Annotated in this window: 112 protein-coding genes, 1 other RNA gene, 3 pseudogenes and 3 other annotated features (2 of these 119 running past the window's edge); of the genes and pseudogenes, 103 read left to right on the plus strand and 13 right to left on the minus strand. The window is 37.1% G+C overall.

Annotation, left to right across the window (positions count from 1 at the left end):
• The 4 genes from hemL to ysxE form a co-directional block, all read left to right on the plus strand.
• A protein-coding gene (gene hemL / locus WAK64_RS01080) for a glutamate-1-semialdehyde 2,1-aminomutase (protein WP_336585073.1) crosses the window boundary here: on the plus strand, positions 1-1,100 show its 3' portion. It extends 190 nt beyond the left edge of the window; 1,100 of the gene's 1,290 nt are visible here — the last part of the coding sequence; the start codon falls outside the window, past its left edge; its stop codon occupies positions 1,098-1,100.
• Between the two features lie 164 nt (positions 1,101-1,264).
• Positions 1,265-2,002 (plus strand): hypothetical protein, encoded by a 738-nt coding sequence (locus WAK64_RS01085; RefSeq protein WP_336585074.1) that lies wholly within the window; start codon positions 1,265-1,267, stop codon positions 2,000-2,002.
• Between the two features lie 27 nt (positions 2,003-2,029).
• On the plus strand, positions 2,030-2,428 hold the full coding sequence (locus tag WAK64_RS01090) for a LysM peptidoglycan-binding domain-containing protein (protein WP_336585075.1): 399 nt from the start codon (positions 2,030-2,032) through the stop codon (positions 2,426-2,428).
• Between the two features lie 90 nt (positions 2,429-2,518).
• A complete protein-coding gene (gene ysxE / locus WAK64_RS01095; protein WP_336585076.1) occupies positions 2,519-3,559 on the plus strand; it encodes a spore coat protein YsxE in 1,041 nt (346 codons plus the stop codon).
• Between the two features lie 1,364 nt (positions 3,560-4,923).
• Here ysxE and WAK64_RS01100 read toward each other — a convergent pair.
• On the minus strand, positions 4,924-5,115 hold the full coding sequence (locus tag WAK64_RS01100; RefSeq protein ID WP_336585077.1) for a hypothetical protein: 192 nt from the start codon (positions 5,113-5,115) through the stop codon (positions 4,924-4,926).
• A 137-nt stretch (positions 5,116-5,252) separates the two neighbouring features.
• Positions 5,253-5,488, plus strand: a binding site (T-box leader).
• A gap of 50 nt (positions 5,489-5,538) precedes the next feature.
• Between WAK64_RS01100 and WAK64_RS01105 the strand changes: the two genes are divergently transcribed.
• The 5 genes from WAK64_RS01105 (at position 5,539) to WAK64_RS01125 (ending at position 13,991) form a co-directional block, all read left to right on the plus strand.
• Positions 5,539-8,184, plus strand: a complete 2,646-nt coding sequence (locus tag WAK64_RS01105; RefSeq protein ID WP_336585078.1) for a valine--tRNA ligase — start codon at positions 5,539-5,541, stop codon at positions 8,182-8,184.
• Between the two features lie 151 nt (positions 8,185-8,335).
• Positions 8,336-9,649: a bifunctional folylpolyglutamate synthase/dihydrofolate synthase gene (locus tag WAK64_RS01110; protein WP_336585079.1), complete on the plus strand. Its 1,314-nt coding sequence runs from the start codon at positions 8,336-8,338 to the stop codon at positions 9,647-9,649.
• A gap of 41 nt (positions 9,650-9,690) precedes the next feature.
• Positions 9,691-11,424, plus strand: coding sequence for a sensor domain-containing diguanylate cyclase (locus WAK64_RS01115; RefSeq protein WP_336585080.1), 1,734 nt, complete (start codon positions 9,691-9,693; stop codon positions 11,422-11,424).
• Positions 11,425-12,352: 928 nt separating this feature from the next.
• Complete coding sequence (locus WAK64_RS01120) at positions 12,353-13,213, plus strand: ABC transporter ATP-binding protein (protein WP_336585081.1); 861 nt, start codon at positions 12,353-12,355, stop codon at positions 13,211-13,213.
• A 70-nt stretch (positions 13,214-13,283) separates the two neighbouring features.
• Positions 13,284-13,991: a hypothetical protein gene (locus WAK64_RS01125; RefSeq protein WP_336585082.1), complete on the plus strand. Its 708-nt coding sequence runs from the start codon at positions 13,284-13,286 to the stop codon at positions 13,989-13,991.
• 134 nt (positions 13,992-14,125) lie between these two features.
• Here the strand turns inward: WAK64_RS01125 and WAK64_RS01130 are convergent, their stop codons facing one another.
• On the minus strand, positions 14,126-14,980 hold the full coding sequence (locus tag WAK64_RS01130) for an SDR family oxidoreductase (RefSeq protein ID WP_336585083.1): 855 nt from the start codon (positions 14,978-14,980) through the stop codon (positions 14,126-14,128).
• A 1,183-nt stretch (positions 14,981-16,163) separates the two neighbouring features.
• Here WAK64_RS01130 and WAK64_RS01135 point away from each other — a divergent pair.
• From WAK64_RS01135 to pheA, 23 genes and pseudogenes are all read left to right on the plus strand, one after another.
• Positions 16,164-16,907: a prepilin peptidase gene (locus WAK64_RS01135; protein ID WP_336585084.1), complete on the plus strand. Its 744-nt coding sequence runs from the start codon at positions 16,164-16,166 to the stop codon at positions 16,905-16,907.
• 539 nt (positions 16,908-17,446) lie between these two features.
• A complete protein-coding gene (locus WAK64_RS01140) occupies positions 17,447-18,403 on the plus strand; it encodes a hypothetical protein (protein WP_336585085.1) in 957 nt (318 codons plus the stop codon).
• 145 nt (positions 18,404-18,548) lie between these two features.
• Positions 18,549-19,118, plus strand: a complete 570-nt coding sequence (locus WAK64_RS01145; protein WP_336585086.1) for a Maf family protein — start codon at positions 18,549-18,551, stop codon at positions 19,116-19,118.
• A 28-nt stretch (positions 19,119-19,146) separates the two neighbouring features.
• Positions 19,147-19,692 (plus strand): annotated as a pseudogene (gene radC, locus WAK64_RS01150) (RadC family protein); the annotation flags it as partial.
• A gap of 549 nt (positions 19,693-20,241) precedes the next feature.
• Complete coding sequence (locus WAK64_RS01155) at positions 20,242-21,588, plus strand: reverse transcriptase/maturase family protein (protein WP_336585087.1); 1,347 nt, start codon at positions 20,242-20,244, stop codon at positions 21,586-21,588.
• 265 nt (positions 21,589-21,853) lie between these two features.
• Positions 21,854-21,994 (plus strand): annotated as a pseudogene (locus WAK64_RS01160) (JAB domain-containing protein); the annotation flags it as partial.
• A 130-nt stretch (positions 21,995-22,124) separates the two neighbouring features.
• Complete coding sequence (locus WAK64_RS01165) at positions 22,125-23,153, plus strand: rod shape-determining protein (protein ID WP_336585088.1); 1,029 nt, start codon at positions 22,125-22,127, stop codon at positions 23,151-23,153.
• A gap of 18 nt (positions 23,154-23,171) precedes the next feature.
• Positions 23,172-24,182: a rod shape-determining protein MreC gene (gene mreC, locus WAK64_RS01170; RefSeq protein ID WP_336585089.1), complete on the plus strand. Its 1,011-nt coding sequence runs from the start codon at positions 23,172-23,174 to the stop codon at positions 24,180-24,182.
• A complete protein-coding gene (mreD, locus tag WAK64_RS01175; protein WP_336585090.1) occupies positions 24,179-24,697 on the plus strand; it encodes a rod shape-determining protein MreD in 519 nt (172 codons plus the stop codon). Before mreC ends, mreD begins: the two co-directional genes overlap by 4 nt.
• Before the next feature lie 78 nt (positions 24,698-24,775).
• Entirely contained in the window at positions 24,776-25,453 is a 678-nt protein-coding gene (minC, locus tag WAK64_RS01180; RefSeq protein ID WP_336585091.1) for a septum site-determining protein MinC, read from the plus strand.
• Between the two features lies 1 nt (position 25,454).
• Positions 25,455-26,258, plus strand: a complete 804-nt coding sequence (minD, locus tag WAK64_RS01185) for a septum site-determining protein MinD (protein ID WP_336585092.1) — start codon at positions 25,455-25,457, stop codon at positions 26,256-26,258.
• Positions 26,259-26,489: 231 nt separating this feature from the next.
• Positions 26,490-26,918, plus strand: a complete 429-nt coding sequence (locus tag WAK64_RS01190; protein ID WP_336585093.1) for an RrF2 family transcriptional regulator — start codon at positions 26,490-26,492, stop codon at positions 26,916-26,918.
• Positions 26,919-27,426: 508 nt separating this feature from the next.
• On the plus strand, positions 27,427-28,134 hold the full coding sequence (locus WAK64_RS01195; protein ID WP_336585094.1) for a nitroreductase family protein: 708 nt from the start codon (positions 27,427-27,429) through the stop codon (positions 28,132-28,134).
• 790 nt (positions 28,135-28,924) lie between these two features.
• Positions 28,925-29,683: a M23 family metallopeptidase gene (locus WAK64_RS01200; protein WP_336585095.1), complete on the plus strand. Its 759-nt coding sequence runs from the start codon at positions 28,925-28,927 to the stop codon at positions 29,681-29,683.
• 1 nt (position 29,684) lies between these two features.
• Entirely contained in the window at positions 29,685-30,542 is an 858-nt protein-coding gene (locus tag WAK64_RS01205; protein WP_336585282.1) for a M50 family metallopeptidase, read from the plus strand.
• Between the two features lie 95 nt (positions 30,543-30,637).
• A complete protein-coding gene (locus WAK64_RS01210; RefSeq protein ID WP_336585096.1) occupies positions 30,638-32,122 on the plus strand; it encodes an Rne/Rng family ribonuclease in 1,485 nt (494 codons plus the stop codon).
• A gap of 86 nt (positions 32,123-32,208) precedes the next feature.
• Positions 32,209-32,288 (plus strand) — a sequence feature (ribosomal protein L21 leader region).
• 13 nt (positions 32,289-32,301) lie between these two features.
• Complete coding sequence (rplU, locus tag WAK64_RS01215; protein ID WP_336585097.1) at positions 32,302-32,610, plus strand: 50S ribosomal protein L21; 309 nt, start codon at positions 32,302-32,304, stop codon at positions 32,608-32,610.
• Between the two features lie 11 nt (positions 32,611-32,621).
• Entirely contained in the window at positions 32,622-32,963 is a 342-nt protein-coding gene (locus tag WAK64_RS01220; RefSeq protein ID WP_336585098.1) for a ribosomal-processing cysteine protease Prp, read from the plus strand.
• 12 nt (positions 32,964-32,975) lie between these two features.
• Complete coding sequence (rpmA, locus tag WAK64_RS01225) at positions 32,976-33,266, plus strand: 50S ribosomal protein L27 (protein ID WP_336585099.1); 291 nt, start codon at positions 32,976-32,978, stop codon at positions 33,264-33,266.
• 244 nt (positions 33,267-33,510) lie between these two features.
• A complete protein-coding gene (locus tag WAK64_RS01230; RefSeq protein ID WP_336585100.1) occupies positions 33,511-34,050 on the plus strand; it encodes a Spo0B C-terminal domain-containing protein in 540 nt (179 codons plus the stop codon).
• A 41-nt stretch (positions 34,051-34,091) separates the two neighbouring features.
• Positions 34,092-35,378, plus strand: coding sequence for a GTPase ObgE (obgE, locus tag WAK64_RS01235; RefSeq protein WP_336585101.1), 1,287 nt, complete (start codon positions 34,092-34,094; stop codon positions 35,376-35,378).
• 21 nt (positions 35,379-35,399) lie between these two features.
• The gene (locus WAK64_RS01240) at positions 35,400-35,855 is read left to right on the plus strand and encodes an ACT domain-containing protein (RefSeq protein ID WP_336585102.1); all 456 of its coding nucleotides are present in this window, start codon (positions 35,400-35,402) and stop codon (positions 35,853-35,855) included.
• Between the two features lie 3 nt (positions 35,856-35,858).
• On the plus strand, positions 35,859-36,710 hold the full coding sequence (gene pheA / locus WAK64_RS01245; RefSeq protein WP_336585103.1) for a prephenate dehydratase: 852 nt from the start codon (positions 35,859-35,861) through the stop codon (positions 36,708-36,710).
• A 216-nt stretch (positions 36,711-36,926) separates the two neighbouring features.
• Here the strand turns inward: pheA and WAK64_RS01250 are convergent, their stop codons facing one another.
• Both WAK64_RS01250 and WAK64_RS01255 read right to left on the minus strand, forming a co-directional pair.
• Positions 36,927-37,466, minus strand: a complete 540-nt coding sequence (locus WAK64_RS01250; RefSeq protein WP_336585104.1) for a transcription repressor NadR — start codon at positions 37,464-37,466, stop codon at positions 36,927-36,929.
• A gap of 32 nt (positions 37,467-37,498) precedes the next feature.
• Positions 37,499-38,647 (minus strand): IscS subfamily cysteine desulfurase, encoded by a 1,149-nt coding sequence (locus tag WAK64_RS01255; RefSeq protein ID WP_336585105.1) that lies wholly within the window; start codon positions 38,645-38,647, stop codon positions 37,499-37,501.
• A 122-nt stretch (positions 38,648-38,769) separates the two neighbouring features.
• On the opposite strand from WAK64_RS01255, the gene nadB reads away from it, so the two are divergent.
• The 12 genes and pseudogenes from nadB to yajC all read left to right on the plus strand — a co-directional run bounded on the left by nadB (position 38,770) and on the right by yajC (position 50,948).
• Entirely contained in the window at positions 38,770-40,356 is a 1,587-nt protein-coding gene (gene nadB / locus WAK64_RS01260; protein WP_336585106.1) for an L-aspartate oxidase, read from the plus strand.
• On the plus strand, positions 40,325-41,164 hold the full coding sequence (gene nadC / locus WAK64_RS01265) for a carboxylating nicotinate-nucleotide diphosphorylase (RefSeq protein ID WP_336585107.1): 840 nt from the start codon (positions 40,325-40,327) through the stop codon (positions 41,162-41,164). Before nadB ends, nadC begins: the two co-directional genes overlap by 32 nt.
• A 167-nt stretch (positions 41,165-41,331) precedes the next feature.
• Positions 41,332-42,441 (plus strand): quinolinate synthase NadA, encoded by a 1,110-nt coding sequence (gene nadA, locus WAK64_RS01270; RefSeq protein WP_336585108.1) that lies wholly within the window; start codon positions 41,332-41,334, stop codon positions 42,439-42,441.
• Positions 42,442-42,575: 134 nt separating this feature from the next.
• Positions 42,576-42,723 (plus strand): annotated as a pseudogene (gene safA, locus WAK64_RS22550) (SafA/ExsA family spore coat assembly protein); the annotation flags it as partial.
• 1,353 nt (positions 42,724-44,076) lie between these two features.
• Complete coding sequence (locus WAK64_RS01280; RefSeq protein WP_336585110.1) at positions 44,077-45,072, plus strand: phosphotransferase; 996 nt, start codon at positions 44,077-44,079, stop codon at positions 45,070-45,072.
• Between the two features lie 90 nt (positions 45,073-45,162).
• Positions 45,163-45,789 carry a YhcN/YlaJ family sporulation lipoprotein gene (locus tag WAK64_RS01285; protein ID WP_336585111.1) on the plus strand — a complete coding sequence of 209 codons (627 nt, stop codon included), beginning with the start codon at positions 45,163-45,165 and terminating at the stop codon, positions 45,787-45,789.
• A 157-nt stretch (positions 45,790-45,946) separates the two neighbouring features.
• Positions 45,947-46,489 carry an intercompartmental signaling factor BofC gene (locus WAK64_RS01290; RefSeq protein WP_336585112.1) on the plus strand — a complete coding sequence of 181 codons (543 nt, stop codon included), beginning with the start codon at positions 45,947-45,949 and terminating at the stop codon, positions 46,487-46,489.
• Positions 46,490-46,683: 194 nt separating this feature from the next.
• Complete coding sequence (gene ruvA, locus WAK64_RS01295) at positions 46,684-47,289, plus strand: Holliday junction branch migration protein RuvA (protein WP_336585113.1); 606 nt, start codon at positions 46,684-46,686, stop codon at positions 47,287-47,289.
• Positions 47,290-47,308: 19 nt separating this feature from the next.
• Positions 47,309-48,313: a Holliday junction branch migration DNA helicase RuvB gene (ruvB, locus tag WAK64_RS01300; RefSeq protein ID WP_336585114.1), complete on the plus strand. Its 1,005-nt coding sequence runs from the start codon at positions 47,309-47,311 to the stop codon at positions 48,311-48,313.
• 139 nt (positions 48,314-48,452) lie between these two features.
• Complete coding sequence (gene queA / locus WAK64_RS01305; protein WP_336585115.1) at positions 48,453-49,481, plus strand: tRNA preQ1(34) S-adenosylmethionine ribosyltransferase-isomerase QueA; 1,029 nt, start codon at positions 48,453-48,455, stop codon at positions 49,479-49,481.
• 4 nt (positions 49,482-49,485) lie between these two features.
• On the plus strand, positions 49,486-50,649 hold the full coding sequence (gene tgt / locus WAK64_RS01310; RefSeq protein WP_336585116.1) for a tRNA guanosine(34) transglycosylase Tgt: 1,164 nt from the start codon (positions 49,486-49,488) through the stop codon (positions 50,647-50,649).
• A gap of 23 nt (positions 50,650-50,672) precedes the next feature.
• The gene (gene yajC / locus WAK64_RS01315; protein WP_336585283.1) at positions 50,673-50,948 is read left to right on the plus strand and encodes a preprotein translocase subunit YajC; all 276 of its coding nucleotides are present in this window, start codon (positions 50,673-50,675) and stop codon (positions 50,946-50,948) included.
• A gap of 148 nt (positions 50,949-51,096) precedes the next feature.
• On the opposite strand, the gene WAK64_RS01320 is transcribed toward yajC, so the two are convergent.
• Entirely contained in the window at positions 51,097-51,483 is a 387-nt protein-coding gene (locus tag WAK64_RS01320; protein WP_336585117.1) for a TIGR04086 family membrane protein, read from the minus strand.
• A gap of 150 nt (positions 51,484-51,633) precedes the next feature.
• Here WAK64_RS01320 and WAK64_RS01325 point away from each other — a divergent pair, with 150 nt between their 5' ends.
• Together WAK64_RS01325 and WAK64_RS01330 are read left to right on the plus strand one after the other, a co-directional pair.
• Positions 51,634-52,923 carry an ArsB/NhaD family transporter gene (locus tag WAK64_RS01325; RefSeq protein WP_336585118.1) on the plus strand — a complete coding sequence of 430 codons (1,290 nt, stop codon included), beginning with the start codon at positions 51,634-51,636 and terminating at the stop codon, positions 52,921-52,923.
• A gap of 522 nt (positions 52,924-53,445) precedes the next feature.
• The gene (locus tag WAK64_RS01330) at positions 53,446-54,102 is read left to right on the plus strand and encodes a DUF421 domain-containing protein (RefSeq protein WP_336585119.1); all 657 of its coding nucleotides are present in this window, start codon (positions 53,446-53,448) and stop codon (positions 54,100-54,102) included.
• Between the two features lie 4 nt (positions 54,103-54,106).
• Here WAK64_RS01330 and spoVB read toward each other — a convergent pair whose 3' ends face one another.
• On the minus strand, positions 54,107-55,654 hold the full coding sequence (spoVB, locus tag WAK64_RS01335; RefSeq protein WP_336585120.1) for a stage V sporulation protein B: 1,548 nt from the start codon (positions 55,652-55,654) through the stop codon (positions 54,107-54,109).
• Positions 55,655-55,772: 118 nt separating this feature from the next.
• Between spoVB and WAK64_RS01340 the strand changes: the two genes are divergently transcribed.
• The 8 genes from WAK64_RS01340 (at position 55,773) to dtd (ending at position 65,995) form a co-directional block, all read left to right on the plus strand.
• Positions 55,773-56,084: a post-transcriptional regulator gene (locus tag WAK64_RS01340; protein ID WP_336585121.1), complete on the plus strand. Its 312-nt coding sequence runs from the start codon at positions 55,773-55,775 to the stop codon at positions 56,082-56,084.
• Positions 56,085-56,214: 130 nt separating this feature from the next.
• Positions 56,215-58,473, plus strand: a complete 2,259-nt coding sequence (gene secDF / locus WAK64_RS01345) for a protein translocase subunit SecDF (protein WP_336585122.1) — start codon at positions 56,215-56,217, stop codon at positions 58,471-58,473.
• Between the two features lie 361 nt (positions 58,474-58,834).
• Entirely contained in the window at positions 58,835-59,731 is an 897-nt protein-coding gene (locus WAK64_RS01350) for a cation diffusion facilitator family transporter (protein WP_336585123.1), read from the plus strand.
• Positions 59,732-59,758: 27 nt separating this feature from the next.
• Positions 59,759-60,067: a LapA family protein gene (locus tag WAK64_RS01355; protein ID WP_336585124.1), complete on the plus strand. Its 309-nt coding sequence runs from the start codon at positions 59,759-59,761 to the stop codon at positions 60,065-60,067.
• A 153-nt stretch (positions 60,068-60,220) separates the two neighbouring features.
• Positions 60,221-62,587 (plus strand): single-stranded-DNA-specific exonuclease RecJ, encoded by a 2,367-nt coding sequence (gene recJ / locus WAK64_RS01360; protein ID WP_336585125.1) that lies wholly within the window; start codon positions 60,221-60,223, stop codon positions 62,585-62,587.
• On the plus strand, positions 62,578-63,090 hold the full coding sequence (locus tag WAK64_RS01365; protein ID WP_336585126.1) for an adenine phosphoribosyltransferase: 513 nt from the start codon (positions 62,578-62,580) through the stop codon (positions 63,088-63,090). The genes recJ and WAK64_RS01365 overlap by 10 nt, the downstream gene beginning before the upstream one ends.
• 263 nt (positions 63,091-63,353) lie before the next feature.
• Positions 63,354-65,540 carry a RelA/SpoT family protein gene (locus tag WAK64_RS01370; RefSeq protein WP_336585127.1) on the plus strand — a complete coding sequence of 729 codons (2,187 nt, stop codon included), beginning with the start codon at positions 63,354-63,356 and terminating at the stop codon, positions 65,538-65,540.
• A gap of 11 nt (positions 65,541-65,551) precedes the next feature.
• On the plus strand, positions 65,552-65,995 hold the full coding sequence (gene dtd / locus WAK64_RS01375) for a D-aminoacyl-tRNA deacylase (protein ID WP_336585128.1): 444 nt from the start codon (positions 65,552-65,554) through the stop codon (positions 65,993-65,995).
• A gap of 30 nt (positions 65,996-66,025) precedes the next feature.
• Here dtd and WAK64_RS01380 read toward each other — a convergent pair whose 3' ends face one another.
• A complete protein-coding gene (locus WAK64_RS01380) occupies positions 66,026-67,681 on the minus strand; it encodes an N-acetylmuramoyl-L-alanine amidase family protein (protein ID WP_336585129.1) in 1,656 nt (551 codons plus the stop codon).
• Between the two features lie 155 nt (positions 67,682-67,836).
• Here WAK64_RS01380 and WAK64_RS01385 point away from each other — a divergent pair, with 155 nt between their 5' ends.
• The 9 genes from WAK64_RS01385 to WAK64_RS01425 all read left to right on the plus strand — a co-directional run bounded on the left by WAK64_RS01385 (position 67,837) and on the right by WAK64_RS01425 (position 77,404).
• Positions 67,837-68,013 carry an RNA polymerase subunit sigma-70 gene (locus WAK64_RS01385; RefSeq protein WP_336585130.1) on the plus strand — a complete coding sequence of 59 codons (177 nt, stop codon included), beginning with the start codon at positions 67,837-67,839 and terminating at the stop codon, positions 68,011-68,013.
• 78 nt (positions 68,014-68,091) lie between these two features.
• Positions 68,092-68,318, plus strand: a binding site (T-box leader).
• Positions 68,319-68,379: 61 nt separating this feature from the next.
• Positions 68,380-69,648, plus strand: coding sequence for a histidine--tRNA ligase (gene hisS / locus WAK64_RS01390; protein ID WP_336585131.1), 1,269 nt, complete (start codon positions 68,380-68,382; stop codon positions 69,646-69,648).
• Between the two features lie 14 nt (positions 69,649-69,662).
• A complete protein-coding gene (aspS, locus tag WAK64_RS01395; RefSeq protein ID WP_336585132.1) occupies positions 69,663-71,432 on the plus strand; it encodes an aspartate--tRNA ligase in 1,770 nt (589 codons plus the stop codon).
• Between the two features lie 62 nt (positions 71,433-71,494).
• Positions 71,495-71,682, plus strand: a non-coding RNA gene (ssrS, locus tag WAK64_RS01400) — 6S RNA.
• Between the two features lie 247 nt (positions 71,683-71,929).
• A complete protein-coding gene (locus WAK64_RS01405; RefSeq protein ID WP_336585133.1) occupies positions 71,930-72,691 on the plus strand; it encodes a tRNA threonylcarbamoyladenosine dehydratase in 762 nt (253 codons plus the stop codon).
• A 337-nt stretch (positions 72,692-73,028) separates the two neighbouring features.
• The gene (locus tag WAK64_RS01410) at positions 73,029-73,955 is read left to right on the plus strand and encodes an ABC transporter ATP-binding protein (RefSeq protein WP_336585134.1); all 927 of its coding nucleotides are present in this window, start codon (positions 73,029-73,031) and stop codon (positions 73,953-73,955) included.
• A complete protein-coding gene (locus tag WAK64_RS01415) occupies positions 73,948-74,895 on the plus strand; it encodes an ABC transporter permease (RefSeq protein ID WP_336585135.1) in 948 nt (315 codons plus the stop codon). The genes WAK64_RS01410 and WAK64_RS01415 overlap by 8 nt, the downstream gene beginning before the upstream one ends.
• Positions 74,896-75,486: 591 nt before the next feature.
• On the plus strand, positions 75,487-76,413 hold the full coding sequence (locus tag WAK64_RS01420) for an ABC transporter ATP-binding protein (protein ID WP_336585284.1): 927 nt from the start codon (positions 75,487-75,489) through the stop codon (positions 76,411-76,413).
• Positions 76,406-77,404, plus strand: coding sequence for an ABC transporter permease (locus WAK64_RS01425; protein WP_336585136.1), 999 nt, complete (start codon positions 76,406-76,408; stop codon positions 77,402-77,404). Before WAK64_RS01420 ends, WAK64_RS01425 begins: the two co-directional genes overlap by 8 nt.
• A gap of 760 nt (positions 77,405-78,164) precedes the next feature.
• Here the strand turns inward: WAK64_RS01425 and WAK64_RS01430 are convergent.
• Complete coding sequence (locus WAK64_RS01430) at positions 78,165-79,430, minus strand: replication-associated recombination protein A (RefSeq protein WP_336585137.1); 1,266 nt, start codon at positions 79,428-79,430, stop codon at positions 78,165-78,167.
• Between the two features lie 213 nt (positions 79,431-79,643).
• On the opposite strand from WAK64_RS01430, the gene cymR reads away from it, so the two are divergent.
• From cymR to WAK64_RS01535, 21 genes are all read left to right on the plus strand, one after another.
• On the plus strand, positions 79,644-80,063 hold the full coding sequence (cymR, locus tag WAK64_RS01435) for a cysteine metabolism transcriptional regulator CymR (protein ID WP_336585138.1): 420 nt from the start codon (positions 79,644-79,646) through the stop codon (positions 80,061-80,063).
• 17 nt (positions 80,064-80,080) lie between these two features.
• A complete protein-coding gene (locus WAK64_RS01440) occupies positions 80,081-81,226 on the plus strand; it encodes a cysteine desulfurase family protein (protein WP_336585139.1) in 1,146 nt (381 codons plus the stop codon).
• A gap of 17 nt (positions 81,227-81,243) precedes the next feature.
• Entirely contained in the window at positions 81,244-82,359 is a 1,116-nt protein-coding gene (gene mnmA / locus WAK64_RS01445) for a tRNA 2-thiouridine(34) synthase MnmA (RefSeq protein WP_336585285.1), read from the plus strand.
• Positions 82,360-82,495: 136 nt separating this feature from the next.
• Entirely contained in the window at positions 82,496-83,161 is a 666-nt protein-coding gene (locus WAK64_RS01450) for a tetratricopeptide repeat protein (RefSeq protein WP_336585140.1), read from the plus strand.
• A 25-nt stretch (positions 83,162-83,186) separates the two neighbouring features.
• Positions 83,187-85,571 (plus strand): SF1B family DNA helicase RecD2, encoded by a 2,385-nt coding sequence (gene recD2 / locus WAK64_RS01455; protein WP_336585141.1) that lies wholly within the window; start codon positions 83,187-83,189, stop codon positions 85,569-85,571.
• 171 nt (positions 85,572-85,742) lie between these two features.
• Positions 85,743-85,928, plus strand: coding sequence for a hypothetical protein (locus WAK64_RS01460; RefSeq protein WP_336585286.1), 186 nt, complete (start codon positions 85,743-85,745; stop codon positions 85,926-85,928).
• Positions 85,929-85,945: 17 nt separating this feature from the next.
• Positions 85,946-86,065 carry a DUF3918 domain-containing protein gene (locus tag WAK64_RS01465; protein ID WP_336585142.1) on the plus strand — a complete coding sequence of 40 codons (120 nt, stop codon included), beginning with the start codon at positions 85,946-85,948 and terminating at the stop codon, positions 86,063-86,065.
• Positions 86,066-86,197: 132 nt separating this feature from the next.
• Positions 86,198-87,259, plus strand: a complete 1,062-nt coding sequence (locus WAK64_RS01470; protein ID WP_336585143.1) for an AI-2E family transporter — start codon at positions 86,198-86,200, stop codon at positions 87,257-87,259.
• A gap of 354 nt (positions 87,260-87,613) precedes the next feature.
• On the plus strand, positions 87,614-90,247 hold the full coding sequence (alaS, locus tag WAK64_RS01475) for an alanine--tRNA ligase (RefSeq protein WP_336585144.1): 2,634 nt from the start codon (positions 87,614-87,616) through the stop codon (positions 90,245-90,247).
• A gap of 75 nt (positions 90,248-90,322) precedes the next feature.
• Entirely contained in the window at positions 90,323-90,580 is a 258-nt protein-coding gene (locus WAK64_RS01480; RefSeq protein ID WP_336585145.1) for an IreB family regulatory phosphoprotein, read from the plus strand.
• A gap of 12 nt (positions 90,581-90,592) precedes the next feature.
• On the plus strand, positions 90,593-91,009 hold the full coding sequence (ruvX, locus tag WAK64_RS01485) for a Holliday junction resolvase RuvX (protein ID WP_336585146.1): 417 nt from the start codon (positions 90,593-90,595) through the stop codon (positions 91,007-91,009).
• Between the two features lie 13 nt (positions 91,010-91,022).
• Positions 91,023-91,313 (plus strand): DUF1292 domain-containing protein, encoded by a 291-nt coding sequence (locus WAK64_RS01490; protein ID WP_336585147.1) that lies wholly within the window; start codon positions 91,023-91,025, stop codon positions 91,311-91,313.
• A gap of 117 nt (positions 91,314-91,430) precedes the next feature.
• Positions 91,431-91,958: a P-loop nucleotide/nucleoside kinase family protein gene (locus WAK64_RS01495; protein WP_336585148.1), complete on the plus strand. Its 528-nt coding sequence runs from the start codon at positions 91,431-91,433 to the stop codon at positions 91,956-91,958.
• A 315-nt stretch (positions 91,959-92,273) separates the two neighbouring features.
• Positions 92,274-93,419, plus strand: coding sequence for an endolytic transglycosylase MltG (gene mltG / locus WAK64_RS01500; protein ID WP_336585149.1), 1,146 nt, complete (start codon positions 92,274-92,276; stop codon positions 93,417-93,419).
• A 208-nt stretch (positions 93,420-93,627) separates the two neighbouring features.
• Positions 93,628-94,287: an O-methyltransferase gene (locus tag WAK64_RS01505; protein WP_336585150.1), complete on the plus strand. Its 660-nt coding sequence runs from the start codon at positions 93,628-93,630 to the stop codon at positions 94,285-94,287.
• A complete protein-coding gene (locus WAK64_RS01510; RefSeq protein WP_336585151.1) occupies positions 94,274-95,203 on the plus strand; it encodes a peptidase U32 family protein in 930 nt (309 codons plus the stop codon). Before WAK64_RS01505 ends, WAK64_RS01510 begins: the two co-directional genes overlap by 14 nt.
• 48 nt (positions 95,204-95,251) lie before the next feature.
• Positions 95,252-96,523: a peptidase U32 family protein gene (locus WAK64_RS01515; protein ID WP_336585152.1), complete on the plus strand. Its 1,272-nt coding sequence runs from the start codon at positions 95,252-95,254 to the stop codon at positions 96,521-96,523.
• A gap of 8 nt (positions 96,524-96,531) precedes the next feature.
• Complete coding sequence (gene udk / locus WAK64_RS01520) at positions 96,532-97,167, plus strand: uridine kinase (protein ID WP_336585153.1); 636 nt, start codon at positions 96,532-96,534, stop codon at positions 97,165-97,167.
• Positions 97,168-97,332: 165 nt separating this feature from the next.
• Entirely contained in the window at positions 97,333-97,809 is a 477-nt protein-coding gene (gene greA / locus WAK64_RS01525; protein WP_336585154.1) for a transcription elongation factor GreA, read from the plus strand.
• Positions 97,810-98,093: 284 nt separating this feature from the next.
• The gene (locus WAK64_RS01530; RefSeq protein ID WP_336585155.1) at positions 98,094-99,848 is read left to right on the plus strand and encodes a peptidoglycan D,D-transpeptidase FtsI family protein; all 1,755 of its coding nucleotides are present in this window, start codon (positions 98,094-98,096) and stop codon (positions 99,846-99,848) included.
• An 81-nt stretch (positions 99,849-99,929) separates the two neighbouring features.
• A complete protein-coding gene (locus WAK64_RS01535) occupies positions 99,930-100,628 on the plus strand; it encodes a YrrS family protein (RefSeq protein WP_336585156.1) in 699 nt (232 codons plus the stop codon).
• A gap of 76 nt (positions 100,629-100,704) precedes the next feature.
• On the opposite strand, the gene WAK64_RS01540 is transcribed toward WAK64_RS01535, so the two are convergent.
• On the minus strand, positions 100,705-100,908 hold the full coding sequence (locus tag WAK64_RS01540) for a DUF2536 family protein (protein ID WP_336585157.1): 204 nt from the start codon (positions 100,906-100,908) through the stop codon (positions 100,705-100,707).
• Positions 100,909-101,080: 172 nt separating this feature from the next.
• Between WAK64_RS01540 and WAK64_RS01545 the strand changes: the two genes are divergently transcribed.
• From WAK64_RS01545 to WAK64_RS01585, 9 genes are all read left to right on the plus strand, one after another.
• A complete protein-coding gene (locus WAK64_RS01545) occupies positions 101,081-101,719 on the plus strand; it encodes a class I SAM-dependent methyltransferase (RefSeq protein ID WP_336585158.1) in 639 nt (212 codons plus the stop codon).
• A 14-nt stretch (positions 101,720-101,733) separates the two neighbouring features.
• Positions 101,734-102,426: a 5'-methylthioadenosine/S-adenosylhomocysteine nucleosidase gene (gene mtnN, locus WAK64_RS01550; RefSeq protein ID WP_336585159.1), complete on the plus strand. Its 693-nt coding sequence runs from the start codon at positions 101,734-101,736 to the stop codon at positions 102,424-102,426.
• 72 nt (positions 102,427-102,498) lie between these two features.
• Positions 102,499-103,422, plus strand: a complete 924-nt coding sequence (locus WAK64_RS01555; RefSeq protein ID WP_336585287.1) for a PLP-dependent cysteine synthase family protein — start codon at positions 102,499-102,501, stop codon at positions 103,420-103,422.
• 1 nt (position 103,423) lies between these two features.
• On the plus strand, positions 103,424-104,560 hold the full coding sequence (locus WAK64_RS01560; RefSeq protein WP_336585160.1) for a bifunctional cystathionine gamma-lyase/homocysteine desulfhydrase: 1,137 nt from the start codon (positions 103,424-103,426) through the stop codon (positions 104,558-104,560).
• Between the two features lie 148 nt (positions 104,561-104,708).
• On the plus strand, positions 104,709-104,948 hold the full coding sequence (locus tag WAK64_RS01565) for a YrhC family protein (RefSeq protein ID WP_336585161.1): 240 nt from the start codon (positions 104,709-104,711) through the stop codon (positions 104,946-104,948).
• Between the two features lie 342 nt (positions 104,949-105,290).
• Positions 105,291-105,434, plus strand: a complete 144-nt coding sequence (locus WAK64_RS01570; RefSeq protein WP_336585162.1) for a YrzI family small protein — start codon at positions 105,291-105,293, stop codon at positions 105,432-105,434.
• 23 nt (positions 105,435-105,457) lie between these two features.
• Complete coding sequence (locus WAK64_RS01575) at positions 105,458-105,601, plus strand: YrzI family small protein (protein WP_336585163.1); 144 nt, start codon at positions 105,458-105,460, stop codon at positions 105,599-105,601.
• Positions 105,602-105,623: 22 nt separating this feature from the next.
• Positions 105,624-105,767 (plus strand): YrzI family small protein, encoded by a 144-nt coding sequence (locus tag WAK64_RS01580; RefSeq protein WP_336585164.1) that lies wholly within the window; start codon positions 105,624-105,626, stop codon positions 105,765-105,767.
• Between the two features lie 25 nt (positions 105,768-105,792).
• Positions 105,793-105,930 carry a YrzI family small protein gene (locus WAK64_RS01585; RefSeq protein WP_336585165.1) on the plus strand — a complete coding sequence of 46 codons (138 nt, stop codon included), beginning with the start codon at positions 105,793-105,795 and terminating at the stop codon, positions 105,928-105,930.
• Positions 105,931-106,492: 562 nt separating this feature from the next.
• On the opposite strand, the gene sigK is transcribed toward WAK64_RS01585, so the two are convergent.
• Positions 106,493-107,212 (minus strand): RNA polymerase sporulation sigma factor SigK, encoded by a 720-nt coding sequence (sigK, locus tag WAK64_RS01590; protein WP_336585166.1) that lies wholly within the window; start codon positions 107,210-107,212, stop codon positions 106,493-106,495.
• 152 nt (positions 107,213-107,364) lie between these two features.
• Here sigK and WAK64_RS01595 point away from each other — a divergent pair, with 152 nt between their 5' ends.
• Positions 107,365-107,811, plus strand: a complete 447-nt coding sequence (locus WAK64_RS01595) for a Dps family protein (protein ID WP_336585288.1) — start codon at positions 107,365-107,367, stop codon at positions 107,809-107,811.
• A 272-nt stretch (positions 107,812-108,083) separates the two neighbouring features.
• On the opposite strand, the gene pssA is transcribed toward WAK64_RS01595, so the two are convergent.
• Positions 108,084-108,623 carry a CDP-diacylglycerol--serine O-phosphatidyltransferase gene (gene pssA, locus WAK64_RS01600; protein WP_336585167.1) on the minus strand — a complete coding sequence of 180 codons (540 nt, stop codon included), beginning with the start codon at positions 108,621-108,623 and terminating at the stop codon, positions 108,084-108,086.
• A gap of 115 nt (positions 108,624-108,738) precedes the next feature.
• On the opposite strand from pssA, the gene WAK64_RS01605 reads away from it, so the two are divergent.
• The gene (locus WAK64_RS01605; protein ID WP_336585168.1) at positions 108,739-109,518 is read left to right on the plus strand and encodes a phosphatidylserine decarboxylase; all 780 of its coding nucleotides are present in this window, start codon (positions 108,739-108,741) and stop codon (positions 109,516-109,518) included.
• Positions 109,519-109,556: 38 nt separating this feature from the next.
• Here WAK64_RS01605 and sda read toward each other — a convergent pair whose 3' ends face one another.
• Entirely contained in the window at positions 109,557-109,697 is a 141-nt protein-coding gene (gene sda, locus WAK64_RS01610; RefSeq protein ID WP_336585169.1) for a sporulation histidine kinase inhibitor Sda, read from the minus strand.
• 428 nt (positions 109,698-110,125) lie between these two features.
• Here sda and WAK64_RS01615 point away from each other — a divergent pair, with 428 nt between their 5' ends.
• From WAK64_RS01615 to WAK64_RS01650, 8 genes are read left to right on the plus strand one after another with little or no spacing between them, the layout of a single operon-like run.
• Positions 110,126-110,647, plus strand: a complete 522-nt coding sequence (locus tag WAK64_RS01615; RefSeq protein ID WP_336585170.1) for a YqeG family HAD IIIA-type phosphatase — start codon at positions 110,126-110,128, stop codon at positions 110,645-110,647.
• Positions 110,644-111,750 (plus strand): ribosome biogenesis GTPase YqeH, encoded by a 1,107-nt coding sequence (gene yqeH / locus WAK64_RS01620; protein ID WP_336585171.1) that lies wholly within the window; start codon positions 110,644-110,646, stop codon positions 111,748-111,750. The genes WAK64_RS01615 and yqeH overlap by 4 nt, the downstream gene beginning before the upstream one ends.
• A 13-nt stretch (positions 111,751-111,763) precedes the next feature.
• Positions 111,764-112,606: a shikimate dehydrogenase gene (gene aroE / locus WAK64_RS01625; protein ID WP_336585172.1), complete on the plus strand. Its 843-nt coding sequence runs from the start codon at positions 111,764-111,766 to the stop codon at positions 112,604-112,606.
• The gene (yhbY, locus tag WAK64_RS01630) at positions 112,593-112,886 is read left to right on the plus strand and encodes a ribosome assembly RNA-binding protein YhbY (protein ID WP_336585173.1); all 294 of its coding nucleotides are present in this window, start codon (positions 112,593-112,595) and stop codon (positions 112,884-112,886) included. The genes aroE and yhbY overlap by 14 nt, the downstream gene beginning before the upstream one ends.
• Positions 112,887-112,895: 9 nt before the next feature.
• Complete coding sequence (locus WAK64_RS01635) at positions 112,896-113,471, plus strand: nicotinate-nucleotide adenylyltransferase (RefSeq protein ID WP_336585174.1); 576 nt, start codon at positions 112,896-112,898, stop codon at positions 113,469-113,471.
• Positions 113,458-114,027 carry a bis(5'-nucleosyl)-tetraphosphatase (symmetrical) YqeK gene (gene yqeK / locus WAK64_RS01640; RefSeq protein ID WP_336585175.1) on the plus strand — a complete coding sequence of 190 codons (570 nt, stop codon included), beginning with the start codon at positions 113,458-113,460 and terminating at the stop codon, positions 114,025-114,027. The genes WAK64_RS01635 and yqeK overlap by 14 nt, the downstream gene beginning before the upstream one ends.
• The gene (gene rsfS / locus WAK64_RS01645; protein WP_336585176.1) at positions 114,027-114,383 is read left to right on the plus strand and encodes a ribosome silencing factor; all 357 of its coding nucleotides are present in this window, start codon (positions 114,027-114,029) and stop codon (positions 114,381-114,383) included. Before yqeK ends, rsfS begins: the two co-directional genes overlap by 1 nt.
• Positions 114,380-115,129 (plus strand): class I SAM-dependent DNA methyltransferase, encoded by a 750-nt coding sequence (locus WAK64_RS01650; RefSeq protein ID WP_336585177.1) that lies wholly within the window; start codon positions 114,380-114,382, stop codon positions 115,127-115,129. The genes rsfS and WAK64_RS01650 overlap by 4 nt, the downstream gene beginning before the upstream one ends.
• A 59-nt stretch (positions 115,130-115,188) precedes the next feature.
• Here WAK64_RS01650 and comER read toward each other — a convergent pair whose 3' ends face one another.
• Positions 115,189-115,343: the final stretch of a late competence protein ComER gene (comER, locus tag WAK64_RS01655; RefSeq protein WP_336585178.1), read on the minus strand. Its footprint extends 667 nt past the window's final position; the window shows 155 of its 822 coding nt (coding positions 668-822); the start codon falls outside the window, past its right edge; it ends in the stop codon at positions 115,189-115,191.

Consider the following 115,343-nt stretch of genomic DNA (forward strand, 5'->3'; position numbering starts at 1 on the left):
CACTCATTTTAGGTCACACGAATGAGAGAGTTGTCAATGGACTGAAAAAAGTTGCTGAGAGCGGGACGAGTTTTGGTGCTCCTACAGTAGTTGAAAATAAATTAGCCCAACTTGTGATTGAAAGAGTGCCCTCAATTGAGGTTGTACGAATGGTATCCTCTGGAACAGAGGCAACGATGAGTGCTTTGCGTCTAGCAAGAGGTTACACTGGAAGAAATAAAATTATTAAATTTGAAGGGTGCTATCATGGTCATGGTGATTCCCTATTAATTAAAGCAGGATCAGGGGTGGCGACCTTAGGGTTACCAGATAGTCCAGGGGTACCTGAAGGAGTGGCTTCAAATACTATTACCGTACCTTATAATGATTTAGAAAGCATAAAGTATGCCTTTGAACAGTTTGGTGAGGATATTGCAGGAGTAATCGTCGAACCAGTAGCTGGAAATATGGGGGTTGTACCTCCAAAGCCTGGTTTTTTACAAGGGTTAAGGGAGCTTACAACGAAGAATGGTGCTTTATTAATCTTTGATGAAGTGATGACAGGTTTTCGTGTAGACTATGGCTGTGCTCAAGGTTTCTATGGTGTCACTCCAGACATTACCTGCCTAGGAAAAGTAATTGGTGGAGGTTTACCAGTTGGTGCGTATGGCGGAAAAGCTGAAATTATGGAGCAGATAGCTCCAAGCGGACCAATATACCAAGCGGGTACTTTATCTGGGAATCCGTTAGCGATGACAGCAGGATATGAAACCTTAATTCAATTAACACCGGATTCCTATAAGGAATTTACTCGAAAAGCAGACTTGCTTGAGAAAGGATTGCATGATGCAGCAGATAAATATGAAATTCCTCACACGATAAATCGTGCAGGATCAATGATTGGTATTTTCTTTACTAACAATGAAGTGGACAATTATGAAAAAGCAAAAACGTCTGATTTAGAGCTGTTTGCCAAGTATTATCGTGAAATGGCATTAAACGGTGTCTTTCTACCACCATCTCAATTTGAAGGCTTGTTTTTATCAACTGCTCATACTGATGATGATATTGCTCAAACCATTAATGCTGCAGAACAAGCATTTAAAACGATTCGTGGATAAGTTTTCTCCCCATCGTTGATAAACAATGTATTAAAAAATCCCTATTCATTACGAATGAATAGGGATTTTCTTTCCTTTCAGCATAAACAGTATCATATTCGTAGTTTTTCTTTCATAAAGTGATAGTGATATACCAGGGGTGTGATTTGAAAGGAGGATTATTGGTGATACAAGGACAGCCATCTTGCTTAAGGTTCTCATTAGAGGAATCCGTTTGGTTTAAAAGAGGACAGGAAGTGGAAGAACTACGATCTATTTCTTTAGACCCTCATATTACGCTTCAAGAGCAAGAACAATACGTTTTAATTCGTGGACATCTAGAGTTAACAGGAGAATATATTGGTGGAGATTTTAATGGTGATGCTACGGATGAAGATTGGTCAGAAGAAAAAAAATATGGAAAGCTCGTTTCAATCGTGGAGAGAAATAGTCAAGGTGAGTGTGAATTTTCTCATCGTTTTCCAGTTGATATAACCATTCCTAAAAACCGAATTACAAACCTAGATTCTATCGACGTATTTGTAGATTCTTTTGATTACGTTGTGCCAGAAAACGCGTGTTTAAAAATAACAGCAGATTTAACGATTTCTGGAATTGATAGCGAATTACCTGAGGAAGCCATGGACATTACAGAAGAAAAAGTATTCGAACCTCTTACTCGAGGGGTTGCGGTTGAAGACGAAGTCCAAATTGAAATGGAAGACCTAGAGGAAGAAGTAGAAATAAAACTAGAGAATTCACCGGATAATACCGTAGCACAAGAAGGTGATTATCAACCATTTTATTTAGAGGCTAGGCAGGAAAAACAACAAGAACAAGATGAAGAGGTCCCTGTAAGTGTTCAATTTGAACAGAAAGATTCACCACCAGTTTTTCATTATGAGGAGCAAAGAGAGGAATAAAGAGAGGAACAGTCACCGTTTACGAATGTGTTTGGCATTCAAGATAAGGAGGAATCCTCAAGTTCAAGTAGTTCTCATGCTGATCCAATATATATTGAAGATGAAGAGTCTTCTCCTTCATCGGCCTTAATGGAATTTGAAGAGAGTGAGGAAGAAAGCAGTGTAGTTGAGCAGGTAGAAAAAAAGAAGAAAAAGAAAGATGGATATGAATCAATATCGTTAACAGATTTCTTTGCACGTAAAGATGAAGGGCCTTCCGCTAAACTAAAGGTGTGTATTGTTCAAGAAGGAGATACATTGGATTGTTTGGCTGAGAAATATGAAATAAGTGTACAGCAATTATTGAGGGTAAATAGTCTAGAAATTACACAAGATGTATATGAAGGGCAAGTGTTATATATCCCTCATGAGCCTGCATATAAATAAACAGCTTACTATTGGGAGCAGGGGGAAACCTTGCTCTTCCTTTATTTCAATCACTCTAATAATATTGGATACTATAAAGAGGGTGGTGTCATGGAGAATAATCACTTCAAAAAACTTTCAACAGTATTAGCAAATTATGGTGTAGAGCCACATTTTGTGGAATCCTTTGGAAAAGTTTTTAAAGTATATAGTAGTAAAGGAACCTTTGCTGTAAAAAAACTATCAGCAGAAAAGGGTGTTGACTTTGTAAGAGCCATTCAATATATATATCAGCGAGGCTATAATCGAATTGTACCCGTATATCCAACGATGGATGGACGATATGCGGTATGGGACGAAAATGAGCTATTTTATTTGATGCCATGGCTTATCAATGAAGAAAAAGAAAACCGATATGAAAAGCACCAAAAGCTTTTTCGAGAACTAGCTCGCTTTCATCACCTTACATCGAATGAGCAGCCGATTAATGTGGAAGAGCGTACTGAGCATTATGAAATGATGACAGAGAAATGGGATAAGCAGAGAGAATTTTTAACAGAATTTTTAGATCGGTGTGAAAAAAAGGTATATATGTCACCATTCGAACTGCAATTTTGTACGTACTATAATGAGATTTCACAATCTATTCATTTTGCACGAAGAAAATTAGATTCCTGGTACGAGCAAACTAAGGAAAATGACAAGGTCCGTACCGTAATCATTCACGGAAAATTGTCAACGGAACATTTTTTATATGATGAGCGAGGAATGGGCTACTTTAGTAATTTGGAAGAAATTCGCACAGCTTCGCCATTCCATGACTTGATTCCATTTTTGTCCAGAACATTACACACCTACCCGAAAATGAATGATGAGTGCGTGGATTGGTTAGTAACGTATTTTCAACATTTTCCTTATAGAGAAGAAGAAACCTTACTGTTTTTAGGGTACCTCGCCTACCCTTCTCTTACCATGAGGGTATTGGAGCAGTACTATCATCGTGAAAAAAAGAATGAGGCAAAATACGTTAAGAAGCTTCAGCATCAATATTGGGGGTTAAAAAATACGGAGTATATTGTCATGAAGATGGAAGAATGGGAACAACAGAAAAAAGCAACTGCTGTGGAGCAAGAAGAGACCACTTCTGACTAACTAAATTAGCTATCTACTATGAACTTGTTGATTTTAGCCATAGAACAAGGGAGCCATCTTTTTATGAATCTCCCTTGTTCTATGGTTAATTAAGTTTTATAGGAGGCCTACAGGAAGTAGGTCATGAAGGCGTTGCGACAGGACGTCGCGAACTTAGCCTTCGTTCCTTAATGTTGTCTAGCTCCACCGCCTAACGTCTAGTAAACTTGGCCACTCCTCCTTACGATAAGTCAACATCGAATCGCTTTGCTCTTCGTGTTTCCTTTATCTCATACGGAGCGGTTCAAGTTTATACGACGTTGATCAGGCGCCTCCGCTTAGGCCTACAGGAAGTAGGTCATGAAGGCGTTACGACAGGACGTCGTGAATTTAGCCTTCGTTCCTTAATGTTGTCTAGCTCCAGCGCCTAACGTCTAGTAAACTTGCCCTCTCCTCCTTACGATAAGTCAACATCGCCTCGCTTTGCTCTTCGTGTTTCCTTTATCTCATGCGGAGCGACTCAAGTTTATACGTCGCTGAACGCCCTCCTCCGCTTTTCTTGTTGTCTAGCTGCGCCGGGTAGCAGCTCGGGGTCATTTGTCAAACCCCTCCGGAAATCAGGATTTCCTGCGTGCTTCGCCAAATGCCTGTCGCTGCTGAGCGACCCGTCTCCGCTTAGGCCTACAGGAAGTAGGTCATGAAGGCGTTACGACAGGACGTCGTGAATTTAGCCTTCGTTCCTTAATGTTGTCTAGCTCCGTCGGCCAGCGCCTAGCAAACTTGTGCACTCCTCCTTACGATAAGTCAACATCGAATCGCTTTGCTCTTCGTGTTTCCTTTATCTCGTGCGGAGCGACTCAAGTTTATACGTCGCTGAACGGCCTCCTCCGCTTTTCTTGTTGTCCAGCTCCGTCGGCCAGCGCCTAGCAAACTTGTGCACTCCTCCTTACGATAAGTCAACATCGAATTTCTTCGAAATTCGTGTTTCCTTTATCTCGTGCGGAGCGACTCAAGTTTATACGTCGCTGAACGGCCTCCTCCGCATTTCTTGTTGTCTAGCTGCGCCGGGTAGCAGCTCGGGGTCATTTGTCAAACCCCTCCGGAAATCAGGATTTCCTGCGTGCTTCGCCAAATGCCTGTCGCTGCTGAGCGACCCGTCTCCGCTTAGGCCTACAGGAAGTAGGTCATGAAGGCGTTACGACAGGACGTCGTGAATTTAGCCTTCGTTCATTAATGTTGTCTAGCTCCGTCGGCCAGCGCCTAGTAAACTTGTGCACTCCTCCTTACGATAAGTCAACATCGAATCGCTTTGCTCTTCGTGTTTCCTTTATCTCGTGCGGAGCGACTCAAGTTTATACGTCGCTGAACGGCCTCCTCCGCTTTTCTTATATCCATTCAAATTTAATGGCTATTGCTATGAAAGCAAAGATTAAGAGTAGTAATACGTCAAATGTGGTAGGCAATAGAAATGTTCTAATTAATTGGAAAACGGTAAATGGAATGATGAGTTGTGCACAAATACTTCGAAATGTTTTAAGCCATGGGTGTAAAAGATAAGGGTTGTATTTTTTTCTCATCTTTTCCTCCTCCTTTTTTTTAGTGTATGAGCGGAGAAAAAATACGTGAAGTGGAGAAAAAATGTATAAAATCAATTTTTTTTAGGGATAATGATTGACGTTATGAAAGTTTTTTATATACTATAAATATACATATCACAAATGCTCTGAACGGGAAGAGTATATTGGTACTTGCTTTTAGAGAGAGGAATGAATTGCTGAAACATTCCTTAAGTCAAGCCAATAGAAGGTCGCCCGGAAGCAGCTTCTATGAAACGGTGGAATTAGTAGAAGCCGGTCTAAATGACCGTTATGCCAATGAAGATCTAAATAGCATGTTTATTTGTTATTTAGAAAAAAGGTGGTACCGCGAACACACTCCCTCGTCCTTTTATTGACGATGGGAGTTTTTGTTTTTTGTGGAAAAAGAAGGAGGAAATATAAATGGAAAATCAAGAATTGACGATGCCAACAAAGTACGATCCCAATTTGGTTGAAAAAGGACGCTATCAATGGTGGCTAAAAGGGAAATATTTCGAAGCAAAGGGCGAAGAAAGTAAAACACCATATACAATCGTTATTCCCCCACCAAACGTAACTGGAAAACTACATCTTGGTCATGCTTGGGATACGACACTCCAAGATATTTTGACTAGAATGAAACGAATGCAAGGGTATGATGCTTTATGGCTGCCAGGAATGGACCATGCAGGGATTGCCACTCAAGCAAAAGTAGAAGAAAAGCTACGCGAAGAGGGGAAGTCACGTTATGATTTAGGCCGTGATAAGTTTGTTGCAGAAACGTGGAAGTGGAAGGATGAATACGCAGGCTTTATTCGTAATCAATGGGAAAAGCTGGGGTTAGGTCTAGATTATAGTCGAGAGCGTTTTACGCTAGATGAAGGACTTTCCAATGCTGTTCAGGAAGTATTTGTTACGCTATATAACAAAGAGTTAATCTATCGTGGAGAATACATTATTAACTGGGATCCAAAAACGAAAACAGCATTATCGGACATTGAGGTTATTTACAAAGATGTTCAAGGTGCATTTTACCATATGAAATACCCGCTTGCTGATGGATCTGGTTTTATTGAAATTGCAACAACGAGACCTGAGACAATGTTGGGCGATACAGCCGTTGCCGTTCATCCGAAAGATGAGCGCTACAAAGACTTAATTGGCAAAACGGTGATATTACCGATTACAGGAAGAGAAATTCCAATTGTAGGCGACGATTATGTAGATATGGAATTTGGTTCAGGAGCAGTAAAAATTACACCTGCACATGATCCAAATGACTTTGAAATTGGAAATCGCCATGATTTAGAACGCATTCTAGTAATGAATGAAGATGGCACGATGAATGAAAAAGCAGGAAAGTATGCAAACATGGATCGTTTTGACTGTCGTAAGCAAATCGTAAAGGACTTGCAAGAAGAGGGTGTTTTATTCAAAATCGAAGAACATCTTCATTCGGTTGGACACTCTGAGCGAAGTGGTGCTGTTGTAGAACCGTATTTATCAACACAATGGTTTGTTAAAATGCAACCACTTGCAGAACAAGCGATTTCATTGCAGAAATCAGAAGAGAAAGTACAATTTGTTCCAGATCGTTTTGAAAAGACCTACATGCATTGGATTGAAAATATCCGCGACTGGTGTATTTCTCGCCAGCTTTGGTGGGGGCATCGTATTCCTGCTTGGTACCATAAGGAAACGGGGGAAGTTCATGTTGATCATAACCCGCCAGCGGATATTGAAAATTGGGAACAAGATACAGACGTGTTAGATACTTGGTTCTCTTCAGCATTATGGCCATTTTCAACAATGGGTTGGCCTGACGTAAGTCAAGAAGACTTCAAACGTTATTATCCAACAGATGTACTGGTAACGGGCTATGATATTATTCCTTTCTGGGTTTCACGAATGATTTTCCAAGGCTTAGAGTTCACTGGTAAACGTCCATTCGATGATGTTCTAATACACGGATTAGTTCGGGCTGCAGATGGGCAAAAAATGAGTAAATCCCTAGGAAATGGAATTGATCCAATGGAAATCATTGATCAATACGGGGCAGATGCGCTTCGATATTTCCTTGCAACAGGTTCTTCACCAGGGCAAGATTTACGTTTTAGTATAGAAAAGGTTGAATCAATTTGGAATTTTGCTAATAAAATTTGGAATGCTTCACGATTTGCCTTAATGAACATGAATGGCATGAAGTACGAAGATATTGACTTGTCCGGAGAGAAATCTGTAGCGGATAAATGGATCTTAACTCGCTTAAATGAAACGATTGACAATGTGACGAAGCTTGCCGATAAGTATGAATTTGGAGAAGTTGGTCGAGTTCTGTATAACTTCATTTGGGATGATTTCTGTGATTGGTACATTGAAATGGCCAAGCTTCCACTTTACGGTGAAGATGAAGTAGCTAAGAAAACGACTCGAAGTATTTTGGCCTATGTTTTGGATAATACAATGCGTTTGCTACATCCATTTATGCCGTTTATTACCGAGGAAATTTGGCAAAATCTACCTCATGAAGGTGAGTCGATTACGGTTGCTTCTTGGCCAACTGTGAAGGCTGATTTATCTGACGAGCAAGCAGCAAGTGAAATGAAGTTATTGGTAGAAATCATTCGTTCTGTACGTAACATACGCGCAGAAGTAAATACACCTTTAAGTAAAAAAATTAACATATTGATTAAGCCAAAAGATGAAAACGTATTGGCTGTATTAGAAAAAAATGCGGGGTATATTGAGCGCTTCTGTAACCCGGAGGTTCTGGAAATATCCTCTTCAATTACGGCTCCGGAGAAAGCCATGTCAGCAGTAGTGACAGGTGCTGAATTGTTCTTACCGCTCGCCGGCTTAATCAATATTGAAGAGGAAATTGCCCGTTTAGAGAAAGAGTTGGAAAAGTGGAATAAAGAGGTAGCTCGTGTACAAGGGAAACTGAACAACGAACGCTTTGTTAGTAAGGCACCAAAAAATGTTGTAGATGAAGAACGTGAAAAAGAAAAAATATATATCGAAAAGCGTACAACCGTTCAAGCTCGAATCGAAGAACTAAAAAGCGAATAATATTAAATAGAAGTCTTGTCTAAAGAGGCTTCATGACTTACATTTTGTAGTGTTTTTCTATCAGAAAAATTCTTCTCTTTTTAGAAAATGGGGACGAACCTTTATGTTAGGTTCGTCCTTTCCTATATTATGGTAAAGGAAGCTGATTTTCTTGAAAACATATAATGATGCTCTTGATTGGATTCATTCTCGTTTGAGATTTGGCATAAAAACTGGCTTTGAAAGGATGAATGCTTTATTAAAGAAACTTAACTACCCAGAACGTGAGATTAAAGCGATTCATATCGGTGGGACAAATGGAAAAGGGTCCACTCTAACTTATATGAGGTCGATTCTTCAAGAAGCAGGCTATACAGTCGGTTCCTTTACATCACCTTATATTGAAACCTTTAATGAGCGAATCAGTGTAAATGGAAAGCCAATCAATAATGATGAAATTCTCCAGCTTGTGAATGTAATAAAACCACTAGTGGACCAGCTCGAAAAAGAGGAGGACATTATACCGACAGAATTTGAAATCATTACAGCAATGTGTTTTTATTATTTTGCTTTTGTAAAGCAGGTAGATATTGTATTGGTTGAGGTAGGCCTAGGTGGCCGATTAGATTCTACTAACGTGGTAATGCCTGAATTATCTATCATTACATCCATTGGTCTTGATCATACCCATATACTTGGAAATACATTATCGGAAATAGCAAAAGAAAAAGCAGGGATAATTAAACAGCGTCGCCCTGTTGTATCCGCTGTAAAGCAAATCGAAGCAGTAAGAGTGATTCAAGAAACTAGTGAAAAACAAGCTTCCCCTCTTTTTATGTTACAAAAAGATTTTTTTGCAAAACATGTAAACTCGTTAGAGAATGGAGAGGCATTCTCCTATCGTTCAGAAACTCTTGATTTAAAAAATTTAATTATTTCAATGCATGGGAGACACCAAGTTGAAAATGCCTCATTGGCTATTAAAGGAATAGAATTATTAAATGAGAAAAACGATTGGAATATAAGCAGCGAACACATTAGAGAAGGCCTTAAATCTGCTTTTTGGCCTGTTCGGATGGAAGTCGTAATAAAAAAACCGATGGTCATTTTAGATGGTGCTCATAACAGAGAAGGTGTCGAGGTTTTGTGCAATACAATTGAGGAAAAGTTTTCAGATAAAGAAGTGACAATTCTTTTTACAGCGTTATTAGATAAAGACATTACGTCAATGATTGATCAATTAAAGGGGATATCGGATCAACTCTTACTTACAACGTTTGATTTTCCTAGAGCACCATCCAGTCAGCAGCTATCGGATTTTGCAAACGAATACAATGTTAAGTACACGGAAAATTGGAAAGATTTTATAGTCAAACAACAAAGTATAATGACATCAAGTGATTTGTTAGTCATTACAGGATCTTTATACTTTTTGTCAGAGGTAAGAGAATATATCGTTAAACTGTTAGAAAATAAAAATAATTAATGTGACAATTAATTTCTAATTTGATAAAATATTGGTAAAATATGAAGAATTATTGTAAGGAGGCGGTAAAGCTGTCAGTATCAAGAAAGGCAACAACCATCATATGGTTAATATGGTTAGCCCTTGTACCAACCGGCATTTGGTTAACCTATCTTTACTTTCCTCCTTCAACATTAAATATCTTGGATATTTTATTATTTATTGTACTTGCAACGGTGGTTGCACTACTTCCAATCGTTATTAGTGGTACACCGGTTTATATGATTCAAACCATATCTTTTGCAGCCTTTTTAAAATACGGATTGTTTTTTGAAGTTATTTTGATACAATTTTCCATTATTCCATTAATGTTGCGATTGCAGTTGAAAAAAGAAGATTTATATCGCTATCCGTTGAACTCAACAATGTTCTTCTTTATTTCTATCATTAGTGGACTTACCTATTACGGCCTTGGGGGAGTAACAGGCTCTGTACAATTTTCTCAATTGATTTTGCCATCTTGTGTGTATATAGTAATGGGGGTCATCGTAAATCAGTTTTTACTGTATTACTTTCATCATTTAATTGGGAGAAAGAGAAAGTTCTTTAGCGAAGACATGGTATGGGATAGCATTACAACGATAACGATGTTTCCTGTTGGACTAAATTTATATTTTCTAAATCAAGAAATTGGTTTAATTTCCTTTTTCCTTATTGGCTTTCCAGTTGCAAGTGTAAGCTTTTTACTGAGTATGTATAGATCATCAGAGGATGTGAATGAAAGTTTACAAAAAGCAGTAGAAATTGGTCATGATTTAACGGAAAGATTAAAGAGAAATGAAGTATTAGATGTTTTTCTTCAGCGGATTACTCAAATTGTCCCAGTGGATTATAGTTATATCTTAAATGTAAAAGAAAATCGCTTAGAATTAATGAAGAGAATGGAAAAAGGAGCCTTTATGCCAAATACTCTTCCTCCTCATCACCGTAATGAAGGAATTAGTGGTCGAGTTTGGGCAACTGGAAGGTCTGTTATTTACAGTAAGCAAAAAGAATGGGCCGTCATCGCAGAAGGGTATATGCCTGAAAATGTGGAAAGTGTGATGTGTGTTCCAATTGTTCGGAATCAAAAAGTAGAAGGGGTATTGTTACTTGCAAGTGAAAAGCAGAAAGCATACGAGAAATACCACTTAATGATTGTCGATATATTATGTTCCTACTTTGGAGTTGCCATTCAAAATGCTGGTTATTACGAAGAAACAAAACGAGAAAATGAACGCTGTGCTTTAACGAAGCTTTATAATTATCGCTACTTTGATGGATTGTTAAATAGAGAATTTAAAGCATTACTAGCAGGTAAACATAAAACGCTTTCGTTAATTATTTTAGATTTGGATCATTTTAAGCAAATTAATGATTCGTTTGGCCATGAAAGCGGAAATGAAATATTGCGTGAGCTCGCGCTTCGATTGACGATGATTGTTGGGAGCAAAGGAACGGTAGCGCGATATGGTGGAGAAGAGTTTGTTGTGCTATTGCCAGATGTTAATAAGTCGGACGCGCTTATTAAAGCCGAAGAAATTCGTAATGGAATTGCTAATCGTCCATTTACTATACATAACAGTCTAAGTTTAAATAGAAATCGTGAAAAAGTAAAAGTAACGGCGAGTATAGGGATTGCATCTGCTCCAAATGATGGAGATGATGGGCTATCCTTGATTAGGCACGCTGATCGGGCCCTTTATATTGGGGCGAAGCGTGCTGGAAGAAATCGTGTTGCGGAATATGTTAAATGAGAAGGTTCTATCATCGTAGATAGAACTTTTTTCTATTGTTCTAGTTTTCTGTGAGACCTTATTAGAAAGGAATCATATATCAGAATAGGATAAAGAGGGTCTATTCATACAATCTATGCCATTATTCACCCCATAATTAAATAGTACTCAATTTAAGGAGATATAAGCACTCAGTGAAAAAGTACTAATTATTATAAAAATAAATGGAGATTAACTTAGGATAACATTATATTATATTAATCTATCTTTACATGGGAGGCTAGCAGTGAAGCATAAGAAAGACCCTAAAAGAATTAAAATTCTAAAGGGTCCAAAGCAAAGAAACTGAATGCCAAGATGTAAGTTATTTCACTATTTAATGAATAATAAAAATATGTACGATTCCAGTTCATTGTCTTTCAAAAACAACAATCATAAAAAATGACTCAAATTAGCTTACTGCTTGTAATAGCGTGATAACTAGAGGGATAAGTCCACCAATGAAACTTAATACAGCAATTGCAATCTCCATACCATCTAACCTCCCTTTGAATAGTTTGAATCTTTTGATTCATATGAATATTATAAAATGTTATTGCAGATTTGTAAAGAAGTAAGTCGAACGGTTATTCTAAGTTTGTCAGATACAAGTGAAAGAATTGTCAGTTTTTATATAATGAAAAAGAGTATGCTAAAAAATAACATAAAATACTATATATGTTATAATTTTTATAATTTCATTAATGACTATTGAAACATTTTTTTGAAATTAAAGTTTCCAAAAGGTTGGTACTATTGAATGAAGAGTGAAAAGTTGAATGATTAATTTTCTTATTATATTGGATACATCTCGTCGTAACCAAGTAAGTAACTCATGAGGCGCACGTACATGCTAAATGCTTAAGGACCAGTAAAATAATCGTATTGATATACCAAGAAAGGGGATTTCATGGGTAAACTAGTGGAACTTAAGGGTATTAGTAAAATATATTCGAAAAACCATGTTCTTCGAGATATTACTTTTACCATAGAGGAGAGTCAAATTATAGCAATATTAGGAGGGAATGGTACTGGGAAAAGTACCATATTACGAATAATAGCAGGATTAGAACGACCTAGTTCAGGACATGTGATGTATACAAAACAACATATAAGAATCGGATATGTATCTGACAGGTTTCCAAAACATCTTCGTTTTACACCAAGTGAATATTTATTTTATATGGGGAAAATTAGTGGAGAATCAGCAGAATACTTGAAAAAAAAAATTCCATATTTATTACATCGCTTTCAGCTTGATGAAGTGAATAATCATAGAATAGCAGAGCTTTCGAAAGGAAACATCCAAAAGGTAAGCATTATTCAAGCTATGATACAAAAAAACGATCTTCTAATAATGGATGAACCTATTTCCGGATTAGATTTGCAGGCCCAAGAAGAATTATTGAAAGTTTTAAAGGAAATGAAAGAGCAAGGAACTACTGTATTGCTCACTTATCATGAAACGACTATATTTGAGGATATTGTAGAAAAGTCGTACTGTTTAGAAGGTGGCATTCTTTCTCTAATAAGTTCTATGAAAAGAGAACCCATTAAGCTATTAGAAGTCACACAACTAGATTATTCCTATGTTAAACAATGGGAAGAGGTACTGCACATGACACAAATAGATAATAAGATGTTACTTTACGTCCATGTTAAGCACAGCGATACGATACTAACAAGAGTTCTTACATTTCAAGGAAGTATAGAAACGGTATCAACGATAGATTTGGGAGAGTTCGAATTAGAAAAAATAAAGGAAGCCTAATTCAATTCAATAATGTCTAGTATTTACATACTTTTATGTACTTTTTTATGTTATATAAGGAGTGTTTACCTTGAAAGATCTTATTAAATATAGTTTACAGGATTATTTACGTTCTCATAAATATTTTCCACCCATATCTACTTTTCTAATCTTAATTTCTATTTTTTATACATATACGCCGAACCCGATTATTGATAGTTATGCTGTTACATCCATATTTTTGTATATTATCTCCTCTTGGCTATGCGTCAGTATTTTATCTCTTGATTCCATTGTGCAAAAACAATTATTGGTCCTACACATTAAAAGCAGCAATCGCTATTATATATCTAAACTTATAACAGTATGGCTTATTTCTCTTGTTCTTTCTGTTTATGCATTTCTATATCCTATTGTTTTTGATATGTTTAATGAAGTGATATCCTTTCCCGAAGGAATTGTACTGTTCGTTCATCACATTCTATTGGCAACATTAGGGATTAGTGTTGCTAGCTTTTTCAGTAAAAGAATAATGAATAGTCCTATAAATTATTATGGCGGATTGGCAATTACTATTATCGTTTCAATAGCTGCTCTGAGAATCTACGAGGATTTACCCATAATTTTTAAAAACATCGTTTGGGTCATTCCACCTGCAGTCTACACGCAAACACCCTTAATAAATTGGACTGGTGAAAGCATCTTAGATCTCCCTTTATTTCCTTTTATCTGGATCCTAATATACTCCTTTTTACTATTATTTTTATTTTTGAAGCTTTCCAAACGAATTGTAACTTAATCGCTTTTCATTTCCACAAATGCATATATGTAATGGAAGAAAGTTATACACTAGAATGAGCCCTACTAGTGTAACGCCCTTACATCATGAGTGAGAGAAAGCTACCAGTTACGGAAGCTTTCCCTAATAATTTGTTATTTCCCCAACATTTCTCTGACAACAGCTTTTGTTTGAAGCAAACCAGTTGGGTCTTTTTTGGTTTTATATTGACAAAATCGTTCTGACCACTCAGAAGTCCTAGTCCGAAGAGGGAGGGGATTTGTATTGAGTTGAGTGAAGACGACTTCTGCCACTTCGGAAGGGGTTTGATATATATTTTCTGGTCTATCTGTTCTTGAACCCATATAATCATTAACAATCTGTTCGAAATCATCCTTTTCAAAGCCACCGTTACTAGCTATACCTGCAAGAACGCTATTTGCGAATTCGGAGGAGATTCCACCTGGCTCAACCATCATAAACTCTACGCCAAAGTATGGAGTAATATAAGTAGCAAGGCTCTCATAGTAACCTTCCAAAGCAAATTTCGTCGCACAATAGATTTCATTTAATGGTTGTCCTACTAAACCGCCTACTGAAGAAATCGCTACAACTCTTCCTTGTTTTCTCTCACGCATGTAGGGGAGTACAGCTTTTGTACAGCGAATGGCGCCAAAAGTATTAATATCAAATACATTAATGTACTCTTCTTCAGTAGATTGTTCTGTTGTTTTAATATAACCAATTCCAGCATTATTCACGAATAAGTCAATTTGTCCTTCTTGTTTGATGATTGTTTGAATGGCATGATCAACTGAGTCTTGTGACTGTACATCTAATGGCAATAATTCAATATTCAATCCTGATTGCTGCAAAGCGCGAATAGATTGTCCTTTTTCTAAATTTCTCATAGTCGCATAGACCTTCCAGCCGTTGCTGGCTAATTTCTCTGTAAGTGCAAGGCCAAGGCCTGTCGACGTTCCTGTAATGACTGCAATTTGTTTTTCCATTGTTCATCCTTCTTTCTTATAATAAAGTGTAATAGGTACTCCAATTCCTACGTTTGCATTTGGTGAATGATAGATCAATCCTATTGAATGTAGCTACCTATCCTCTTGAATCAAATGCTTTTTCCAAAAACCTACTTGTATTTAACTTTTTTAATAAAGATGATTTTCGCTTATTTATTCTTACCTTCATTGTGGAAATTAATCAGCGACGTTAACAACTCATCCTTTACCGGTTTGTTATTGCTATACCACACGCCTTTCGATTTTTATTTTCTTTCAATTTGATTATAAATATTAGAGTTAACTCTAAGTCAAACGGATATAGAGAATTATTTTTAATAAAAGAGTAAATCTACCTTCAATTGTTGGTGAATTAAATATTTTTATGTAATGCGATTATCTTTCTCTAAAAAGCTACTAGTATCTTTAGGGTATTACAAAAGGTTAAGCCTCTATGTTTAAATCTAAATTGTAATCGTTTTATACTACAAGGTTACATGTTACAATTAATTTTGAAAAAAGTTCAGCTACAAATTTGACAAGTAAACCGGCTAATCTGCATCATAGAATATCTCCTCTTTTTGTATACTTTTTTTATAGTCATTCATATGAAAGAATAGTAACTTTCATCATGTGGAAAAGACCGCCTCCAAAATCACTAAACAACCCACAAGAAAAGAGACCAATCAAGTCATCTATAGTCCTCGTCTAAATGAATGTTTCTTAAGAAAGTGGACAAGTCTTGATAAGAAAAATAATGGAAGGTGAGGAAAGTGAGTATTATTTATTACCATCTCACGAAAGTGTCGACTTGTATAAGAAAAGCTAGGCAACATGGAATTTTGAGTGTTTTACCAAGTTTTTTAAATCATTGCAATGATAGCGTCACAAGTTGAATGATCCTTATCGCCAAGCTTCTATTCTAATGTAGGAGCAATATTTATTATTAGATGAAACTTGTATCTATTGGAGAATAATTCAGTTAAAGTAGGCTTGACCATTATTATATTGAAATAAGGGAGGGGTTTAATGCTAAACAAACTAGGAAGAGATGCTGGTTATTTAAGGTTGATAAATATATTCTCTTGGGGAAATGAGAATGGATGTATGAGTTGGAACAATTCTTGTATGGGGAAAATGATACAATGTTGAATTTATATAGAAATTTAAGGTACAAAACAATATGATGCTTCAAGTAATGATTTTTCTGTACGGTGTCCTTCTTGGCTCTTTCTATAACGTCGTAGGTTGGCGTGTTCCGATGAAAAAATCTATAGCCAAGCCACGATCTTCCTGCGAGAACTGCGGTCATAAGTTAGTGATATGGGAATTAATTCCAATCATTTCTTATATCCTTCTTAGAGGAAAGTGTCGACAATGTAAATCAAACATCTCCTCTCTTTACATGATTACGGAACTCTTGACAGGCATTTTATTTACGCTCGTTCTTATACACAAGGGATTTAGTTTAGAAGCCATTATTGGTTTAACACTTGTATCTTTATTAGTGATCATTACAGTTTCTGATATTTTGTATATGCTTATTCCCAATAAGGTTCTGTTATTTTTTTTCGCCCTATTTCTTGTTGAAAGACTATTCATTCCTTTAATACCGTGGTATGACTCGATCATTGGGGGAACGGTTGCTTTCGCGTTACTCCTTACTATAGGCGTCGTTAGTAAGGGAGGAATGGGCGGCGGGGATATTAAGCTTTTTGCGCTGTTAGGATTTGCTCTTGGAATGAAAATCGTCCTGCTTTCATTTATCCTTGCTACACTTCTTGGAGCGGTGGGTGGAATGATTGGGTTAAGGGCCGGTGTGTTTCAGAAAGGAAAACCAATCCCATTTGGCCCATTTATAGCTGTCGGTACGCTCCTTTCATACTTTTACCACGAAATAATCATATCATGGGTGTTTCCTTACTAGAATTACAGCCTATATGTTAAATGTATGACTAAGGTGTCTATTACTTTCATTTGTTATTATTTAGTAATATAGAAAAGGGTGTTAATTTGAAGAACATAATTTTATCTCTATTGCTGTTAGTTAATTTATTTTTCCTAGTAAATTTTTTGATTAATTTGCAATTCAATTTAAATCTGTTCTGGGGTATCTGTTCTTTAATTGGAATTTGTGTATCAGCATTCTTTCTTTTTCAAAAATCAGTAAATAAACTACTTTCACTCGGTGTATTTTTTTTAAGTATCTCTTCTTTAAGTACATTTGTATTCCATTATATTCTTTCCAATTTAATGGGAGCTCAATAGGAAATCAAATAGAAATTGTTTTATAGATAAGTTGTAGGTGGTATAAAGGCCAGTGCAACTATTAGTAAGATTTCAGTGTTAGATGATAAGAAAATAGGGTGAAAATTGACGAACGCTTTATGGACAAGACGACAAAAGTCTTGTCCCTTTTTATTTTCGATATGGTAGCATGAAGACAATCAGGGGAGGGGGAAAGAGATGCAATCGAAAAACAAAAAAATGACGATAAAAATCAATGGGAAAGATAAATCGTACAAAGAAAACCTTCCTGTTCATAATTGGCAGTCTACCCAACAGCAAACCGCTGCGGCAGAGGAGACGGATGAATTAACTGACTCAAAGGAATTCAGCTCAAAAACAAAAAAATCCCCACCAGCTTATAATAAAATTCACTATATAAAAGGGAATAATAACCGAATTCGGCGCTCTTTTACTCCCAATAATAAAGGTTGGCTAAAAGTGTTAATGCCAATTATTACGGCGGTTGTTGTTGGGCTTTTTTTAGGAATACTTTTGCTAAAAGTTGTTGAAAATGAAGGTGGAAATACCGATGGTGTTCCATTAAAGGATGCTACGCTATCCCAAGCATCAAGTGATACTTATAATTTGAATGAACAAACCTTTCAAGTTATCCAAGGTGGTGCTTTTACTACTGAGGATCAAGCGAATCAAATGGTCAGTTCAAATGTTCAAAAGGGGTATCCGTCAATCATGATTGAACAAGATAATAAATATTTAGTGTTAGTAGGAATTGGTGAGAAAGCTAATAGTTTAATAGACTTAGATAAATATTATGAGGAGAAAAATGTAGAAACGTTCAAGAAGGCGTTAACAATAAACGGAAAAGCGGTTTCAGTTACGCAAGAAGAAGTAGGTTTTTTAGGAGAAGCAAATACAATCTTTAATGAAATACTTGCACTTGTTAAATCAGAAGGAAATAGTAGTAGTGACACAACGATTGTGTCCTCCTTAAAGGAGCGATTAAAAACAATAGAGAGCACAACAGTCACGTCCCCAATTATAGCCAATTTACAAAAAGAATTAGGCGATACAATGGTTGCTTTAGAGGCGTTTATTTCTTCAAATAAACAATCAGATTACTTGTTGCTTCAACAACACCTCTTAAATTTCTACAAGCTATTAAATGAACTATAATCAAGTGTTATAAATAAATGGAATGAGGCAGGCAGGTAGAAATTTTTCTACCTGTTTTTTGTATTGGTAATTGTTAATTAAGTAAATATTTGTTAGGATGTGAGTGTATCTCCCTCTCAACTATACGAAAGTTAGGTGAATTATTGTGAATAAACCTCTCATACTTGCTTCAAGTTCTCCTCGTAGAAAAGATCTACTAAATCAACTTCAATTGCCATTCTCCATCTATACGAGCAATGTAGAAGAATTAATCCCAGACAAGTTTTCACCAGAAAGAGCGGTTGTTTATTTAGCAGCGAAGAAAGCGAAAGCAATCAGTCAACAGTATCCTGCCTCTGTTGTGATTGGTGCAGATACGATGGTTGTATCTGAAGGAATAATCTTAGGGAAACCTAAAAGTAAAGATGAAGCCTTTTCAACATTAAAATCGTTATCTGGAAAAGTGCATGAAGTGTTAACGGGCGTATCTGTTCAAGAGAATCAAATCGAAAAAAATTTTTTCGAAAAAACAATCGTCACTTTTAATGAGCTAACTGATGATGAAATCCTCCGTTATATCGAAAGTGGAGAACCTTTTGATAAAGCAGGAAGCTATGGAATTCAAGGTTTAGGTGCTGTTTTTGTCAAAAAAATAGAAGGGGATTATTTTTCTGTTGTAGGACTTCCCATATCAAAACTCTATCGCACATTAAAGGAGATAGGCGCCATCAGGTAACTCTTAAAGTGAGCGTAGGAGGAAAGTAATGTCACCGAAATTAATGATTCGAGATGTCCCTCAAGATGAAAGGCCTCGGGAGAGATTAAGATCGAGTGGAGCTGCTAGTTTATCAAACCAAGAATTATTTGCCATCGTATTGCGGACTGGAACGAAAGACGGATCCGCGATTGAGCTTGCGAACGAGTTATTAAAAAGCTTTGATGGCTTGAGAATGTTAAAGGATGCTTCTTTAGAAGAAATTACATCCATCAAAGGAATAGGTTCAGCAAAAGCAATTCAAATATTGGCGGCTGTAGAAATTGGTCGAAGAGTTAGTAATGTAATGTATGGGGACCGCTATGTTATTCGTTCACCTAAAGATGGGGCTAACTATGTAATGAATGAAATGCGATTCCTTTCACAGGAGCATTTTGTTTGCCTATATTTAAATACGAAGAATCAAGTCCTCCATAAGCAAACCATTTTCATCGGAAGTTTGAATACTTCTATTGTACATCCTAGAGAAATCTATAAGGAAGCTTTCAGAAGATCAGCTGCTTCTATTATTTGTATTCATAATCACCCTAGCGGTGTGCGCCTGTACGGTGTGTAATTTTAGTGATTTTCATAAATCTAGAACTCCTTACGATGTTCTATGGTCAGCATCTTACCTTTAGGAGAAATCTAATGAAGGGAAAAGAGCATGATGTGAAAAGGAGAAAAGACGACAAAGCTATCTACCGTCGAGTCAGTTCTTCAGACCAAGTGATGGATGGTAAAAGCTACACTGCTTGAATCCTAGGCGAATGGGTGATGGGGACGCCGTTGCCTACGATAGCTAATAGGCAATGAGGACATAATGGGAGACGGTATTGTCGCTTCCTGCCCATAGTAAGGTATGTCCACCAATTCTCTGTTTGAGAAAACCGTCGAAAAGGGTACCTAATCATCACATATCTAAAATTATGTCATAATGCAGGGATTGCCTAAGTGCAAGAGCCAATAGGCTATTAGACAAAGGTCTCTGAAAATTGCATATGGTAACGGAGTCTTCATAGTACTCTACGTTTGCTTGTAATGAGTATAGCAAGGGGAAGGGAGACAGGTTGGTTTTAACGTCAACGAGAAAGGAGTCATGATTATGGCATCAAATCCATTTCAACAGTTGGCCGTTATAAGGAAAGCTTCTCAAAAAGGATATACCATTACGGATTGTTATCGTCTTATGTATAAAAAAGAGTTGTGGATGAAAGCATACGCAAAGCTATCCCCGAATGCAGAGAAATTATCCAAGGGAGAGCCAGAAGAAAGAATCGATAGCAGTGGCATGCAGGATATAAATGAAATCATTAACCATCTAAAAACGGAGAGGTTTCGCTTTGTAACAGGAGAAAGAGTTAGAACTAATGTGCGAAAGAAGGATGTATTTTTCTCTGAACAGAAAAATAGGTTAGTACAAGAAGTGATGAGAATGATATTAGAAAGTGTATTTGAACCAACATTCTCAAATAATTCACATGGCTTCCGAGAAGGTAGAGATAATCATACAGCGTTATCTCAAATCCAAAAGACTTGGACAATGGTAACGTGGTGTATTGAGGGCAAAATCAAAGGATTGTTTGATCACTCTATGTTAATCTATCTAATCTCAAAAAAAATAAATGACCGTCGTTTTCTACTCCTGATTCACAATGCCCTTACTTGTGGAGTTATAGAGAATTGGAATGATAGTGGTACATCACAAGTAGGAAACATCTCTCCAATACTAGCTAATATCTATCTTCATGAATTTGATTCGTTTATAGACAAGCAAATAAAATTTTCCAACTGTAATCGGGTAGGTCAAAAGTATCAAAAGATAAAGTTTATCCGATATGTTGATGACTTTGTTATAGGCATTTCAGGGTCGAAGAAATGTGCATTATGGGTAAAAGAAGAAATTTCTTGTTTCCTTAAAAAGGAACTTCGCCTGCAATTAAGAACGGATAGGGCAATCATTACCCATCTAGAAAAACCAGTTCCTTTTCTTGGATACCAATTTCGCAGAAGGAAAAGAGAAAAGAATAATGTTAATTTCCGCAATCAGCTCCGAAATCCTATTGTATTGGAAATTCCCAAAAGGAAAATAAAAGCGTTTGCCGTAAATCATGGGTATGGAAACTTAAATGACTTTACATTTGTACATCGAGCGAATTTAATGAACCATTCGGAGGTAGACATTTTGACTACTTATAACAGAGAGCTTAGAGGGATTGCGAATTACTATATGCTAGCAAATAATTATCAACACCTTGAAAAATTATTTAATTTAGCTCAAAGTAGTTTTATTAAAACCATTGCCAATAAACGTAAGAGTACCTTTAAAAAAGTTATCTTAAGTATGCGGAAACCGAAACAAGGATACTTAAGTATTTTGGGGAAAGATAAACAAGGTAATGAACAACTTTCTTTTTTTGTGAAACTTAATGACCTTCAAGGTAGGAAGTGAAATGAGTGATGACAATCAATAAGTGAAAGGGCCTTTGGGAAATTAAAGTAAAATATGTAGTAAAAAAGTAGTCAGATGGATGATCTTCCAAATATAAGAATAAGCTGATATTTTTCGTTTTAATGGTATTGAAATTTATTGAGAAGAAAGCATCTGAATAATCAACTGGCGAGCCGTATACGCTGAAAGGTGTACGTACGGTTCTGAGGGGGAGTCTATGAAACCTGTTTGAGCGATCATTCAAGGCGCATATTCTCTACCCTACGACCCTACTCCTAGTCGTGAAGATATAGAAGTGACAAAGCGTTTAGTCGAATGTGGTAAAATAATAGGGATTGAAATACTCGACCATTTAATTATTGGAGAAAAAAATTTCGTAAGCTTAAAGGAAAAAGGGTATTTATGATACTATGATTTTAATCCTTGTTACGCTATAATGAGATTTATGATTTTTCGACATTCACAATAGTTATCAACGTTACACAATTAAACGAACGACCTTAATATAATTCGTATCAGAAAGGGAGATACAACGAATGTTTGGATTCGGAACTAGAGACTTAGGAATTGATTTAGGGACTGCCAATACTCTTGTATACGTAAAAGGCAAGGGGGTTGTTGTCCGTGAACCTTCAGTTGTGGCAATTGAAAAAGATTCAAAAGGTATATTAGCGGTAGGAAATGATGCAAAAAATATGATTGGTCGTACGCCTGGAAACATTGTGGCCCGTCGCCCGATGAAAGAAGGGGTTATTGCTGATTATGATACAACTGCAGCAATGATGAAGTACTATATAAAGCAAGCAACTAGGAATCAAGGTTTATTTGCTGGAAAGCCGAATGTTATCGTTTGTGTTCCTACTGGAATTACACCTGTTGAAAAGAGAGCTGTTTTAGATGCAACAAAACAAGCAGGTGCACGAGAAGCAGAAACGATTGAAGAACCATTTGCTGCGGCGATTGGCGCTAACCTTCCAGTGTGGGAGCCGACGGGAAGCATGGTTGTCGATATAGGTGGTGGAACGACAGAAGTAGCGATTATTTCGCTAGAAGGAATCGTTGAAAGCCAATCCATTCGAGTTGCTGGTGATAAAATGGATGATGCCATTACAAATTATATTCGAAAAACCTATAATTTGATGATTGGTGAACGGACTGCAGAAGCGATTAAAATGGAAATAGGATCAGCTGGGCTGCCGGAAGGAATCGAGAATATGCAGATTCGTGGTCGTGATTTGCTAACAGGTCTTCCTAAAACAATGGACATAACGTCGGAGGAAATTGCAAAGGCTCTGAATGATACCGTGTATGCTATTGTAGAGGCGGTTAAAAACACACTTGAAAAGACGCCACCTGAGCTAGCTGCTGATATAATGGATCGCGGAATTGTCCTAACAGGTGGTGGGGCATTACTCCGTAATTTGGACAAAGTTATCTCAAAGGAAACACATATGCCAGTGATGATTGCTGAAGATCCACTAGATTGTGTAGCTATTGGGACAGGAAAAGCACTGGATCATTTTGATTTAATCAAAAAAAGATCAAAAGGTTCAGCTAAATCATAAAATTGAGGTGTAATCATCGTGCCACCGTTTTTTCGTAATAAGCGCTTGATCATGCTACTTGCTAGTATAATTCTACTTGTGGCATTAATTGGATTTTCTTTAAGGGACCGGGAAAACATTCCTTGGCCTGAGCAGTTTGTAAAAGATATTGTTGGTTTTGGACAAATGATTGTTTCGAAGCCCGCTTCCTATGTAGCGGGCTTCTTTGAAGATGCGAAGGAGCTTCAAAATACGTATAAGGAAAATCAAAAGCTGAAAGCTCGGTTAGAGGAATTAGCTTCATTAGAAACCGATTTAAAAGATAAAGTAGACGAGAATGAAGAACTTCGAAGAATATTAAATATTCAAGAGAATCTTAGAGAATATGATTCCGTCCATGCAACTGTAGTAAAGCGAAACCCTGACCAATGGGAAGAGATAATAACCATTGATAAGGGGTCGGAACATGGGATAGAAAAAAACATGGCTATTCGCACGTCGCAAGGGTTGATAGGAAAAGTAAAGGATGTTAATACTTTCTCTTCTACTGTTGAACTATTAACGTCTTCTAGCATATCAAATCGCGTACACGCACTGGTCCAAGGCGCCCCAATTGAAACAGAAGAGCAAGAAGGTGTAGATGAACCAGGAGATGTGAATGAGCAAGAAGAAGCAGGTGAATCAGGCGATGTGAGCGAGCAAGAAAATGCGGGCGAACGAGAAGATACGGAAGCTTCAGCGAGCACGGGTGAAAATATTTATGGTGTAGTAGATGGATTTGATGAGGAAAAGCAAATGACGAGGCTTTCACTTAAAAATATTCCTTATGATAGAGAACTAGAAAAGGGACAGCTGGTGATAACATCAGGTTTAGGTGGTGTATTCCCGAAAGGGTTACTTATAGGTGAAATATCAGAGGTTATTATTGGAGAGCATGGCCTCACGAAGACAGCCTATATAAAACCAGCAGCTGACTTTTATGAATTGGAGCATGTTTTTGTTGTTAAAAGAAAAATTGTAGGTCCAGACTTGGAGGAGATAGAAGAATGATGAAGTTTCTTCTACCAATCGTTGTGACCTTGGTTTTTTATAGTGAAAGTATATTTGTTATGTTATTTCCACCAGAATTATTTGGAAAGCACACTATAGTTGTTCCTCATTTCTTATTGCTGCTTCTATGTTTTATAGGGATTTATTTAGGGAAAAAGACAGCACTTATTTATGCGGTTATTTTTGGCCTATTATTTGATTTGTATTACACCGGGATTTTCGGAGTTTATTTATATTTATTTCCTATCATGGTTTTTTTGGTCATTCAGATTATGAGGGTGGTTAATGCAAATGTTTTTGTTTCGTCAGCTGTTAGTTTATTGGCAATGACAATGACGGAGTTTGCTGTGTTCTTCCTTTATTTACTTCTTCAAAAAACAGGTTTTACCGTTAACCAGTTTATTGAATGGCGACTATTTCCAACTTTATTGGTCAATGCTGCTGCATTATTAGTGTTTAGTTATCCAACGAAAGTTCTTCTATTTAAAGTGAAAAAACACATGAACAATGAGTAAGAGAGTATTTTTATTGATAAAAGAGGAATTTCATTTGCATTTGTCGAATTAAAAGACGACTGAGGTGAATTTTGCGTCATGAAAAAAAAACAAAATGTTATGATAAAAGGAACTAAAGATGGATTAACACTGCACTTAAATGATTTATGCTCTTTTGAAGAGTTAAAAAAAGAACTAGATATGAAACTTTCGGCTCATTATCATGATAATGAGTCTGCTCCGTTAATATCTGTTAATATTCAAACAGGTAATCGTTATGTAACTAAAGAACAGCAAGAGGAATTAAAGGATATCGTCCGCAAAAAGAGAAAGTTGGTAGTTGGCGAAGTGACGAGTAATGTCCTTACAAAGGAAGAAGTTCAAAAGGCGAAAGAGGAAGAAGAAATTACCTCGATTGTAGGAATTGTCCGCTCTGGACAAATAGTGGAGGTTCCAGGAGATTTACTATTGATAGGCGATGTTAATCCAGGAGGAACAATATTGGCATCGGGCAATATATTTGTTATGGGGGCATTAAAGGGAATTGCCCATGCTGGGTATAAAGGAAATCAAGATAGTGTAATCGTGGCTTCAAAAATGATTCCTGCCCAGTTGAGGATAGCTGATTGTTTAAATCGAGCACCTGACTACTTAGATGAAGAAGGACATGAGATGGAATGTGCTTACATAGATCAAAGCGATCAAATTATCATCGATCGTCTTCAAGTATTAAAACATATTAGACCAGAGATTACTAGTTTTAAAGGGGGGCGTTAACATGGGTGAAGCGATTGTCATTACATCTGGAAAAGGTGGTGTCGGCAAGACGACTACAACTGCTAATGTTGGGACGGCATTAGCGTTGCAAGGGAAAAAAGTCTGTCTAGTCGACACGGACATTGGTTTAAGAAATTTAGATGTTGTGATGGGTTTAGAAAATCGTATTATTTATGACCTAGTAGATGTGGTGGAAGGTCGTTGTAAAATTCATCAAGCACTTGTAAAAGATAAGCGTTTTGATGAAAGGTTATATCTGCTTCCTGCTGCTCAAACAAGCGACAAGACAGCTGTTTCTCCTGATCAAATGAAAACACTGGTCGAAGGGCTAAAGCAAGAGTATGATTATGTCATTATTGATTGCCCAGCAGGGATTGAGCAAGGTTACAAAAATGCAGTTGTAGGTGCTGACAGAGCAATTGTTGTAACAACGCCGGAAATTTCAGCAGTTAGAGATGCAGATCGAATTATAGGGCTATTAGAAAAAGAAGAAATTGAATCACCAAAATTAGTCATTAATCGAATTCGAACTCATATGATTGAAACAGGTGATATACTCGATGTAGATGAGATTACGAACCATCTTTCAATCGATTTAATTGGTATTGTGGCTGATGATGATGGTGTAATCAAATCATCTAATAAAGGTGAACCGATTGCGATGGACCCTAACAGTAAAGCGTCAATCGCCTATCGTAACATTGCACGCCGCATTCTTGGTGAATCAGTGCCTTTGCAGTCTTTAGAATTAAATAAAGCTGGTGTATTCACCAAAATAAAAAAGTTTTTTGGTGCTAAAGTATAACATCAAACACCCCCCGTTTCTTAAGCTTGAAGCGGGGGTTATTTATGTATATATGTATGAAAAGACATGAATATTTAATGGTAAACTAGTTGAGTTTAAATAGCACTTTACAGTTTTTTTAAAATGAAATGGAAATATTTTTTTCACGCGTGACCATGTAATTGAGTAATTGCCACTTTACTTTTAATACTGAATCACTCAAAATAAACTTGGATAAAGAGGTGACAAGAGATGACTGATAAAGTTTTAAGTACAAGGTGGTTTGGAATGGCACTGCAATCTTTAATAGTTCTGGCAGAAAATGAAGGGCTATGTCCTAGTGGAAAAATTGCAGAAAAGCTCGACTATAAATCAGCCTTTTTAAGAAAAATATTAACGCATTTAGTAAAAGCAGGTTTAATTCAAGCAAAAGAGGGAAGAGATGGTGGATATTCTCTAATGAAAGAGCCAGCAGATATTACACTTGCAGAAGTATATGATGCAATGAAAGCGGAACTTTTCCCAAAAGGATTTCTGGATGTGAGTAGTAAAGAGTGCTTTGCTCCTTCAACAAGAGTGGCATTATTTGAATTAAGGGACGAAATGGAAAGCTGGATAGTGCAAGGGTTAGAGCAAAAAACCATTGCTGATTTACTTGTTGAAAAAACGACATTAAAATAGAATACTATATCTTCAAAAATAGATTAAAAAACAGGGGGACACCTAACTAATGGGCGTCCCCTAATAGGTTCAAAAAGTGGTGAATTCCCCATCTATCATTTACCATTCAGACATAAATACATTGCATTTTTTCCAAGTCGATAAGACGGGTTTCCTCGTATACTTCTAATAAAATTTTTGCGCTTCACGATTTAGTGAGTCTCCTTCTAACCCTCTCGAATAACTACACGAGACCAATTCTTTCTCTATTTTTTGTTATAATTTGTTGAGTTTAAGATGGGCCTTGTTTTATGTGAATTCTTAAATAATTAGTTAGGTAACCTATTCAAACCTAAAGAGGATAAATGAATAAAAAGATTGAGTGTCCCCATTATATCTTTTGAAAAAATCCTATGTTTAATCAAATCGTAACAATTAGTTTTTTTTACAAGTAACTGTTCTTGACTTAAGAACAGTTTTAGCGTTATACTGTTCATGAAAAAATCACAGTTTTAAGGAGAGAAGAAAATTGTCAAATAAAGCAATGAGTAATGAAGAATATTTAAATAAAGTAAAAGAACTTGATACAACGACAGAGAAACCAAAAGAATTAGATGATATTGAATTTTTTACAGTGGCAAAGGAAAGAAGATCAGTTCGCCAATATGACCCTTCGTTTAAAATCGAAGAAAGTGAAATTCGAGATATTTTAGAAGTCGCAACCCAAGCACCATCTTCTTCCAATCTTCAACCATGGCGTTTTTTAGTTATTCAAGACCAGGCCGAAAAGGAAAGATTACTCCCAATCGCGAACAATCAGCAACAAATAGTTGATGCTTCTGTTGTTATCGCAGTTCTTGGAGATATTCAAGCTTATAAAAATGCAGAACGCATTTATAGCGAATTAGTAAAAAATGGCTTAATGACTGATGAAATCAAGGATATGTATGTAAATAGTATCCTTCAAAATTATGGAACATTTCCTGCTGAGCGTTTGTCAAAAATCGCTATGATTGACGGCGGACTTGTTGCCATGCAACTCATGCTTGCTGCTAAAGCAAAAGGCTATGATACAGTGCCAATGGGAGGGTATGAGGAAGATAAATTTATAGAAGCGTTTAATGTTCCAGAAAATCTTGAGCCTGTCATGCTTATTTCACTAGGAAAAGGCGCAAAAGCAGGGTTCCCTAAAACACGCTTACCTCTCGATGATATTTTAGAGTGGAATAAATTTTAATAGTAAGATTTATTATATAAATAGTAAGAATGGTGGCGCTCTCCTTCAAAGGAGAGCGCCTTTATTTGTGTGGAAAAAATACACTTAGTTATATCATGTAATCTGTAGATAATATAAATGAATGGATAATAGGGCTTTTCTTTTTTTAGTAAGAACTAATAGAAGTACATTTATGATTATAGAGACAGTTGCTAATCCTATATTTTAATTACCTATTTTTGTAAATATAATCATAATATTGTATTGTTAACTGCAGCGTTTTTATTAATTGTTGGATATTTAAGTTATGCAATGTTTTCGGTTAAACATGAAAAATATGAAAATGAAATGAATAAAAAGAAAGAAAAATAAAAAAGAAGTATCTTATTATTTAAGATATCTTCTTTTTTTATTGTAATGATTCCAAATTCATTAAAAAATTACCCTATATTTTATAAGCAATAACCTTGTTTTTTTGGACTATATGATAGGTTGTTAAAGAATATAATTTTTCCTGAAGAATAAATCTTCCACGCCGTTTCAAAAGGTACTACTCTAGCTCCACTAGGAGCACCATTTGAAGTATATTTCTTGAAATCATAATCAACTCTTGTGGGGCTACCATCTGAACCAGTTGTGTGTGTTTACTTAGGGCATATCGGCTGTTATTTCTTTTAACGAAGATGACTATATATAAAGGTTTGTTACTTCCTCTCATTCTTACTAGTTATGTATCTTCTTTTATCTTCCTGACATATTGATGCAGGACAAGTCATACATTAGTACAAACTATTGGAAGGAATGGTGAGGGATGCGCAATCGATCAGATGAGATACGAAAGCAGATCGCTAAGAGAAGGAAGCATAAGTCAGGAAATTCATCTCTTAACAATGAATTAATCCCACCGGATGAAGAGCGCTATGGAGGAGAGCGTTTTTCTTCATACGTTTCTGAACCTCCAAATGAACCTCATCCCCTTTTTAACAAGGAGACCTTTTTGTTGAAAGTATTGCTCTCTGCTGTCATGGTTTTAACAGTAGGAATTCTTTATAAAAATGGCTCTCCGTCATTGGATGAAGCCCGGTCATTTGTCAGTACGACAATGGAGAATGAATTTCAATTTGCGGCTGTTTCTGCTTGGTACGAAGATCAATTTGGAAAACCTCTTTCACTAATACCAAAGGACCCTTCTTCTAAAGATGATCATTCAACTCAGCAAGATTTCTCTGTTCCCGCTTCTGGGAAAGTAATTGAAAACTTCCATCAAAATGGCAAGGGTGTTATGGTGGAAACAGGGTTGGATGAAGAGGTAAAAGCATTAAAGGCGGGTTGGGTTGTCTTTGCTGGAAAGGATGATGAATTTGGCAATACGGTCATTCTACAGCATGAGGATAAATCTGAATCTTGGTATGGGAATTTAGAAAATATTCAGGTCAATCAGTATACCAAAGTAGAAATTGGTAGCCCTGTAGGAAAAGTGAAAAATAATGATCAAAATGGTGAATTTTATTTTGCCATCAAAAAAGAAAATGGCTTTATCGATCCGATTCAGGTGATGAACTTTGAGTAGTGTGTGGCAAGTTTTAAAAAAAATTCACTTTCATCCGTTATTATGGCTTGTTGTGGGAATATCAATTTTAACGGGTTATTTTATTGATTTAGTCATTGTATTGAGCATATTAGTTGTGCATGAGTTAGGGCATGGAGTAATGGCTCATGTATTGTCATGGCGAGTAAAAAGGATTTCTCTTCTTCCGTTTGGTGGGGTAGCTGAAATGGATGAGTATGGGAATCGAAGTATGAAAGAAGAATTATTCGTTGTATTAGCAGGCCCTTTTCAACACATTTGGATGATGTTTTTCGGGTGGATATTCTTTGTCATGGGCTGGATTCCTCCTTATTATTATGAAGCATTTATGATGTATAATGTGATGATATTAGTGTTTAACCTATTGCCTATTTGGCCATTAGATGGAGGAAGGCTGGTAAATATCACATTGCATTCATTTTTTCCTTATATAGAGGCGAATAAATGGAGCATTCTAACATCTCTTGGTCTTCTTATATGTCTCAATCTATCTGTAATGTTCATGTTCCCCTTTCATTTTCATCTGTGGGTTGTGCTCAGCTTTTTATATGTTTCACTTTGGAGAGAATGGAAGCAACGAAAATATGCCCATATGAAATTTTTATTAGAACGTTATTATGGAAAGAAAACAAAAGTAACGAAACTAAAACCAATGAAAGTACAAAGTGAAGAGCTAGTTCTTACTGTTTTAGAACGATTTTATAAAGGGTATAAACATCCAGTTATTGTAATAGAAGATGGTCGCGAAGCGGGTAAACTTGATGAAAATGAATTGCTTTTTGCCTTTTTTGCAGATAAGCGTACGATGGCAAAAGCGAAAGACCTACTGTATCTTTATTGACTAAGCTTGTTTTTTTTCTTACAGTAGATATGAATAAAGGTATAAAGGGAAACGAGCCTAGTTGCTCGTTTTTCTACTGAATAGTTTAACTAGTATTGTTTGACATAGATGTAGACAGAAAGAAGTGGTTAAAAATCGATAAATTAATCGTAAATGCTCGTGGTAGAGAAAAGAGATGGGCTCATTTTCAATCAGGACAACTTGTGTCATGGGATTTCTTTCGAGATGAAGATCAATCAATTGTTGGCAATATTTACATAGGGGTCGTAAAGAAGATTGTACCAGGGTTAAATGCAGCGTTTGTAGATATCGGAATGGATAAGAATGGATATTTATATCGTGACGATATCGTCTCATTTGTTCATTACTCCGTTTCAGAAGAGGAAAAGCAAGCTATGTCAATAAGCAAGTTTCTTCATCAAGGAGAAAAAGTAATCGTCCAAGTGAAAAAAGACGGTAATGATATAAAAGGGCCTAAGCTCACTAACGTCATTGAGTGGACCGGAGATAAAGTAGTGTACATGCCTGAAGGAAAATATGTCGCTGTTTCAAAGAAGAAATCGGATGAGGAAAGAACGTTGTGGAAAGAAAGGGCTCAAAACTGGAAGCGGGCAGAAGAAGGGTTAATCATTAGAACAGAAGCTTTTGCTGCTACGGAAGATGAAGTGATCAATGAACTTTTTCATTTAAGAGCTAAAAACGATGCTGTACTTGGACTTATGAATGACAAGAAACCTCCATATTTATTATATAAGCAAAACCCTTTCCTACATTCAATTATGGAAAAAGGAAAAAACATTACTGAGGGTATGATTATCTGTGATGAATCTTCCTTTCTTGCTGAGATGAAAGACACCACTCAACTACAGCATCTCGAATTTGAGTGGTATCCAAAAAATGAAGGGATATTTACGGAATTTTCTATTGAACGCGATCTTGAAAAATTATTTAAGAATATTGTTTGGTTAGATAACGGTGCTTATATCATTATAGATAAAACGGAAGCTATGACTGTCATTGATGTTAATACAGGCAAATATACTGGAGAACAACGGCTGACAGATACCGCGTTTAAAACGAATGTAGCTGCTGCGAAAGTTGTGGCAGAACAAATTATTCTTCGTAACTTAAGTGGCATTATATTAGTTGATTTTATTGATATGAAGAGGAAGCATGAGCAAGATGAGGTGATGAAAACCTTCATTAAAAGCTTAGGAACGGATGATAAACGAACGAGAGTACTTGGTTTTACAAAGCTCGGCATTTTACAAATGACTCGCAAAAAAATAACGCTAGATGTCTCCGATTCATTTACTACGGATTGCCCATCATGTTTTGGCAAAGGAAAGGTTTTGAGTGCTGAGAGTGTAGGATATCGGCTAGAGAGAGAATTGTGGGAATACGAAAACAATGATGCCGGGACAATTGTAATTGAAACAACCAAGGAAGTGAAAAAAGCATTTTGTGGTGAGGAGAATACCCATTTGATTCGATTTCAACGGGTCATTGGTAAAATGATTAGCTTTCAGTTAACAGAAACAAAGGTACCATATTATCAAATTGTGCGAATAGTGGATTAGTAAGTATAAATGCTGATAAATTAAAATGATATATTGACACTCGGTATGTAAAAGTGATAAAATTTCTAATGTTATTGATTGTAGCACCTGTGCTACAACCGCACAATTCAGGTTATAAGTTTTTGCCGTAGCAAAACGCCTGTGATTGGCGAGTCTGAGTTTATAAGGAGGTGCCATGTATGTACGCAATTATCGAAACTGGCGGAAAACAAATCAAAGTAGAAGAAGGTCAAGCAATCTACATTGAAAAGTTAAACGTAGCAGAAGGAGAATCTGTTACATTTGACAAAGTTTTATTCGTAGGCGGAGAAGATGTAAAAGTAGGAAGCCCACTTGTTGAAGGCGCTACAGTTACAGCGAAAATTGAAAAACAAGGTCGTGCTAAAAAACTTGTTGTTTTCAAATATAAGCCGAAGAAAAACTACCGTCGTAAGCAAGGTCATCGTCAACCATACACAAAAGTTGTGATTGAAAAAATCAACGCGTAATGGTGGTAGACATGATTAACATAGTCATTACTAAATCTTCCATTGATAGTGAAAGGATTACATCCTTTACTATGGAAGGTCACGCTAATTTTGCCGAACATGGTCAGGATATCGTTTGTGCCGGTGCTTCGGCTGTATCTATAGGTACCATTAATGCGATTGAAGAAATAACAGGTAAAGAGCCCGTTGTTTATCAATCACCTGATGGTGGGTTCTTGCATTTTGAGCTTCCAGAAAGCCTTTCGGAAAAGGAAGATGAGCAAGTACAATTACTTCTAAAAGGTATGGTCGTGTCATTGGAAACGATTCAACAAGATTATAAGAAATACATGAAATTAACCTTCAAACAATAGGAGGTGGAACATATGCTAAGATTAGATCTTCAGTTTTTTGCGTCTAAAAAGGGAGTAGGTTCAACAAAGAACGGTCGTGATTCAATCTCTAAACGCTTAGGTGCTAAGCGTGCAGACGGTCAATTCGTAACAGGTGGTTCAATCCTTTACCGTCAACGCGGTACAAAGATTTACCCAGGTGCGAACGTAGGTCGTGGAGGCGATGATACTCTTTTCGCAAAAATCGACGGCGTTGTAAAATTTGAACGTTTAGGTCGTGACAAAAAGCAAGTAAGCGTATATCCAGTAGCGAAAGAAGCTTAATCTTTTTAAGACGAACTCTAACCGGCTAACGGTTAGAGTTTTCTTGTTGTATAAAGGGGTTATTTGACAGTTACTTTGTAAGGTCGACCTTTTTATCATTACGTATTATCTTTTTTTAAGTCGAATAGTGAAGGATATATAATCGAAAGACTTTACTATTCGTGTTGTTTTTACCGAATGGGCGCACTAGTATTTTATTTCTGCTATACTTATGACAAAGAGAATTCGGTATAGGAGTGCAATAATGATACAAAATTGGACGGTTGAAGAAGCGTTAAGACATGCTAGGCATGATTTTATGAACCAACTACAGTTAATAAAGGGGAATTTAGATTTAAATCGAGTGGATCAAGCGAAATTGATCATTGATGGTATTGTGATGGAAGCTCAAAGGGAATCCATGCTTTCGAAATTAAAATCACCAAATTTTGTAGAATGGTTATTAACGTATAATTGGACAAAAAATGTGATTCATTTAGAGTATGACATTATAGCAGTTGAAGAAAATCACCGATTAAAAGAGGATGTCCTTGTAGAGTGGTTAGGCACATTTTTAAAGCAGCTTGAAAATCAAGTAGAACTAATGACGGAAAATAACTTATGCTTAAAGATTAATATTACGTCTGAAGAATCCCGGTTCATTTTAGATTTTCAAGGAATAATAAAAGATGAGATAAACATAAGTAAGTGGTTAAAGAGGGGACTTCTGTCTGAGGAGATGGAAGTGACATTACAATCATTGTCAAATAAAGAAATAGTATTAGAGTTAATCGTTAAGTCCTAACGATTATTTTGCATAGTCGTTTGAAATTGAGGAGGTAACATATGTTTGTCGATCAGGTCAAAGTATATACAAAAGGCGGAGACGGCGGAAACGGAATGGTTGCGTTTCGCCGTGAAAAATACGTTCCAAAAGGTGGACCAGCTGGTGGTGACGGCGGGAAAGGCGCTGACGTCATTTTTGAGGTGGATGAAGGCTTAAGAACATTAATTGATTTTCGTTATCAACGTCATTTTAAAGCTCCGCGTGGAGAGCACGGGATGTCAAAAAATCAGCACGGAAAAAATGCTGAACCAATGGTCGTAAAGGTCCCACCAGGTACGGTCGTCAAGGATGATGATTCAAAAGAAGTCATCGCCGATTTAGTTCAGCATGGTCAAAGAGCGGTTATCGCCAAAGGTGGTCGTGGTGGAAGAGGGAATTCTCGATTCGCTACTCCAGCAAATCCAGCCCCTGAGCTTTCAGAAAAAGGAGAACCAGGTCAAGACCGCTATATTGTTATGGAGTTAAAATTACTTGCAGATGTAGGATTAGTCGGTTTTCCAAGTGTTGGGAAATCAACTCTTCTTTCTGTCGTTTCGTCTGCAAAGCCAAAAATTGCTGCCTACCATTTTACTACAATAGCACCTAATTTAGGAATGGTAGAGACGGATGATAGTCGAAGTTTCGTAATGGCCGACCTGCCCGGTTTAATTGAAGGTGCATCTGAAGGAATAGGTTTAGGACACCAATTTTTACGTCATGTCGAGCGGACGAGAGTAATTGTTCATGTTATTGATATGTCTGGGATGGAGGGAAGAGATCCATACGAAGACTACTTGACGATCAATGAAGAATTGAAGGAATACAATTTGCGGTTAACAGAACGCCCTCAAATTATTGTGGCGAGTAAAATGGAGCTTCCTGACGCTGAAGAAAACTTAGCTCGATTTAAAGAAAAGCTCCCTGGTGATTACCCTGTGATGCCAATTTCGTCTGTTACTAGAATGGGGCTAAAGGAATTGCTATTTGCAATTGCTGATTTACTAGAAACGACTCCTGAGTTTCCATTATTGGAAGATGAAGAAGAGGCAATTAATCGCGTACTTTACAAACATGATCAAACGAGCGAAGATTTTCTTATTTCACGTGAATCAGACGGTAGTTTTGTTGTAAGTGGCTATACAGTGGAACGATTGTTTAAAATGACTGATTTTACACGAGATGAGTCTGTCAGACGATTTGCAAGGCAGCTTAGAGGGTTAGGAGTAGACGAAGCCCTTAGAGAGAAAGGGGCAACGGACGGAGATACTGTACGCTTATTAGAATATGAATTTGAATTTGTTGAATAATGTGATTTGGTGGGGAGAGTCATGGATAAAAAAGAGCTAGATGCAAAATATTACCTTGTAAGAGAAGAAGTCTTACCAGAGGCAATGAGGAAAGCATTAGCAGCGAAGGAGCTAATCGATCGCGGAAAAGCTACCTCTGTTTGGGAGGCAGTAAATAAGGTTGATTTAAGCCGAAGTGCCTTTTATAAATATCGAGATACTGTCTTTCCATTTCATCGGGTTGTGATGGAAAAAATAATTACGCTGTTTTTTCATTTGGAAGATCGCTCTGGAACTCTTTCTCGTTTATTGACAGAATTAGCTGCATATGATTGCAACGTTTTGACGATTCACCAAGCGATTCCTCTTCAAGGGAGAGCAAGTGTCACTATGTCGCTAAATGTAACAGGCTTGACTATCGGGCTTGAAGATTTAATTGTAAAATTAAATCGATTAGAATTTATTGAACGAGTAGAAGTGCTTGGGTCAGGAGCTTAAATAATGAACAAGAATAGAATTGGATACTTAGGACCAGAAGGTTCGTTTACGAATGTAGCTGCGCTTCACGCTTTTAGTCAGCAGAAGTTAAAAGCTTATTTTACGATCCCTGATTGTTTTGATGCATTAGTCAACAACGAGGTCGACTATTCTATAATCCCATTAGAAAATACATTGGAAGGATCCGTTACATTAACGATTGATTCGTTATTTCGTTCCTCCAATCTAAGTGTAGTAGCTGAAATTATTTTACCGATTCAACAACATTTATTAATGCATATAGATCAAAAAAATCAACAAGTTGAAAAGGTGTTATCACACTCTCACGCCCTTGCTCAGTGTCATCAGTTTTTACATCAAGATCTAAAAGGGGTTCCGTTAGTGCAAACGACCTCGACCTCTGCTGCAGCAAAACTAGTCAGTCGTGAGAGTGAAAAACCTTTAGCTGCGATTGGGACAGAATTAGCAGCTAAGCTTTATGAATTGGAAATTGTAAAAAGAAACATACAAGATTCTTCTAATAACCATACTCGCTTTGTTGTTGTGACGTCTGATAAGGCACCACCAACCCTTTCGTTAACACCTACTCGTGTTAAATCAACCATTATGGTGACATTACCAACCGACCGAGCAGGAGCACTTCACCAAGTGCTTTCAGCCTTTTCATGGAGACGGCTGAATTTAAGTAAAATCGAATCACGTCCATTGAAAAAGCGTTTAGGAGACTATTTCTTTATTATTGATATAGAAGAAGAGGTAGATAGTGTTTTAGTAAAGGGATCACTAGATGAAATTAGGGCATTAGGATGTGGAGTGAAAGTGATTGGAAGTTATGCTTCTTATCCGATTGCATAAGAAAAAACCGTGTATGATGAAAAAGGACATCATATACGGTTTTTTATATACGAACCATTATTTTGCTTTTATTAAGTACTTGTCACTTTGTCTTACGAACAGTGAAAGATCTTCGTAAATGGAAAATGCACAAAGCTTTTAAATATCGCTTTTTTTTTTGGGACGATAACACAGCTTTAGAGTTCCTAATTTTTTAGTAAAGTATTGGCAAGGAAGTCATTCATTTGTAAGAATGAGGAATCCATTCATATGTAGAGCTTTTTCTGCTTGTATTAATGTTTTTTCGTCCTTGGCAACAAGTGTATGAAGGTGAGCACCGCCCGTTAATTCTGATAGCAATGAAGCTTTCGTGTTCACTATTTTTTTCAGAAATTCTTTCACATCTTTTCGGCTAGATACACGGATTGAGGCGGTAAGATCTCCATAGACAGGGTGTTCAATCTTAACGTCTTTTACCATTACACCTAAGTCAACAAGAAGGTTTAACTCTTCTTCTGTACGATCAGGTGAATGGTAGCAAGCAACGGTTTTCTCCATCATTGCTGATGTTTTATTGACAATGTACAAATATCCTTGACTAGTGGCAATGATGGGTTCATTCCGAGCTTTTAAAAGGGAAATATCATTCACGATTACTTGCCGACTTACATTCATTATATCGGCGAGCTCGCTACCCGTAACCGGTATTTTCTCGTCTAATAGTTTGTTTAAAATTTGCTGTCTTCTCTCTTCACCTAATATTTTTTTTCTTACCACCGAGGTTCCCCCTATCGTTATCAACACGTATTTTATTTTAACGAACTCTGAGTTTGTGGAGAATCATTTACAATGTCTTTTAGAGCTTGCGCTAAGCTTAAGACATCCGTTTCTGATGAAGTGTGACTAAATGAAATTCTAATAAATTCTTTCGCTTGTTCATTGCTTACCCCCATAGCTAGCATCGTTTTAGAGGGGCTTTGTTGGCCAATTGAGCAAGCACTTCCAGTTGAAATAGCAAACCCCCTGCGATTTGCCTCTAACATGATCCATTGGCCCTGAATATCATCAAATCCTAGACCGACAACATGAGGCAGCTGCCAGTGTGGATCATTATGTTCAAATAATGTAAACGCTAATTTATGTTTAGTAAGTTCTTTAAGAAATAATTCTCTAATGTGACTCACCGATTCATGATTATGTGATAGGACTTTTCCACCAGCGACCGTAAATGCAGCAATACTAGGAACGTCAATAGTTCCACCTCTAATTCCTTTTTCATGAGTTAATTCTGGAAAGATAGGAGTAGGATGACGGCTAGGATTTATATATAGTAATCCTGTTCCTTTAGGTCCATATACCTTATGAGACGAGATGCTGAAACTATCCACTGTTTTAAGGATATCAGATAGATCGAGTTTTCCAAAAGATTGAACTGCGTCACAATGTAATACAATGTTTTCATTGTGAATTAATTTCGTTATATCTTCTATTGGTTGTATACTACCAATTTCCCCATTGACCGTTTGGATGGCAATAAGTATTGTTTCACTTTGAATAGCACTCTCAAGTTCTTTTAGGTTAATTTGTCCCTGTTTATTGAGCGGTAATTTTGTGATTTGAAATCCCTGCTTTTCAAGATAAGAAAAGGCAGAGTGAACAGATGTATGCTCTCCTAAAGTAGTAATGATATGATTGCCGTGTTTTCTCATACTTTGTGCAAGTGAAATAATTCCTATTAAATTGCTTTCAGTTCCGCTTGCAGTAAAATAAATTCCTTCTGAAGGAACTTGGAGAAATTTCCCCCATTCCTGTCGACATGTTTCTAGTAATTGTTGGGATTTACTTCCTTCATCGTGTAGGCTACTGGTGTTTCCAAAATATTGAGTTGCAACTTGTGAATACGCTTGAATTGCATCAGAATCCATAGGAGTCGTTGCGGCATAATCAAAATATTTCATGGAGAAAACCCCCTTTATAATTTTCAGAATAGTTGAATACCATAAAAAATACTTGTCATTAGTTTAAATATGTGTAAATATATGTGTCAAGACACCTGTAATATCAGGGAGGAAAATTCGTCATGCGTAAAGCAGATGTTATTATTGTAGGAAGTGGAATAGCTGCTTTGCAGCTAGCGAACACACTGAATAATCAATTACATGTGATAATTATCACAAAGTCAAATAAAGAGAGTAGCAATTCTTCCATGGCACAAGGAGGTATCTCGGCAGCTATCTCACCACAAGACCATATTATGAAGCACTACCAGGATACTCTAGAGGCTGGAAGGTGGCATCATAATGAGAAAGAAGTTCATCGCCTAGTCAAAGAGGGAAAGGAAATCGTAGAGGACATCATACAGAAGGGGCTTCCTGTTGATCGTACAGAAAGTGGAGAGCTTTCGTTGGGAATGGAAGGTGCTCATAGTGTAGAACGAATCGTTCATAGCGGTGGCGATGCTACCGGGAGATTTGTGATACAGCACTTGCTGAAAACGTTGCCATCAAACGTAGAGATAATCGAGAATGAAACGGTTATTTCATTACTCCAAGAACAAAAAAGCGATCGTTGTATTGGCGTCGTAACCAAAAACAAACGTGATAGAACGATGAATTATTTTGCACCAAATATTGTGTTAGCAACAGGAGGAGCAGGACGATTTTACTCCTTTACTTCAAACCATCATACAATCTCTGGTGATGGCTTAGCAATGGCTTATTTAGCAGGGGCGCAGTTAACAGATTTAGAATTTGTCCAATTTCACCCCACATTACTATTTGTAAACGGAGAGACAAAAGGGTTGGTTTCAGAAGCAGTTAGAGGTGCAGGAGGCATATTGACGAATCAATTTGGACAAAAAATCATGAGACATAAGCATCCGATGAAGGATTTAGCTCCAAGGCATATTGTCGCTCACGAAATTTTTAAAGAGCGAGCTAAAGGAAATGATGTGTATCTTGATATCTCTTCAATTGTCGACTTTACAAAGAAATTCCCAACGATTACGAAAATGTGCGAAGAACAAGGCATTTCCATTAAAGACGGCTTAATACCAGTTGCACCCGGTTCCCATTTCCTTATGGGAGGTGTCGTTGTTAATTCAGTTGGAGAAACATGTATCCAAGGTTTATATGCAATCGGAGAGGTTGCCTGCACTGGTGTACACGGATCGAACAGGTTGGCAAGTAATTCACTTTTAGAAGGCCTTGTTTATGGGAAGAGGCTGGGGAATTACTTAAATGAAAGAGAGCATCACAGGACGTTCCTAATACCAAAGAAACTTAAAGACCTTCCTGCTATCGCAGATTATCCCATTAATCAGCATGAATTCCGTTTAAATATGATGAAAGCTGTTGGGGTGATTCGTGAGAAGGACCGATTAATAACCCATCTAAACTGGCTTAATGATATTAATAGAGAATCACTAGGTAAAGTGTCAATTGAAGAAAAAACGGTTGAAGGAATCCATTCTTATTTCATGTGGATAATTGGAAAGTTAATGACAGAATCAGCTCTTTTACGATCAGAAAGCCGAGGAGGACATATTCGCCTTGACCATCCAGATGAGAAAAAAAGCTGGTGTCAAAAGAGAATTGTCCATCGAAAGGTAAACGGAGAAATGAAGGTGACATTTGATGAACAACTTAAAATTAAAAGCCATGCTTGAGGATTTTTTTATTGAAGATATTGGAGAAGGTGACTTGTCTTCACAAGCTTTGTTTAAACAGTCAGACAAAGGTGTTTTTCACTTTATTGCAAAAGAAAACGGTATTTTTTGTGGAAGTGAAGTGATAAAAGCTGGATTCTCTATTATTGACAATGCCATTCAAGTAGATGTAAAGAAACAAGACGGGGATGAGGTTCAAATTGGCGAAGTCATTGCTATCATATCTGGTCCAATGGCAGGCTTACTTCAAGGCGAACGAGTTGTATTAAATTTAGTTCAAAGAATGAGCGGAATTGCTACGACAACAATGGAAACCGTCGGAATAGTAGAGGGAACAGGTGTTAGAATTTGTGATACGAGAAAAACAACACCGGGATTAAGGATGCTAGAAAAATATGCCGTTACTTGTGGTGGTGGTTATAACCATAGAAAGGGCTTATATGATGCGGTCATGTTAAAAGATAATCATATTTCATTTGCTGGTGGCATTACGAACGCTGTAAAATCCGTGAAAGAAAAGCTAGGTCATACTGTGAAGATTGAAGTAGAAATCGAATCAAAGCAACAAATGTTAGAAGCAATTGAAGCAGGAGCGGATATTATCATGTTCGATAATCGTACTCCAGAAGAAATTAGCGAGTGGATTTCTTACGTTCCTAGCCACGTTGTTACAGAGGCTTCTGGAGGTATCACACCTAAAAATGTAAAGGAATACGGAAACACAGGGGTACAGTATATTTCATTAGGGTATTTAACCCACTCGTATAAGTCTCTGGACATTAGTGCAAAAGTGTTAATGACAACATAGAAGTAGTCACGATTATTTTTACAGCTTACGAACAATCATCTTGATATTGATAATAGGAATACCAATCATGAGAAGATTTCGATATCCTGTGGAATAAGTGAAAATAATAGCAAGCCGTTTAGAGAAACGGGTTTTATAAAGGGTATGAATATAAGGGGGCAATGACGATGAGTGTATTGCAAGTGTTACAAGAACAAAAAAACATAGGGCTACCGGAAAAATATCATAATCTTTCTGTTGAAGAAATGGAAAGAAGAGTTAAGGAAATTAAAGATGATCTAGGAGATAAACTGTTTATCCCAGGACATCATTACCAGAAAGATGAAGTAATTCAGTTTTCTGATTCTGCAGGTGATTCATTACAGCTTGCGCAAGTTTCAGCTCGTAATTCGAAGGCAGAATATATTGTGTTTTGTGGCGTACATTTTATGGCAGAAACAGCAGATATTTTAACAACTGAAGCGCAGAAAGTAATTTTACCAGACATGCGCGCTGGCTGCTCAATGGCTGATATGGCGGACATCCATCAAACAGAAAAGGCTTGGAAAGAGCTTCAAAGTATGTTTGGAGATACGATTCTCCCCCTAACATATGTTAATTCTACAGCGGCAATTAAAGCGTTCGTTGGGAAATATGGTGGAGCAACCGTTACTTCTTCAAATGCTCATACAATGGTAAAATGGGCACTTAAAGAAAAACAAAGAATACTGTTCCTTCCTGACCAACATTTAGGTAGAAATACTGCTTATGACCTTGGAATACCGCTAGATAAAATGGCTGTATGGGACCCAATTCAAAACGAACTTATCTATGATGGAAACCCGGAAGAAGCTATTGTTATTCTATGGAAGGGTCATTGTTCTGTCCATGAAAATTTTACGGTTAAAAACATTGAGAACGTCCGAAAACAATACCCTGAGATGAACATCATTGTCCATCCGGAATGTAGCCGTGAAGTGGTTGAGTTGTCTGATGATAATGGTTCAACGAAGTATATTATTGAAACGATTGAAAAAGCTGAACCTGGCACTTCATGGGCAATTGGTACGGAGATGAATTTAGTGAATCGGCTTATTCAAAATCATCCTGATAAACATATTATTTCTTTAAATCCATATATGTGTCCATGCTTAACGATGAACAGAATTGATTTACCACATCTGTTATGGGCGCTCGAAAGTATCGTAGATGGAGATCCAATCAATATTATTTCAGTGGATGAAGAAGTTTCTAACTATGCTATAGCTGCATTAGACCGAATGCTAGAAAGAGCCTAATAAGTGAAATATACCTTCCTTTATGTGGGAAGGTATATTTTTTTTTTTCCATTCATAAGTTTTTGTATAGATTAATCGCACTTTGCCTATTTTCACATAGGATATATAGACTTATGCCTGAGGAGGGAAAAAGAGTGAAGATCCATATTGTTCAAAAGGGAGACACTCTTTGGAAAATCGCCAAAAAATATGGTGTGGATTTCGAAGAGGTAAAGAAGATGAACGCTCAGCTATCAAATCCAGATATGATAATGCCCGGCATGAAAATAAAGGTACCAACATCAGGAGGGACCGTAAAAAAACAGGTGAATTTTGGTGCGAAAGAGATGCCAAAAGCAACTCATCCATATAAAAAAGAAATGCCTTATAAGGAAGCACCGAAACCAATGAAAAAAGAAGTACCGGTGCAACCACCACCTAAAATGCCAACGCCGGTTATTCCGGAAATTGACATTAATAATTACTATATGATGAACATGGCTAATATGCAGATTAAGAAGGAAGCACCTGTTCTGCCAGAAAAGCCACCTAATGTTCTTCCTGTTGTGGAAAAAGAAAAACCAGTTGTAGAGGAAAGTCCAGAATGTCCTCCAATGCCAATGTATGAGCAATGTGTTCCAGTTTCACCGATTATGCCAGGAGCTGGATTCTGTCCACCACAAGGTGGGTACGCTCCACACATGCCTTATAGTAGCTACAGTACACCAATGCACCACCAACAGTGGGGGCCAAATGGAGTGGCAGGTGTAGATAATATTAATGCGATTGCATCCAATGATGAATCCTCCCCTTATATGGGAATGTATCCAGGTATGATGCCGGAAAATGGAGTACCTTATCAAATTCCGGGTGTTCAAAATGAAATGCCTGCACAAATGGGAATGGCTCCGGGTTCATGGGGAATGCCAATGGAACAAAGTAATGGAATGGGACCTCATACAATGGGGATGCCAATGGATCAAAGTAATGGAATGACGCACGGTTCATGGGGAATGCCAATGGAACAGAATAATGGAATGGGACCTCATACAATGGGAATGCCAATGGAACAGAATAATGGAATGGGACCTCATACAATGGGGATGCCAATGGAACAAAATAATGGAATGGGATCTCATACAATGGGGATGCCGATGGAACAAAATAATGGAATGGGATCTCATACAATGGGAATGCCGATGGAGCAGGGGAATGGAATGCCTTCTCACTCAATGCACCATTCAAATGGACCAATGGGTAATCCGCACGTAATGCCACAAGGAGCTGGTTATGGGCCGCACGGGATGCACTATGGTGTTCTACCAGGAGTAGAAGGTCAGGGAGCACCTTTCCCTTACGGAGGTACTGGAATGCCGTGGCAGCCCGGTGGAGTAGTAGAAGATCCCGGTGCATTAGTACCATTTGGTGGTGCTGGAGATAACGGGGCACAAGTTCCACCTTCTGCCGTCGCAGGAGTTCAAAGTCACCATGGGATAGACGATGGTTGTGGGTGTGGTCCAAGAATGACTGGCTATGTTCCGAAAGGGCCAGTAGGTGGTCAAATGTATCCTGCCCCATATATGGGCCCACAATATTTTACCGGTCCACCAAACGGTTTTCCGCAAGGACCATTTTCTATGCCTAGACCATATGACGATGAATTCGACAGGTAGCCTGAGAGGGGACGATTTTTATAATCGTCTCCTTTTATATTTTCAATCGGAGCTTAATGTAAAAAATGGATACCTTCATTATTTAAAAAAAGGGAAATGGCTTCTTGCCTATAATACCGAAAAGTGGTTTGTTAAAGAGTATAGAAAAGAATCGCATTTTCTTTCACAGTTTATGTTAAATAACAACCTATCTAAAGATGGCTTTCCATTCAATGTGAATTTCCATCCGATTCATTATAGGAAGAAACTGTGTTTCGAAGGGAAATATTATGGATTATATTACTGGGTAGATTCCTCATCATTAGATTATCGTCTGTATGATGATCGACATAAAGCGCTAAAAGTTTTATCGGCTTTTCATAAGTACACAAATCAATATGTCTATCATTTACAACCGTATATACCAACTTTTAACCTTTTAGAAAAATGGAGGAAAAGGCAAAAAGAATTTTTGAAAAATGCTCCATATTTTCGATTGTTCATTCCAGAATCCATGTTAGCAACGTTTCTATACTGGGGAAATTATTCGCTTCAAAAGCTAGCAGAAATGGAAGAATTATGGGTGAAAAAAGATGTATGTGTAGTTCATGGAGATGTTGCCCATCATAATTTTATAAAAAACAAAGAAAACGACTGTTATTTAATTGACTTTGATTTGATTGCAATAGCGCCTAAGATTGTGGATGATTTACAGTTATCAAACCGATTTTTACATGCGATTAACTGGGATAGCCAGGCGCTTTGGGCGCATGATCTCCTGTATAAATACAAATCGAATTTACCCTTCTTATATGGTCTATTTTATCCGACTGGGATATACCGAGAATGGAATCGGTTTAGACGACTTGATATACAAACTCAACTGGCAACCTGGCCGTTTCTTCAGCAAATGACCTTTAAGAAGCACCATAACAGAATAATCTTCTTACAGAAAACAGGCGAGCTCATTCAAGAGTTGGAAAAAAAATCAATTAAATAAGTCAATTTTATCCTTGTATGTTTACGGATGATCCTCTAAAAACTAAAAAGGAGCAAAGTTTGCTCATTTTAAGATTGGAGGAGAAGGTGCATGAGAAAACGTTCGTATATGCTATTTAGTATCTTGCTCACCACATTTATTTTCGGCGGATGTCAAGGGACAGAAGAGATAGATGAACGTACAAATCTTTATGGAGCAGCGCAATATGATTCAAATTGGAAGCATGGTGGTCCAATGAGAATTATGTATGATTCTCCTGAAGGAAAAGAAAGGGAGGTCGTACGTGAGAATGCAAACGGAGAGATAATAGATAACAATCAAGATAATAATTATCATGGGCATTGGGATTCTATTTCTACAAAGGCAAAAAACTCCTACTATGCTGCTTATAACGGAAAATTTGTTGAAGAAATAAGCATACTTGCTTCTTCAGTCGAAAATGTAAATGAGGCTAGAGTGATTGTCGATAGAAATGTGGCAATCATTGGTCTTGATTTAGTAGAAAATGACCAAAGAAGTAAACAACAAACGGAAGAGAGAGTAGCAGCAGCGGTTGATCCATATATTGATGGAAAACAACTTTATATAGATTCAACCTATGGAAACTTTGCTCGAATAAAGGTAATTGATAATGACCTTCGTGATGGGGGACCGAAAAGATTTCTCGCTAAAGATGTGGAAAATTTAATTAAAAGCTTGAAAGCAGAGGTCGAATAAAATTTAACTTTAAAGCGAACTTAGCGATGCTAAGTTCGCTTTTGTTTTAAAATAAGTACTTCCTAAGTATTGTAAGACACTTAAAAAGAAGAATATCCATGGTGAATATTGGGAAACCTTTAGATGAAGCAAATAGAATGTATTAGAGGTGGTCAGAATGATTAGAGCTTTTCGTATTTTGTACATGAGTCTATTGATTGTTACTATAACAGTATTTAATTTAGATCAATCTGTTTGTGGGGCTACTGATTCTCAAGCAAATACAGAAAAGCACGATTCAACAGAGGTGGCGCCAGCTCATCAAATTACAGTTATTCTTGAAAGGTTATATTTAGATGGTGAAAGCAGTAAAGAGGTTGTTACAAAAACCATTTGGTCAATGGAAGATTTTTGGTCAGAGTATGAAAAATGGAATTTAGTAGAGATGAATGAAGAGGTTGCGATTTTTCAACAGCAGATGAATGATATTTCTCCTTTGTTAAAAAGTAATGGATATTTTGGCATAACAGAGGGTGGAGTGTTAACAATTTTTAATGGAAAGCCTGACAAGTCAAATGTAATTCAATCTTTTTTCCAAATAGATATACCTAAGCTGGAAAGTAAAACGCAAAAAGAGCTAGTGAAAGGTATTCCAATCAAATCAAAAGAAGAGTATAATGAAGTATTAGATGTTTTTAAACCGTATAAAAAAAATCGTTAAACGAGAAAGAAAAAATAATGTTTTTCAGTTATACTAACAAAAGAAAAGGCACCCTAGGAAAGGTCGCCTTTTTCTTTTGTTATTTTTTTGATAAAATAAGAACAAATGTTTCGGGGGAATTCGTCATCGATGTAGTTTGTAATTGTTAAAAAAGATGATATGATACTATTTGTTAACCTTAAGGAGAGAAAATCATGTATGAATATATAAAAGGGACGGTTCAATACGTTGGTCCTGAATATGTCGTGATTGAAACTGGAGAAATTGGATATAAAATATTTGCACCAAACCCATTCTCCTTTTCACCTTATCAACATAAAACGATTCAAGTCTTTACATACCAACATGTTCGCGAGGATTTAATCGCTTTGTATGGATTTTTATCAAGAGAAGAAAAACTATTGTTTATGAAACTATTGAATGTTTCAGGAATTGGGCCTAAAGGGGCTCTTGCTATTTTAGCATCTGGCGAAGTTCAGGCTGTGATCCATGCCATTGAAAATGAGAATGAAGCGTTTCTTGTCAAATTTCCTGGTGTCGGTAAGAAGACGGCAAGACAAATGATATTAGACTTAAAAGGAAAATTACAAGACGTTGTTCCTGATTACTTCCCTAATTTATTTCAATCAGATGTGGAGGAAGCTTCAGCGGAACAAGCGGATATGGAAGAAGCAATTCTTGCATTAAAGGCACTAGGTTATTCCGAAAGGGAACTTAAGAGGATACAACCTAAATTAGCAAAAGAAAATCTTAATACAGATGAATACATTAAAAAAGGGTTACAGCTTCTTCTAAAATAAAGAAAGGAGGTAATTCTATATGGAGGATCGGCTAGTTTCCAACGATATCGAATTAGGAGAAATAAACTTTGAACAATCCCTTCGCCCTAAAACGTTACGTCAATATATTGGTCAAGATAAAGTAAAAAAGAATCTTGAGGTATTTATTGAAGCTGCCAAACTTCGGGAGGAGACGTTGGATCACGTTTTATTATATGGACCTCCAGGCTTAGGGAAAACAACTCTTGCTGCGGTGATTGCTAATGAAATGGGAGTACAATTAAGAACGACATCAGGACCAGCAATTGAACGTCCAGGAGACTTAGCAGCTGTTTTAACAGCACTTGAACCAGGAGATGTCCTGTTTATTGATGAAATCCATCGATTGCAACGTTCTATTGAAGAGGTTCTTTATCCTGCAATGGAAGATTTCTGTTTGGATATTTTGATAGGGAAAGGACCGTCGGCCAGGTCGGTTCGCCTTGATCTTCCACCATTTACGTTAGTTGGGGCTACGACAAGAGCTGGTTCTTTATCTGCTCCACTTCGAGATCGTTTTGGTGTTCTTAGCCGCTTAGAGTATTATGAAGAGGCTCAACTTCAAGATATTGTTCAGCGGACATCAGAAATATTAGAAACAGAAATTACGGAAGAAGCAGCAGGGGAAATCGCTAGAAGATCGAGAGGAACTCCTCGAATTGCAAACAGGCTTCTACGTAGGGTTCGTGACTTCGCACAAGTAAGAGGAGATGGAATGGTTACAACTCAGCTTACCATCGATGCGTTAAATTTACTTCAAGTCGATTCAGTAGGCTTAGACCATATTGACCATAAGCTTTTACGTGCCATAATCGAAAGGTTTAGAGGAGGGCCAGTTGGCCTTGATACGATTGCAGCTAGCATTGGAGAGGAATCCCATACAATTGAAGATGTTTATGAACCATATTTATTACAAATTGGGTTTTTACAACGTACTCCTAGGGGAAGAATGGTAACAGATCTTGTCTATCGTCATTTAGGAATGGAGATACCTAAAGAAGAGTAGTATTTTTTACTACGAGAAGAGAATACTGAATGAAAAATAAAACGTTTCACAGTCAATATTATTATTTATTGAACTATAATATAGGGTTACTATAGCTAGTATATTGAACTAGAGAAAAACAGATTGAAGGGTGACAGCAGTGAAAGTCCAAGACTTTGATTTTAATTTACCAGAAAACCTAATTGCTCAAGTGCCTTTAAAAGAGAGAACAGAGAGCAAGTTAATGGTTTTAGATAAAGAAGACGGAACCATTCAGCATACTGTCTTCAAAAATATTATAGATTATCTTGGTGAAGGTGATTGTTTAGTGTTAAACGACACACGTGTTTTACCAGCACGTTTGTTTGGCGAGAAGGAAGGTACAAAGGCTAATATTGAAGTATTATTATTAAAGCAAGAAGAAAATGATGTATGGGAAGCGCTTGTTAAGCCTGCTAAACGGGTAAAGGAAGGCACGATTATTAGTTTTGGGGACGGTAAGCTAAAAGCGAGATGTGTTGGTACAGAAGAACATGGAGGAAGACTTCTGCATTTTTCTTATGAAGGCATTTTTTATGAAGTATTAGATGAGTTAGGTGAGATGCCTTTACCACCATACATTCGAGAAAAGCTTGATGAACAGGATCGCTATCAAACCGTTTTCGCTCGTGAGCGAGGATCTGCTGCTGCTCCTACGGCTGGTCTTCACTTTACTGATGAACTTTTAGATGAAATTAAAGCAAAAGGGATTCATCTTGCGTTTATTACCTTGCATGTTGGATTAGGAACTTTCCGACCAGTTTCAGTCGATACGATCGAGGAGCATGAAATGCATGCTGAGTTTTATCAAGTGACGGAAGAAACAGCTACCCTATTGAATGAAGTGAAGCGTGCTGGTGGAAATATTATAACGGTAGGTACTACTTCTACACGGACGCTGGAAACGATTGCCTCAAAGCATAATGGGATGTTCGTTGCAGAAAATGGGTGGACGGATATATTTATATACCCAGGGTATGAGTTTAAAGGAATAGACCAGATGATTACGAATTTTCACCTACCAAAATCAACCCTAATTATGCTTGTAAGTGCATTAGCTGGTCAGGAAAATGTATTACATGCGTACAATGTAGCCGTTCAAGAAGAGTATCGCTTCTTTAGTTTTGGAGATGCAATGTTCATTCGATAATGGTATGAAACAAGGAGATGTTATAAAATTGACTGCAATAAGATATGAGCTTATAAAAACGTGTAAACAAACGGGTGCTCGTTTAGGCCGTGTTCATACACCACACGGTTCGTTTGAAACACCAGTGTTTATGCCAGTCGGTACACTTGCTACCGTCAAAACGATGGCACCAGAAGAATTGAAAGCAATGGATGCAGGGATTATTTTAAGCAATACCTACCACCTTTGGCTTCGACCTGGGCATGATATTATTAAAGAGGCAGGTGGCCTACATAAATTTATGAACTGGGACCGATCTATTTTAACGGATTCAGGTGGCTTCCAAGTCTTTAGTTTAAGCCAATTCCGTAAAATTGAGGAAGAAGGAGTACATTTCCGTAATCACTTGAACGGGGACAAGCTATTTTTGAGTCCTGAGAAGGCGATGGAAATACAAAATGCATTAGGATCTGATATTATGATGGCATTTGATGAATGTCCTCCTTATCCAGCTGAGCGTGATTATATGAAGCGGTCTGTTGAACGAACATCACGTTGGGCTGAACGCTGCTTGAAGGCTCATCAACGTCCAGAGGATCAAGGACTCTTTGGTATTGTTCAAGGTGGAGAGTATGAAGATTTACGTAAACAAAGTGCTCAAGATTTGATATCTCTTGATTTTCCTGGTTATGCTATTGGTGGGCTTTCGGTTGGTGAGCCTAAGGACGTGATGAACCGAGCATTAGAATTTACAACACCACTATTACCGACAAACAAACCACGTTACTTAATGGGGGTAGGGTCACCAGATTCCTTAATTGATGGATCAATACGTGGAATTGATATGTTCGATTGTGTTTTACCGACACGTATTGCTCGTAATGGTACCTTAATGACGAGTGAAGGTAGACTTGTTGTTAAAAATGCAAAATATGCACGTGATTTCCGACCAATCGATGAAAATTGTGATTGCTATACGTGTAAAAATTACAGCCGAGCTTACATTCGTCATTTAATTAAAAGTGATGAAACGTTTGGGTTGAGATTAACAACTTATCATAACCTTCATTTTCTGTTAAAATTAATGGAGCAAGTTCGACAAGCGATTCGTGAAGATCGTTTAGGGGACTTTAAAGAAGAGTTTTTTGAACGTTATGGGTTTAACCGTCCTGATGCAAAAAACTTTTAATAGGCTATTTGAAAGGAGGAGTTATTTTGGCTACATTGATTAATTTATCACCGATCATTTTAATGTTTGTGTTATTTTATTTCCTGTTAATTCGTCCGCAACAAAAGCGTCAAAAAGCGACAATGCAAATGCAGAATGAGCTTCAAAAAGGGGACAAAATTGTGACGATTGGTGGTCTACATGGTATTGTAGACGCTATTGATGAAGGAAAGATTGTTATGGTTTGTGGAGATAAAACACGTCTTACATATGACCGAAATGCAGTTCGTGAAGTGATTGAAAAAGGAAAGTCTATGTAATATGAAGAACGAAAGATGTAGCATTAATGCTGCATCTTTCGTTTTGTTTATAGTGAGGGTCGTTTGTATAAACAGGTTCGCTGTCAATGGAATGGTTATCACAACCTTTCAGCAGTGAATGTAAGGTTCATGAAACTAAATAGTAATATTATGCACTACTCCTTCCTCCGCTCACATTTACTCCTAATATTCCTCCCATCATCGCAGTTACAATATAGCAAATATGATAGACTACCTCTTGAAGTGTAAATAATTGATCATACCCTAAATAACGAAATGATAAAACGAGTAGGGAGAATAAACCGCCAGTAAGCGTCCCAAAAAGCCAACCTTTTTCTTTGGCTTTACCACCTGTAATAAACCCACCGCTAAAAAGAGCAATAAATGAAACAATCGTAATGAATAAAGAAATGGAACTTTCTTGGAGGTTAGTGAATCGAAGGATAGTAGCAAATATAGCAGAAAAAACAATAGCAATCCCTAAAATTGTAGCTAAACCAAATAACACGGCTCCGCCTAGCTTCTTAACTTCCATCAGCATTCTCCCCTTTTCGTCTATTTGCAAGTAATCTACAAAACAAACATATTTAGTACAAGCATATTCTGCAAAAAGAAAAAAAGACTATAAATTTTATTGGGCCAAGCATCATACAATACGATGAGTGGAGAAAAGGAGAGGGCGAATATGATTGCTTACCTGGTGGGATTTGTTTTTGTCATCACCTATATATTTTTGATTACTGAAAAATGGAACCGAGTGCTCGCTTCCTTATCAGGTGGTGTATGTATGTTGCTAATTGGCGCATATTCGATTGAAAAAGCTCTATTTACATACATTGACTGGAAAACGATTACGTTGCTATTTTCCATGATGCTGATTGTAACCGTTACGAGTAAAACAGGGTTCTTTGAGTATTTAGCCATTGTACTTGCTCAACTTGTTCATGGGAACGGTGTTGCGTTATTAATTGTATTCGCTTTATTATCAGCAATCGGATCTGCGTTTTTAGCGAATGTGACGGTGGCCATGCTGTTAGTTCCGATTTTATTTACTCTAATAAAAATATTAAATATTCCCGCTATCCCCTTTTTGGTTATCATGATACTTTCCTGTAATATTGGTGGAACGGCTACTTTAATTGGGGATCCACCCAATATGATGATTGGTCAAGCTGTTGAACATTTTACGTTTAATGCCTTTATAGTCAATCTACTACCCATTTCTGCTGTTATACTCCTTGTAACCATTCTATTTTTAAGTTTAGCGTATCGGAAAAGACTGGTGGTTTCTCCTCAAAATCAATTAAAATTAAAACGATTGAAGCCTAGGTCATATTTACAAAAAGATAAGGGGTTAGTGGTTTCTCTTTCTGTCTTACTAGTAGTATTAATCGGATTTGCACTTCATCCCATATTGCATCTAGATGTTACGACGGTCGCTTTGGCTGGTGCCGTTTTACTGTTAGGACTTTTGGAAAGAACCTACCAACCAGAGCAGCTATTAAAAGATATAGAATGGGGAACATTGTTTTTCTTTATCGGGTTATTTATGCTCGTAGGTGGGTTGGAGGAATCAGGATTTATTGATGAGGTTGCAAGAGAGATATTAATGTTAACCGAAGGTGATATGAAGACAACAGCATTTGTCATTTTATGGGGGACGGGTATCCTATCCGCAATTATTGATAATATTCCATTTGTCGCAGCCATGATTCCTGTTATTCAAGAATTTAAAGAATTTGGAATGGTCAATATGGATCCACTATGGTGGTCATTGGCACTAGGTGCTTGCTTAGGAGGGAATGGGACACTACTAGGATCTTCATCAAATTTAGTCATTGTTGGCCTCGCTGCTAAGGAGAAAGTAAAAATTCAATTTAAGGAATACTTGGTTATCGGTATCCCTATTACAATCCTCTCTTTGGCTATATCCACGTTATACGTATATTTTAAGTATATAAAGCCCTTCTTTTAATAGGAGCGAATCTTTCAACAAAATACAACAATATAGGATAGCACCTGTAAATTCCTAGTCCATATGAATGAATAAATAAAAGCACTCCAAAACAGTCGTTTTGGGTGCTTTTATTTATTCATTCATCCGGCGTATTGCTAGATTAGTCTAGTCTCTTTCCTGGCAAAGTGAACCGGATGAAATGATCTTAATTCATTCTTTTAGGTACATCGATAGGTAGGAGGGGATAGGCTAGATCATTTTTCTCTGATTCTTCCTACCTTACATTGTATATTGCTTGCCCCTTTCACAACGTGCCATGGAAAATCTAATGATTGATATTTGCTTTTATAATTCATAGTGTCTGTTATTCTGCCGGCTGTGACTAGCTCGAGTGAGATAATCTCCTTACCATTTTTACTCTTTCGTGAGTATATGTATGTGCTCATTTGCAATCGAACAGTCGGTGGAATGAAATATATTCCATTATGAGTCTATTTTAAGTAAGCCATACTAATAGTCAGTCTTGAAGGAGGTAGAGACGTGAATGATTTGTTGCTAATCATATTTCGAACCATTTTTTTGTATGCAGTCATTATCTTGATTTTTCGGTTAATGGGGAAGCGGGAAATTGGAGAGCTTAGTATATTGGATTTAGTAGTATTTATCATGATTGCTGAGCTTGCTGTATTGGCCATTGAAAAACCTGATACGTCTCTTCTTGAAGCCCTTCTTCCAATGGTTTGTTTAATGGTAATCCAAATTGTGACAGCTTGGTTTTCATTAAAGAGCAAAAAGTTCCGAGAGCTGATGGATGGTAAGCCCACAATAATCATTAATCGTGGAAAAATTGACGAGAAAGCAATGAAAATGCAACGCTATAATTTTGATGACCTACTCCTTCAGCTACGCGAAAAAGACATTGATAACGTAGCGGAGGTCGAGTTTGCTATCCTTGAGCCATCTGGTAAGCTTTCTGTTTTTAAAAAAGACCCGGCAACAAAAAGCGGGGAGAAGGACCTTACTCTTCCACTTATATTAGACGGAGTCATTCAACAATCGCATTTAGGAAACATCGGTAAAGACAGCTCTTGGCTTAAGAAGGAGTTAAGGAAAAGAGGATATCCTTTAGTTGAAGATGTTTCCTTTTGTTCATTTCAAAATGGAGAGTTTTACATCGATTTAAGAGATGAAACTTGAATGGTTAATGAATATACCGATTTACAAAAGGAATTCGCTTTAAATCTTGCTTTGTAATTAAACCGAATAAATAAAGAAGAAAACAATAAAGTAAGGAAACGCTAGAAAGGCCAAGAAGGAGTCGAACTCCAGTAGCATTCCCAGTAAACAAATGTTCATAAGACCATGTTCCACCTATCACCACTAAAACACCGATGAAAGCAAGTTTTATATAGTCCTTAACATAAAAGCTCATCGGTATTACTTTAAGCATTGTGGCAAAATGAAGCAAAGTAACAAGCATGAATCCAACAACGATTGAAATAGCGGCCCCGTAAATACCGAAAGCTGGTTGTGAGGCAAGTATAAAAATTAACCCGAGCTTGGCTGCTGCTCCAATTAAGCTGTTAATCATAGCGGCTCTAGCTAAGTTTAAAGCCTGTAAAACTGCTTGTAATGGACCTTGGTAATAATAAAAAAGGAAGAAGGGTGCCATTAACTTTATAAAGGGTGCAGCTTTGGTTGATCCGTATATTGTCTCCATTAATGGATAGGCAAAAATAAAGAGAAGGACAACAGCCAGTCCACCTGTCACTAAAGAGAATCGAAGAGCTTCCTGTAGCCTGATTCCAACTACTGATAGCCTCTTTTGAGAGTATGCTTCGCTAATCGCGGGAACAAGGGATGTTGATAAAGAAACCGTAATAAAGGAGGGAAGAAATAGTAAAGGAAGTGCATAGCCCGTTAAGGAACCGTATTGTTTAGTTGCAGCAATTGTTGTAACGCCTGCTAGATACAAGCTATAGGAAACGATAATGGGTTCAAAGAACCATGATAGAGAACCAATTAATCGACTACCTGTAGTAGGGATGGCTACCGTCAACAATTCAGTGAGCGTTTCTTTTCCTTTCGCTAATGAATTAAAAAAGTTTCTTCGCACTGGAAATTTCTTTTTCATTTTAAACATGGTAAACATATAGACTAGAGAAGCTAATTCTCCAAATACAGAAGCAGCCATTGCTCCAGCAGCAGCATATTCAATACCGTAGGGGAGGAATGCTTTTGTCATGGCGGCAATCAGTATAATACGAACAACCTGCTCAATAACCTGTGAAATAGCGGCAGGTTTCATATTTTGCCTACCTTGAAAATACCCCCGAATAACAGAAGAAACGGCAATAATAGGAATCACAGGTGCAATGGCAACTAGAGGGTAATAAATTCGATTATCGGTAAAAAGAACATCGGACAAGAAGGGCGCTAATAGGATAAGAGCTGGGGTGAAAATGAGTGATAAGCCAGTTGTTACACCAAGGGAAACAGCAAGAATTTTTTTTATTTTTTTTGTATTCTTTTGAGCTTCAGCTTCGGCAACACTTTTCGAGATGGCAACAGGGAGACCTAGTTGTGTAATGGTTATGACAAGTACTAATGTGGGAAAGGCCATCATATAAAGACCTACGCCTTCCTCACCGATAAGTTTCGTAACGACTATCCTGTTAATAAAGCCGAGAATTCTTGTTATAAACGCTGCAAGCATTAAGATCATGGTACCTTTAAAAAACTTAGACATGTGCCTCCCTGCCTTCTCAAAAATGGTAAATTAATATACAATGAAGTATATGCAGCAGGTTGGACAAAGCATGACAAGTTATTACCAATTCTTATATTGTAAATAAGGAGGGAACAGGATGGAGAGGCATCCGTATGACTGTTATTTTGATTTGTTAACACCCGTGCTAAATAGTAAATGTGAAGAATTGGAGCTATTAGATTATGGAAAAGTATCGAATCAAATGCTTTGGAGCTATCTAACAAGGAAAAAGTGGAAGAAAGCACAGGATAACCCCTGCTTTTCTGCACTTGTTAACGAGGTTTTGGCCGTAAAGCCTGGTGATTTTATGAATTTTCAAACCGTCGATGCGTTTCGATCTCCTAACTGGTTTACGGAGGTAGAAGAGGGAGACCTAAATGCTTTACTTTATGGAGAAAGGAAAATTTGAAAATTTAGAAAATAAATTGACAGTCTATTTTTTCTAATTCATAATGTAAATGTTCGTAAAATTCTGGTGGTGAGTTATACCAGATTTTTATCTTGATCGTAGGTTAATATAGGCAAGGAGGAATTACATAATGGTAAAGCGCAGCAGGATTGTGGCATTTTTCTTACTACTTCTATTAATTGGAACAGCAATAGGAACCACAACCGACAATATTGTGAAAGATATTAAGCTTGGATTAGATTTACAAGGTGGTTTTGAGGTTCTCTATGAAATTCAATCATTAGAAGGAGAAGAAGAAGAAATAACCGATCAAGTTGTTTCAGATACCGCGGAAGCGTTGGATAAGCGGATTAATGTCATTGGTGTGAGCGAACCGAATATTCAAATTGAAACAGGGAATCGGATTCGGGTTCAGCTTGCAGGTGTAGAGGATCAATCAGAAGCACGCGAACTACTTTCAACTCAAGCGAACTTAACGTTCCGCGATAAGAATGATGAGGTTCGTTTGGATGGGTCCGACCTTAAAGCAGGCGGAGCTAAGCAAGTATTTGATGACTATGGAAACCCAATTGTTTCGCTTGAACTAAAGGATCGCGAGAAATTTTATAATTTAACAAAAGAACTAGCACCAAATGATGAACCATTGGTGATATGGCTTGACTTTGAAGAAGGGGACTCTTATGAAGAGGAAAGAACAAAGGAAAATCCTAAATTCATTAGTGCCCCACGAGTACAAAACCCAATCAATTCAGATGAAGCTACAATTGAAGGCTCATTTACGTTGGAAGAAGCACAGAATTTAAAAGGCTTGTTAAATGCGGGAGCACTTCCAGTAAAACTTGAGGAAATATATTCAACATCTGTTGGGGCAAAATTCGGTGAGCAGGCAATGGAGAAAACAATCTTTGGTGGAATAGTTGGGATTGCTATCGTATTTTTATTTATGATTGTTTTCTATCGTTTTCCTGGTGTCATTGCAACGATTACTTTAACACTTTATATTTTCCTTATTTTATTAATTTTTGATTGGATGAATGCAGTATTAACGCTACCTGGAATTGCCGCCCTTATATTAGGTGTCGGGATGGCAGTCGATGCAAATATCATTACGTATGAAAGAATTAAAGAAGAAATTAAAGTAGGAAGACCGATCAAAGCTGCTTTCAAAGCTGGAAATAAAAACTCATTTATGACCATTTTAGACGCAAATATTACAACGATTTTAGCTGGAACTGTACTATTTATTTTTGGGACAAGTTCAGTTAAAGGGTTTGCGACAATGTTAATTGTTAGTATTTTAACTAGCTTTTTAACAGCTGTTTGGGGTTCTCGACTATTGCTTGGTTTATGGGTCAACAGCTCTTATTTAAAAGATAAGCCAGGTTGGTTCGGAGTGAAAAAAGAAGACATTCATAAATTATCTGAAAATGTGGATACACTTGATTTAAAAACTCGCTTCGATAAATTTGATTTTGCAGCAAAGCGCAAATTATTCTTCGGTATTTCTGGTACTTTGATCACTATTGGGTTAGTGGTATTAGCCATTTTCCGTTTGAACTTAGGGATCGACTTCACTGAAGGAACACGCATGGAGATTTTGGCAGAAGGCTCCTTAACGGAAGAGAAGATTGCATCAGAATTAGAGGAAGTGGGAATTACATCTGATAATATTGTTATTTCAGGGAATAACGATGAGGTTGGAGTTGTACGATATGCATCAGAACTTTCTCAAGAAAAGATTGCGAGCTTAAAACAGCATTTCAATGAGGTGTACGGCGCTGAACCAAGTGTTAGTACTGTTTCTCCGGTTGTTGGAAAAGAGCTAGCGGCTAATGCGGTTAAAGCGTTAGCAATAGCATCTATTGGGATTATTTTGTACGTAACCATTCGATTTGAGATGTATATGGCAGTTGCCGCTATTACGGCACTTCTCCATGACGCCTTTTTCATCCTAGCCTTTTTCAGCTTAACTCGCCTTGAAATTGATATAACCTTTATTGCTGCTGTCTTAACCATCATTGGATATTCAATCAACGACACGATCGTTACGTTTGATCGACTACGTGAAAATGCTCGAAAGAAAAAGCGTTTAAAAACAGCTGAAGACATAGCGGAAGTTGTCAATACGAGCTTGCGTCAAACGCTAACGAGGTCGATTTCAACGGTTATCACGGTTATCTTTACTGTTGTAGCTTTGATGATCTTTGGTAGTACGTCTATCAATAACTTTACGATTGCCTTGTTAGTCGGACTAATATCGGGTACGTATTCTTCTATCTTTATTGCCGCTCAATTCTGGCTCATTTTGAAAAATAGAGAATTGAAGAAAAAGGGAACAATCGTGACCTATAAAGAGAAAAAAGTTTGGAAGGACGAACCACAAGTATAAAGTAGCAGATTGAATTCGAAAGAGCAGCAGTCACTTTAAAATCACTGGAGAAATAGTCCTTACAAATGGTTTTAGAATTGTTTCTATTGAAACCCGCGGGCTTTTGGTAAAAATCGAATGAAGGAGACAATAAACACCTTCGGTTTTATCATTCTTTAATGAGAAGAGGAACTGTTAATCTATGCTTTTTTCCTTCTGCTGAGCTTGAAGACTGACTTTTTTACACCATCGTCTTGTATAGGAAAGGCCGCTCGATATGCGGTCTTTTTTATATTTCATGTAGTTTTTTCTTTGTTATAGGTTACAATAAAGTGAATCTATCGATGGAACTATACATAAGAATCGATAAGGGGGGAGAGGCTTGACTGAAGACCGTTTTAGAAAGGCTGAATTTGCAGCGTTAATAGGTATTATTGGAAATATCATTTTAGCGATAATAAAATGGGTTGCCGGAATAGCCGGGAATAGCCGTGCTCTAGTGGCAGATGCTGTACATTCCGCTTCAGATGTAGCAGGGTCACTTGCCGTATACATAGGATTGCGAGCTGCAAAGCAACCGCCAGACAGGGATCACCCATATGGTCATGGGAAAGCGGAGTCTATCGCTGCCATTATCGTTGCAGTTTTATTGTTTTTAGTAGGAATTGAAATAGGCAGAGCTTCTATTGAATCATTTTTCGACCCTATTGATCCACCAACCATTGTGGCGATTTATGCGGTTATATTTTCGATTATCGTTAAAGAAGCTATGTTTCAATATAAGTATCGTCTAGGAAAAAAAATAAATAGTGATGCTTTGATTGTTAATGCATATGAACATCGATCAGATGTTTTTTCATCTATTGCAGCGCTCATAGGGATTGTCGCCTCTATTTTAGGGGGAAGGTTAGAAATTGATTGGTTAATTTATGCAGATCCAGTTGCAGGATTATTTGTCGCTCTACTAGTTTTACGAATGGCTTGGCATTTAGGAAGTGAATCTATTCATAATACATTGGACCACGTATTACATGATGAGGATACGGTTGAATTGAAAGAGATTGTGTTGGCAATCCCTGAGGTAAAGGCACTAGGAGAGTTACATGCTAGAGAGCATGGGTACTATGTTATTATTGATATTAAAATAAGCGTTGATCCCCACATAACTGTAGAAGAAGGACATAAAGTAGGCAAGAAGGTTAAGAATGCACTCTTAGCTAAGGCGAATGTTAAAGATGTCTTTGTACATATTAATCCATATAACTCCAATGATTCTTAATTTCGTTCTTGAAAGGAAGTGAGGATTTTGAAGTTCCAATGGACATTATTATTTAGTTTTGTATTCGCTATAATTGTTGCCGTATTTGCTGTAATTAATGTCGAGCATGTTTCTGTGAATTATTTACTTGGCAGCTCAGAATGGCCACTCATTCTTGTTATTCTAGGCTCTGCTTTATTAGGAGGGCTTATCGTTGGAGCGGGAGGGATGGTGAAAGTCTTTAACCTCCAACGACAGACGAAGCTGTTAATCCGTGAGAACGAACAATTGCGTGTGGACCTTTTTAAAGGTCCTCAGGGAGAAGATCTAAAAAAAGATGAACGCAGTGATAAATGACCTTCTGTATCATTGTCTAATTTTTACCACAAAGCCTCTGCTTCGTGGTATTTTTATTGGAAACTCAGTATAGGGTGTTGCCCTTTTGGCCATATCTTACATTGAAAGCTATTTTTTTGTTTTGTATAATAAGAAGGTCAAAGGGGTGAACGAATGTTACATTCTAAAAACCGTTGGGTTGTTCAAAAGGTTAACAATGAAATTATAGACAAGCTCGAAAATGAATTAAATATTCCTTCTATTGTTTCACAATTATTATATAACCGTGGCATAACAACTGTTGATGAGGCACGGTCTTTTTTATGGAGCGACCATGATAATATTCATGATCCATTTTTACTAAAAGATATGGATAAAGCAGTTGAAAGAATTCATCAAGCCATTTCACAAAAGGAAAAAATACTTATCTTTGGGGACTATGACGCAGATGGAGTAAGTTCCACTTCTGTTATGATGATTACGCTACAGGATCTAGGTGCACATGTTGACTTTTATATTCCTAATCGTTTTTCAGAAGGTTATGGACCGAATGAAGGTGCTTTTCGTTATGCTGCTGCAGAAGGTTATTCATTAATTATCACCGTTGATACTGGAATAGCAGCAATAAAGGAAGCAGAGATTGCTGAAGAGCTTGGATTAGATTTAATCATTACCGACCACCATGAACCGGGTCCAAAATTACCGAAGGCGATGGCCATTTTGCATCCGAAAAGGGAAGATTCGACCTACCCCTTCACTGATTTAGCAGGCGTAGGAGTAGCGTTTAAATTGTCTCATGCTTTATATGGTCAGTTTCCAGATCACCTAGTAGAAATTGTCGCAATTGGAACGATTGCTGACCTTGTACCACTATTGGGAGAGAATAGAATATTGGTTAAACAAGGGTTAGCGAAGCTTAGGCAATCAAAACGCCCAGGAATCAAGGCCCTATGCCAAGTCGCTGGGACGACATTAGGGGAAATAACAGAGGAAACGATTGGATTTATGATTGGTCCAAGAATAAATGCTGTGGGGCGTTTAGGAGACGCAGATCCAGCTGTAGACTTATTATTGGCTGAAGAGATGGATGCAGCACTAGCCATAGCTCAAGAAATTGACAATAAGAACAAGGAAAGGCAAGCGATCGTTGCAGAGATGACAAAGGAAGCAGAAGAGATCGTTAACAAGCAATTTTCACTCGAAGATCAAAAGGTATTAGTGATTGGAAAGGAAGGATGGAATCCTGGTGTAGTTGGAATTGTTGCTTCTAGACTTGTTGAAAAATATTATCGACCTACGATTGTATTAAGCTTCGATTCAGAAAAAGGACAGGCAAAGGGTTCTGCTCGTAGTATAGTTGGTTTTGATTTATTTCATAATTTATCTAAAATGCGAGAGCTACTTCCTCATTTCGGAGGCCATCCGATGGCAGCGGGGATGACATTGTCATTAAAGGATGTAGATGAATTACGAAATCGTTTAAATGAGCAAGCTAAACAACTCCTTTCAGAAGAAGACTACACTCCTATTAAAGAACTTGATGTTGAAGTTAAAGTAGAAGACGTCTCATTGGAGAGCATTCAGCAAGTGGAATTGCTTTCTCCATTTGGTGTGGCAAATCCAAAGCCAACCGTTCTTATTCGAAATGCTTCTGTCGGTAATTTACGAAAAATAGGAGGAAATAAGGATCATTTAAAGTTGAATCTACTCCAGAATGAAAAAAACTTAGATGGGATTGGTTTTCATATTGGAGCGCTTGCTGATCATATCTCCCCAGCTTCAACCGTGTCAGCTATTGGACAATTATCAATCAATGAATGGAATAATACGCGTAAACCACAAATTTTTCTGCAAGATATTAAGGTAGAAGAGTGGCAGCTTTTTGATATGAGGGGAATCAAGCTCCAAAAATGGATTGATATTGTTCCGAAAAAGAACACACTATATATATACTTTGATCGGAAAAATATGAACCGACAGGAATTCTCCCTCTTAATAGAGGAGTCTATTTTGATTTCTTCGCTAGAAGAAGCGGAAAAACTCTCTGTAGAAGGAAAAAATATCGTCATTTTAGATATGCCTGTAAAGAAAGAATATTTACAAGTTCTCTTACGAACTGGAAAACTTGAACGATTGTATTGTTATTTCTATCAAGAAGGTAGTCATTATTTTAGTACAATGCCTACAAGAGACCATTTCAAATGGTATTATGCATTTCTTACAAAACGGGGTACATTTGACCTAAATCGATACGGTGACGAGTTGGCAAAACACCGTGGTTGGACAAAAGAAACAATAGAATTTATGTCACAGGTGTTTTTTGAATTAAATTTTGTTACAATAAACAATGGATTAATTTCCTTAAATCCTGTTTCAGTGAAAAAAGATTTAAAAGAGTCTAAGTTATATTCACAAAAGCAGGCATATTTCCAGCTTGAAAATGAATTATTGTATTCTACGTATCAAGATTTAAAGAAATGGTTTGATGCGTTAGTACATTTGTCGGTAAAACATGAGGAGGAAATGGAATTATGGATTTAAAGCAATTTGTGACAATCGTAGAGGATTGGCCAAAACCAGGAATTAAATTTAAAGATATTACGACGTTAATGGATAACGGTGAAGCTTATAAATATGCTACAGACCAAATCGTTGAATATGCTAAAGAAAAAGAGATTGATCTAGTTGTAGGCCCTGAGGCTCGTGGATTTATTATTGGATGCCCAGTTGCATACTCATTAGGTGTAGGCTTTGCTCCTGTTCGTAAAGAAGGAAAGCTACCTCGTGAAACAATTAAGGTTCAGTATGGTCTAGAATATGGTAAGGATGTTCTAACTATTCATAAAGATGCGATTAAGCCAGGACAACGTGTATTAATTACGGATGATCTATTAGCAACTGGCGGGACGATTGAAGCAACCATTAAGCTTGTTGAAGAGTTAGGTGGGGTTGTTGCAGGAATTGCCTTCCTCATTGAACTTTCTTATCTTGACGGCCGTGACAAGCTTGACGGATATGATATGCTTACATTGATGGAATACTAAGCTTCAAAACAAGACATTTAGAAGAGCGCTCATTGTAGTGCTCTTTTCTTATTGTTTTTTTCTATGTATAATTTAAAGAAAGACAATGTTTGATTATTGTGAAGGGTAACATAGACCTATTCTTGTTCATCGTAGGTGGGTGAAAAATCGACAATATTTACGAAAATTCGGGAATTGTATCCAATCTCTTTACAGATGACATTTTTTTTTCGATAATAGTAACAATTACAAAATATTAATTTATGATAAAGGTGAGTATACTTATGGCGAAAGACCAGGTCCTAACCGCCGAGCAAGTGGTTGAGCGGACAAGGAAATATTTAAACGATGAAGACGTTGCGCTTGTTCAAAAAGCATGTGAATATGCTCACGATGCTCATAAAGAACAATTTCGAAAATCAGGAGAACCGTACATCATCCACCCGGTACAGGTGGCTGGTATTTTAGCGGATCTTGAGATGGATCCTGCCACAGTGGCGGCTGGGTTTCTTCACGATGTTGTAGAAGATACACCGATTACATTTTCTGAAATCAAAGAAGCTTTCAATGAAGAAGTTGCCATGCTTGTAGACGGTGTCACTAAGCTTGGAAAAATTAAATATAAATCTCATGAAGAACAGCAAGCGGAAAATCATCGAAAAATGTTTGTGGCGATGGCACAAGACCTTCGTGTCATTTTAATAAAACTTGCTGACCGTCTCCATAATATGAGAACGTTAAAGCATCTACCAGTGGAGAAACAGCGAAGAATTGCAAATGAAACATTAGAAATATTTGCTCCTCTTGCTCACAGACTTGGTATTTCAAAGATTAAGTGGGAGCTTGAAGATATTGCTCTTCGTTATTTAAACCCTCAGCAGTATTACCGTATCGTGAATCTTATGAAAAAGAAACGAGCAGAGCGTGAGCAGTATTTAGAAGAAGTACTAGATGATATGAGAGATCGGATGAAGGAAGTTCATATCGACTCTGAAATCTCAGGGCGACCGAAACATATTTATAGTATATATCGAAAGATGGCTTTACAAAATAAGCAATTTAATGAAATATATGATTTGTTAGCTGTTCGGATTATTGTCAACAGTATAAAAGATTGTTACGCGGTCCTTGGTATTATTCATACTTGCTGGAAGCCGATGCCTGGAAGATTCAAAGATTATATTGCAATGCCTAAACCGAATATGTACCAATCTCTTCACACTACTGTGATAGGCCCAAAAGGAGATCCACTAGAAGTCCAAATTCGAACAAATGAAATGCACCAAATTGCCGAATATGGGGTCGCGGCTCACTGGGCGTACAAAGAAGGAATTTCAATTAATGAGAATATGCCATTTGATAAAAAACTGTCATGGTTTAGAGAAATATTAGAATTTCAAAACGAATCTGCTAATGCAGAAGAATTTATGGAATCTTTAAAGATTGACTTATTCTCAGATATGGTCTTTGTCTTTACACCAAAAGGGGATGTTATTGAATTACCGTCGGGCTCCGTCCCAATTGATTTTTCCTATCGAATTCACTCTGAAATTGGGAATAAAACGATAGGGGCGAAAGTTAATGGGAAAATGGTAACCCTTGATTGTAAACTAAAAACAGGGGATATTGTTGAAATCCTAACTTCAAAGCATTCATACGGACCGAGTCAAGATTGGTTAAAACTTGCACAAACATCGCAAGCAAAAAATAAAATTAAGCAGTTTTTTAAGAAACAAAGAAAAGAAGAAAACATTGAAAAAGGAAAAGAGCTTGTAGAAAAAGAAATACGAGCACTAGACTTTGAATTAAAAGATGTTTTAACTTCTGATAACATTCATCGAGTAGCTGAAAAATTTAATTTTTCAAATGAAGATGATATGTATGCAGCTGTTGGATACAATGGCATTACTGCTGCTCAAATTGCCAATCGCTTAACAGATAAGCTGAGAAAACAACGAGACCAAGAAGAAGCGATTGAGGAAGTAACTGAACTTAAGGGGCAGCCCCCGCGTAAGAGAGGGGAAACAGGTGTAAAGGTAAAGGGAATAGATAATCTTCTCATAAGATTATCCCGATGCTGTAATCCCGTTCCTGGAGATGAAATTGTTGGATTTATTACGAAGGGCCGTGGGGTTTCTGTTCATAGGGAAGACTGTCCAAATATCGCTTCAGAAGAATATGAAAAACGATTAATTCCAGTTGAATGGGAAAGTGATGGAACACATCGAAAAGAATATAATGTAGACATTGAAATTTCAGGATATGATCGTAATGGTTTATTAAATGAAGTACTTCAGGCTGTAAATGAGACGAAGACGAACATTACGGCAGTAAGTGGTCGGTCTGATCGAAATAAAGTAGCAACGATTGGAATGTCTATTTCCATTCGCAATGTCAGTCATCTTCAGCGAGTAGTGGAACGGATTAAACAGATTTCAGACATTTATTCTGTAAGAAGGATTATGACGTAAGGAGTTTCGATATGAAGGTAGTATTGCAACGGAGTAAAAACGCCCGAGTTACGGTCAATGAGAAGGTGGAGGGGCAAATCGACAGTGGTCTTGTCCTTCTCGTAGGAGTAACGCATGATGATACGGTGGATGATGTTAACTATTTGGCGAAGAAAATAGCTCACCTTCGCATTTTTGAAGATGAAAATGAAAAGATGAATCATTCTTTACTTGATCATGGGGGCGATATTCTTTCTGTATCTCAATTTACATTGTATGGAGATTGTCGAAAAGGCCGCAGACCGAATTTTATGAACGCAGCTAAACCCGATCAAGCTGAAGAGTTGTATAATCAATTTAATCATGCTTTAAGAGCCTACGGGCTAAAAGTAGAAACAGGGGTATTCGGAAGTATGATGGAAGTATCACTTGTCAATGATGGTCCAGTAACGCTTATACTAGATAGTCGTGACTAAACAGGATTGCTTTTAAGCAATCCTGTTTTATTATTGAAAAAACTGAACAAGTCCATTGTAGATTCCCGTAGTCGTTCTTTCTTTAAATAACGTTGAATGTACGATCCATTCTTCATGTAAATGACTTAAAAAGCCTAGTTCCAATAAAACGGAGGGTTGATTATTTTCGCGAAGGACATAATAATCCCCTTGTTGGACACCACGATTTTTTATAGCGGATGCTTGAGTAAAATGTTCATTTATCGAAAGAGCAAGCTTTTGTTGCGGTTTATCAAAATAATAGGCAGTATGTCCGTGTATAGTCGAGTCATCAACACTGTCGAAATGAAGGGATAAAAATGCATCAGCTTCATAATAATGAGAAAGATTCACTCTAGTTTGCAAAGTGACATAAGCGTCCTCTTTCCTAGTTAAGATAGCTCTTGCACCAGCCTGTTTTAACTTATTAGAAAGGGATTCAGCTATTTTCATGGTTATGAGTTTCTCAAATGTTCCTCTTGCTCCAATGGTACCACTATCGATACCTCCATGTCCCGGGTCAATTAAGATGGTTTTACCCGCCAATATATTTTCTTTCGGAAGCTGGTTGGGCGTTGAATCTGTCATTTGAGTAGAAACCATCCACTCTGCGACATATCCATACTCACCACCTTCGCTTAGCGCAAGCTTGTACCACTCTCCAACTTGTTGAATAATAGAGTATTCATTTCCTGCAGAAACCTTTTGAATGATGTTATGTTCGAGGGATGGGCCTGATCGTATATTCGTTCCGTTATATAAAATTTGCGCACTTTCATGTTTTATAGAGGTTGGAAATGAAGTTGGTCGTTGTTGGTTATAAAATGCTACCTCTAAATAATCTTTTGTCACCCAACCAGTTTGATCATTATTTAGTATAATTTTTGCCCAATCATTTTGATCTGCAACTATCTGGAGCTTTTCACCGTATGAAACAGATGAGATAACGTTTCCGCTTAATGCTGCTCTGTCTCTTATATTAAGCTGATTAATGGTGACGGTCCCATAAAGAACATGATCGGAAGGTTGGTTTCCTTGATACTCAGTGGTTACATGCTGGACGTAGGAAGAGGAAATCCAACCAGAAGCCCCCTTATAATGGATTTCCATCCACTCCTCTTGCTGATTTATGACTGTAAACATCTTTCCTTTATTTATAGTCCCAATGATTGTTCCTGTTAAGCTAGGGTTTTGGCGAATGAATAGTGTCTCAACTGAAATAACGGTTTGTCGATTGTTTATGGTACGAGGAACTTCTAAAGAGCTATTTTGAAGGGAAATCTTACTTACAAGATTTTGACGATATAATTCACCTATACTAGCAGTACTTGTGGGGGGGATTTTGCGAATATGAATTTCATTTTCTTTTGCCAAGTCATAAGATGCTGCAGAAGAAAGAATCGTTTCGTTAGTCCAGGCTGGCACCCACCCTTTTTGGCGGTCAGGTAATTGAATTTCCACCCAATCTTGTTTTTTAGAAAGGATGGTATAAATTTCCCCTTTATGAACAGAGGTGATGGCTTCATATGAAAGGCCTGGCCCTTTTCGCGCATTGACCTTATCTGATTGAATTGTTATCCGTTTAGGGTCTTCACTAAGAAAAAGAAGTAAAGCAATTAAGAGCAGTGTGAATACTACTAATATAATAAAGCTCGTTTTTCCTCTCATATTTACACCTCACAGTTCGAATAATTAGTCGAAGTTCGAGTGGAATTTCTATATTGTATCTTTCGAGAGTGGGAGTCAAAATCCTTGTCTTTTTTATGAAAGAAAACCGAATTTGTTGGGAATGATAGTGCTAAGTGAAGTGAAAGGGTGAGAACATGAGAGCGAGTGAAAAACAAACAATGAATAGTTTTGGCGGTGGTCAAGTATTTGGAGTAGATTTTCATCATTTTATAGAAAAAGAGCAGGATGCATCATCTGTCGAGCTTGCAACTGAATTTGGCTTGTCTTTACGGGAAGTTCATCTGTTAAAGAAAAAAATGGAAAGAGGATAATGGATTAAAGGATTTTTCTGTTTTTCATCTTGACATTGATCAATCCCCTGCGTATGATTATATAAACTAAATGACATACAAAAACCAATGATGAAGCATAGTAACTAGGAAACACATGAAAAGAGAGGAAATGTCTTGGCTGAAAACATTTCTCCATGATGCCTTAGTGAATGAACACTTCTTAGGTTTCTCTCTGAAAGAAAGGTTTCTAGTAGGAGATGAACGTGGCAGGCGTTAACTGTTCGAGTGGAAGCGTTAAGCTTCAATTAGGGTGGCACCACGGGTTTAAAACTCTCGTCCCTTGTTTTATACAAGGGAAACGAGGGTTTTTTTATTTGGCTATTTATGTAAGGAGGAGAATTTACGATGGTGAAAATTCCGAGAGGTACTCAAGATATTCTTCCGGGTACTGTTGAGAAATGGCAATATATAGAAGAGAAAGCGAAGGAGCTATGCCAGCGATTTCAGTACCAAGAAATTCGCACACCAATATTTGAACATGCAGAATTATTTTTACGCGGTGTAGGAGATACAACTGATATTGTACAGAAGGAAATGTACGTTTTTAAGGATCGGGGTGAACGTGACCTTGCACTGCGTCCTGAAGGAACAGCAGCGGTTGTTCGAGCATTTGTAGAACATAAGATGTTTGGTTATGCGAATCAACCGGTAAAGCTTTTCTATACAGGTCCCATGTTTCGTTATGAACGACCTCAGGCTGGTCGTTATCGGCAGTTTGTTCAATTTGGTGTTGAAGCCCTTGGAAGTGAAGACCCAGCCATTGATGCAGAAGTAATTGGCTTAGCCATGAACTTATACGAAACACTAGGTTTAAAGAAAGTAAAGCTTGTTATTAATTCACTAGGTGATTCAGAAAGCAGATCAGCACACCGTGAAGCCCTTGTCGCTCACTTCCAACCTCGAATTGGAGAGTTTTGTGCAGATTGTCAAAATCGCTTAGAGAAGAACCCACTTCGTATTCTTGATTGTAAGAAAGATCGTCATCATGAATTAATGAATACGGCTCCGTCCATAATAGATTACTTGAACAGTGAGTCAACTTTATACTTTGGTAAGGTTCAACAATATTTGCAAAGGATGAACATACCATTTACTGTTGACGCCACCTTAGTGAGAGGGTTGGATTATTATAATCATACTGCCTTTGAAATTATGAGTGAAGCTGAAGGGTTTGGAGCCATAACGACGCTTTGTGGTGGTGGAAGGTACAATGGTCTTGTTGAAATGATTGATGGACCAAGTACACCAGGTATTGGGTTTGCTCTAAGTATCGAGAGGCTCATATCTGCCCTTGAAGCCGAAAATATTGAATTGCCGATTAAGCAAAAAGTTGACTGTTATGTAGTATCACTAGGGGACAGCGCACGAGAATATAGTGTAAAGCTATTACATCAGCTTAGACAAGCAGGATTTGCAGCAGATAAAGATTACTTAAATCGTAAAGCAAAAGCGCAATTTAAAACAGCAGATCGTATCAACGCGCGGTTTGTTGCCATTCTTGGTGAGGATGAACTACAAAACGGAAAAGTGAAAGTGAAAAATATGGAAAATGGTGAGCAGGTGGAGCTAGAATTAGCACAATTTATCCAGCAATTTTCCGAGTTAAGCCAATAAAGGAGGAGAAATCAATGAGTAAACGTTCTTATTGTGGAGAAGTAATAGAGGCACATGTTGGAGAAAAGGTATTTCTTCAAGGATGGGTACAAAAACGTCGTGATTTAGGTGGGTTAATCTTTGTGGATCTTCGTGATCGTACTGGGATTGTTCAAACGGTCTTCAATCCAGAAGTATCTCAAGAAGCTCTAGAAATAGCTGAAACCATTCGTAATGAGTTTGTCCTTCAAATTGAAGGAACCGTTGTAAAAAGAGCTGAGGGTGCTATTAATCCAAGCTTGAAAACAGGAAAAATTGAAGTGCAAGTAAATCATGTTCGCATATTAAATGAAGCGAAAACACCCCCTTTTATTATCGAAAATGAAACAGACGTATCAGAAGATTTACGTCTTAAATATCGCTATTTAGACTTACGTCGACAAGACATGCTAGAAACATTTCAAATGCGTCACAGCGTCACGAAGTCGATTCGCCAATTTTTAGATGAGAATGGATTTTTAGATGTGGAGACACCGATGTTAACAAAGAGTACACCTGAAGGTGCTCGTGATTATTTGGTTCCTAGCCGTGTGCATGATGGGGAATTTTATGCTCTTCCTCAAAGCCCACAAATCTTTAAGCAATTACTAATGGTCTCTGGGTTCGAACGTTATTATCAAGTTGCTCGTTGTTTCCGTGATGAAGATTTACGTGCAGATCGTCAACCGGAATTTACCCAAGTTGATATTGAAATGAGCTTTATGGACCAAGAAGAAATCATCACTCTAATGGAAAGTATGATGGAAAAAATGATGAAGGATGTCAAAGGTGTTGACGTCTCTCTTCCGTTCCCAAGAATGACGTATGATGAAGCGATGAATCGTTACGGTTCTGATAAGCCTGATACTCGATTTGATATGGAACTTATTAATGTTGGAGAAGTTGTAAAGGACTCAGGTTTTAAAGTGTTCGCATCGACAATTACTAATGGTGGAGAAGTAAAACTACTAAATGTAAAAGGAGCGGCAACCGAATATTCTCGTAAAGACATTGACGGATTAACTGAGTTTGTTTCTCGATACGGGGCAAAAGGGCTTGCCTGGTTAAAAGTAGAGGCGGAAGGGCTAAAAGGCCCTATTGCAAAATTCTTTTCTGAAGAAGAGCAATCTGGACTTCTTAACGCTTCTCAAGGTGAAGCAGGGGATTTATTACTGTTCGTAGCAGATAAAAAATCGGTTGTAGCAGATGCACTTGGAGCCCTTCGTGGAAAACTAGGAAAAGAGTTAGGGTTAATTGATGAAAGTAAATTTAACTTCCTATGGGTTACAGACTGGCCGTTATTAGAGTATCGTGAAGAAGATAATCGTTATATTGCTGCGCATCACCCGTTTACAATGCCAGTAAGAGAAGACATACCTCTGTTTGAATCAGCACCTGAAGATGTAAAAGCGATTGCGTACGACCTTGTCCTTAACGGTTATGAGCTCGGGGGTGGTAGTCTTCGTATTTTTGAAAGAGACATTCAAGAGAAAATGTTTAGCGTGCTAGGATTCACAGAAGAAGAGGCGAGAGAGCAATTCGGATTTTTATTAGAAGCATTTGAGTATGGAACTCCTCCACATGGGGGAATTGCTCTTGGACTAGACCGTTTAGTAATGTTATTGGCAGGCCGCACAAACCTACGTGATACAATTGCTTTTCCAAAAACAGCAAGTGCGAGCTGCCTGTTAACGAATGCACCAAGCGAAGTAAGTGGAGAACAGCTTAGTGAGCTACATTTGTCACTTGATGTAGAAAAAAAGTAATCGATTCTCAAATGTTGTAGGATTGTATGATTACAATAGATATGGTAAAATACACTTACAAGAAAGTCCTGATGTGTTCGTTGTATTACCTATTAGTTTTGACCGAACATTTCTAACTTTGGGAGTCTGCGTTTTTAAATAGCGTGCATGCCTTTTTGCTAAGGACGTACAACATTTAAAATAAGACACCCACCTGCTGAGAGCGGGTTCAAAACGTTAGTATCTCAGCAACGGCATGATTGGGACTTTCAACCTCTTTTACAATTGTTTATCCAAGCTTCTTGATTATTCAAGGAGCTTTTTTGTTGAGTTCAAATGTGTAAGTGATGAAGCTTATTCTTCACCTGTCGTGCTGCTTTTTATTTCATACCTGATATTTTAAAAGAAGACTTGATCCTATGGATGTTAAACCTACCGTGTTTATCGGGTTTTATTGCATTTCTAGGTGAATTAAGCTATTCTATAGAAATGAAATTATTAGCTTGGAGTTGATTTTGTTGTTACATCAGTTTTCTCGAAACGAATTAGCCATCGGAAAAGAAGGGCTAGATAGATTAAAAAATAGTACAGTAGCTGTTTTAGGTATTGGAGGCGTTGGTTCCTTTGCTGCAGAAGCCCTTGCTCGTTCTGGCGTGGGTCGCTTAGTACTAGTTGATAAAGATGATGTTGATATTACCAATGTAAATCGTCAAATTCACGCTTTACTATCGACGGTTGGCCAACAAAAAGTAGAGTTAATGAAGAATCGAATTCATGATATTAACCCAGACTGTGAAGTTATTGCTCTTAAAATGTTTTATACGGAAGAAACATATGAGGAGTTCTTTAGCTATGGGTTAGATTTTGTCGTGGATGCTTCAGATACGATTTCCTATAAAATTCATTTAATGAAAGAATGCTTAAAGCGTGATATCCCGATAATAGCTAGTATGGGAGCAGCGAATAAAACCGATCCTACCCGCTTTAAAATTGCTGATATTTCTAAAACTCACACGGACCCTATTGCAAAAGTTATTCGAACATGCCTTCGAAAATCAGGTATCCGTAAAGGGATTCCGGTAGTGTTTTCTGATGAAAGTCCAATTGTCATTCGTGAAGATATTCGGAAAGAAGTCGGAAATGATCAAGCTGAAATACGCAAGGCGAAAATGCCTCCGTCTTCAAACGCTTTTGTCCCTTCTGTTGCAGGCTTGATTGCAGCAAGCTATGTCGTAAATACGATGCTAAAAGACATTAAAATTCAAAGAGTGAACGATTAACCGCTGATATTTATCAGCGGTTTTCTTTATAGGTTGGCTTCGTTTAGAAGTGGTAACGGTTGTGTTTATAGTACTCATTATTACATGTTGAACATTGGGAATGGATTGCTTTCTCACAAACTATTGAACACATTTTTTCCTTAACCATAATGCGAAGTCATTAACATTCGTAGTTAATGAAAAAATAAAAGAATAATAAAATTTGAAACCTTTTTATATAGGAAACGTAATAAAGAGTAGAAATGAATAAAGATGACAAAATTTACCGAGAAAGAAGGAAATGTGGTATAGTAGCAAGGTAATAGCAGTCATTAATGTTACAAATAGGAGGTATTTTATGGAGCATATTGTGAGGATTAAAAATGTTTCAAAAATGATTAGAAAAAAGAGAATCATAGACTCGTTAACCTTTGACGTTCAACCTGGCGAAGTATTTGGTTTTTTAGGACCAAACGGTGCTGGTAAAACGACGACGATTCGTATGATGGTAGGACTCATCGGTATTACCTCTGGAGACATTGAAATAGCTGGACACAGCATCAAATCAGAATACGAAAAGGCAATTGCAAATGTTGGAGCCATTGTCGAAAACCCTGAAATGTATAAATTTTTAACAGGCTACCAAAATTTAGTTCATTTTGGTCGAATGCATGGTAATATTTCCAAAGAAAAAATTGATGAAATAGTTGAGCTTGTAGGGTTAACCGGTAGGATTCATGAAAAGGTAAAAACGTATTCACTCGGAATGAGACAGCGATTAGGTATTGCGCAAGCGCTCCTCCATGACCCGAAAGTGCTTATTTTAGATGAACCGACAAATGGATTGGACCCAGCAGGGATTCGTGAAATTCGTGATTATGTGCGCAAATTGGCAAGAGAACGAAATATTGCGGTTGTTGTTTCAAGCCACTTATTATCAGAGATGGAAATGATGTGCGACCGAATTGCCATTATTCAAAATGGGAAGCTTGTCGATGTTCAAACAGTGGATGATTTTGTCGAGGGTAATGAACATATTTATCAATTTGAAGTATCGCCACTTAAAGAAGCTGAAGCAGTCATGTCTGCACACTTATCGCAATACTCCTATCAAATATTAAATGAACATTTACATATTCAACTAGAAAAGGAACAAATTCCTGAAGTAATAAAAGTATTGGTAGAAAATGAACTTTCCATTTTCTCCATTACAAGAGCAGCGAAAACATTAGAAGATCGCTTCTTAGAAATTACGAAAGAGAAGGGAGAGACGCTTCATGCTTAATTTGATCCGAAACGAATGGATGAAAATATTTAAGCGCCCTGGTACGTATGTCATGATTGGGCTACTTGTTCTATTTGTGGTCGCTATGGGTGGTATTTATAAATATGTTGAAAAGGATATTCCTGAAAATTTAGATTGGAAACAACAGTTAACAACAGAAATTGAATCTGATAAACAAACATTAGAAGAATATGGAAATCAAATGATGGATATTGAAAAGTTATCCTATGAAAAAGACATCGCAATTAATACGTACCGTATTGAAAATGACCTTCCTGAAAATCAAGGGAATAGTGTATGGTCATTTGTAGAAGAAGCATCTACGGGAGTAAATCTTGTTGGATTATTTGCCATCATTGTTGCTGCTGGAATTGTAGCAAGTGAATTTTCATGGGGCACGATTAAGCTGTTACTCATTCGTCCAATTTCCAGGTTTAAAATTTTGTTATCTAAATACATTACTGTGCTACTTTTTGGTTCAATGCTGCTTGTTATACTTTTTGCTTTATCCGCACTTGTTGGGGTAGTATTGTTTGGCGGTGGAAGCGATGTGTATTTATCGTATGTAGAAGGGGAAGTTATCAAGGAGTCTACGATCTGGTTTTTAATGAAACAGTATCTGTTAGGCACAATTGGGGTGTTTATGATTACAACGATGGCTTTCATGATTTCTACTTTATTTAAAAATAGCTCGATTGCCATCGGGATTTCTATCTTCACCTTATTAGTTGGTGGAACAGTGACAGCTATATTAGCTGTTTGGTTTGATTGGGCAAAATATATATTATTTGCAAATACGGATTTAACAATGTATTCACAGGGTATACTATTAAGAGAAGGAATGACCCTTGAATTTTCGCTTATCGTACTAGCTGTGTATTATATTATCTTTATGTTATTGGCTTTTATCCCGTTTATGAAGCGGGACATGGGAGCATAAAAATTTAAACATTGACTTAGTAGTAAGGCTACTTCACTCCAACTGAAAATGGAGTGGGGTAGCCTATTTTTTGTCCATTCTCTTCATAATAATCCTTCTTTTAGGAACCTTCCTCAACCCTCCTGTGAGAAACGAACTACAACGACCCTATTCATAATAATTCTCCTTTTTTGGCTTGCAAAACTTTCTTCTCTTAATTGGTTTTGACTAGAGGCGGAATGAAAGGGTATTTATACATTCTCTATTAGAATTCCTTAAGAAATTCTTCATTTTTTTAAAAACTTTAACTTAAGAAATCCTTTGTACAATAAGTAACAGATGAAAGAAATAAGGTGCAACAATTTTAAAATGACTAATCCTGCACTTAAGGTGGTAGTAATTTGTTTTAATGCAATAACTCGGAAAGAGGTTGTACAGTATCATTTAGAGTACTCCATAAGAGTTAGTAAACCCTACTATCTAGGAAAATGAGAACCCATTAATGTACCCCCCTTTCATCTAGAAATAAAGATATGACAACATTTCTCTTAATAGTAGAAAGCAAGAGTTGTTTCATATTAAAAAACTTTAAAGCAAATTAGGAGGTAGATGATGGAGTACAATGTTCGTTTTAAAAATGTGTCTAAAATGATTGGACGAAAGAAAATTATCGATTCACTTAGCTTTGACGTTCGACCAGGAGAAGTGTTTGGCTTTCTAGGTCCAAACGGGGCGGGAAAAACAACGTCCATTCGGATGATGGTCGGTCTTATCGAGATGACTTCAGGCGATATTCAGATTGCTGGGCATAGCATTAAAACAGAATATAGTAAGGCGATTTCAAATGTTGGAGCGATTGTGGAAAATCCTGAATTATATAAATTTCTTACAGGCTATCAAAATTTGAATCATTATGCCAGAATGCATAAGGGAATTTCAAAAGAAAAAATTGATGAAATGGTAGAACTGGTAGGTTTAACAAAAAGAATTCATGAAAAAGTAAAAACGTATTCCCTCGGAATGAGGCAGCGACTAGGAATCGCTCAAGCTCTGCTTCACAATCCAAAGGTGCTCATTTTAGACGAACCGACAAATGGCTTGGACCCAGCCGGTATTCGTGAAATTCGTGATTATATTCGCAAGTTGGCGAAAGAACAAAATATATCTGTTATTGTTTCAAGTCATTTATTAGCAGAAATGGAAATGATGTGCGATCGAATTGCCATTATTCAAAATGGGAAGCTCGTCGATGTGCAATCAGTAAATGATTTTGTCGAGGGTGATAAGCAGACTTATCAATTTGAAGTGAGTTCACTTGAAAAGATAGAGGTCATCATGTCTGAAGAGCTATCTCAATTTTCTTACAAAATCGTAAATGAACATTTGCATATTCAGCTACAAAAACAACAAATTTCTGATGTCGTCAAAGTATTAGTTGATCATGGACTATTTGTTCTCTCTGTTACAAGTACAAAGAAAACATTAGAAGATCGCTTCTTAGAAATAACACATGAGAAGGAGGTGGAGGATCATGCTTAATTTAGTCCGAAATGAATGGATGAAAATCACAAAACAAACAGGTACGAAGGTCATGATTGGCTTACTTATTTTATTCGTCATCATCACAGGTGGTATAGAGAAAAGTATATCGAGTCAAATTGAACAAGATCGTCAGCAAATAGCTATTCAAGCAGAAGATAAAGATAAATGGAAAGAAGAGCTATTGCTACAAATTGAATCAAGTGAAAATTTTTTAAACGATCCACAGTTGAGCAAAGAGTTGACTGAAGTTCAAAAATTATATTATGAAAAGGACCTTGCGATCAATACGTACCGTGTTGAAAACCATCTTCCTGAAGAATTAGGAAATAATGTATGGAGGTATATGGATAATAGCAAAAGAAATGGAATTACGATGGTCGGATTGTTTATGATCATTGTGGCTGCTGGAATCGTCGCCAATGAATTTACATGGGGAACAATTAAATTATTACTCATTCGTCCGACGTCTCGTTTTCAAATTTTGTTATCTAAGTATATTACCGTATTATCATTTGGGTTGATGCTACTTGGCATACTGTTTGTTATTTCAGCTCTTGTAGGGTTTGTGTTATTCGGTAGTCCTAGTGGAAATAATGTGCACTTAGCGTATGTAGATGGAAACGTCATCGAAGAGCCAATGGCATGGTTCATTATAAAGGATTACTTATTAAGTTTAATTGGCGTGTTGATGACAACAACGATGGCTTTCATGATTTCTACGTTATTCCGAAATAGTCCCCTTGCAATTGGAGTTGCGTTAACATCCTTGTTAGTTGGGGAATTAGTGGTAGAGTTTTTAGCACTAAGCTTTGATTGGACAAAATATATTTTATTCGCTAATACAGATTTAACTACGTACACACAATTAGATTCTCCTCTCGTACAAGGAATGACGCTCGAATTCTCAATCGCTGTTCTTGCTGTCTATTTCATCATCTTTATAGTACTTGCTTTTATTCCATTTATGAAGCGGGATGTAGGGGCGTAAAAACAAAAAAAGTAATAAATGAACTGCACTCAAATGTAAGACATGAGGTGCAGTTTTTTTATGGTTAGATTTAATCCTGAAGAATCTATATCGCTCAATAATTGGATAGTGGGGAATTAATATTAAATTGTAATGAACGTAGCTGTGGTGTTTATCATTTTAAAATATAACTAGCTACCAAAGTCGGTTAAAGGGGGTGGCTACAAAATGTCTCCACTAAACCAAACACAAAAAGCAAGGAAATTATTAATAGCTGCTTGTTCTCAGACCTCCCTATGATAAACTGAGATTATTAAAATTTCCCATATTAGTAAAAAATCACTTAGTTAAATAAATTCTCTATTTAATTAAGTGAATCATCAAAAGTATATTTAAGATTTTCAGGATATTGACGACTGACCTCATAGTGTTTTGTTCAATCATATAAATACGCCAGAGAAATATCCGCCTTTAGTAAAGAAGTAATGAAGAGGTGGAATATAATGTGCATGACCACACCAAATGGAGAAGCCACTGTTACGGTAGAGGGAAGAGATATCGGTCGGATAGATTTAAAAAACACCCAACATGTATGCTGAATGAAGAGGTGCACGAAGAGGTAAAATCTATTGGGGCAAGGTTATGGGGTCTCTGCTATGAAAGAGATACTTCTGAGATTTCATGATTGAAGAAGGGAACTCTAAGGAAATGTCGTTCCCTTCATTTATAAAAAATCACAAAATTTTTTGACATAGCGATTTTAATAAGAGAATCCTATGCTTCATGAATTTAGCTTTCGATAAATAGTAGCCAATGCTTTTTCGAATTTACCGGTTTCTTTCGGTTCATAATACGTTGCGTGTTGAAGGGCAGTCGGTAAGTATTGTTGTTTAACCCAACCCGTTTCATAGTCATGGGGATACTTATAACCAATGCCTCTACTAAGTTCTTTAGCACCTTTGTAATGAGAGTCTTTTAGATGAGCTGGGACCTCGCCGCTTTTTCCATCACGAATATCTTGTAACGCCTTGTCAATGGCCGTTATGGCTGAATTTGACTTTGGAGATAAGCATAATTCGATAACAGCGGTTGCTAGAGGAATACGTGCCTCTGGAAAACCGAGACGCTCAGCAGATTCAATGGCGGCTAATATTCGAGGACCTGCTTGCGGATTGGCGAGCCCAATATCCTCATAGGCAATTACTAATAATCTTCGTGCGATACTTACGAGGTCCCCCGCTTCAATAAGGCGTCCTAAATAATGTAATGCGGCATTGGTGTCACTTCCTCGAATTGACTTTTGAAAGCTACTTAAAACGTCGTAATGTGCATCTCCATTTTTGTCATGGGAAAATCTCTTTTTTTGTAAGCATTCTTCAGCTACGGCTAGCGAGATTTGAATGGTTCCATTTATTGTTGGAGTAGACGATAGTACTGCTAATTCAAGAGCGTTTAAGGAGCTACGCAAATCTCCATTACTTGCTTGAGCAAAATGATGAAGCGCTTCTTCTTCAATCGTTACTTGATAGCTTCCTAGTCCGTTTTCTCGGTCATGTAGCGCGCGTTGCAACGCTTCTGTCATGTCGTCGATCGATAAAGAATGTAGTTCGAAAATTTGGCAACGACTGCGGATTGCTGGATTAATAGCATGGTAAGGGTTACTAGTAGTGGCACCAATTAATGTAATCATCCCATTTTCTAAAAAGGGAAGTAAAAAGTCTTGCTTCGCTTTATCAAGGCGATGGACCTCATCAAGAAGAAGGATTACTTTTCCTGACATTTTTGCTTCAGCGGCAATGACTTCCATATCCTTTTTATTACTTGTTACCGCATTGAGAGTCCGAAATGCAAACTTTGTACTACCTGCAATGGCACTTGCGATAGATGTTTTTCCGATTCCAGGAGGACCATAAAGAATCATGGAAGAGAGCTGTTTAGCTTCGACCATTCTCCTAATAATTCTTCCCTCTCCGACAAGGTGCTTTTGTCCAATAATATCTTCGATGGTTTTTGGTCTTAGACGAAAAGCTAGTGGTTTAATACTCAACATCATCTCTCCAAACTTACGTTCTATCTTTTTCTACTAATGTAACACATCGGCTTGAAAAATGCATATTAGCCAAAAAATGTGCTATAATGCTATATTGATTATTGATTAAATACAAGGATGAAGCTTCTCGATAACCAAAGTGAGTCTACGGTGAGAGAGGGGCTATTTAAAATATATGAATGGAATTTAGAATAAACAGGGGTGTCCAATTTGAAGATTTCCACGAAAGGCCGATATGGCTTAACGATTATGATTGAACTTGCCAAACGCCACGGTGAGGGTCCAACCTCATTGAAAACGATCGCTCAAACTCATGACTTATCAGAGCATTATTTGGAACAATTGATAGCTCCTTTACGAAATGCAGGATTAGTTAAAAGTATTCGAGGTGCATACGGTGGATACATTTTAGCAAAAGAACCATCAAGTATTACATCTGGTGACATTATTCGCGTGTTGGAAGGGCCCATTAGCCCTGTTGAGGGAATTGAGGAGGAGGAACCAGCGAAACGAGAGCTGTGGATGCGAATTCGTGATGCAGTTAAAGCGGTTTTAGACAATACGACAATTGAAGACCTCGCCGGTTATACCGATGAAGATGAATCGGACGGATATATGTTTTATATATAATACAGGAGTGAATTTGAATGAATGTTATCTATCTTGACCATGCTGCAACCTCGCCTACTCACCCTCAAGTAGTCGAAAAAATGATGCCGATATACACAGATTATTATGGGAATCCATCGAGTATTCATTCATTTGGAAGAGAAGCAAGACAGCTGGTGGATCAAGCACGTACGACATTAGCAAAAAGTATTGGTTCTCGATTTAATGAAATTATTTTTACTAGTGGTGGGACAGAAGCGGATAATCTTGCGCTTGTGGGCGTATCGGATGCTTTAAAAGAGAGAGGAAAGCACATTATTACGACAGCTATCGAACATCATGCTGTTCTTCATACTTGTCAAAAGCTTGAAAGGGATGGGTTTGAAGTTACGTATCTTCCAGTTGACGAAGCGGGACAAGTGTCGCTAGATGATGTAAAAAAGGCGTTACGCAGCGATACGATTCTAGTGAGCATAATGTTTGGAAATAACGAAGTTGGCACGATCCAACCAATAAAAGAAATCGGGGATATCTTGCGAGATCATCCTGCTTATCTCCATACGGATGCGGTTCAAGCATACGGAGCCATTGACATCGATGTAAAAGAGCTTGGTATTGATTTGTTATCAGTGTCGGGGCACAAAATTAATGGTCCTAAAGGTATTGGCTTTCTTTATGTGAAAGAAGATATATTGCTTACGCCTCATTTATATGGTGGGGAACAAGAACGTAAGCGAAGAGCTGGTACGGAAAATGTACCTAATATTGTAGGCTTAGCGGAGGCTGTAACAATAGCAAGGGATACACGGGAAGAAAAACGAATGCTATATCTCCAAATGAAGGAAAAACTTAAAAATATTCTGATAGAAGAAGGCATTCAATTTTATCAAAACGGATTGCTTGAGCAATCTCTTCCTCATGTGCTAAACTTAAGCTTCCCTGGGACCGATGTTGAATCTATGTTAGTGAACCTAGATATGGCAGGTATTGCGGTGTCCAGTGGGTCAGCGTGTACGGCAGGTTCAATAGAACCGTCTCACGTACTCGTTGCTATGTTTGGTAAGCAATCGGATCGATTGCGAAATTCAATACGATTTAGCTTCGGCTTTAATAATACAATCGATGAAATCGAATGGACGGCACGTGAAACCGCCAAGATTATTCATCGTTTAACTTCAATCTAAATGAAAGTGTGGTGAGCATCATGAAAGCACCTAGTGAAACGAGGGTAGTTGTGGGAATGTCAGGAGGAGTGGATTCTTCTGTAGCTGCCCTATTATTAAAGGAGCAAGGTTATGATGTGATTGGTATATTTATGAAAAACTGGGATGATACAGATGAAAATGGTGTCTGTACAGCGACGGAGGATTACAATGACGTTATTCGTGTTTGTAATCAGATAGGTATTCCCTATTATGCAGTGAACTTTGAAAAGCAATATTGGGATAAGGTGTTCACGTATTTCTTAGATGAGTACAAGGCAGGAAGAACACCTAATCCTGATGTTATGTGTAACAAAGAGATTAAGTTTAAAGCATTTTTGGACCATGCGATGAAACTTGGAGCAGATTATTTAGCGACAGGCCACTATGCTCAAGTGGAAGAGCGAAACGGAGAGTACAAGATGCTTCGAGGTCACGATCATAATAAGGATCAAACGTATTTTCTGAATCAACTTAATCAAAGCCAATTAGAGAAGGTAATGTTTCCAATTGGACATTTGGAAAAGAAGAAAGTACGGGAAATTGCTACAGAAGCAGGCCTTGCAACAGCCACTAAAAAAGATAGTACGGGCATTTGTTTCATTGGTGAACGCAATTTTAAAGAATTTTTAGGTCAATATCTTCCTGCTCAACCTGGTACAATGGAAACGCTAGCTGGCGAACTAAAAGGCAAGCATGATGGATTAATGTACTACACAATAGGTCAGCGACAAGGACTTGGGATTGGTGGAGCCGGAGACCCTTGGTTTGTTGTAGGAAAAGATTTAAAGCGTAATGTCTTGTATGTAGAACAAGGCTTTGATCATGAGAGCTTATATTCTTCTTCTATTACAGCAACAAACATTAGCTTTACGTCAAACCAAATCCAAGCTAAAACCTTTACTTGCACGGCAAAATTCCGTTATCGACAAGAAGATCACCATGTAACGGTACAATTATTAGATAATGGAGAGGCAAAGATAATCTTTGATAAGCCAATCCGTGCCGTTACACCTGGACAAGCAGTTGTTTTTTATCAAGATGACATTTGTCTTGGTGGAGGGACAATTGACGCGATATTCCGTGAAGAAAAACAACTTATGTATGTTGGATAATAACCATTGCCTCAGCTCTACAAAAGAGCTGGGGCTTTTTTGTAAGAGAGAATAACGAATAAAAGATGTATCATCTAATGAAGCATCTTTACCGAATATGCTATACTGCAAATAGAAAAATAATGAGGTGGACAAAATGGATCGTAACCAACAAGGAATTCAAGCATTACAAGCGGGGAAATATGAAGAGGCAATTCGACTTTTTTCAGAAGAAATCGAGGAAAACCCAAAGGATGCAGTAGCCTATATTAATTTTGGGAATGTACTTGCTCATGTGGGAGAAGAAGAGAGAGCCCAACGTTTTTTCTTAAAGGCAATTGAACTGGATAAAGGTGCTGCCACTGCTTTTTATGGGTTAGGAAATTTATTTTTTAATGGTGAACAATTTAACGAGGCTAAAACTAATTTTGAAAAAGCTATTTCGCTAGGGCTAAACACAGGAGATGTATTTTTTATGCTAGGTCTATCGCTTATGCATTTGGAACAGCCTAAGCTAGCACTCCCTTACTTACAGCGCAGCGTAGAATTAAATAAAGAGGATATTGAAGCTAGATTTCAGTTTGGTCTTTGTCTTGCTCAATTAGAAATGCTAGAAGAAGCCGTGAAGCAATTCCAATTAATTATTGAAAAAGACAATCAACATGCGGATGCCTTGTATAATCTTGGTGTGGCTTATGCTGGTCACTATGAGGATCCCAAAGTGGCCCTTTCTTATTTCAATCGAGCATTACAAGCTCAAGATGATCATATGCTAGCGGGTTATGGTAAAAAGATGATGGAAAAAGTATTAAATGAACATTAATCTAAAATGAGAAGGGATGCTTTTTATGGATGAACAAGATGCTATGGATTTGTTTAAAGAACAAGATCCGTTTATAAGAGGAAGACATCTTGTCACTGTCTTTCATAATGAGCAAAATCTTTACTCTGTTATTCGAATTCGAGTGGATGAAACGAACTGCAACTATGAGGATAAAGAAGCGGTTGTGACGGGCTATTTCCCTCAAATTCATGAGCAAGAGACGTATACATTTTACGGGAATTTTCAAGAGCACCCGAAGTTTGGCTTACAATTTCAAGCGAAACAATTCCAGAAAGAAATTCCACAGTCAAAGCAAGGGATTGTGCAATATTTATCGAGTGATTTATTTAATGGAATTGGCAAAAAGACTGCTGAAAGGATTGTCGAACATCTTGGAGAGCAAGCAATCAGCAAAATTATTGAAGACCCTACTTCTTTAGACAGTGTTGCTAGACTTTCTAAGGAAAAAGCAAAAGAGATTTATAAGACACTTATGGAGCACCAAGGGCTAGAGCAGATTATGATCAAACTTAACCAAGTTGGATTTGGTCCACAATTGAGTATGAAGATTTATCAACAATACAAGGATCAATCTTTGGACATTTTACAAAAAAATCCGTATCAACTTGTATCCGATATTGAAGGAATCGGATTTGGTCGCGCTGATGAGCTAGGGGCAAAGCTAGGGATTGTTGGTCATCATCCTGATCGAATTAAGGCTGGTATCTTATATACTCTCGAACAAGACTGCCTAAGTGAAGGGCATGTGTTTTTAGATGGGGAATTCTTATTAGAAGATGTTAAAAAGTTACTTCAGCATAATAAACGAGAGCAAATAGAATACGAAAAAATTGCAACGGAGTTAGTTCATTTAAGTGAAGAAGGTAAAATTATCTTTGATGAGAACAAGCGAATTTATATGCCGTCACTCCATTTTGCTGAAAAAGGAATATCAACAAATTTAAAAAGGATATTGGCCCAGAGTGAATATGAGCATCAGTTTCCAGAGTCAGAGTTTTTACTAAGTTTAGGTAATCTGGAGGAGAGACTTCATGTCCAGTATGCTTCTTCACAAAGGGAAGCGATTCGAACGGCTTTAATGTCACCGATGCTGTTATTAACAGGGGGACCGGGAACGGGGAAAACAACGGTCATTAAAGGCATTGTCGAATTATATGCCGACCTTCATGGCTGCTCGCTTGATCCGAAGGAGTATAAGGATGAGCCTTTTCCTATTTTACTCGCTGCTCCAACCGGAAGAGCGGCAAAACGAATGTCTGAATCAACAGGGCTACCTGCTATGACAATTCACCGGTTATTAGGTTGGAACGGGCAAAAAAGTTTTGATAATGATGAAGATTCTCAAGTTGAGGGAAAGCTGTTGATTGTTGATGAAGTATCAATGGTCGATACATGGCTTGCACATCAGTTGCTAAAAGCGCTGCCTGAGAACATTCAGGTAATATTTGTTGGTGATGAAGATCAATTGCCTTCTGTAGGCCCTGGTCAAGTATTAAAAGATTTATTGCAGTCACAGGTTATTCCAACGGTAAGGCTTACAGATATTTATCGACAAGCTGAGGGTTCTTCTATTATCGAGTTGGCACATGAAATAAAAACAGGACGGTTACCAGCTAACATTCGCACTCAACAAAAGGATCGGTCATTTATAATGTGTAAGCCATCTCAAATTAAAGAAGCCATTGAAAAAGTTGTGATAAATGCGAAAAGAAAGGGCTATAAGGCAAAAGACATACAAGTGTTAGCTCCGATGTATCGAGGGCCGGCTGGCATTGATGTGCTGAATGACACGTTACAACAAATTTTTAATAGCAATGATGATAAGTCACGTAAAGAAATACAATATGGGGATGTCGCATATCGAATTGGTGATAAAGTTCTTCAACTTGTAAATCAACCAGAATCTGGTGTTTTTAATGGAGATATAGGTGAAATAGTCTCTATTTTTTACAGTAAAGAAAATACAGAAAAACAAGATATGGTGATTGTTTCTTATGAAGGAAACGAGGTTACTTACACAAAGCAGGATTTGAACCAAATCACATTGGCCTATTGCTGTTCAATACATAAATCCCAAGGAAGTGAGTTTCCAATTGTAATCTTGCCAATCGTAAAAAGTTACTATCGTATGCTTCGGAGAAATTTAATCTATACAGCGATTACTAGAAGTAAAAGCTTCCTCATTTTATGTGGTGAAGAAGAAGCTCTCCAAATGGGAGTGAACCGTGAAGATGATACGAGACGTCAAACAACGCTTTATGAACGATTAGTTACTGAAGAAAGTATCGTAACGGAAGACAATAAAGAGCTTATATTATCAGAAGCCAATATCGATAAAGTCAATCCAATGATTGGAATGGAAAACCTTACTCCTTATGATTTTGTGTAAAGTAGAAACACTAAGGAATGTTACAAAGGTTAAAAGATTTTTTGTAACGGACCTATTCTACAGATTGCTTACTTGCAGTATAAGATCGGACGTATTTGGGCACACTCAAAACAAATAAAGTGATTTCTTTCTTTTATAAAGGAAGGAAAAGTGATACGTGAGGTGCAGAAGGTGAAATGTCCGAACTGTTCAAGTAAAGATATCGGGAAAATAGGAATTAACCAGTATTACTGCTGGGGATGTTTTATTGAGCTTTCCATTGCTGAAGATATATTGCATACACATCAAGTAGAAGAAGATGGAACGTTAAGCTCATTAGATGATTTATTCGATGAGGAAGAGCGTCGACTAAGCTAATGTGAGGTGCTTTCAAGATGAATAGACGACTATCGACTTTATTGGGCTTTGGTGCAGGTGTTGCTGCTTCTTTAGGTGGACGTAACCAAAAACAATGGAAGCGGATGAGGAAAAGAATGAAAAAAGTATTTAAGTAACGAAGAAGTAAAAAAAGGATGGCCATCAGCCATCCTTTTTGTTTTGTTAAAAAGTTCTTAGCCTTCATTTATTGTGGAAATTGCATATTTTTTTATATGTTATTGGAAGAATAAACAGAAGGAGGAATGATGATGGAGAGAAATATATATGTAAAATGGATTTATCGTCTATCACTCGGCTTATTGATTCTGCTTTTTTTGTATATTTTTTATTTATTAGCTCCAGTTTGGAAACCCCTACTGAAACTTGTGTTTCTCTCACTTTCTCCTTTTATAATAGGAGGGTTTATTACCTATTTACTACATCCAGTTGTCGAAAGGCTGCATAGAGCAGGAATCCCTAGAATTTCGGCTATCATCATCATTTATGTTTTCTTTTTTGGTGGTGTAGGGTATGGAATATATAAAGGCTTTCCAATGTTAGTCGAGCAATTAAGACAGTTATCCGTTCATGCACCAGATTATGCGAATGAATATAAATCGTGGCTTACATTGATTCAAAAAGAAACATCAACATGGCCTGACGGGCTACAACACCAACTTGAAGATCGAATACACGCATTAGAATCGTGGGCCAACGGCCTTGTTGAGAATATATTAACAATGCTGTTAAAATTGATGAATAACTTGTTTATTATCGTGATTATCCCTTTTGTATCGTTTTATTTACTTAAAGATATTGCCAAAGTTAAAAAAATGGCCTTATCGCTAACCCCATCTAAATGGAGACGAAAAGCTACCTCGTTTATGAAAGATATTGATGCTTCATTAGGTGGGTATATTCGGGGGCAACTTCTTGTTTGTTTTGTCATTGGAGTGCTGTCATTCCTTGCATTTTGGATGATTAAACTTCATTATCCTTTAATTTTAAGTATATTTGTCGGCTTCACAAATATCATCCCTTATTTTGGTCCAATTGTAGGTGCAGTTCCTGCTTTAATTATTGCTAGTACGATTTCAGTGAAAATGATGTTTTACGTTATTCTCATTATTATTCTCCTTCAGTTTTTAGAAGGAAATATTCTTTCTCCATTTATTGTGGGAAAAAGCCTTCATATGCACCCGCTTTTTATTATGGGAGCCTTAATTATAGGAGGTGAAGTAGCTGGAGTAATCGGCTTAATTGTCGCTGTTCCCTTCTTCGCCATTGTCAAAACAGCTCTATTGCATGGGAAAAACCACTTTATTCCTTAGATGCTCGTTCCTAGTTTGACAAATACGAAAGATGTTTTTATAATTCGACATATACAGTACATAAAAAGAAACGAAGAAGGATTCAGTATGTTATAGTCCATCTGAGTGCAGAAGCACGTAAGAGAGGAATCTCATTCGCTGAGAGAGATTCTAGGTGAAGGATAACAGAACGCTCATCCTGAGTGCAGTTAAAGTCTGCCGTTTGCCGCGTTAAGGTGTAAAGTGACAGCCGTAGGTTTTAGGTTAGGCTGTAACCAGGGTGGTACCGCGAGCAGCTCTCGTCCCTGTATGGGGATGAGGGCTATTTGTGTTTTCTTCTAAGTTTCAGACTATAGTAATAGGAGGAGTAAGCTGATGAAGAAACTAACAGGCGCAGAAATTCGTCAAATGTATTTAGATTTTTTCCAGGAAAAAGGCCATAAGGTCGAAGCAAGTGCATCACTTGTGCCGCACGATGACCCATCTTTACTCTGGATTAATTCAGGTGTAGCGACGTTAAAGAAATATTTTGACGGGCGAGTTGTTCCAGATAATCCGAAAATTGTGAATGCTCAAAAGTCCATTCGCACGAATGATATTGAGAATGTTGGAATTACGACTCGACACCACACATTCTTTGAAATGCTAGGGAACTTTTCAATCGGTGACTATTTTAAAAAGGAAGCAATTCACTGGGCATGGGAGTTTTTAACGAGTGAAAAATGGATTCAATTCGACCCAGAAAAACTGTCAGTCACCATTCATCCTGAAGATGAAGAGGCACTTAAAATTTGGCGTGATGAAATAGGGCTACCAGAGAAGCAAATTATTCCGATGGAAGGAAACTATTGGGATATTGGGGAAGGGCCGAGTGGACCAAATACGGAAATTTTTTATGATAGAGGACCAGACTATGGAAACGATGAAAATGATCCGGAACTATTTCCTGGTGGAGAAAATGATCGTTACTTAGAGGTATGGAATTTAGTATTTTCTCAATTTAATCATAATCCTGACGGTACTTATTCCCCTCTTCCAAAGAAAAACATTGATACTGGGATGGGCCTTGAACGCATGGCATGTGTTATTCAAGAGGTTCCGACTAACTTTGATACGGATTTATTTATGCCAATTATTTCTGCTACTGAAAAGATTGCAGGTGTAAGTTATTCAACAGACGGCGAGTTTAACAGTGCATTTAAGGTCATTGCTGATCATATCCGAACAGTGGCGTTTGCCGTGGGTGACGGTGCATTACCTTCAAATGAAGGACGTGGATATGTTCTTCGTCGCCTCCTGCGAAGAGCAGTTCGTTTCGCAAAACAAATTAACATCCACCGTCCGTTTATGTTCGAACTGGTGCCTGTCGTAGCAGACATTATGGTCGATTATTATCCAGAAGTGAAAGAGAAAGTCGACTTTATTCAAAAAGTCGTAAAGAATGAAGAAGAACGTTTTCATGAAACATTAAATGAGGGCCTATCAATTCTATCGAATATGATGAAAATAGCTAAAGAAGCAGGGGAAAAATCGTTATCTGGTAAGGATGTATTTCGCCTTTATGATACGTACGGATTTCCAGTCGAGTTAACCGAAGAGTATGCAGGTGAGGAAGGCTTGGCATTGGACCATGAAGGTTTTGAGGCAGAGATGGAGCAACAGCGTAACCGAGCTCGTTCAGCCCGACAAGGGAATGGATCAATGCAAGTACAAGGTGGAGTATTAGGTGATATTACAGTCGAAAGTACATTTGTTGGTTATGATACGCTCTCTACAACAAGTCAAGTTGCAACCTTGATTGAAGAAGATTCTTTTACAAAGACTGTATTTGAAGGCCAAGAGGTTCAATTAGTATTAACTCACACTCCGTTTTATGCCGAGAGCGGTGGACAAATAGCAGATAAAGGGATTATTACTGGTCCAAGTGGAAAAGCAGAAGTCCTGGATGTAAAGAAGGCGCCAAATGGACAAAATCTTCACAGAATCAAAATAATAGAAGGCACCCTCAACTTAGGTGATAAAGTCGAAGCCATTGTAAATGTTGAATTACGTCAAGATATCATCAAGAACCATACAGCGACGCATTTACTACATCGGGCTTTAAAAGACGTCTTAGGAGATCATGTAAACCAAGCTGGATCCCTAGTTCAAGCAGAACGACTGCGTTTTGATTTTTCTCATTTTGGACAGGTTACGGCAGAAGAATTAGAACAAATTGAACACATCGTAAACGAGGAAATATGGAAAGCTATATCTGTGTCTATTGAAACAAAACCTTTAGAAGAAGCGAAAAAAATGGGGGCAATGGCACTTTTTGGTGAGAAGTATGGAAATGAAGTTCGGGTTGTGTCAATTGGTGATTTTAGTATTGAGCTATGTGGTGGTTGCCATGTTTCGAATACTTCTTCGATTGGACTTTTTAAGATTGTATCTGAAAGCGGTATAGGTGCTGGTACGAGAAGAATTGAAGCAGTGTCAGGGAAGGCTGCTTACAGCCTTTTAAACGAACAAGTAGAGCTTTTAACACAAGCAGCATCGAAATTAAAAACGAAGCCGGATAATATCCTTTCTAGGGTGGACTCTTTATTGGTAGAAATGAAAGAGTTGCAACGGGACAATGATTCATTGTCGGCAAAACTTTCTAATATTGAAGCTGGCAATTTAACAGACACAATTAAAGAGGTAGATGGAATACCGACCCTTGTTGCTAACGTACAAGCATCAGACATGAATGCCCTTCGCACAATGGCAGATGAACTTAAGCAAAAAGTCCCATCAGGTATTATCGTGTTAGGTTCTCCACAAGGTGAAAAAGTGAACATCATTGCAGTGGTGTCAAAAGATTTAGTTGAAAAGGGATACCATGCCGGAAAACTAGTAAAAGAAGTTGCATCACGTTGTGGTGGAGGTGGCGGTGGACGCCCAGATATGGCACAAGCAGGAGGTAAGAATCCACAACAATTGGATAGCGCACTTTCTTTTGTAGAAGAATGGGTGAAATCCGTTTAATTAACTGATAAAGTGGTGTACAATGTAGTAGAACATAAGGAACTAGTAAATTAGGCTAAAGAGGGGTGCGATTAAGTGAGCTCTTTTGATAAAACAATGAGATTCGATTTTTCAGATGAACCATTTGAGCGTGATGTAAAAGAAGTATTGATGCAAGTTCATGGAGCATTACAAGAAAAAGGGTATAATCCAATCAATCAAATTGTTGGGTATCTCTTGTCTGGAGATCCAGCCTACATTCCTCGCCATAAGGATGCACGAAATGTCATTCGTCGTCTAGAACGAGATGAAATTATTGAAGAATTAGTTAGGTCCTATTTAAAGCAACGCTAAAGAGGGGTAAATATGCGAGTAATGGGTTTAGATGTTGGTTCTAAAACGGTCGGTGTTGCCATCAGTGACGCGCTAGGTTGGACTGCTCAAGGTATTGAAACGATTAAAATTGATGAAGATCGCGGTCAGTTTGGTTATGACCGTATCGCCCAACTAGTAGAAGAGTATCAAGTCGAAAAAATTGTTATTGGTTTGCCGAAAAATATGAACAATACAATTGGACCTAGGGGCGAGTCGTCGCAAAAATATGGACACTATCTTGAAAAAAGGCTTAATACGTCGGTTGTTTTTTGGGATGAGCGTTTAACAACGATGGCAGCGGAAAGAATATTATTAGATGCAGATGTTAGTCGCAAAAAGCGAAAAAAAGTGATTGATAAAATGGCTGCGGTAATGATTCTGCAAGGGTATTTAGATCGTATAAAATAATGAGGTGAAGAAATTGGAACATGGTGAAAAACATATTACAGTAATTGATGAACAAGGAAATGAACAGCTTTGCGAAGTATTGTTCACATTTGAAAATGATGAGTTCGGAAAGTCCTATGTTCTATACTATCCAGTTGGAGCGGAAGAAGACGAAAATGAAGAAATCGAAATTCATGCAGCTTCCTTTAACCCGAATGCAGAAGGGGAAGAAGGCGAATTAAAACCGATTGAGACAGACAAAGAGTGGGATATGATAGAAGAAATGTTGAACACATTCCTTGACGAGGAAGAAGAAGAGCAATAAACTGGAAAAGAGGCGATATTATCGCCTCTTTTTTATTTACTGAATGTAGTAATGTTCATCAGCCAAAAATGGTACAAGAAAACGAAATAGATAAAAGGAAAGCGGGAGGGGTTTTCAGTGTTTTTTCTTCAAATGTCAGGCTTTCCGGGAGCAGGAAAATCAACTCTTGCTAGAAAAATAGCGGCATCTACAGGATCAATCGTATTAGACCATGATATTGTTAAAACGGCTATGATAGAAGCGTTAAATGAAAAAGGAATGGACTCAAAGGAAATGGGGCAAGTATCCTATTCAATTGAATGGGCACTGGTGGATTTCCATTTATCTCAAGGTCATAGTGTTATTTTAGATAGTCCTTGCTTTTATGTGGAAGGGGTAGAAAAGGGGTTATCGCTTTCTAAAAAGCATAATGTTAAGTATAAATATGTTGAATGTTATCTTAACGATGTGAACGAAATTGATAGAAGACTACACCAACGTAAAAGAATGATTAGCCAGATTGAAAAGGTTGTTTCAAAGGACGCATTTCACCATTGGGTAAATAACAGCAAAAAACCATCCGATGTAAAGTGTCTTGTTGTTGATACAAAAAAACCGTTAGAAAGCTATATACATAAGGTAGTCGATTATTTAAATGAGCCATAGGAAATGAAGAGGACAAACTAATATGCCAAAAATGAGTCCAAATTAAAGCTGATGGATAAATTGGTGATTCTTTCAAAGGGGTAATTTTTGCTAAACACATTACAATAGTAATTTTATTTACTCAATTGTTCGAAGTATAAGTAAATAAAATGTGAGGAAATCACTTCTTTTATTACCAACTTTAAAAGGGGAACTGTCTTTACATACTATCCTAATAAAAGGAACACTCTATTCTTAATGAGTAAAAATATAGTATAATGGTATGGGCATAAGAAATTTTGGAGATTGTCCCGCTTTAGCTTAAAAAGGGGGAGTATGATAATGGCTAAAAATAGATCAAGAAAAGAGCAATGGTGGGCAAAAATGAAAGAGAGACAAAATGACGCGAAACTTATCCGTAAGATTGTCTTGATTTCGCTTGCAATCATCTTTTTAGTTGGTGGAGTCACGATAGCTGGGGGATATTATTATATTAAAGGAGCTCTTGAACCAGTTGAAGCAAAAAGTGAAAAAGAAGTAACAGTCGATATACCAATTGGTTCAGGTGTAACAGCAATCGGGAATATACTTGAGAAAAGTGGAATTATACATAATGCGACTATATTTAAATATTATGTAAAATTCAATAACGAATCTAACTTTCAAGCAGGTACATATGACCTGAAGCCATCAATGACATTAGATGAAATTATAACGAGTTTAAAAACAGGCAAGGTGTTTAATGAAGCCGTATTTAAACTGACCATTCGCGAAGGAATTACACTTGAAGAAATTGCAGAGACGTTTGAAAAGAAAACACCTTATTCTGCAGATGAATTTCTTGCGAAAGTGAACGATGAAGAATTTATTAAGCAGTTAATGGGCACTTATCCAAATATATTAACAGACGAAATATTTGCAGAAAATATTCGTTATCCGTTAGAAGGTTATTTATATCCTGCTACCTATCCTTTTTATGAGGAAGAGCCACCTCTTGAAGAAATGATTAAGACGATGCTTGATAAAACAGAAGAGGTTGTCACTGAGTTTGAAGGCTTAATGACGGAGAAAAAAATGACGGTGCATTACTTATTAACGATGTCCTCTCTAATTGAGGAAGAAGCAACGGAAAGCACAAGTCGAAAAAAGGTTTCAAGTGTGTTCTATAACCGGTTAGCTAAAGGTATGCGTCTTCAAACTGACCCAACTGTTTTGTATGGAATGGGGAAACATAAGGATCGGCTGTTCGAGAAAGATTATATGTTTGATTCTCCGTACAATACATATCAAATTGATGGACTCCCACCAGGACCTATTGCTAATCCGAGCAAAACGTCCATTGAAGCTTCATTAAAACCTTATGATACTAATTATGAATATTTCCTTGCAGCAGAAAATGATGAGGGTGTAACGGAAATCCATTTTAGTGAGACATTAGATCAACATGAAGAATTACGATCTGAATTAATCTTAAACAATTAGAAACGGACGGAGGAAAGAGAAAGATTCGCTTTCCTCTTCTTTTTATGCTAAAATAGTAAAAGTATTTTTTATGGGTAGCGTTTTTTTCAGGGGAATTTAAGACAGAAGAGAAAGCTAATAGGAGCTTTCTACTTTTTTATTAAATAACTCTGTAGACGCTATTTTTTCATGAATTAACAATCGTGACGAAAGTGAGGGAGGAGTCAACGTGAACGATTCCGTCCATCCATATATAGAAAGCCTTGTAAACAAACGAACAGATTTATTGTTAGAAATGGAAGAATACGCCTCTGAACATCTTGTGCCTATAATGGAACTTGTTGGAATAGAGAATTTTTTACAGTTACTTCGAATTCAACAACCTTTATCCATTTTAGAAATCGGTACAGCCATTGGTTATTCTGCCTTAAGAATGGCCGAGACTTTGCCAAACTGTCGTATTGTTTCCATTGAACGTGATTCAGTGAGGTATGAAGAAGCGAAGGCATTTGTTAATCGATCCCCTTATAAAGATCGTATTACACTTATTTATGGAGACGCTCTTGAGGTGAAAGAACAGGTATACAAATTCAAACAGTTTGATGCAGTGTTTATAGATGCTGCAAAAGCTCAGTACCAAAAGTTTTTTGATTTATATAGCCCTTTGCTTTCTGAAGAAGGGATCATTTATACAGATAACGTACTCTTTAAAGGATTCGTAGCAAATATCGATCAAGTGCGTAGTCGTAATATAAGAATGTTAGTAAAAAAAATACAACGATATAATGAATGGTTAATGAAGCATCCTGACTATGATACAAGTATTGTACCGGTTGGAGATGGGATGGCCATTAGTATAAAAAGAGGTGGAAAAAATGAAGAAACCTGAACTGTTAGTCACACCGACAAAGGTTGAAGATATAAAACTACTTACTGAGGCTGGAGCTGACGCATTCGTCATTGGTGAACAAAGGTTTGGTTTACGACTTGCAGGTGAATTTGATCAAGATCAGGTAAAGGAAGCCATTGAGATTGCTCACTCGTTAGGAAAAAAAGTGTATGTTGCAATGAATGCGATTTTTCATAACGATAAAGTAGAGGCCTTGACAAAGTATGTTGCATTCCTGAAGGAAGTAAAGGCAGATGCCATTATTTTTGGTGATCCAGCTGTTTTAATGGCTGTACGAGAGGTTGCTCCAAATATGACCCTTCATTGGAATACTGAAACAACTGCTACAAATTGGTATACTTGCAATTATTGGGGACGGCGAGGAGCAAAACGAGCTGTTCTTGCTCGTGAAATTAATATGGACACTATCGTGGAAATGAAAGAAAATGCTGATGTTGCACTTGAAGTTCAAGTTCATGGCATGACTTGTATGTTCCAATCAAAGCGCTCTCTGCTTGGGAATTATTTTGAGTACCAAGGAAAAGCGATGGAAATTGAAAATCGCAAAGAGAATAAAAATATGTTTTTACATGATAAAGAAAGAGAAAATAAATACCCAATCTATGAAGATGAGAATGGTACCCATATTATGAGTCCAAATGATATTTGTATTATTGACGAACTACAAGAGATGATTGAAGCTGGTATCGATTCATTTAAAATCGACGGTGTTTTAAAGTCCTCTAACTATATAATTGAAGTAACAAGATTATATCGTGAAGCGATTGACCTTTGTGTAGAAGATGAAGAGCTATACGAAGAAAAGAAAGAAGAGTTATTAGCAAAAATAGAAGAAATTCAACCAGAAAATCGATTGTTAGATACAGGATTCTTTTTCAAAGAGACGGTTTATTAAAGAACAGTCATATCAGACTAAATTAATTATAGAAAGGGAGAGAATTGGATGCCTACGGTCATAAACGATAAGATAGCACAAATCGTCGACGGCAAGCGAACAATTGTTAAAAAACCTGAACTTCTTGCTCCAGCAGGTAATTTAGAAAAACTAAAAATTGCTGTCCATTACGGTGCAGATGCCGTGTATATCGGTGGTCAAGAATATGGATTGCGTTCAAATGCAGGGAATTTTACGTTTGAACAAATGAAGGAAGGCGTCGAGTTTGCTAAAAAATACGGTGCTAAAATATATGTAACAACTAACATTTATGCACATAATGAAAACATTGATGGGCTAGAGGAATACCTTCGAGGTCTTCAAGAAGCAGGCGTTACAGGGATTATTGTGGCAGATCCACTTATTATTGAAACATGCCGACGTGTTGCACCAAAAGTGGAGGTTCATTTAAGCACGCAACAATCTTTATCCAACTGGAAGGCGATCCAATATTGGAAAGAAGAAGGGTTAGACCGAGTTGTACTTGCCCGTGAAGTAAGTGGAGACGAAATCCGTGAAATGAAGGAAAAGGTGGATATTGAAATTGAAACCTTTATTCATGGTGCCATGTGTATCGCCTACTCTGGACGTTGTACTTTAAGTAATCACATGACTGCTCGTGATTCAAACCGTGGTGGTTGTTGCCAGTCTTGTCGCTGGGACTATGATTTAAACGAGTTGAATAACGAGGAAGAAAAGTCACTATTTAATTCAAACGATGCTCCATTTGCAATGAGTCCTAAGGATTTAAAGTTAGTAGAATCTATTCCTACAATGATTGAGCTAGGTATAGACTCGTTAAAAATCGAGGGTCGTATGAAATCGATTCATTATGTTGCAACAGTGGTAAGTGTTTACCGTAAAATCATTGATGCGTACTGTGCTGATCCAGATAATTTTAAAATTAAGAAAGAATGGTTGGTAGAACTTGAGAAATGTGCAAATCGAGATGCGGCACCTGCATTTTTTGAAGGTGTTCCGGGCTTCCAGGAGCAGATGTTTGGTGTACATGGTCGTAAAACATCTACAGAGTTTATCGGACTTGTTCTCGACTATGATCCTGAAACGAGCATTGTGACACTTCAGCAGCGTAATCATTTCAAACCAGGACAAGAAGTTGAGTTTTTTGGACCTGAAATAGAAAATTTCACCCAAATTATTGAAACTATTTGGGATGAAGATGGACAAGAAATTGATGCAGCACGCCATCCTTTGCAAATTGTCCAATTTAAAGTAAGTCAACCTGTCTATGCAAACAACATGATGCGAAAGGAGAACTAATACGAATTATGGAACGTAAACCGATAGTAATTGGAGTAGCTGGAGGTTCTGGATCCGGTAAAACAAGTGTAACAAAAGCGATTTATGAATCCTTTCAAGAGCACTCTATATTAATGATGCAACAAGATTTTTACTATAAAGATCAAAGTCACCTTCCGTTTGAAGAGAGATTAAAGACTAATTATGATCATCCTTTAGCGTTTGATAATGACCTATTAATTGAGCATATACAGAAGCTATTAAATTTTGAACCGATAGAAAAGCCGGTGTATGATTACAAAGTGCACACTCGTTCAGATGAAACGATTCATGTAGAACCTAAAGATGTCATCATTCTAGAAGGAATTCTTGTATTAGAAGATGAAAGATTACGTAACTTAATGGATATAAAGCTTTATGTGGACACGGATGCTGATTTACGAATAATCCGTCGTATGCTTCGAGATATTAAAGAGCGAGGCCGTTCAATTGATTCAGTCATTGACCAATATGTAAATGTCGTTCGTCCAATGCACAATCAATTTATTGAACCGACGAAACGATATGCAGATGTAATTATTCCTGAGGGTGGACATAATCGTGTGGCAATCGATTTAATGGTCACAAAAATTCAAACAATTCTTGAACAAAAGTCTTTTTTATAATACGATAGCATAGACATCAAAAATGAATAATGAGTTTTTATGTAGAGCACATATTTTTTTAGCGCGACCATTATGGTGGCGCTAAATCCGTATTTTTCTTCACGTACCTACATAATATGAACAACAAGCTACGTGAAGGTTAAATTTTAGAAGGAGTGAAGGGATTTGGCTACAGAGAAAGTTTATCCTATGACACAAGCTGGTAAAGAGAAGCTTGAACAAGAATTAGAACAATTAAAATCAGTAAAACGAAAAGAAGTAGTAGAGAGAATAAAAATAGCAAGAAGTTTCGGTGATCTTTCCGAAAATTCAGAATACGATTCTGCGAAAGAAGAGCAAGCATTTGTAGAAGGGCGTATCTCCACATTGGAGGCAATGATTCGAAATGCTAAAATTATTGAAGAGGATGAGCAATCATCTGATACTGTTACGCTTGGAAAATCAGTTACATTTGTTGAACTACCAGAAGGAGATGAAGAAACTTATACGATCGTAGGTAGTGCAGAGGCTGATCCGTTTGAAGGGAAAATTTCAAACGATTCGCCAATCGCTAAAAGTCTACTAGGTAATAAAGTAGGAGATCAAGTTTCTGTCCAAACACCTGGTGGAGAAATGAAAGTGAAAATCACAAAAATTAACTAAGTGCATCCGTAATACTAGCATATGTAAATATCTTTCGAACGTATTCAAGTACTTTTTAGACGTTGATGAAGTGTATGATGCCCATTCGAAGTGATTAAAAAGCGATCGCTCGGAGATCTCAATCTCCAAGCGGTCGTTTTTTATTTTTATCTACGGAGTAATAAATTAAGTGCTTCTAATAGGGGTTAATTTATTTTTCATACTTAATCATAAAAAATACTTAACAGCTACGTTATTAAGTATTTTTTTTCTGAAGGAGTGAACAATGAAAATGAGGTGAAGCGATGAAGTCAATGAGGCGGATTAAACTTTTTGCAGCTTTCATGCTTACTTTGCATGTTTTATTAATGGGAAGACTTCTACAATTGCAGTTAGTTCAAGTTGAATCTTATTCTAAAAAGAAAATCAATTTATTAGAAAAAAGTGTAAAGCAGCGAACTCAGCAATTTGTCATTGATTCTGGTCGAGGGCAATTTCTAGATGCGAATAATCAGCCACTTTCTTATTCAGAACGATATGTGCTAGTGTTATTTCCCTTTATCCAATTTGACGATCAAGCCTTAGCAAAACTCTCGTCTAATATACCGATGGATTTGACAACTCTTCAAAAAACGCTCAAAGAAACAAAACAACCAGTCAAGCTTACACAGCTTTCGCTAAATGAACACCAAGTGAAAGAAATTAATAATTTGAGGCTGGATGGGGTGTTTGTTGTGAAAGAAAAAATAGTAAAAGATACTCCTCTTGCGACACAGTTTATCGGCATTACTGGTGAGAATCAACAGCTGTTTGATCAACGCTACCCATCCAAATCACTAAATCCTCTGCAACCAATTGGACAAACTGGATTACAAAAAATGTTTGATGAGCTGTTATTATCTGAAGGTAATGAAAAACTAATGTATCATGTAGATGCATTTGGAAGACCATTATTCGGTCTAGATGTCAAATACAGTTCACCAAATAATTCGTTTTTTCCATTAAATATTAAAACGACAATAGATGGAGATCTCCAACAGGAGTTAGAGAACTATATTGATACAACTTCACTAATTTCTGGAGGTATTCTCTTGTTAGATATTGAAAATAGCGAATTAAAAGCTGTTGTATCAAGACCTAAAATAACGAATAATGACCCATTTAGCAATCCAGGTATAGAGAACCTGATGTTTACTCAGTTAACACCTGGGTCTGTATTTAAAACGGTAATTGCTGCTGCAGCTATTGAAAATCTATTAGTAAATGATCAGGAAACATTTGATTGTGACAAAAATATATATGGGGAAATTGAAGTAGAAAAAATGCAATTTGGTCAGTTGAATTTTAAGGAAAGCTTCACCAAAAGTTGTAATGCAGCTTTTGGGGAATTAGCTGTTCGACTAACGAGACAAAATCCAAAGCTAATAGCACGATATGCAGAGAAGCTTGGAGTAGTTGGAGGAGTAGGGTGGAAGGGTGACTTTTTCCATAATCATAATTATTCCCAATTAGAAGAAGATATCGGTCAAATATATACGACTACAGGAACGGACAATGAAAGTGTACATAAACAAACAGGAATAGGACAATTGGACGTTCAAGTAACACCTTTAGCAATAGCTAATATGATGGCTACTATTGCTAGAGGCGGGGAGAGATTCATGGTAAATGGGGTTTCAGAAGTTCAATATCAAAATGGATCACAGTTTTATTCTTTTGATACGAAGCACTTGGAAGGTGAAACAATCTCTCCATATACAGCAATGAAGTTGCAAGAACTTCTTCGTTCGGTTGTAAAAAGTAAGCAGGGGACTGCACATGCTCTATCTGAACTACCTTATGAAGTAGCGGGAAAAACAGGCACTGCCGAAGTTGAAATAAGAAATGGAACTCCATATTATCATAAATGGTTTGCTGGATATTTTCCTTTTGACAAGCCGAAATATGCCCTTGTAGTGGTTAATACTAACACTACTTATTCAGGGGAAAGTGCTCATCAACTATTTGCAGATACTGTTAATATACTGAAATCTAGAGAGAATTTACTATATAATCAGTGAGATAGGCCCTTTAAACAAATGATAAGATATGATAATCTCAATAGATAGTATATTTTTCTTGTATTAAAGGAGAGGAAACTTGTGAGTTATTTATCAAGAAGTGATAAACGGTCTAAGAGAAAAAATAAAAATCTCATGTTAAACTCACTCATTTTAGTTGTGTTGGCGCTTATTTCCGTGGTCGGCTATCAAATAGTATTTGGCGATAAACAACAAGCGGCAACGTCAGCTAAAAAAGAGGTTAGTCAATCTGATGAGAAGGAAAATAGTATTATTAAAGAAGAAACAAATGAAGAAAAGACTCCTGAAGAAGGGGAAGAGGATTCGGTAGAAACCTCAGATGAATCTACAACGGATACTCAAGTTGATGATATAGAAACAGAAATAGAAATAGAAGAAAATGATCAACTGGAAGACCAAGAGATTATAACTGAAAGCACTAATGATCCGAACGTTGAGAACAGTTATGTAAATCCTAACTGGGAACCTATAGGTACGAACCAGACTGGAGAACATGTTTCCAGTTATGAAATAGAATCAACTGATTGGAAAGAAAAAGAAAAAGCAATTGCTTATGGAGCTAACCTTTCTGAAGACAATTTAATTGTTTGGTACATTGAAAATGGGGGTGCGCCTAATAAAGCAATTGGAACGGTAACATCCTCAGATGAGCAGGAGATTTATCGCGTATATATTGAATGGATTAACGGAGAGGGTTGGACACCAACAAAAGTCGACCGTCTGCTAGAAAATGATAAGAAGCAAACAGCTGAGGAGTAATCCCTCAGCTGTTTTATTTAGGTAGAAAAGTAATGAACTGGTACAATTCATACTTTTTCATCCGTTTATGTCTATCTTATTTACGTTTAAAGTGAACGACCGCACTGTATAGTGGACGTCCTTCAGGAGTCATTACTACTTGGTGATTGACAGAATGTACGGATAAAAGAATGGCCTTATTATGCTCGATTTTTTCATTTATTTTTTGCTCTAACAGTTCAATCCTATCAGCTTCAAATAGTTCTATCTTATCTTCAAATAAATCTAGATGTAAATTCATACAAATACCTCCGTGAAAGTTAACTGTTAATATTGTAAGAAAAAAAACAAAGGAAAAGCAAGCATCTTTTATTGAACTTATAGATAACGTGTGATAAATTAATAACAGTTTTGAAATTAATTCATAGTATATTTATAGGAATTATATACTTTAGGACAAAGAGGTGTTCAAAGTGGGTAGAGAATTTTTAGATATCTTTGAAGAATGGGCAGATTCGTATGATGAGACGGTCGAAGGTCATGATATTCAATATAAAGAAGTATTTAGAGGATATGAGTCAATTTTGACAAAGGTGACTGAAAGGTCAGAGGGGACTGTTTGGGAATTTGGCTCTGGGACAGGGAACTTAACCATTAAATTATTGAAAAAAGGATTAGAAGTAATTGGAATTGAACCATCAAAAGAGATGAGGGCAATCTTTACTAAAAAATTAGGGGATTCTATCCAAATCACAGACGGGGATTTTTTAAGTTACAATATAGAAAAAAAGCCGGATACTATTGTTAGCACTTATGCTTTCCATCATTTAACAGATGATGAAAAAGCACTTGCCTTTCAGCAGTATAGCAACGTTCTATCTAAAGGTGGTAAAATAGTGTTTGCAGACACCATATATGAGTCAACAGAAGCATATAAAGCAGGAATTAAAGACGCGAAGGATCAAGGGTTTACTGATTTAGCAGCTGATTTAATACGTGAGCATTACACAACCATCCCAGCATTAACTAAAATGGCTGAAGCTGCGGGGTTTAATGTGACCTTTACTAAGTGTAATTCCTTCGTTTGGCTCATGGAAGCTATCAAACAATAGAAAGAGGTATTCCCATGAAAATTGCCATTATTGGTGCAATGGAAGAAGAAGTATCGTTATTACGCTCTAACATTGAGAGCGCAAGTTCAGAGGAAGTTGCTGGATGTGAGTTTACAACAGGTCGTATGAAAGGGAAAGAGGTTGTTTTATTACGGTCTGGAATCGGTAAAGTAAATGCTGCGATGTCTACAGCTATACTATTAGAAAAATATAAACCTGACATGATTATTAACACAGGTTCAGCGGGAGGTTTCGACCCTTCTTTAAATGTAGGGGATATTGTCATTTCAACAGAAGTTCGTCATCATGACGTTGATTGTACAGCCTTTGGATATGAATACGGTCAAGTCCCACAGCTTCCAGCAGCATTTGAAGCGGATGCTAACCTTGTTTCAGTAGCTACTGAAGCTGCAAAAGACGTGATGGATGTACAAGTTGTAAAAGGGTTAATTGCTACAGGTGACTCTTTTATGAGTGACCCAAAACGTGTAGCTTCGATTAAGAATAAATTTGAACGACTTCAGGCTGTAGAAATGGAAGCAGCTGCGATTGCACAAGTAGCACATAATTTTTCTGTTCCTTTTGTAATCACTCGTTCTCTTTCCGATATTGCAGGGAAGGAATCCGATATTTCTTTTGACCAATTTTTAGAGAAAGCGGCAGTTAATTCTGCTAATTTGGCAATGAAAATGGTAGCGGAACTCTAGGAAAAAAGGGGCTTCTATTAGAAGTCCTTTCGCTTTCCGATATTTTGCTGCATGAAAAAAGGAGATAAAATGATGAAAACATATTCTTCCGTTCATGAACTAATTGGAAATACTCCTCTGGTTGAAATACAATCTTATTCCCTACCAAATGATGTACGTTTATTTGCTAAATTAGAATTTTATAACCCTGGTGGAAGCATTAAAGATCGTCTCGGAAAAGAGTTATTAGAAGATGCTATTCAGAATAATAAAGTTTCTGCAGGAGGTACCATTATCGAACCGACTGCTGGAAATACGGGAATCGGTTTAGCTTTAGCTGCCATCAATGAAGACATCGACGTAATCTTTTGTATTCCAGAAAAATTTAGTATTGAAAAGCAAGAACTGATGAAAGCCTTAGGAGCCAAAATAGTACATACCCCCACTCAAGAGGGTATGAAAGGGGCAATTGAAAAAGCGAAACAACTCCTAAATGAACTACCTAATTCTTATTGTCCTCAACAATTTGATAATGCTGCAAATCCGCTTACTTACTATAAAACACTAGGTCCAGAATTATGGAATCAGCTAGACGGGAATATTGATATATTTGTTGCTGGAGCTGGGACGGGTGGAACGTTTATGGGGACCACAAAATATTTAAAAGAGCAAAACGATAAAGTGAAGGCTTGTATTGTTGAACCCGAGGGTTCGATTTTAAATGGCGGTGAATCTGGCCCACATAAGACAGAAGGAATAGGAATGGAATTCTTACCATCTTATATGGATCCAGATTATTTCGATAGTATTCATACTGTATCAGATGAAGCAGCCTTTCAACGGGTCAAGGAGTTAGCACGACAAGAAGGCTTGTTAGTGGGAAGTTCATCCGGAGCTGCACTACATGCAGCCCTTAAAGAGGCAGAGGAAGCAAAGCCTGGTAGCACGATTGTGACAATTTTCCCAGATTCAAGTGAGCGATACTTAAGTAAAAAAATATACGAAGGAGGCATTTAATATGCGTCAAAAAACAAAACTCATTCACGGTGGAATCCCAACAGATCCATATACAGGGGCAGTAAATGTTCCAATTTATCAAGTGAGCACGTATAAGCAGGAGGGAGTAGGGGGACATAAAGGATTTGAATATTCCCGTACTGGAAATCCAACTCGTCATGCGCTAGAAGAGTTAATTAAAGACCTTGAAGGAGGAGAACGAGGTTTTGCTTTCGGGTCTGGAATGGCCGCAATCACGGCTGTTATGATGCTTTTTAATAGTGGAGACCATATAGTGTTTACAGATGATGTGTATGGTGGAACATTTCGCGTAGTAACGAAAGTCTTAAATCGTTTTGGAATTGAGGCGACTTTCGTAGATTCAAGTAATCTAGAAAATGTTCATAATGCTATTAAAGACAATACAAAAGCTATTTACATTGAAACACCGACAAACCCTCTGTTGAAAATTACCGATATAGAAGCTGCCGCAAATTTAGCCAAGGAGAAAGGCTTGTTAACAATTGTTGATAATACGTTTAGTACACCTTATTGGCAACAACCAATTCAGCACGGGGCAGACATTGTTTTACACAGTGCCACAAAATACATTGGTGGACACAGTGATGTCGTAGCGGGACTAGTTGTAACAAGTACAGAATCGTTAGGAGAAGAGCTCCATTTCGTTCAAAACTCTACGGGAGCTGTTTTAGGACCACAGGATTCATATTTACTAATCCGTGGAATTAAAACACTGGGCATTCGGATGGAGGAGCATGAAGTTAACACGAACAAAATAGTGGAATTTTTGGTAAAACACCCTAAAGTCAAGAAAGTATATTATCCAGGACTTGAAAGCCATCCTAATCACGGGATAGCGAAAAAACAAGGAAGCGGTTTTGGCGGTATGGTATCTTTTGATGTCGGTAGTGAGCAAAACGCTGACAACATTTTAAATAGTACGAAATATTTTACCCTTGCTGAGAGCTTAGGAGCAGTAGAAAGCTTAATTTCAGTACCGGCCCGAATGACACATGCTTCTATTCCTGAAGAGCGCCGAAATGAACTAGGCATTACTGAAGGGTTAGTCCGTATTTCTGTAGGACTCGAAGATGCTGACGATTTAATTGAAGATCTACAAAATGCTTTAGGTGAGTAGGTCCAGATTAAAATCTTTCTAGTGAAAAATAACATTGACTCAAAAAGGAAAGTTTTTGACTTTCCTTTTTTGGTGGGATTTTCTTGTAAAGAAATGTCAAAGACTATGTTATAGTAGAAATATAGATAACTACAATGTAGGTGATAAAATGAAAAGAAAGCTTACAGAAAAACTCATCGACTATAAACGGTTTGCTTATACACTTGTTGCTGTTAGTGTATTTTTATATTTAGGAGTCGTTCTTCCAACTGCAGGAAAAACACCTTTTAAAGAACATACTTTAATGGTGTTTACCGCTCTTTTTTTAGTAGGTTCTTGTTATTTTTTCTATAAAGCACTATCAATAAAAAAACAACTAGTCAAAATGGATGATGAAACTTCTATATAATCTAGTAAATGAAAACGCCTTGTGCGTTTTTTTTTCTAGAGCAATACTATTAAACAATATTTTTTAAAAAATAGGCGAAAAGATGGTTTACATTTCTTTGGATTTTGGATATACTTACCACTGTAAGAAAAATTAAAGGAGGACGAATGAAATGATTAGAAAAACTTATTTATACAGAACAACTAAATATCATGATGTACATTCGACTCCATTTAGGATTTTCAGTTAATAAATAATTTTCATGTCACAATATGAAGCCACAGGAGCGAGACATCCTTCTGTGGTTTTATGCCACAGGAGCTGTAATCACCTGTGGTTTTTTTGTGTGTAAAAGGAGGGAAAATGATGACTCTAAATGTATTATTTGTATCAATTACACTTCAAAAAAGAACAAAGACCTTTGTTGAAGAATCACATGATCAAGAAGTAATGACACTGTATGAAACACAAAAACAAAAACAGCTTACTTATCATTCATTGGTGTAATGAAAGGAAGCGAAGGGGAGAGAATGATGACTCTAAATGTATTATTTGTATCAATTACACTTCAAAAAAGAACAAAGACCTTTGTTGAAGAATCACATGATCAAGAAGTAATGACACTGTATGAAACACAAAAACAAAAACAGCTTACTTATCATTCATTGATGTAATGAAAGAAGTATAGGAGAGAGAATGATGACATTGAATTTATTATTTGTTTCAGTAACATTCCAAAGAAGAATAAAATCACAGCAACAAAATTTTCATGAAATTGAAGTAGGAAAAATGTATGAAACACAAAAACAAAAACAATTTTCGTATTACCCTATAATGTAAAGTATGGACGAAAGGAGGGTGCGAAATGACGTTAAACATCTTCTTTATAACGATTTCTATTAGGAAACGACAAGTAACAGCTCAACAGTTAAATCATGAACTAAAAGTGAAATCACACTTTACTGAAGTTCAAGAACGAAATGCTCACTATAATTTATTCTAATAGAGTGTTTTATGGATTTAAAAAATGAGAGGAGATAAGAAAATGATGGTATTTATTCAACAAAAGAAGCTAAATTCACTATGGGTTGAGAAGGACTCTGCCTAACGAATTACTACTAGGGAGGGATCGATATGTTTCTGTCAGTTAGTTTATGGTCTATTTTAATTATGAATAAATGGTCGGGTTTAAGGAAACGAACAAAGAAAGGAAAGAGGACCTTGTAACTACCCTATTACCCCTTATACTTGCGAAATTAACGGAATACTTTCGAATGTAGCTTATGAACTTATATATTCACATTTTTGTCATAGGTTAGTAACGGATTGTTCAATTTCATTTAAATTTTCGTGAGATTTCTGTGATAAATTAATATTATAAGAAGGCAATATAAGGGGGAATTGAGATGTTTTCAATGATTATGGGATTGGTATTAACGACAGCTATAGCACTGATTATCACTGCGGAGATAAGCGTAGAATAGTTTAATAAAATTGATTTTCCTTTTGTGAAAAAGCCCCCAATAGGGGGCTTTTTTTGCTATTTAATGAAGAAGGATGAATAATTAGTAAGAAGTATTGCGTTTTTCCTTTTCCTCTCGAAAAAATTCATGAAACATCTTCATCAATGCTCTTTTTTCTATTCGAGAAACATAACTTCTTGATATTCCTAACTCTTTAGCAATTTCTCTTTGGGTCTTTTCTTCCTTCATATCTAATCCGAATCGTCCAATAATCACTTCTTTTTCTCTGTCATCTAAAACACAAATATATTTTCTTACCTTTTCCAGTTCCATGTTTAATTGAATGGTTTCAATGACATCTTCAGCCTCTGATTGTAAAATATCAATGAGAGATATTTCATTGCCTTCTTTATCTTGACCGATGGGGTCATGGAGAGATACGTCTTTTTTTGTTTTCTTTAATGCACGTAAATGCATAAGAATCTCATTTTCAATACACCTAGCAGCATAAGTAGCAAGCTTTGTGCCTTTCCCTTCTGAGAAGCTCTCAATTGCCTTTATTAAACCGATTGTTCCGATCGATATTAAGTCTTCCGTATCTTCGCCGGTGTTTTCGAATTTCTTGACAATATGTGCAACAAGACGGAGATTATGTTCAATTAAGAGATTTCTTGCATTCTCGTCACCTTGTGCCATAAGAGCGAGGTTTTTCTTTTCTTCTTCAGGTTTTAGAGGTTGAGGAAAGGCGTTGTTTTTAACATACGAAACAAGAAACACCAATTCTTTTACTAAGAAACCTAAAGCAGTGAGAAGGGCCGACATAGAATTCACCTCCACTGTGGCAATAGCCTATTATTATATCTATGCAATTGAATTGATGTCCTTGCATGTCTTTTGCAATGGTTTGCAAGTGAAAAGTATATTTCAACCATCCTTGTTAGAAACTAACGAATGAATAATAACAGGGAGGAAATATCGTGGAAAAACTAAAACAATGCTTGAATAATCAAATTGCAAATTGGACGGTGCTTTATACGAAATTACATAATTACCATTGGTATGTAAAAGGGGATCAATTTTTTACCCTTCATGAAAAATTTGAAGAATTCTATAATGAAGCGGGCACGTATATTGATGATCTTGCAGAACGATTACTCTCGATTGGGGGGGAACCTGTCGCAACTTTATCAGAATGTTTGAAAAATTCATCCATTCAAGAAGCAAGAAACAATGAAGGAGCAGCGGAAATGGTGAAGAGTTTAGTTGGAGATTTTACTTTAATTATTGAGGAATTAAAAAAAGGAATGAAATTAGCTGAAGAAGCGGGCGATGAATCCACCGGTGATATGCTGTTAGCCATTCATGCCAGTCTAGAAAAACAGAATTGGATGTTGAAAGCATTTTTAGGTGAAAAAATATAGTTCTTAGCATCATCAATGTTCATTGCCTATACAAGATCTACTTCATTGACATATAGTATTGAAACAAATGAGGGGGAATGAGCCGTGTATTATTCCTGTCCAGTCTATTATCCTTGTCCAGTGTATTATCCATATCCTCCGCCTGTAAGGGGATATGCTTCGCGATACTATTTCGCTTTAGCGGTTGTTTTGCTGATTTTGCTCTTTTTATTTGGTGGTTGGTGTTTATACCGCTCGTATTAAAAAGGATCCTAGCCAATGGCTGGATCCTTTTATACTTTCTTCAATCGATAATTACTGATCATCATAAATGATAATACAATTAGGATAAATAAAATGACAGGTGACGGGATATAAGACTTAGCAATAAATAAAATTGTGGTAAAGCAACCTGCAGCTGTAATCGGTAGTCCTGAAAAATAACCATCATTTTCTGCGATATTAAAACGAGCAAGTCGAAAGGCACCGCATGCGATATAGAAAACAGTGAAAAACATGGCAGGAGCTCCAAATTCATTAATGACACCTAAATAAATAAGAAGGGCAGGTGCTACTCCAAAAGAGATGATATCGCACATAGAATCCAACTGTTTACCTAGTTCAGACTCAATTCCGAGTTTTCTTGCAGCCATACCATCAAATCTGTCGGCAAGTGCAGCAAAAAATATTAGTATTGCACCTAATTGAAGTTGTCCTTCTATGATGTTAATAATAGCAAAGCTACCTAAAGATAAATTTAAAATCGTTAGTGCATTGGCGGTTTGCGCTTTTAGCTTTCTAACTGTATTGTCAATGACCTGTGAAAGGAACATATCTCACACTCCTAAAAAGGGAACACCCTTAAGTAAAAATAATGTATAATAATAGTTTATTATATACCTAAGAAACAATTGTGGAAAGACACAAATTGAAAATGGAGGAAAAGGCTTGAAAAAATACGTTTACCAAACGCTTATTGAACTGACGAATAAGAGATGGAGTTCAATGATATTACAACGCTTTGTACAATCATCTATTAGTAAAAAATTGATTCCTGCTTATATTAAATTATATAAGATTTCTCAATCAGATATTAAAAAAAATCTCACTCAATTTACATCGCTACATGATTTTTTCATTCGTGAACTAAAAATCGATGCTCGATCTGTTCACACAGAAGAAGAAATGGTGGTCAGTCCAGTTGATGGGGTTATTGAACACTCTGGAAATATTACACAATCATTAAAAATGATTGTGAAAAATAAAGAATATTCAGTTGAAGAAATGCTAGGAAGTCCTGAGAAGGCTAGGCAATACGAAAATGGAACTTTTATCGTTATCTACTTAAGCCCTGCACACTACCATCGCATTCACAGTCCTCTTTCGGCAGATGTAGTAGCTAATCATACTTTAGGAAAACATTCTTATCCTGTTAATGAGGCGGGGTTAAAATATGGAAGGGCTGTATTGAGTAAAAATTTTCGGAAAATCATTGAATTGAGAAAAGGGTCTAAAAACGTAGCTATGGCAATGATAGGTGCTATGTGGGTCAATTCAATTGAGGTGACGAACGATCGGTCCAAGTGGCGTAAGGGAGAGGAAGTTGCATATTTCTCGTTCGGTTCTACGGTCGTTTTATTATTTGAAAAAGGACAGTTTATTCCGATGTTGCCTAAGGGGGACAGGGCAATCCAAATGGGACAAGCAATAGGGAAGTTATCAAAATAAAAAGAAGCCCTGTTGAAATAGTCAACAGGGATCTCTATTTATGAAGACACTTTCATCACTTGATAAAGACCACGTCGCTGTAGTTCTTTTTCAATTAGGGATATAAAGTCTGGGCTTAAGTGAAGTTCTATCGCTTTGTAATAAGACTGAACTAATAACTCGTCAGAAAGCTTGCGCACGGTCCTTCACCTCCAATAAATATTAATGTTCTAATTGGCTATATCGCACATAAATATGCCAGTTCATCAAGATGTATTCTAACTTTATCAAATTATTTACATTGGAACAAGCGTTCTCTTATCCACAGGTTTTGGTGGATAAGTTGTGGTTAAATTGTACATAAGCAGTATTAATGCTTATGTATCGTTGTGGTAAAATGTGGATTACTTTATCCACATAAAAGAGAAAGTGAAATTTGTCGAAAAATTTTATGTTTCGCCTATGAAGTATGTTGTAAGATAGAATTTTTTTATAGGTTATGTATAATTGAATAGGACACAGGGGAGAGTTTCTAGATACATCATTTTTTGTTCAAGTGTAGGTGTAAACAAAGAAAAAAGATAAGCTATACACTTTATGAGAAAAATAATAATAAAGAGGTGTGAATGTGTTAAAATCGTTTTTACCAAACAAGCAAGTTAAGGATATTTTTCAAATAACACCAAAGGATCTAAAAAATCAAGGCATTAAAGCCGTTATAACGGATTTAGATAATACGTTAGTTGAATGGGATCGTCCAAATGCTACGCCTAAACTAACGGAATGGTTTAAAAGGATGCAAGAAGAGGGCATTCTAGTAACGATTGTTTCTAATAACAACGAAGCAAGAGTCAAAGCATTTTCAGACCCTTTAGGAATTCCATTTATTTATAAAGCACGAAAACCAATGGGAAAAGCATTTTCACGAGCAATAAAAGAGATGAATGTAAATAAAGAAGAGACGGTAGTCGTAGGCGATCAATTATTAACAGACATATTAGGTGGAAATCGCAATGGCTTTTATACTATACTTGTCATTCCTGTTGCACAAACTGATGGATTTGTAACGAAATTCAATCGGCGAGTAGAAAGAAGAATTATGTCTTGGTTTAAAAGAAAAGGTTTATTAAATTGGGAGGAACAATCGTGAGTGAGCAAAATATAGTATGTGTAGGGTGCGGAGTGACAATTCAGACGACAAATAAAGAAGAAATGGGCTATTCTCCACCCTCTGCTTTGCAGAAAGAAACCATTATATGCCAACGCTGCTTTCGCTTAAAGCATTATAACGAAGTTCAAGATGTTAGTCTAACGGACGATGACTTTTTAAAAATATTAAACGGCTTAGGTGAAGTAGAAGGCTTAATTGTAAAGGTTGTTGATATATTCGATTTTAATGGAAGCTGGTTACCTGGATTACATCGTTTTGTTGGCAACAACCCCATTTTACTCATCGGCAATAAAGTTGATTTATTACCGAAATCAGTAAAAGAAAATAAAGTAATTAATTGGATGAAACATGAGGCGAAAGCACTCGGACTAAAACCAATCGATATACTTCTTGTTAGTGCATCTAAAGGAAGAAATATTGCCCAAACCTTAGAGGCAATTGAGACTCATCGAGCAGGGAAAGATGTTTATGTTGTAGGTTGTACGAATGTAGGGAAGTCGACCTTTATTAACCGAATTATAAAAGAAGTTTCAGGTGAGGAAAACGTTATTACTACTTCTCATTTTCCAGGAACGACATTGGATATGATAGAAATCCCTTTAGATGATGGGACAGCATTAATTGATACTCCAGGAATCATTAATCACCATCAAATGGCCCATTATATCGGTAAAGAAGATTTAAAGGTAATTACACCGAAGAAAGAAATTAAGTCAAAGGTTTTTCAATTAAATGAAGAGCAAACGCTTTTCTTTGGGGGACTAGCACGATTTGATTTTCTCTCAGGAAACCGAACCCCTTTTGTGTGTTATGTATCAAATGAGCTCAACATTCATCGAACAAAACTAGAAAAAGCAGATGAACTATACAATAATCACGTTGGTGAAATGCTGACTCCTCCTAGGTCAAAGGAAGTCGGACATTTTCCTGAGTTAATTCGTCATGAGTTTATGATTAAAGAAGGAAAGACTGACATTGTATTTTCAGGATTAGGATGGATTACGATAAATGACCCAGGTGTTAAAGTTGCTGCCTATGCCCCAAGAGGGGTAAGTGTATTTAAGCGTAAATCATTAATTTAAAGGAGGGGATAGTATGAACAGATTGTTTGGGGTAATTGGAGACCCAATTGCTCATTCAATGTCTCCTCTTATGCATAATGCTATTATTTCAGCCCATCATTTAAAAGGTTATTATCATCCTTTTCATATAAAGAGAAAAGACTTAGAAGTTGCTATTAAAGGGATGAAAGCGCTGGGGGTAGAAGGGTTTAATGTTACTATCCCTCATAAGGAAAGTATATTGCCATTATTAGATAAGGTTGACCCACTTGCCAAAGCTATTGGTGCAGTGAATACTGTGGTTCGTGAAGGAGATAGCTTAATTGGGTATAATACGGATGGAGATGGATTCATCTCATCGTTAGAAAAGACGGTTTGTAATGAGGATTCTGTATTGGTGGTTGGAGCAGGAGGAGCAGCCAAAGCAATAGTTTATTCACTGGCGAATAAGGGGATTGCTCATATTGACATAACAAATCGAACAGTTGAAAAAGCAGAGGAAATGTTACAAAAATGTCCTTTTCCCCTAAAAGGGAAAGCTCTTTCTCTTGAGATTGCTGAAAAGCATCTAAACCGATATGATGTGATTATTCAAACGACGTCAATTGGCATGCATCCTTATATTGAGGAAAGCCCAATGGAAGTGAGACAGTTAAAAAAATCTGCATTTATAGTAGATATAATATACAATCCAAGTGAAACGAAGTTTTTACAGGAAGCAAGAAAGCAAGGAGCACAAGTGCAAAATGGCTTAGGAATGTTTGTTCATCAGGGAGCTCTCGCTTTCGAAAAATGGACAGGTATTCAACCTAATACTATGAAGATGAAGCAAGTGGTTTTAAATCAACTAGGAGGAAATGACAATGCTAACAGGTAAACAAAAACGATTCTTACGATCAAAAGCTCATCACCTTACACCGATTTTTCAAGTTGGGAAGGGCGGAGTTAATGAAAATATGATAAAACAAATCGATGATGTGCTAGAGAGTAGAGAATTAATTAAAGTAAGCATTTTACAAAATTGTGATGAAGACCGAAATGATGTCGCGCAAGATTTATCTAAGGGTGCTCATGCACAAGTTGTTCAAATAATTGGAAATACGATTGTCTTATATAAACAGTCTAAAGAAAATAAACAAATTGTTCTTCCTTCTTAAGGTGAAGAAATGAAGAAAAGAGTAGGTTTACTGGGGGGGACATTTAACCCACCCCATATCGGACATTTAGTTATAGCTAATGAAGCATTGGGGCAGTTAAACCTTGATGAAATTTGGTTTATGCCAAATGGAAACCCACCCCATAAAGAAGTGAAGGGTCATATAAGTAATGAACAAAGAAGAAAAATGGTAGAGCTTGCTGTTCAATCTCACCCTTCCTTTTATGTGCAGCCGATTGAATTAGAACGTGAAGGCAAGTCTTATACAGTTGATACGATCCATTTACTTAAGGAACAACATTCTACGATTGATTATTATTTTATTATTGGTGGAGATATGGTGGAGTCGCTACAAACTTGGTATAAAATAGACGAATTAATGAAAATGGTTTCGTTTGTGGGTGTCAATCGACCAGGACATTCAATAAAGACTCCCTTCTCAATTGAGATGATCGAGGTACCAAATTTCGAAATCTCCTCAAGTGCTATTCGATTAAAATGTAAAGAAGGGAAAAGTATAAAATATCTTGTTCCCGATTCTGTCATGACCTTTATCGAGGAGGAGAAATTGTATGGATCGTACTGAGGCCCTTAGGATAGTGAAAGCGCAATTAACGCCAAAGCGCTACCAACATACGTTAGGTGTTTTAGAAACGGCAGTATCGCTTTCAAAAACGTTTGGTGTGAAGGAAAAAGAGGCTGAGCTAGCAGCAATTTTCCATGATTACGCAAAATTTAGGCCCAAGAAAGAAATGAAAGCGATTTTGATAAAAGAAAAGGAAGATCCTCGTCTTTTGGACTATAATGAGGAGCTATGGCATGCACCCGTGGGGGCATATTTAGTGAAGGAAGAGGCTGGAATTACAGAAGACACCATTTTAAAAGCGATTCGATACCATACATCCGGAAGGCCAAATATGACATTATTAGAGAAAATTATTTATGTGGCAGATTATATCGAGCCAGGTAGAGATTTCCCGGGCGTTGGAGAAGCTAGAAAATTAGCTGAAAAAGATATTGATCAAGCTTTATTATTTGCATTAAAAAACACGATGACATACCTTCTTTTAAAAGGGGCTCCTATTTTTCCTGAGACATTTGAAGCGTATAATTATTTAGTAAATAAAGGAGTGAAAGTATAGTGAAGAGTGATGAGTTATTGAATGTAGTATACGAAGCTGTAGATAATAAAAGGGCTGAAGATATCGTGGCCTTAAATATGCAAGGTATTTCCCTTATAGCGGATTATTTCTTAATATGTCATGGTAATTCTGACAAGCAAGTTCAAGCTATAGCACGTGAAATAAAAGATCTGGCTGAAGAAAGAGAGCAAACTGTGAAACGAGTGGAAGGGTTTGATGAAGCCAGGTGGGTATTAGTGGATTTAGGTGATGTGGTAGCTCATATATTTCACAAAGATGAAAGAGATTATTACCATTTAGAACGTTTATGGGGGGATGCTCCTTACGTTGAATTTGCGAGTGAGACAGGAAAATGAGTTACGGGAAATTTGCTTATGTTTATGACTATTTAATGAGTGATGTCCCTTATGAGGAATGGATGACTTTTACACTGGCGAGACTTCAAGAACATCAAATAACGCCTCAAAAGGTGTTAGACTTAGCGTGTGGGACTGGAGAGATGTCATGTCGTTTTGCTAAAGAAGGATGGTCTGTTACTGGGGTAGACTTATCGGAAGAAATGCTAATGGTGGCACAAGAAAAATCGACGAAACAAAAGTTATCACTTTCTCTCTATCAACAAAATATGAGCGAGTTAGAGGGATTAGGTGCGTATGATTTAATTACAATTTATTGTGATTCCTTAAATTACATAACGAATGAAGAAAGTATTCAGTCAACCTTTCAACGGGTTTATGAGCACCTAGATAATGAAGGTCTATTTATATTTGATGTACATACTCCCTATAAAGTGAACTCCATTTTTATGGGAAACACATTTACTGAACGAGATGACTTAGTTTCTTTTATTTGGGATTGCCTTCCTGGAGAATGGCCATTAAGTGTCGAACATGACTTAACGTTTTTTGCTCTAGAAGAAAGTGGTCAATATGAACGGTTTGATGAAATTCATGTACAGCGAACATTTACTTCAGAACGATATCAAGAATGGCTTAAAGCCGTGGGGTTTGAAGTTAAGGACATCTATTATGATTTTTATCATAATGAAGCTTTTGATCAAGCTGAAAGGATGTTTTTTGTGTGTCAAAAAAGAAGAACCTAGTTGTTTAGGTTCTTCTTTTTTATCGGCAGGAATTTAAAGAGTGGCATCGAATAGTACTATCAAGCGTTGAATTGTTTGTTTGTTTCTTGTACATCTTCCTTAAATTTTTTATGTGTAGCTTGAAATAACTGATTAAACATATCCCCTATCTCTCTTTCCAATACAGTTATTCCTTCTCCCGTAACTCCTCCTTTTACACAAACCTTTTCTTGAA

This window comes from Bacillus spongiae (assembly GCF_037120725.1).
GTDB classification, from domain to species: Bacteria; Bacillota; Bacilli; order Bacillales; family Bacillaceae_K; genus Bacillus_CI; species Bacillus_CI spongiae.

Coding starts and splice junctions, on each gene's coding strand:
- ysxE (WP_336585076.1), top strand. CDS start 2,519: ATGGAGAATAATCACTTCAAAAAACTTTCAACAGTATTAGCAAATTAT.
- WAK64_RS01100 (WP_336585077.1), bottom strand. CDS start 5,115: ATGAGAAAAAAATACAACCCTTATCTTTTACACCCATGGCTTAAAACA.
- WAK64_RS01105 (WP_336585078.1), top strand. CDS start 5,539: ATGGAAAATCAAGAATTGACGATGCCAACAAAGTACGATCCCAATTTG.
- WAK64_RS01115 (WP_336585080.1), top strand. CDS start 9,691: ATGAAGAATTATTGTAAGGAGGCGGTAAAGCTGTCAGTATCAAGAAAG.
- WAK64_RS01120 (WP_336585081.1), top strand. CDS start 12,353: ATGGGTAAACTAGTGGAACTTAAGGGTATTAGTAAAATATATTCGAAA.
- WAK64_RS01130 (WP_336585083.1), bottom strand. CDS start 14,980: ATGGAAAAACAAATTGCAGTCATTACAGGAACGTCGACAGGCCTTGGC.
- WAK64_RS01135 (WP_336585084.1), top strand. CDS start 16,164: ATGATGCTTCAAGTAATGATTTTTCTGTACGGTGTCCTTCTTGGCTCT.
- WAK64_RS01140 (WP_336585085.1), top strand. CDS start 17,447: ATGCAATCGAAAAACAAAAAAATGACGATAAAAATCAATGGGAAAGAT.
- WAK64_RS01155 (WP_336585087.1), top strand. CDS start 20,242: ATGGCATCAAATCCATTTCAACAGTTGGCCGTTATAAGGAAAGCTTCT.
- WAK64_RS01165 (WP_336585088.1), top strand. CDS start 22,125: ATGTTTGGATTCGGAACTAGAGACTTAGGAATTGATTTAGGGACTGCC.
- mreD (WP_336585090.1), top strand. CDS start 24,179: ATGATGAAGTTTCTTCTACCAATCGTTGTGACCTTGGTTTTTTATAGT.
- minC (WP_336585091.1), top strand. CDS start 24,776: ATGAAAAAAAAACAAAATGTTATGATAAAAGGAACTAAAGATGGATTA.
- minD (WP_336585092.1), top strand. CDS start 25,455: ATGGGTGAAGCGATTGTCATTACATCTGGAAAAGGTGGTGTCGGCAAG.
- WAK64_RS01190 (WP_336585093.1), top strand. CDS start 26,490: ATGACTGATAAAGTTTTAAGTACAAGGTGGTTTGGAATGGCACTGCAA.
- WAK64_RS01200 (WP_336585095.1), top strand. CDS start 28,925: ATGCGCAATCGATCAGATGAGATACGAAAGCAGATCGCTAAGAGAAGG.
- rplU (WP_336585097.1), top strand. CDS start 32,302: ATGTACGCAATTATCGAAACTGGCGGAAAACAAATCAAAGTAGAAGAA.
- WAK64_RS01220 (WP_336585098.1), top strand. CDS start 32,622: ATGATTAACATAGTCATTACTAAATCTTCCATTGATAGTGAAAGGATT.
- rpmA (WP_336585099.1), top strand. CDS start 32,976: ATGCTAAGATTAGATCTTCAGTTTTTTGCGTCTAAAAAGGGAGTAGGT.
- WAK64_RS01230 (WP_336585100.1), top strand. CDS start 33,511: ATGATACAAAATTGGACGGTTGAAGAAGCGTTAAGACATGCTAGGCAT.
- obgE (WP_336585101.1), top strand. CDS start 34,092: ATGTTTGTCGATCAGGTCAAAGTATATACAAAAGGCGGAGACGGCGGA.
- WAK64_RS01240 (WP_336585102.1), top strand. CDS start 35,400: ATGGATAAAAAAGAGCTAGATGCAAAATATTACCTTGTAAGAGAAGAA.
- pheA (WP_336585103.1), top strand. CDS start 35,859: ATGAACAAGAATAGAATTGGATACTTAGGACCAGAAGGTTCGTTTACG.
- WAK64_RS01255 (WP_336585105.1), bottom strand. CDS start 38,647: ATGAAATATTTTGATTATGCCGCAACGACTCCTATGGATTCTGATGCA.
- nadB (WP_336585106.1), top strand. CDS start 38,770: ATGCGTAAAGCAGATGTTATTATTGTAGGAAGTGGAATAGCTGCTTTG.
- nadC (WP_336585107.1), top strand. CDS start 40,325: ATGAACAACTTAAAATTAAAAGCCATGCTTGAGGATTTTTTTATTGAA.
- nadA (WP_336585108.1), top strand. CDS start 41,332: ATGAGTGTATTGCAAGTGTTACAAGAACAAAAAAACATAGGGCTACCG.
- WAK64_RS01280 (WP_336585110.1), top strand. CDS start 44,077: ATGAATTCGACAGGTAGCCTGAGAGGGGACGATTTTTATAATCGTCTC.
- WAK64_RS01285 (WP_336585111.1), top strand. CDS start 45,163: ATGAGAAAACGTTCGTATATGCTATTTAGTATCTTGCTCACCACATTT.
- WAK64_RS01290 (WP_336585112.1), top strand. CDS start 45,947: ATGATTAGAGCTTTTCGTATTTTGTACATGAGTCTATTGATTGTTACT.
- ruvA (WP_336585113.1), top strand. CDS start 46,684: ATGTATGAATATATAAAAGGGACGGTTCAATACGTTGGTCCTGAATAT.
- ruvB (WP_336585114.1), top strand. CDS start 47,309: ATGGAGGATCGGCTAGTTTCCAACGATATCGAATTAGGAGAAATAAAC.
- tgt (WP_336585116.1), top strand. CDS start 49,486: ATGAAACAAGGAGATGTTATAAAATTGACTGCAATAAGATATGAGCTT.
- WAK64_RS01320 (WP_336585117.1), bottom strand. CDS start 51,483: ATGGAAGTTAAGAAGCTAGGCGGAGCCGTGTTATTTGGTTTAGCTACA.
- WAK64_RS01325 (WP_336585118.1), top strand. CDS start 51,634: ATGATTGCTTACCTGGTGGGATTTGTTTTTGTCATCACCTATATATTT.
- spoVB (WP_336585120.1), bottom strand. CDS start 55,654: ATGTCTAAGTTTTTTAAAGGTACCATGATCTTAATGCTTGCAGCGTTT.
- WAK64_RS01340 (WP_336585121.1), top strand. CDS start 55,773: ATGGAGAGGCATCCGTATGACTGTTATTTTGATTTGTTAACACCCGTG.
- secDF (WP_336585122.1), top strand. CDS start 56,215: ATGGTAAAGCGCAGCAGGATTGTGGCATTTTTCTTACTACTTCTATTA.
- recJ (WP_336585125.1), top strand. CDS start 60,221: ATGTTACATTCTAAAAACCGTTGGGTTGTTCAAAAGGTTAACAATGAA.
- WAK64_RS01365 (WP_336585126.1), top strand. CDS start 62,578: ATGGATTTAAAGCAATTTGTGACAATCGTAGAGGATTGGCCAAAACCA.
- WAK64_RS01370 (WP_336585127.1), top strand. CDS start 63,354: ATGGCGAAAGACCAGGTCCTAACCGCCGAGCAAGTGGTTGAGCGGACA.
- dtd (WP_336585128.1), top strand. CDS start 65,552: ATGAAGGTAGTATTGCAACGGAGTAAAAACGCCCGAGTTACGGTCAAT.
- WAK64_RS01380 (WP_336585129.1), bottom strand. CDS start 67,681: ATGAGAGGAAAAACGAGCTTTATTATATTAGTAGTATTCACACTGCTC.
- WAK64_RS01385 (WP_336585130.1), top strand. CDS start 67,837: ATGAGAGCGAGTGAAAAACAAACAATGAATAGTTTTGGCGGTGGTCAA.
- hisS (WP_336585131.1), top strand. CDS start 68,380: ATGGTGAAAATTCCGAGAGGTACTCAAGATATTCTTCCGGGTACTGTT.
- aspS (WP_336585132.1), top strand. CDS start 69,663: ATGAGTAAACGTTCTTATTGTGGAGAAGTAATAGAGGCACATGTTGGA.
- WAK64_RS01410 (WP_336585134.1), top strand. CDS start 73,029: ATGGAGCATATTGTGAGGATTAAAAATGTTTCAAAAATGATTAGAAAA.
- WAK64_RS01415 (WP_336585135.1), top strand. CDS start 73,948: ATGCTTAATTTGATCCGAAACGAATGGATGAAAATATTTAAGCGCCCT.
- WAK64_RS01420 (WP_336585284.1), top strand. CDS start 75,487: ATGGAGTACAATGTTCGTTTTAAAAATGTGTCTAAAATGATTGGACGA.
- WAK64_RS01425 (WP_336585136.1), top strand. CDS start 76,406: ATGCTTAATTTAGTCCGAAATGAATGGATGAAAATCACAAAACAAACA.
- WAK64_RS01440 (WP_336585139.1), top strand. CDS start 80,081: ATGAATGTTATCTATCTTGACCATGCTGCAACCTCGCCTACTCACCCT.
- WAK64_RS01450 (WP_336585140.1), top strand. CDS start 82,496: ATGGATCGTAACCAACAAGGAATTCAAGCATTACAAGCGGGGAAATAT.
- recD2 (WP_336585141.1), top strand. CDS start 83,187: ATGGATGAACAAGATGCTATGGATTTGTTTAAAGAACAAGATCCGTTT.
- WAK64_RS01465 (WP_336585142.1), top strand. CDS start 85,946: ATGAATAGACGACTATCGACTTTATTGGGCTTTGGTGCAGGTGTTGCT.
- WAK64_RS01470 (WP_336585143.1), top strand. CDS start 86,198: ATGGAGAGAAATATATATGTAAAATGGATTTATCGTCTATCACTCGGC.
- alaS (WP_336585144.1), top strand. CDS start 87,614: ATGAAGAAACTAACAGGCGCAGAAATTCGTCAAATGTATTTAGATTTT.
- ruvX (WP_336585146.1), top strand. CDS start 90,593: ATGCGAGTAATGGGTTTAGATGTTGGTTCTAAAACGGTCGGTGTTGCC.
- mltG (WP_336585149.1), top strand. CDS start 92,274: ATGATAATGGCTAAAAATAGATCAAGAAAAGAGCAATGGTGGGCAAAA.
- WAK64_RS01510 (WP_336585151.1), top strand. CDS start 94,274: ATGAAGAAACCTGAACTGTTAGTCACACCGACAAAGGTTGAAGATATA.
- WAK64_RS01515 (WP_336585152.1), top strand. CDS start 95,252: ATGCCTACGGTCATAAACGATAAGATAGCACAAATCGTCGACGGCAAG.
- udk (WP_336585153.1), top strand. CDS start 96,532: ATGGAACGTAAACCGATAGTAATTGGAGTAGCTGGAGGTTCTGGATCC.
- WAK64_RS01530 (WP_336585155.1), top strand. CDS start 98,094: ATGAAGTCAATGAGGCGGATTAAACTTTTTGCAGCTTTCATGCTTACT.
- WAK64_RS01540 (WP_336585157.1), bottom strand. CDS start 100,908: ATGAATTTACATCTAGATTTATTTGAAGATAAGATAGAACTATTTGAA.
- mtnN (WP_336585159.1), top strand. CDS start 101,734: ATGAAAATTGCCATTATTGGTGCAATGGAAGAAGAAGTATCGTTATTA.
- WAK64_RS01555 (WP_336585287.1), top strand. CDS start 102,499: ATGAAAACATATTCTTCCGTTCATGAACTAATTGGAAATACTCCTCTG.
- WAK64_RS01560 (WP_336585160.1), top strand. CDS start 103,424: ATGCGTCAAAAAACAAAACTCATTCACGGTGGAATCCCAACAGATCCA.
- WAK64_RS01565 (WP_336585161.1), top strand. CDS start 104,709: ATGAAAAGAAAGCTTACAGAAAAACTCATCGACTATAAACGGTTTGCT.
- WAK64_RS01570 (WP_336585162.1), top strand. CDS start 105,291: ATGATGACTCTAAATGTATTATTTGTATCAATTACACTTCAAAAAAGA.
- WAK64_RS01575 (WP_336585163.1), top strand. CDS start 105,458: ATGATGACTCTAAATGTATTATTTGTATCAATTACACTTCAAAAAAGA.
- WAK64_RS01580 (WP_336585164.1), top strand. CDS start 105,624: ATGATGACATTGAATTTATTATTTGTTTCAGTAACATTCCAAAGAAGA.
- WAK64_RS01585 (WP_336585165.1), top strand. CDS start 105,793: ATGACGTTAAACATCTTCTTTATAACGATTTCTATTAGGAAACGACAA.
- sigK (WP_336585166.1), bottom strand. CDS start 107,212: ATGTCGGCCCTTCTCACTGCTTTAGGTTTCTTAGTAAAAGAATTGGTG.
- pssA (WP_336585167.1), bottom strand. CDS start 108,623: ATGTTCCTTTCACAGGTCATTGACAATACAGTTAGAAAGCTAAAAGCG.
- aroE (WP_336585172.1), top strand. CDS start 111,764: ATGAACAGATTGTTTGGGGTAATTGGAGACCCAATTGCTCATTCAATG.
- yhbY (WP_336585173.1), top strand. CDS start 112,593: ATGCTAACAGGTAAACAAAAACGATTCTTACGATCAAAAGCTCATCAC.
- WAK64_RS01635 (WP_336585174.1), top strand. CDS start 112,896: ATGAAGAAAAGAGTAGGTTTACTGGGGGGGACATTTAACCCACCCCAT.
- yqeK (WP_336585175.1), top strand. CDS start 113,458: ATGGATCGTACTGAGGCCCTTAGGATAGTGAAAGCGCAATTAACGCCA.
- WAK64_RS01650 (WP_336585177.1), top strand. CDS start 114,380: ATGAGTTACGGGAAATTTGCTTATGTTTATGACTATTTAATGAGTGAT.